At 68.8% G+C, this 112,703-nt stretch carries 105 protein-coding genes and 1 tRNA gene (2 of these 106 cut by a window edge); 70 read left to right on the top strand and 36 right to left on the bottom strand.

Annotated elements, in window-relative coordinates:
- A protein-coding gene (rpoH, locus tag ABB22_RS04545; protein ID WP_055770801.1) for an RNA polymerase sigma factor RpoH crosses the window boundary here: on the top strand, positions 1-141 show its 3' portion. 735 nt of this gene lie to the left of the window's left edge; the window shows 141 of its 876 coding nt (coding positions 736-876); the start codon falls outside the window, past its left edge; the stop codon is at positions 139-141.
- A gap of 140 nt (positions 142-281) precedes the next feature.
- Positions 282-683 carry a GFA family protein gene (locus ABB22_RS04540; protein ID WP_055770798.1) on the top strand — a complete coding sequence of 134 codons (402 nt, stop codon included), beginning with the start codon at positions 282-284 and terminating at the stop codon, positions 681-683.
- 12 nt (positions 684-695) lie between these two features.
- On the opposite strand, the gene ABB22_RS04535 is transcribed toward ABB22_RS04540, so the two are convergent.
- Positions 696-1,988, bottom strand: coding sequence for an NAD(P)/FAD-dependent oxidoreductase (locus ABB22_RS04535; RefSeq protein ID WP_055770794.1), 1,293 nt, complete (start codon positions 1,986-1,988; stop codon positions 696-698).
- 121 nt (positions 1,989-2,109) lie between these two features.
- Between ABB22_RS04535 and ABB22_RS04530 the strand changes: the two genes are divergently transcribed.
- From ABB22_RS04530 to ABB22_RS04485, 10 genes are all read left to right on the top strand, one after another.
- Positions 2,110-2,886 (top strand): NYN domain-containing protein, encoded by a 777-nt coding sequence (locus tag ABB22_RS04530; protein WP_055770792.1) that lies wholly within the window; start codon positions 2,110-2,112, stop codon positions 2,884-2,886.
- Between the two features lie 112 nt (positions 2,887-2,998).
- On the top strand, positions 2,999-3,619 hold the full coding sequence (locus ABB22_RS04525; protein ID WP_055770788.1) for a glutathione S-transferase family protein: 621 nt from the start codon (positions 2,999-3,001) through the stop codon (positions 3,617-3,619).
- A gap of 363 nt (positions 3,620-3,982) precedes the next feature.
- Positions 3,983-5,038 carry a LacI family DNA-binding transcriptional regulator gene (locus tag ABB22_RS04520; RefSeq protein WP_055770785.1) on the top strand — a complete coding sequence of 352 codons (1,056 nt, stop codon included), beginning with the start codon at positions 3,983-3,985 and terminating at the stop codon, positions 5,036-5,038.
- A gap of 132 nt (positions 5,039-5,170) precedes the next feature.
- Positions 5,171-6,169 (top strand): carbohydrate kinase family protein, encoded by a 999-nt coding sequence (locus ABB22_RS04515; RefSeq protein WP_055770782.1) that lies wholly within the window; start codon positions 5,171-5,173, stop codon positions 6,167-6,169.
- Between the two features lie 40 nt (positions 6,170-6,209).
- Positions 6,210-7,157, top strand: coding sequence for a sigma-70 family RNA polymerase sigma factor (locus ABB22_RS04510; protein WP_082443677.1), 948 nt, complete (start codon positions 6,210-6,212; stop codon positions 7,155-7,157).
- Positions 7,158-7,215: 58 nt separating this feature from the next.
- Positions 7,216-9,768 (top strand): TonB-dependent receptor plug domain-containing protein, encoded by a 2,553-nt coding sequence (locus ABB22_RS04505; protein WP_055770775.1) that lies wholly within the window; start codon positions 7,216-7,218, stop codon positions 9,766-9,768.
- Positions 9,769-9,783: 15 nt separating this feature from the next.
- Positions 9,784-11,814 (top strand): NAD(P)-binding protein, encoded by a 2,031-nt coding sequence (locus ABB22_RS04500; protein WP_055770772.1) that lies wholly within the window; start codon positions 9,784-9,786, stop codon positions 11,812-11,814.
- A gap of 161 nt (positions 11,815-11,975) precedes the next feature.
- A complete protein-coding gene (gene fucP / locus ABB22_RS04495; RefSeq protein ID WP_055770769.1) occupies positions 11,976-13,262 on the top strand; it encodes an L-fucose:H+ symporter permease in 1,287 nt (428 codons plus the stop codon).
- A gap of 69 nt (positions 13,263-13,331) precedes the next feature.
- The gene (locus ABB22_RS04490; RefSeq protein WP_055770766.1) at positions 13,332-14,168 is read left to right on the top strand and encodes an aldo/keto reductase; all 837 of its coding nucleotides are present in this window, start codon (positions 13,332-13,334) and stop codon (positions 14,166-14,168) included.
- A gap of 163 nt (positions 14,169-14,331) precedes the next feature.
- Positions 14,332-14,634, top strand: coding sequence for a putative quinol monooxygenase (locus ABB22_RS04485; protein ID WP_055770763.1), 303 nt, complete (start codon positions 14,332-14,334; stop codon positions 14,632-14,634).
- Positions 14,635-14,670: 36 nt separating this feature from the next.
- Here the strand turns inward: ABB22_RS04485 and ABB22_RS04480 are convergent, their stop codons facing one another.
- Positions 14,671-16,866: a primosomal protein N' gene (locus tag ABB22_RS04480; RefSeq protein WP_055770761.1), complete on the bottom strand. Its 2,196-nt coding sequence runs from the start codon at positions 16,864-16,866 to the stop codon at positions 14,671-14,673.
- Positions 16,867-17,350: 484 nt separating this feature from the next.
- On the opposite strand from ABB22_RS04480, the gene ABB22_RS18070 reads away from it, so the two are divergent.
- The 4 genes from ABB22_RS18070 (at position 17,351) to sppA (ending at position 22,422) form a co-directional block, all read left to right on the top strand.
- Positions 17,351-18,364: a hypothetical protein gene (locus ABB22_RS18070; protein ID WP_425477783.1), complete on the top strand. Its 1,014-nt coding sequence runs from the start codon at positions 17,351-17,353 to the stop codon at positions 18,362-18,364.
- Positions 18,351-18,917, top strand: a complete 567-nt coding sequence (locus tag ABB22_RS04470) for a DUF3106 domain-containing protein (protein WP_055770755.1) — start codon at positions 18,351-18,353, stop codon at positions 18,915-18,917. Before ABB22_RS18070 ends, ABB22_RS04470 begins: the two co-directional genes overlap by 14 nt.
- Positions 18,918-19,080: 163 nt before the next feature.
- Entirely contained in the window at positions 19,081-20,445 is a 1,365-nt protein-coding gene (locus tag ABB22_RS04465) for an MATE family efflux transporter (protein WP_055770751.1), read from the top strand.
- Between the two features lie 69 nt (positions 20,446-20,514).
- Entirely contained in the window at positions 20,515-22,422 is a 1,908-nt protein-coding gene (gene sppA / locus ABB22_RS04460; RefSeq protein WP_055770748.1) for a signal peptide peptidase SppA, read from the top strand.
- Positions 22,423-22,586: 164 nt separating this feature from the next.
- On the opposite strand, the gene ABB22_RS04455 is transcribed toward sppA, so the two are convergent.
- On the bottom strand, positions 22,587-22,808 hold the full coding sequence (locus ABB22_RS04455) for a hypothetical protein (protein WP_055770745.1): 222 nt from the start codon (positions 22,806-22,808) through the stop codon (positions 22,587-22,589).
- 675 nt (positions 22,809-23,483) lie between these two features.
- Between ABB22_RS04455 and ABB22_RS04450 the strand changes: the two genes are divergently transcribed.
- On the top strand, positions 23,484-24,257 hold the full coding sequence (locus ABB22_RS04450; protein ID WP_055770741.1) for an SDR family oxidoreductase: 774 nt from the start codon (positions 23,484-23,486) through the stop codon (positions 24,255-24,257).
- A gap of 48 nt (positions 24,258-24,305) precedes the next feature.
- Here ABB22_RS04450 and ABB22_RS04445 read toward each other — a convergent pair whose 3' ends face one another.
- The 8 genes from ABB22_RS04445 to ABB22_RS04410 form a co-directional block, all read right to left on the bottom strand.
- Positions 24,306-25,001: a hypothetical protein gene (locus ABB22_RS04445; RefSeq protein WP_055771023.1), complete on the bottom strand. Its 696-nt coding sequence runs from the start codon at positions 24,999-25,001 to the stop codon at positions 24,306-24,308.
- 275 nt (positions 25,002-25,276) lie between these two features.
- On the bottom strand, positions 25,277-25,837 hold the full coding sequence (gene tsaC / locus ABB22_RS04440; protein ID WP_055770739.1) for an L-threonylcarbamoyladenylate synthase type 1 TsaC: 561 nt from the start codon (positions 25,835-25,837) through the stop codon (positions 25,277-25,279).
- A gap of 124 nt (positions 25,838-25,961) precedes the next feature.
- Entirely contained in the window at positions 25,962-28,457 is a 2,496-nt protein-coding gene (locus ABB22_RS04435; protein ID WP_055770736.1) for a DNA topoisomerase I, read from the bottom strand.
- Positions 28,458-28,643: 186 nt separating this feature from the next.
- The gene (locus ABB22_RS04430; RefSeq protein ID WP_055770733.1) at positions 28,644-29,594 is read right to left on the bottom strand and encodes an RDD family protein; all 951 of its coding nucleotides are present in this window, start codon (positions 29,592-29,594) and stop codon (positions 28,644-28,646) included.
- A gap of 33 nt (positions 29,595-29,627) precedes the next feature.
- On the bottom strand, positions 29,628-30,338 hold the full coding sequence (locus tag ABB22_RS04425) for a pilin (protein WP_162838907.1): 711 nt from the start codon (positions 30,336-30,338) through the stop codon (positions 29,628-29,630).
- A 246-nt stretch (positions 30,339-30,584) separates the two neighbouring features.
- Entirely contained in the window at positions 30,585-31,058 is a 474-nt protein-coding gene (locus ABB22_RS04420; RefSeq protein ID WP_055770726.1) for a DUF494 family protein, read from the bottom strand.
- A gap of 44 nt (positions 31,059-31,102) precedes the next feature.
- Positions 31,103-32,254 carry a DNA-processing protein DprA gene (gene dprA / locus ABB22_RS04415; RefSeq protein ID WP_055770717.1) on the bottom strand — a complete coding sequence of 384 codons (1,152 nt, stop codon included), beginning with the start codon at positions 32,252-32,254 and terminating at the stop codon, positions 31,103-31,105.
- Between the two features lie 77 nt (positions 32,255-32,331).
- Positions 32,332-33,468, bottom strand: a complete 1,137-nt coding sequence (locus tag ABB22_RS04410; RefSeq protein WP_055770714.1) for a LysM peptidoglycan-binding domain-containing protein — start codon at positions 33,466-33,468, stop codon at positions 32,332-32,334.
- A gap of 130 nt (positions 33,469-33,598) precedes the next feature.
- Between ABB22_RS04410 and def the strand changes: the two genes are divergently transcribed.
- The 4 genes from def (at position 33,599) to ABB22_RS04390 (ending at position 38,269) form a co-directional block, all read left to right on the top strand.
- Positions 33,599-34,114 (top strand): peptide deformylase, encoded by a 516-nt coding sequence (gene def, locus ABB22_RS04405; RefSeq protein WP_055770711.1) that lies wholly within the window; start codon positions 33,599-33,601, stop codon positions 34,112-34,114.
- A gap of 92 nt (positions 34,115-34,206) precedes the next feature.
- The gene (gene fmt, locus ABB22_RS04400) at positions 34,207-35,130 is read left to right on the top strand and encodes a methionyl-tRNA formyltransferase (protein WP_055770708.1); all 924 of its coding nucleotides are present in this window, start codon (positions 34,207-34,209) and stop codon (positions 35,128-35,130) included.
- A 4-nt stretch (positions 35,131-35,134) separates the two neighbouring features.
- Entirely contained in the window at positions 35,135-36,472 is a 1,338-nt protein-coding gene (gene rsmB, locus ABB22_RS04395; RefSeq protein ID WP_055770705.1) for a 16S rRNA (cytosine(967)-C(5))-methyltransferase RsmB, read from the top strand.
- A 525-nt stretch (positions 36,473-36,997) separates the two neighbouring features.
- On the top strand, positions 36,998-38,269 hold the full coding sequence (locus tag ABB22_RS04390; RefSeq protein WP_055770702.1) for an O-antigen ligase family protein: 1,272 nt from the start codon (positions 36,998-37,000) through the stop codon (positions 38,267-38,269).
- On the opposite strand, the gene ABB22_RS04385 is transcribed toward ABB22_RS04390, so the two are convergent.
- The gene (locus ABB22_RS04385) at positions 38,260-39,072 is read right to left on the bottom strand and encodes a glycosyltransferase family 2 protein (RefSeq protein ID WP_055770699.1); all 813 of its coding nucleotides are present in this window, start codon (positions 39,070-39,072) and stop codon (positions 38,260-38,262) included. The genes ABB22_RS04390 and ABB22_RS04385 overlap by 10 nt on opposite strands.
- Position 39,073: 1 nt before the next feature.
- Between ABB22_RS04385 and ABB22_RS04380 the strand changes: the two genes are divergently transcribed.
- Entirely contained in the window at positions 39,074-40,132 is a 1,059-nt protein-coding gene (locus ABB22_RS04380; protein ID WP_200911395.1) for a CDP-glycerol glycerophosphotransferase family protein, read from the top strand.
- Between the two features lie 88 nt (positions 40,133-40,220).
- On the opposite strand, the gene ABB22_RS04375 is transcribed toward ABB22_RS04380, so the two are convergent.
- The 4 genes from ABB22_RS04375 to ABB22_RS04360 form a co-directional block, all read right to left on the bottom strand.
- Positions 40,221-41,726, bottom strand: coding sequence for a PH domain-containing protein (locus tag ABB22_RS04375; RefSeq protein WP_055770696.1), 1,506 nt, complete (start codon positions 41,724-41,726; stop codon positions 40,221-40,223).
- On the bottom strand, positions 41,723-42,232 hold the full coding sequence (locus ABB22_RS04370; protein ID WP_055770693.1) for a PH domain-containing protein: 510 nt from the start codon (positions 42,230-42,232) through the stop codon (positions 41,723-41,725). The genes ABB22_RS04375 and ABB22_RS04370 overlap by 4 nt, the downstream gene beginning before the upstream one ends.
- Before the next feature lie 55 nt (positions 42,233-42,287).
- The gene (gene ribA / locus ABB22_RS04365; protein WP_055770690.1) at positions 42,288-43,412 is read right to left on the bottom strand and encodes a GTP cyclohydrolase II RibA; all 1,125 of its coding nucleotides are present in this window, start codon (positions 43,410-43,412) and stop codon (positions 42,288-42,290) included.
- A gap of 83 nt (positions 43,413-43,495) precedes the next feature.
- A complete protein-coding gene (locus ABB22_RS04360) occupies positions 43,496-44,416 on the bottom strand; it encodes a lauroyl acyltransferase (RefSeq protein ID WP_055770687.1) in 921 nt (306 codons plus the stop codon).
- A gap of 133 nt (positions 44,417-44,549) precedes the next feature.
- On the opposite strand from ABB22_RS04360, the gene dtd reads away from it, so the two are divergent.
- From dtd to ABB22_RS04340, 4 genes are all read left to right on the top strand, one after another.
- Entirely contained in the window at positions 44,550-44,990 is a 441-nt protein-coding gene (gene dtd, locus ABB22_RS04355) for a D-aminoacyl-tRNA deacylase (protein ID WP_055770684.1), read from the top strand.
- Between the two features lie 91 nt (positions 44,991-45,081).
- Positions 45,082-46,938, top strand: a complete 1,857-nt coding sequence (rpoD, locus tag ABB22_RS04350) for an RNA polymerase sigma factor RpoD (RefSeq protein WP_055770681.1) — start codon at positions 45,082-45,084, stop codon at positions 46,936-46,938.
- Positions 46,939-47,103: 165 nt separating this feature from the next.
- Complete coding sequence (locus ABB22_RS04345) at positions 47,104-49,413, top strand: GH92 family glycosyl hydrolase (protein WP_425477782.1); 2,310 nt, start codon at positions 47,104-47,106, stop codon at positions 49,411-49,413.
- A 67-nt stretch (positions 49,414-49,480) separates the two neighbouring features.
- Positions 49,481-49,556, top strand: a tRNA-Ile gene (locus ABB22_RS04340).
- A gap of 258 nt (positions 49,557-49,814) precedes the next feature.
- Here ABB22_RS04340 and ABB22_RS18065 read toward each other — a convergent pair.
- On the bottom strand, positions 49,815-50,060 hold the full coding sequence (locus ABB22_RS18065) for a hypothetical protein (RefSeq protein ID WP_152984031.1): 246 nt from the start codon (positions 50,058-50,060) through the stop codon (positions 49,815-49,817).
- A gap of 760 nt (positions 50,061-50,820) precedes the next feature.
- Here ABB22_RS18065 and ABB22_RS04330 point away from each other — a divergent pair.
- Positions 50,821-53,502, top strand: coding sequence for a bifunctional diguanylate cyclase/phosphodiesterase (locus ABB22_RS04330; RefSeq protein WP_235504326.1), 2,682 nt, complete (start codon positions 50,821-50,823; stop codon positions 53,500-53,502).
- An 8-nt stretch (positions 53,503-53,510) separates the two neighbouring features.
- Here the strand turns inward: ABB22_RS04330 and ABB22_RS04325 are convergent, their stop codons facing one another.
- On the bottom strand, positions 53,511-54,353 hold the full coding sequence (locus ABB22_RS04325) for a class I SAM-dependent methyltransferase (RefSeq protein ID WP_055770668.1): 843 nt from the start codon (positions 54,351-54,353) through the stop codon (positions 53,511-53,513).
- Positions 54,354-54,543: 190 nt separating this feature from the next.
- Between ABB22_RS04325 and ABB22_RS04320 the strand changes: the two genes are divergently transcribed.
- Together ABB22_RS04320 and ABB22_RS04315 are read left to right on the top strand one after the other, a co-directional pair.
- The gene (locus ABB22_RS04320; RefSeq protein ID WP_152984030.1) at positions 54,544-55,476 is read left to right on the top strand and encodes a hypothetical protein; all 933 of its coding nucleotides are present in this window, start codon (positions 54,544-54,546) and stop codon (positions 55,474-55,476) included.
- A 246-nt stretch (positions 55,477-55,722) separates the two neighbouring features.
- Positions 55,723-56,796, top strand: coding sequence for a chitinase (locus ABB22_RS04315; RefSeq protein ID WP_055770662.1), 1,074 nt, complete (start codon positions 55,723-55,725; stop codon positions 56,794-56,796).
- A gap of 55 nt (positions 56,797-56,851) precedes the next feature.
- On the opposite strand, the gene ABB22_RS04310 is transcribed toward ABB22_RS04315, so the two are convergent.
- Positions 56,852-57,169, bottom strand: coding sequence for an ASCH domain-containing protein (locus ABB22_RS04310; protein ID WP_055770659.1), 318 nt, complete (start codon positions 57,167-57,169; stop codon positions 56,852-56,854).
- Positions 57,170-57,285: 116 nt separating this feature from the next.
- Here ABB22_RS04310 and ABB22_RS04305 point away from each other — a divergent pair, with 116 nt between their 5' ends.
- Entirely contained in the window at positions 57,286-58,053 is a 768-nt protein-coding gene (locus ABB22_RS04305) for a lytic transglycosylase domain-containing protein (RefSeq protein WP_055770656.1), read from the top strand.
- A gap of 17 nt (positions 58,054-58,070) precedes the next feature.
- Here ABB22_RS04305 and ABB22_RS04300 read toward each other — a convergent pair whose 3' ends face one another.
- On the bottom strand, positions 58,071-58,532 hold the full coding sequence (locus tag ABB22_RS04300) for a hypothetical protein (RefSeq protein ID WP_055770654.1): 462 nt from the start codon (positions 58,530-58,532) through the stop codon (positions 58,071-58,073).
- Between the two features lie 85 nt (positions 58,533-58,617).
- On the opposite strand from ABB22_RS04300, the gene ABB22_RS04295 reads away from it, so the two are divergent.
- Positions 58,618-60,702, top strand: a complete 2,085-nt coding sequence (locus ABB22_RS04295) for an NHL repeat-containing protein (RefSeq protein ID WP_055770652.1) — start codon at positions 58,618-58,620, stop codon at positions 60,700-60,702.
- A 21-nt stretch (positions 60,703-60,723) separates the two neighbouring features.
- Here the strand turns inward: ABB22_RS04295 and ABB22_RS04290 are convergent, their stop codons facing one another.
- Complete coding sequence (locus ABB22_RS04290; RefSeq protein WP_055770649.1) at positions 60,724-61,098, bottom strand: YciI family protein; 375 nt, start codon at positions 61,096-61,098, stop codon at positions 60,724-60,726.
- Between the two features lie 169 nt (positions 61,099-61,267).
- Between ABB22_RS04290 and ABB22_RS04285 the strand changes: the two genes are divergently transcribed.
- From ABB22_RS04285 to ABB22_RS04245, 9 genes are all read left to right on the top strand, one after another.
- Positions 61,268-61,699: a YciI family protein gene (locus tag ABB22_RS04285; RefSeq protein ID WP_055770646.1), complete on the top strand. Its 432-nt coding sequence runs from the start codon at positions 61,268-61,270 to the stop codon at positions 61,697-61,699.
- Positions 61,700-61,734: 35 nt separating this feature from the next.
- Complete coding sequence (locus tag ABB22_RS04280) at positions 61,735-62,172, top strand: VOC family protein (protein ID WP_055770643.1); 438 nt, start codon at positions 61,735-61,737, stop codon at positions 62,170-62,172.
- Positions 62,169-62,579: a VOC family protein gene (locus ABB22_RS04275; protein ID WP_055770640.1), complete on the top strand. Its 411-nt coding sequence runs from the start codon at positions 62,169-62,171 to the stop codon at positions 62,577-62,579. The genes ABB22_RS04280 and ABB22_RS04275 overlap by 4 nt, the downstream gene beginning before the upstream one ends.
- A gap of 64 nt (positions 62,580-62,643) precedes the next feature.
- Positions 62,644-63,000 (top strand): DUF1428 domain-containing protein, encoded by a 357-nt coding sequence (locus tag ABB22_RS04270; RefSeq protein ID WP_055770637.1) that lies wholly within the window; start codon positions 62,644-62,646, stop codon positions 62,998-63,000.
- Positions 63,001-63,091: 91 nt separating this feature from the next.
- Positions 63,092-64,345: an RNA polymerase sigma factor gene (locus ABB22_RS04265; RefSeq protein ID WP_055770635.1), complete on the top strand. Its 1,254-nt coding sequence runs from the start codon at positions 63,092-63,094 to the stop codon at positions 64,343-64,345.
- Positions 64,346-64,497: 152 nt separating this feature from the next.
- Positions 64,498-66,117, top strand: a complete 1,620-nt coding sequence (locus ABB22_RS04260) for a M28 family metallopeptidase (protein ID WP_425477781.1) — start codon at positions 64,498-64,500, stop codon at positions 66,115-66,117.
- A gap of 196 nt (positions 66,118-66,313) precedes the next feature.
- On the top strand, positions 66,314-67,588 hold the full coding sequence (locus tag ABB22_RS04255; protein ID WP_055770633.1) for a sensor histidine kinase: 1,275 nt from the start codon (positions 66,314-66,316) through the stop codon (positions 67,586-67,588).
- On the top strand, positions 67,578-68,351 hold the full coding sequence (locus ABB22_RS04250) for a LytR/AlgR family response regulator transcription factor (protein ID WP_055770630.1): 774 nt from the start codon (positions 67,578-67,580) through the stop codon (positions 68,349-68,351). The genes ABB22_RS04255 and ABB22_RS04250 overlap by 11 nt, the downstream gene beginning before the upstream one ends.
- Positions 68,352-68,384: 33 nt before the next feature.
- Positions 68,385-68,729 (top strand): hypothetical protein, encoded by a 345-nt coding sequence (locus ABB22_RS04245; RefSeq protein WP_055770627.1) that lies wholly within the window; start codon positions 68,385-68,387, stop codon positions 68,727-68,729.
- A gap of 36 nt (positions 68,730-68,765) precedes the next feature.
- Here ABB22_RS04245 and ABB22_RS04240 read toward each other — a convergent pair whose 3' ends face one another.
- Positions 68,766-69,368, bottom strand: coding sequence for a hypothetical protein (locus ABB22_RS04240; protein WP_055770624.1), 603 nt, complete (start codon positions 69,366-69,368; stop codon positions 68,766-68,768).
- Between the two features lie 754 nt (positions 69,369-70,122).
- Positions 70,123-72,225, bottom strand: a complete 2,103-nt coding sequence (locus ABB22_RS04235) for a M13 family metallopeptidase (protein ID WP_055770621.1) — start codon at positions 72,223-72,225, stop codon at positions 70,123-70,125.
- A 339-nt stretch (positions 72,226-72,564) separates the two neighbouring features.
- Between ABB22_RS04235 and ABB22_RS04230 the strand changes: the two genes are divergently transcribed.
- Positions 72,565-75,498, top strand: coding sequence for a bifunctional diguanylate cyclase/phosphodiesterase (locus ABB22_RS04230; protein ID WP_235504325.1), 2,934 nt, complete (start codon positions 72,565-72,567; stop codon positions 75,496-75,498).
- Here the strand turns inward: ABB22_RS04230 and ABB22_RS04225 are convergent.
- On the bottom strand, positions 75,490-76,398 hold the full coding sequence (locus tag ABB22_RS04225) for a LysR family transcriptional regulator (RefSeq protein ID WP_055770616.1): 909 nt from the start codon (positions 76,396-76,398) through the stop codon (positions 75,490-75,492). The genes ABB22_RS04230 and ABB22_RS04225 overlap by 9 nt on opposite strands.
- Positions 76,399-76,499: 101 nt before the next feature.
- On the opposite strand from ABB22_RS04225, the gene ABB22_RS04220 reads away from it, so the two are divergent.
- Both ABB22_RS04220 and ABB22_RS04215 read left to right on the top strand, forming a co-directional pair.
- Positions 76,500-77,291 carry a DODA-type extradiol aromatic ring-opening family dioxygenase gene (locus ABB22_RS04220; protein ID WP_055770613.1) on the top strand — a complete coding sequence of 264 codons (792 nt, stop codon included), beginning with the start codon at positions 76,500-76,502 and terminating at the stop codon, positions 77,289-77,291.
- A gap of 246 nt (positions 77,292-77,537) precedes the next feature.
- Entirely contained in the window at positions 77,538-79,184 is a 1,647-nt protein-coding gene (locus ABB22_RS04215) for a Na+/H+ antiporter (protein WP_055770610.1), read from the top strand.
- 43 nt (positions 79,185-79,227) lie between these two features.
- Here ABB22_RS04215 and ABB22_RS04210 read toward each other — a convergent pair whose 3' ends face one another.
- Positions 79,228-79,473 (bottom strand): DUF3297 family protein, encoded by a 246-nt coding sequence (locus tag ABB22_RS04210; protein ID WP_055770606.1) that lies wholly within the window; start codon positions 79,471-79,473, stop codon positions 79,228-79,230.
- 119 nt (positions 79,474-79,592) lie between these two features.
- Here ABB22_RS04210 and ABB22_RS04205 point away from each other — a divergent pair, with 119 nt between their 5' ends.
- A complete protein-coding gene (locus tag ABB22_RS04205; protein ID WP_055770603.1) occupies positions 79,593-80,135 on the top strand; it encodes a DUF6630 family protein in 543 nt (180 codons plus the stop codon).
- A gap of 31 nt (positions 80,136-80,166) precedes the next feature.
- Here ABB22_RS04205 and ABB22_RS04200 read toward each other — a convergent pair whose 3' ends face one another.
- The 5 genes from ABB22_RS04200 to msrB all read right to left on the bottom strand — a co-directional run bounded on the left by ABB22_RS04200 (position 80,167) and on the right by msrB (position 83,383).
- On the bottom strand, positions 80,167-80,445 hold the full coding sequence (locus tag ABB22_RS04200; RefSeq protein WP_055770601.1) for a DUF4031 domain-containing protein: 279 nt from the start codon (positions 80,443-80,445) through the stop codon (positions 80,167-80,169).
- Positions 80,446-80,459: 14 nt separating this feature from the next.
- Positions 80,460-80,948, bottom strand: a complete 489-nt coding sequence (locus tag ABB22_RS04195) for a hypothetical protein (RefSeq protein ID WP_055770600.1) — start codon at positions 80,946-80,948, stop codon at positions 80,460-80,462.
- A gap of 79 nt (positions 80,949-81,027) precedes the next feature.
- A complete protein-coding gene (gene motB, locus ABB22_RS04190; protein WP_055770597.1) occupies positions 81,028-81,984 on the bottom strand; it encodes a flagellar motor protein MotB in 957 nt (318 codons plus the stop codon).
- A gap of 3 nt (positions 81,985-81,987) precedes the next feature.
- Positions 81,988-82,842 (bottom strand): flagellar motor stator protein MotA, encoded by an 855-nt coding sequence (gene motA / locus ABB22_RS04185; RefSeq protein ID WP_055770594.1) that lies wholly within the window; start codon positions 82,840-82,842, stop codon positions 81,988-81,990.
- Positions 82,843-82,915: 73 nt separating this feature from the next.
- Complete coding sequence (gene msrB / locus ABB22_RS04180) at positions 82,916-83,383, bottom strand: peptide-methionine (R)-S-oxide reductase MsrB (RefSeq protein ID WP_055770592.1); 468 nt, start codon at positions 83,381-83,383, stop codon at positions 82,916-82,918.
- A gap of 126 nt (positions 83,384-83,509) precedes the next feature.
- Between msrB and ABB22_RS04175 the strand changes: the two genes are divergently transcribed.
- Together ABB22_RS04175 and ABB22_RS18380 are read left to right on the top strand one after the other, a co-directional pair.
- A complete protein-coding gene (locus ABB22_RS04175; protein ID WP_152984029.1) occupies positions 83,510-83,887 on the top strand; it encodes a classical arabinogalactan protein 4 in 378 nt (125 codons plus the stop codon).
- 152 nt (positions 83,888-84,039) lie between these two features.
- Positions 84,040-84,210 (top strand): hypothetical protein, encoded by a 171-nt coding sequence (locus tag ABB22_RS18380; protein ID WP_156358019.1) that lies wholly within the window; start codon positions 84,040-84,042, stop codon positions 84,208-84,210.
- 68 nt (positions 84,211-84,278) lie between these two features.
- Here ABB22_RS18380 and ABB22_RS04170 read toward each other — a convergent pair whose 3' ends face one another.
- The gene (locus ABB22_RS04170; RefSeq protein WP_055770585.1) at positions 84,279-84,758 is read right to left on the bottom strand and encodes a winged helix-turn-helix transcriptional regulator; all 480 of its coding nucleotides are present in this window, start codon (positions 84,756-84,758) and stop codon (positions 84,279-84,281) included.
- Positions 84,759-84,959: 201 nt separating this feature from the next.
- Here ABB22_RS04170 and ABB22_RS04165 point away from each other — a divergent pair, with 201 nt between their 5' ends.
- Both ABB22_RS04165 and alr read left to right on the top strand, forming a co-directional pair.
- Positions 84,960-86,228 carry a D-amino acid dehydrogenase gene (locus ABB22_RS04165; RefSeq protein WP_055770582.1) on the top strand — a complete coding sequence of 423 codons (1,269 nt, stop codon included), beginning with the start codon at positions 84,960-84,962 and terminating at the stop codon, positions 86,226-86,228.
- The gene (gene alr / locus ABB22_RS04160) at positions 86,228-87,304 is read left to right on the top strand and encodes an alanine racemase (RefSeq protein ID WP_055770579.1); all 1,077 of its coding nucleotides are present in this window, start codon (positions 86,228-86,230) and stop codon (positions 87,302-87,304) included. Before ABB22_RS04165 ends, alr begins: the two co-directional genes overlap by 1 nt.
- Before the next feature lie 67 nt (positions 87,305-87,371).
- On the opposite strand, the gene ABB22_RS04155 is transcribed toward alr, so the two are convergent.
- Positions 87,372-87,941, bottom strand: a complete 570-nt coding sequence (locus ABB22_RS04155; RefSeq protein WP_055770577.1) for a DUF3016 domain-containing protein — start codon at positions 87,939-87,941, stop codon at positions 87,372-87,374.
- Between the two features lie 185 nt (positions 87,942-88,126).
- Between ABB22_RS04155 and ABB22_RS04150 the strand changes: the two genes are divergently transcribed.
- From ABB22_RS04150 to ABB22_RS04135, 4 genes are all read left to right on the top strand, one after another.
- Entirely contained in the window at positions 88,127-90,145 is a 2,019-nt protein-coding gene (locus tag ABB22_RS04150) for a hybrid sensor histidine kinase/response regulator (protein WP_055770575.1), read from the top strand.
- A gap of 77 nt (positions 90,146-90,222) precedes the next feature.
- Entirely contained in the window at positions 90,223-91,278 is a 1,056-nt protein-coding gene (locus ABB22_RS04145) for a class I SAM-dependent methyltransferase (RefSeq protein ID WP_055770571.1), read from the top strand.
- Positions 91,275-91,982, top strand: coding sequence for a pseudouridine synthase (locus tag ABB22_RS04140; RefSeq protein ID WP_055770568.1), 708 nt, complete (start codon positions 91,275-91,277; stop codon positions 91,980-91,982). The genes ABB22_RS04145 and ABB22_RS04140 overlap by 4 nt, the downstream gene beginning before the upstream one ends.
- The gene (locus tag ABB22_RS04135; RefSeq protein WP_055770566.1) at positions 91,979-92,659 is read left to right on the top strand and encodes an HAD family hydrolase; all 681 of its coding nucleotides are present in this window, start codon (positions 91,979-91,981) and stop codon (positions 92,657-92,659) included. The genes ABB22_RS04140 and ABB22_RS04135 overlap by 4 nt, the downstream gene beginning before the upstream one ends.
- Positions 92,660-93,172: 513 nt before the next feature.
- Here ABB22_RS04135 and ABB22_RS04130 read toward each other — a convergent pair.
- The 3 genes from ABB22_RS04130 to ABB22_RS04120 are packed head-to-tail and all read right to left on the bottom strand — an operon-like array spanning position 93,173 to position 94,658.
- A complete protein-coding gene (locus ABB22_RS04130) occupies positions 93,173-93,718 on the bottom strand; it encodes a DUF1415 domain-containing protein (RefSeq protein ID WP_055770564.1) in 546 nt (181 codons plus the stop codon).
- 4 nt (positions 93,719-93,722) lie between these two features.
- Positions 93,723-94,208 carry a YajQ family cyclic di-GMP-binding protein gene (locus tag ABB22_RS04125; protein WP_055770563.1) on the bottom strand — a complete coding sequence of 162 codons (486 nt, stop codon included), beginning with the start codon at positions 94,206-94,208 and terminating at the stop codon, positions 93,723-93,725.
- A 60-nt stretch (positions 94,209-94,268) separates the two neighbouring features.
- Positions 94,269-94,658: a hypothetical protein gene (locus ABB22_RS04120; protein ID WP_152984027.1), complete on the bottom strand. Its 390-nt coding sequence runs from the start codon at positions 94,656-94,658 to the stop codon at positions 94,269-94,271.
- On the opposite strand from ABB22_RS04120, the gene ABB22_RS04115 reads away from it, so the two are divergent.
- From ABB22_RS04115 to ABB22_RS04095, 5 genes are all read left to right on the top strand, one after another.
- Positions 94,657-95,568 carry a DMT family transporter gene (locus ABB22_RS04115; protein WP_055770556.1) on the top strand — a complete coding sequence of 304 codons (912 nt, stop codon included), beginning with the start codon at positions 94,657-94,659 and terminating at the stop codon, positions 95,566-95,568. The two genes, ABB22_RS04120 and ABB22_RS04115, sit on opposite strands and share 2 nt — an antisense overlap.
- A 118-nt stretch (positions 95,569-95,686) precedes the next feature.
- Positions 95,687-96,694 (top strand): methionine ABC transporter ATP-binding protein, encoded by a 1,008-nt coding sequence (locus ABB22_RS04110; RefSeq protein WP_055770553.1) that lies wholly within the window; start codon positions 95,687-95,689, stop codon positions 96,692-96,694.
- Positions 96,691-97,380: a methionine ABC transporter permease gene (locus ABB22_RS04105; RefSeq protein ID WP_055770551.1), complete on the top strand. Its 690-nt coding sequence runs from the start codon at positions 96,691-96,693 to the stop codon at positions 97,378-97,380. The genes ABB22_RS04110 and ABB22_RS04105 overlap by 4 nt, the downstream gene beginning before the upstream one ends.
- A 106-nt stretch (positions 97,381-97,486) precedes the next feature.
- Positions 97,487-98,287 carry a MetQ/NlpA family ABC transporter substrate-binding protein gene (locus ABB22_RS04100; protein WP_055770548.1) on the top strand — a complete coding sequence of 267 codons (801 nt, stop codon included), beginning with the start codon at positions 97,487-97,489 and terminating at the stop codon, positions 98,285-98,287.
- 239 nt (positions 98,288-98,526) lie between these two features.
- Positions 98,527-99,285: a YiiX/YebB-like N1pC/P60 family cysteine hydrolase gene (locus ABB22_RS04095; RefSeq protein ID WP_055770545.1), complete on the top strand. Its 759-nt coding sequence runs from the start codon at positions 98,527-98,529 to the stop codon at positions 99,283-99,285.
- A gap of 90 nt (positions 99,286-99,375) precedes the next feature.
- Here the strand turns inward: ABB22_RS04095 and ABB22_RS04090 are convergent, their stop codons facing one another.
- Entirely contained in the window at positions 99,376-100,017 is a 642-nt protein-coding gene (locus ABB22_RS04090) for an OmpW/AlkL family protein (RefSeq protein ID WP_055770542.1), read from the bottom strand.
- Positions 100,018-100,174: 157 nt separating this feature from the next.
- Between ABB22_RS04090 and ABB22_RS04085 the strand changes: the two genes are divergently transcribed.
- From ABB22_RS04085 to atpD, 13 genes are all read left to right on the top strand, one after another.
- Positions 100,175-100,753 (top strand): DNA-deoxyinosine glycosylase, encoded by a 579-nt coding sequence (locus ABB22_RS04085; protein WP_082443675.1) that lies wholly within the window; start codon positions 100,175-100,177, stop codon positions 100,751-100,753.
- A 197-nt stretch (positions 100,754-100,950) separates the two neighbouring features.
- Positions 100,951-102,327 carry a dihydrolipoyllysine-residue acetyltransferase gene (locus ABB22_RS04080; protein ID WP_082443674.1) on the top strand — a complete coding sequence of 459 codons (1,377 nt, stop codon included), beginning with the start codon at positions 100,951-100,953 and terminating at the stop codon, positions 102,325-102,327.
- 16 nt (positions 102,328-102,343) lie between these two features.
- Positions 102,344-104,482 carry a dihydrolipoyl dehydrogenase gene (lpdA, locus tag ABB22_RS04075; RefSeq protein WP_082443673.1) on the top strand — a complete coding sequence of 713 codons (2,139 nt, stop codon included), beginning with the start codon at positions 102,344-102,346 and terminating at the stop codon, positions 104,480-104,482.
- Between the two features lie 62 nt (positions 104,483-104,544).
- On the top strand, positions 104,545-105,243 hold the full coding sequence (locus tag ABB22_RS04070; RefSeq protein WP_055770539.1) for a DUF6624 domain-containing protein: 699 nt from the start codon (positions 104,545-104,547) through the stop codon (positions 105,241-105,243).
- Positions 105,244-105,416: 173 nt separating this feature from the next.
- Positions 105,417-106,688 carry a Xaa-Pro dipeptidase gene (locus ABB22_RS04065; RefSeq protein WP_152984026.1) on the top strand — a complete coding sequence of 424 codons (1,272 nt, stop codon included), beginning with the start codon at positions 105,417-105,419 and terminating at the stop codon, positions 106,686-106,688.
- A gap of 425 nt (positions 106,689-107,113) precedes the next feature.
- Positions 107,114-107,479, top strand: a complete 366-nt coding sequence (locus tag ABB22_RS04060; protein ID WP_200911390.1) for a hypothetical protein — start codon at positions 107,114-107,116, stop codon at positions 107,477-107,479.
- Between the two features lie 26 nt (positions 107,480-107,505).
- Positions 107,506-108,303 carry a F0F1 ATP synthase subunit A gene (gene atpB, locus ABB22_RS04055; RefSeq protein ID WP_055770529.1) on the top strand — a complete coding sequence of 266 codons (798 nt, stop codon included), beginning with the start codon at positions 107,506-107,508 and terminating at the stop codon, positions 108,301-108,303.
- Positions 108,304-108,377: 74 nt separating this feature from the next.
- A complete protein-coding gene (gene atpE, locus ABB22_RS04050) occupies positions 108,378-108,680 on the top strand; it encodes a F0F1 ATP synthase subunit C (RefSeq protein WP_054660225.1) in 303 nt (100 codons plus the stop codon).
- A gap of 118 nt (positions 108,681-108,798) precedes the next feature.
- Entirely contained in the window at positions 108,799-109,269 is a 471-nt protein-coding gene (locus tag ABB22_RS04045) for a F0F1 ATP synthase subunit B (RefSeq protein ID WP_055770526.1), read from the top strand.
- A 3-nt stretch (positions 109,270-109,272) separates the two neighbouring features.
- A complete protein-coding gene (locus tag ABB22_RS04040; protein ID WP_055770523.1) occupies positions 109,273-109,800 on the top strand; it encodes a F0F1 ATP synthase subunit delta in 528 nt (175 codons plus the stop codon).
- 44 nt (positions 109,801-109,844) lie between these two features.
- The gene (atpA, locus tag ABB22_RS04035; protein WP_055770521.1) at positions 109,845-111,392 is read left to right on the top strand and encodes a F0F1 ATP synthase subunit alpha; all 1,548 of its coding nucleotides are present in this window, start codon (positions 109,845-109,847) and stop codon (positions 111,390-111,392) included.
- Between the two features lie 78 nt (positions 111,393-111,470).
- On the top strand, positions 111,471-112,334 hold the full coding sequence (gene atpG / locus ABB22_RS04030; protein ID WP_055770518.1) for a F0F1 ATP synthase subunit gamma: 864 nt from the start codon (positions 111,471-111,473) through the stop codon (positions 112,332-112,334).
- A 37-nt stretch (positions 112,335-112,371) separates the two neighbouring features.
- Positions 112,372-112,703: the start of a F0F1 ATP synthase subunit beta gene (gene atpD, locus ABB22_RS04025; protein WP_055770515.1), read on the top strand. Its footprint extends 1,075 nt past the window's final position; 332 of the gene's 1,407 nt are visible here — the first part of the coding sequence; the start codon lies at positions 112,372-112,374; its stop codon lies off the right edge, out of view.

Raw genomic sequence — 112,703 nt, 5'->3', positions numbered from 1 at the left:
ATCATCGCCCGCCGTTGGCTGGATGCCGACAGCAAGGTGACGCTGCAGGAACTGGCCGACGAGTACGGTGTGTCGGCCGAGCGCATCCGCCAGATCGAGGCCAACGCGCTGAAGAAGATGAAGGCGCTGTTCGCCGCCTGATCGTCCAGCGGTTCGACGACATAGGGAAGGAAAAGCCCGGGGAAACCCGGGCTTTTTCGTTGCGCGGCTGCGATGCGGGGATTCCGGTGTCATCGCGGCGGTGTAGATTCGCGCTCCTGCATCCACGAACGGAGACGGTGATGAAGGGACAGTGTCTTTGCGGCGCGATCGAAGTGGTCGCCAGCGAGGCCGGCGACGTCGGCCTGTGCCATTGCGCGATGTGCCGGCGCTGGTCGGGCGGGCCGATGTTTGCGGTGCATTGCGGCAGCGATGTCCGCTTCGAGGGGGCGCAGCCCGCTGCCTACCGTTCCTCCGACTGGGCGGAGCGCGGCTTCTGCCCGGCCTGCGGCACTCATCTGTTCTACCGCCTGCTGCCGACCGGCGAATACATGCTGCCGGCCGGGCTGTTCCAGCAGCAGGAATTCCAGCTCAAGAGCCAGATATTCATCGACGAGAAGCCGGCGTTCTACGAACTGGCCAACGATACCGAGAAGCTGACCGGGCAGCAGGTGTTCGAGCGCTTCGCCCCCGACGGTGCGTGACACTGCCGGCGTTCACTCCCGCGGCGGCCCGCCATCGCGTGGCTCACCATCGGCGTCGCCGAAGATGATCCGCGCGCCGCGCTGGTAGCTCCAGTACGCGACTGCCCAGTTGAGCAGCACCACCAGCCGGTTGCGGAAGCCGATCAGGAAGAACACGTGTGCGGCCAGCCAGAACCACCAGGCAAGCAGGCCGGAGAGTTTCAGGCGGCCCATGTGCACGATGGCGGCCATGCGCCCGATGGTGGCGAGATTGCCCTGGTCCCGGTAGCGGAAGGGCGGCGGTGGCGGGCGTTGCTGCAGCCTTGCGCGGACTACTCCGGCCACGTACCTGCCCATCTGTTTGGCGGCCGGCGCCACGCCCGGTACCGGGCGGCCATCGGCCTGCACCAGTGCGGCCAGGTCGCCGGCGACGAAGATCTCCGGATGGCCGGGCACGGTCAGGTCCGGCTGCACCTGCACGCGGCCGGCACGGTCCAGCGGCGTGTCCAATGTGCGCGCCAGCGGCGAGGCGGCGACGCCGGCGGCCCACACCACGGTGCGCGCGGGGATGAAGTTCTCGCCCAGGTGGAAGCCTTCGGCGTCGATGGCGGTTACCGGCGTACCGGTATGCACTTCCACGCCGAGCCGTTCCAGTTGCCGGCGCGCCTTCAGCGACAGCACTTCCGGGAAGCTGGACAGCACCCGCGGACCGGCTTCGACCAGGCGCACTTTCGCGGAGGCCGGATCGATATGGCGGAACTCGTTGCGCAGGGTGTGCCGGGCGATCTCGGCCAGGGTGCCGGCCAGTTCGACGCCGGTGGGGCCGGCGCCGACGATGGCGAAGCTGAGCCACGCCGCCTTCTTTGCCGGATCCGGCTCGGCTTCGGCCTTCTCGAACGCCAGCAGCAGCCGGCGGCGCAGGGCCAGGGCGTCGTCCAGTGTCTTCAGGCCCGGCGCATGCGGCGCCCACTGGTCGTTGCCGAAATAGGCGTGGGTGGCGCCGCTGGCCACCAGCAGCAGGTCGTAGTCCAGCGTGCCGCCGTCGCGCAGCCGCACCTGCCGGTTGTGCTTGTCGATGGCCTCCACTTCGCCGAGCCGGACCTCGACGTTGCGCTGATGGCCGAGGATGTGCCGCAGCGGCGCGGCGATGTCCGGCGCCGACAGGCCGGCGGTGGCGACCTGGTACAGCAGTGGCTGGAACAGGTGATGGTTGCGGCGGTCGATCAGGGTGATGCGCAGCTTCGTCCCGGCGAGGGCGCGGGTGGCCCAGAGGCCGGCGAAGCCACCGCCGACGATCAGCAGGCGGGGAGGGCGGTCGTGGGGCATGCGGTACTCCGGTGGGGGCCGGTGGAAGGCGTGACAACCGGCCGTCATCTTCGCACGGGGTGCGCACGGTCATGTCGATGATCGATACTGGAACCCAGCCGAGTGCCATGGAGAGAACGACATGTCCGATCCCGAGAAGCGCATCGCCCTGCTGATCGACGCCGACAACGCGCCGGCGGCGAAGATCGACGAGGTGCTGGCCGAGGTGGCGCGCTTCGGCGTAGCCAACGTGCGCCGCGCCTACGGCAACTGGAAGAGCCCGCGTTTGAAAGGCTGGGAATCGGTGCTGCACGAGTATGCGATCCGGCCGATCCAGCAGTTCGCCTATTCCAAGGGCAAGAACGCCTCGGACATGGCGATGGTGATCGACGCGATGGACCTGCTCTATGCGCGCAACCTGGATGGCTTCGCCATCGTCTCCAGCGATGCCGATTTCACCCCGCTGGTGATGCGCCTGCTGACCGACGGGGTGAAGGTCTATGGCTTCGGTGAGAAGAAGACGCCCGATCCCTTCGTCAACGCCTGTTCGAAGTTCACCTATCTGGAAGCGCTGGGCCAGTCGCACGCCAGCGCGCCCGAAGTGGGCCCGGATGCGGGGGACGAGGCGCGGCCACGCAAGAGCGGCGCCGAGCTGCGTGGCGACACGCGGCTGGTGAAGATGCTGCGCCGGGCGGTCGCGGCGTCGGAGGGCGAGGACGGCTGGTCGCACCTGGGGCCGGTCGGCAGCCAGATCGGCAACCAGGCGTCGTTCGATCCGCGCAATTACGGCTACGGAAAACTCAGCGACCTGCTCGCGGCGATCGGCCTGTTCGAGCTGAAGAAGGACGGCAAGTCGTCCTATGTGCGCGCGCTGCCGAAGAAGGCCGCGGCCAAGGCCGGGAAGCTGGGCGCCGCATGATGATGCATGCACCGCGACGGCGATGCACCGGCGCCGCGTTCCCGCGTCTGCCGGCATCCGACGGAAGCTGGCGTATCGTGCAGGCCTCGCATCGATCACGACGGGAGCGGGCATGCTGAAGATCTGGGGGCGCCACAATTCGAGCAACGTGCGCAAGGTGCTGTGGTGCGCCGAGGAAATCGGCCTGCCTTACGAGTCGATCGAGGTGGGCGGCGCGTTCGGCGGCACGCAGACGCCGGAATACCGGGAGATGAATCCCAATGGACTGGTGCCGGTGATCGAGGATCACGGCCTGCCGGTATGGGAGTCCAACGCGATCGTCCGTTACCTGTCTGCGCGCTATGCGCTGGGCACGCTGTACCCGGAAGATCCGGCGCGGCGCGCGCAGAGCGAGAAGTGGATGGACTGGACCATATCCAGCTTCGCCGTCGCCTTCCGCGACCTGTTCTGGGGCGTGGTGCGTACCGCGCCGGCCGACCGCGACGCCGCGCGCATCGACGCGTCGCTGGTGCGTTGCAGCGAACTGCTGGCGCTGGCCGATGCCGAACTGGCGCGGCAGCCGTGGCTGTCCGGCGAGGCGTTCGCGATGGGCGACATTCCGCTGGGTGCGTTCGCCTATGCCTGGTTCGAGATGCCTATCCAGCGCCCGGAGCTGCCGCATCTGGCGGGTTGGTATGCGCGCCTGCAGCAGCGTCCGGCCTACCGGAAGGGCGTGATGACGCCGCTGACCTGAGCTGCCATGGACAGCAGGGCCGGAGCCGGAGCTGTCCATACCCTTGGTTCACGGGATCGCGCATCGCCAAACCTGCCAGCGGCATCGTTGATGATGCACTGCAGAATGCATGATGCTTGGATAAGTGGTTTATTTGGATCGTTACAAATTCAATTCTTCTTTCATTTGTAACGATGCAAATCAGTAAATGGAATCGTGCCTATTACATCGCCGAGCATCGGGAGAGCTTGTAGTGATTCATTCGACCCATCACCACCGGAACATGCTGCGCTACACGCAAGGAGAGGTATCGGCCTGTTGCCACGGCGGGAGTGGGTCATGGCGTCTCGCCTATTGCCGGTTGCGCGCAGCGGAGGCTCGGGCATGAACGAAGCGCCAGATGGAAAGGATGCGTGCAAGGCCGGCAAGCGGGCAGTAACGGTGACGGACATTGCACGGGCGGTGGGGGTGTCGCGGGCGACCGTGTCGTTGGTATTGCGCGGCAGCCCGCTGGTCAACGTGGATACACGTGCAAAGGTCGAGGCCGAACTGCGCCGACAGCGTTATGTGTACAACCGAACAGCCGCCAACCTGCGCCGGCGTACCTCCTCGTCGATCGCGCTGGTCATCAATGACCTGTCCAACCCGTTCTTCGCCGAATTCGCCGCTGGCGTGGACGAGGCATTGGGAGGCAAGGGATATGTGACGCTGCTGGGCAGCACCGGTGAATCGCCCAGGCGCCAGCAGGCGGTATTGACCACGCTGATGGAGCACACGCCCACCGGTTTCATCCTGTCGCCGGCCGAAGGCAGCGACGCCGCGCAGCTGCACCAGGTGCTGGGCGCCCACGCCAACGTGCTGCTGTTCAACCGCGAACTGCCCGGTGCCGAGTGGGATTTCCTGACGTTGGATAACCAGCAGGGTGCTTATCTCGCCACCCGCCACCTGCTTGAGCGTGGCCATCGTCAGATTGCCTTCTTCGGCGGTCATGCCGCTTCCAGTTCCTGCCATCAACGCCGCACCGGCTACCAGCAGGCAATGGCCGAGGCCGGTCTGCAGGTTCAGCCGAGCTGGATGATCGAGTCGGCACCCAACCGCCTTGAGGCGGCAGCACGCACCGGTGAACTGTTTGCCGATGGCGAGCGTCCCAGTGCCGCGGTCTGCTACAACGACACCGTCGCGCTGGGGCTGATGCTGGGTCTGACCTCCCGTGGCGTCCGCCCGGGCGGCGATTTTGCCGTTACCGGCTTCGACGACATCTCCGAGGCCTCGGTGGCGGTGCCGCCGTTGACCACGTTGACCGCCGACCCGCGCGAGCGCGGGCGCCAAGCGGCCGCATTGCTGCTGCAGCGACTGGCCAATCCCGATGCGCCACCGCTGCGTACTGTCGCGGCGGTGCAACTGCGCATCCGCGAGAGCAGCGCGGCGCGTCAGGGCTGATTCTTCTTCCAATCGCATCCGAGCCGATTCCATGTCCATTCCCATCCTGTCCATGCTCCAGCCAGTCTCGTGGTGCCCGTCGCGAGTGGCAGCGCTGCTGGCCTCGAAATGGGCCGGGGAGGCTGACACCTGATGGGCAAGATTGTTTGTTTCGGCGAAATTTTGATCGATCTATTGGCGCAGCCACCGGCTTCGCCGCAGGCGCCGCGCGCTTTCCTGCAATACGCTGGCGGCGCACCGGCCAATGTCGCGGTGGCCGCAGCCAGGCTGGGCGCGCGCAGCCACTTCGCGGGCATGTTGGGCTGCGACATGTTCGGTGACTTTCTCGCCGACAGCCTGGCCGAGTCCGGCGTCAACACCGACTGCATCGTTCGCACCAGTGCGGCCAAGACCGCGTTGGCGTTCGTCGCGCTGGACGGCGCGGGCGAACGCAGTTTCAGTTTCTACCGCCCGCCTGCAGCCGATCTGCTGTTCCGGGCCGAACACTTCCAGCCTGCCTGTTTCGATGGCACTGGCTGCTTCCATGTCTGTTCCAACAGCCTGACTGAGCCGAGCATCGCCGAAACGACGTTCGCTGGCATGGATCGCGCGCGCGCCGCCGGTGCGGTGGTCAGCCTCGATCTCAATCTGCGCCCGATGCTGTGGCCGGCGCAGGTCGACCCGACGCCATGGCTGTGGCAGGCGCTGGAGCAGGCCGATCTCGTCAAGCTCTCGCGCGAGGAACTGGACTACCTTGCCAGGCCGTTCGGAAGTGATGGCCGCGCACAGGTGTTGCACCGCCTGCTGGCTGCGCGGGCGCGCTGGGTCATCGTCACTGATGGCGCCGCGCCATTGCACTGGCATACCCGCAACGCCCATGGCGAAGTGCCCGGTTTCCGGGTGTTGCCGGTCGATACCACGGCGGCCGGCGATGCCTTCGTGGGCGGCGTGCTCCATGGCCTGGCCGAACGCGGCGGGACGGGGGGCGCGTTCGATGCGTTCTGCCGGGACCATGACGCAATCGTCGCCACCTTGCGCTTCGGCGCGGCGGTTGGCGCGCTGGCCGTCACCCGGAAAGGTGCGTTTGCCGCCATGCCAACGCTGGAGGAAGTGCAACGACTTCTTCAGGAACAGCCCGGTCAAGTCAGCTAAGCAGGCATGGCCGTGCAGGGAGCCGAAGCGCGCGGCAAGAATGAAAAAGGTGTATCGGAAGTTGTGGATTCCGTTCCGCCGAGGATCGTTGTCTAGCAGTGAAAGCAGCCGTTCTGGCTGGCCGGCACCACCGGCTCCATACCTTCTCAATGAACACGAGGTGGCGACAATGGCGGTACGAGTGATCGCGCGAGCAGGCATCGGAAGCCTCCGACACGAGGGCACGGAAGCGGTCATCGAAGCGCCATTGCATGCGCGACGCACACACTGGCTGGCCGGTCATGTCCTGCCCCATGAGTCGGCGCTGCGGCGCCGGCTGCGCTCGCAGGTGCCGACGGGACTCGAGGTGGATGACGTCGTGCAGGAAGCCTATGCGCTAATCGCCGCGCAGGAGCGGGTAGAGCAAATTCTCGAGCGGCGCGCCTATCTGTTTACTGTGGCGCGCTCGGTGGTGTTCAAGCATTTCAGGCGTTCGTGTTTTATTTCAATCGATACAAATTCCGGTGTTTCGCGCGAACACCACGAGCTCACTCTTGAACGTCACGCAGGAGCAAGCCAGGAATTGCGCCGGCTCGCATGGATGATCGATGGATTGCCTCCTCGCTGCGGACAGGCATTCGTGATGTGCCGGGTCGAACAACTGCCGCAGTACGAAGTCGCTCGGCGCATGGGAATTTCCAGGAGCTCGGTGGAGAAGCATCTAGCCCGGGCGTCGTCCCTGCTGATGGAAACGATGGCCCAGGCCAACCGGCCGCCGGCATGCGCCGCGACAGCGCGCGCCGACGAATTCCCGCAATCCGTGCGGATGTTCCCTCCGGTGCCGCGAAAGTGCCCCGTCCCGCTGCGGGGAGCGAGGGCGGGCCGTTCGCCCAGGAGCGCCGCGCGCGCTTCCGCCTTCGGCAAAGGCATGGCGCCGTTCTTGGAAGAATGCGGCGATGCCATGCACGTGATGCAGCACTCCCCCTCCTTCCCTCGTCATGCCGGATAGCCGAAGCCGCATCGACCGATCTCCCGACCACCGCCTTCCCTGGCACAGGAGCAAGCCCATGAATCGCAACGCCCGTTTCGTACGCAACGCCTTGGCTGTTTCCCTGGGGTACGCCCTGGCAATGACGGTGCCGGCCGCCGTCGCACAGCAACACGATGGCGCCGGATCCGCGAACGACCCGCAGGCCAAGAAGCTGGATACCATTCTCGTTACCGGATCGCGCAACAGCACGCGCACGGTCGAGAACAGTTCCACGCCCATCGATCTGGTCAGTGCCGAGGAGTTGGCCGCGACCGGCAAGGGCGACCTGTTGCAAGCGCTGCTGACCAAGCTGCCCTCGCTGAGCCTGCAGACCTACGGCGGCGGTCTGGATTACCAGGTGCGCGGCGCCATGCTGCGCAACCTCTCGCCTGGCTACACGCTGGTGCTGGTCAATGGCAAGCGCCGCAATGTCAGCGCCTACACCAGCGACACCAGCTTCCCCGGCCACAACTATACCGATCTGTCACTGATCCCCATGGCCGCGGTAGATCACATCGAGGTGTTGCGCGATGGCGCGGCGGCGATTTATGGCTCCGATGCCATCGCCGGCGTGGTCAACATCATCCTCAAGTCCGCGGCCAGTGGAGGCGAGCTCTCGGTCGAGGGAGGCAGCAGCTTCGCCGGCAACGGCACCCGCGCCAAGTACGGCGCCAATCTGGGTCTGCCACTCGGCAGCACGGGTTTCGTCAACCTCTCGCTGAACTACACCGATCAGCATGAAGCGACACGGGTACGACCCTTCCGCGACAGCTACCGGGTGTATCCGGCGATAGGCGCCAACGGAGAGTTGACCAAGCTGTGCACCTACAACAGCCTCTGCACGGGCACCGTTGCCAATCCGGCCGAAGCGGGACATGAGGTCAGGGACTATGCCTACAGCATCCCGCAGTACACCTTGAAGTCCGCCGCGTACAACCTTGAGTACGGCCTGGGCGAAGCGCTGACGCTGTATTCGTTCGCCACATTCAGCGACCGCCGTATCAGTTCACGCCAGAACACGCGCACACCGTATACCGCTTGGAGCAGCAATCTCGGTCTATTCAAGAACGTATACCCCGATGGGTTCACCCCCGATGCGGTCGGCAAGGAGCAGGACTACACCGGCGTGCTTGGCCTGAAGGGAGCGGTGGGCACCTGGGATTGGGACCTGAGCGCCACGCGCAGCCGCGACGACTACAAGGTCTATACCCATAACTCGGCCAACTATTCACTCGACTATCCGGGCGGCGCCACCGATGTGTATTCGGGCAAGCTCGATTACACGCAGACCGTGGTGAACCTGGACCTTCGCCATGGTTTCGAGACCGAGGCGTTCGTCTCGCCCGTGGACTTCAGTGCCGGGCTGGAATACCAGAGCGAGGCGTACACTCGCGGCGCTGGTGAACGGGCCTCGTGGTACGGCCAGGGCATTACCGCCTACACCGGTTATCTGCCTGCCGATGCATCGCATGGAACGCGCCATGGCTGGGCAGGTTATGCCGGCGCCTCGGCCAATGTCACCAAGCGCTGGTACCTTGACTTTGCCGGGCGCTACGAGGACCACTCCGATTTCGGCAGCGTATCCACCGGCCGCCTGAGCACGCGCTTCGACTTCACCGACGCCGTCGCGATTCGCGCCACCGTCAGCAATGGCTTCCACGCGCCATCGCTTGCGGCGCAGAACTTTCAGCTGACTTCGGATACGGCCACGCAACGCTGGATCAATGCCCGCGCCAGTTCGCCGCTCGCCATGTCGCTGGGATCCACGCCACTCAAGCCGGAGAAATCCACCAACTACAGCGTCGGCCTTACGTTCGCGCCGGTCGACAACGTGCATCTGGCGATCGACGCCTACCAGATTGACATCCGCGACCAGCTGGGCATGTCCAACTATGTAGGCTATGACCCAACCAATCCGGCGCGGGTGGTCGACTACAGCGGCAACGTGCTCAACGCGCAGCAGGTCGCCACCATCGACGCGCTGCTTGCCGGTGCAGGCTATTCGGTCAGTCCGGACAAGGGCCTGTTCGTCAGCTACCTGCGCAGCGTGGGCGATACCCGCACCCGCGGCGTCGAATTCACCGCCGATGGCGGCATCCCCACCGATTACGGAATGTGGACGTGGAACTACGCCATCAATGCGGTCCAGACCGACATTACGCGCCGTGAACAGGTGTCGCCAATCCTGTCCAGCCTGCCCAACGTGCAACTGCTCACCGAGGCCAGCGAGTACAACCTGCGCTACCGTTCGCCGCGCTACACGCAGGTGGCCGGCATCAACTGGGCGCGCAGTGGTTGGAATCTCGGAATGAATTTCACCCATTACGGCCCGATCAAGCGCCTGGCCAACAACTACAAGTACACGATCGATCCGAAGCTGATCACCTCGTTGTCCGGCAGCTACGATTTCGGCAACGGATTCAGTGTGACTGCCGGCGTGGACAACGTCTTCGACAAGCGCACCAGCAAGCTGCCGGAGGCGGCGATGAGCGCCAGCAACAAGGCAACCTACCAGTGGATGTATGACTCACTGGATTCGATCAGCGCCCTGGGCGGTTACTACTACGCCCGCATCGACTACCGCTTCTGAGGCCGGGGAACCCGAATGACGCGCAACAGGCACGAACAACTGGGCATGCTCGACAGCATCGAGCGCCGCGATTTCATCAACGGCGTTCTCAAGACCTCGCTGGCAGTGGCCGCCTCCGGCGTCGCGCCGGACGTGCTGGCCGCCGCAGCGGGGATGCCGCTGTCCGGAACGACGGGTGTGGCAGGTGTGGCCGGACGCGGCATGCCCGCGTCCGCGCAGGGGCCATATCCGCCAGCGCTGACCGGCATGCGCGGCAGTGGCTATCCGAAGGCTTTCGAGGCCGGCCATGCACTGCGTGACGGCTCGCTGCAGATCGACCCCACGCAGGTGCACGATACTGGCGAGCAATACGACCTCATCGTAGTGGGTGGTGGCATCAGCGGCCTGGCTGCGGCCTTGTACTACGCGCGCGACAGCGGCGGCCAGGCGCATACCCTGGTATTGGACAACCACGACGACTTCGGCGGTCACGCAAAGCGCAACGAGTTCAATTTCGGCAAGCGCACCGTCATTTCCAATGCAGGCACCTTCAACATATCGCCCGGTAGCGATAACGCGCGTGAGTTCATGCGCTCAATCGGAATCGAAGACATCGCCCGGCTCAACCAGGACAACCAGGACACGTTCTTTTACCACCGCCATGGCATGGGCCAGTCGGTGTACTACGACAAGGAGACCTTCGGTCGCGATGCGTTGATGGACGATCCGGCTCCCTGGATCGAATTCGTCGCGTTGCACGATCCAAATACGCCACCCGACCAGGCGCGACGTTGGGCGGATTTCCTTGCCGGGGCGCCAATGAGCGAGCAGGCGCGCAAGGACGTATACCGGCTCCATGCCGGCCGCATCGATTACCTGCCGGGGCTGGCGCCTGTTGAACGCGTGCGCAAGCTGCGCGCGATCACCTACCGCGACTTCCTGCTGGATGTCGCCAAGGTCGACCCGATGGTCGTTACCTATCTGCGCGACCGCACCTTCGGCAGTGCGCGCGGGCTATCCGGAATGTCGGCGATGGCGGCGCGTCGGCGTGGGCTGCCCGGCTTCCTGGGTATGGAACTGGGTACGGATAATCCACTACCCGCAAGCGCCCTGGGCGTGCCGCCGGCGACCACCCACAAAGCTGTCGCCAACTACCACTTCCCCGATGGCAACGCGACCATCGCCCGCCTGATCGTGCGTCAGTTGATTCCCGCTGCGCTGCCCGGCAGGACCCTGGAGGATTCGATCCTGCAGCGCGCCGACTACTCGAGGCTGGACCTTCCCGACAACCACAACCGCATCCGCCTGGACAGCACCGTGGTGCAGGTGGCCAATACCGCCGACGGAGTGCAGGTGACCTATTTCCGGGACGGCAAGTTGCAGCGCGTCCGCGCCCGCCATTGCGTGCTGGCCTGCTGGCACCACGTCATCCCGTACATATGCCCGGAACTGCCTGAGTGGCAGAAGGAAGCATTGCGCTACCAGGTGCATGCGGCCAACCTTTGGGTCAATGTCTGGCTGAACAACTGGCAGGCCTTCAAGAAGGCAGGCACCTGCTTCATCAACGCGCCCAACGGCTATTACTCGCAGATCCTGCTCGAGTGTCCGGTAGACATCGGCGGCTACGTGCGCTCAGCCTCGCCCGATGAGCCGACCGTATTGACCATGCTGCGGGTGTTCGAGACGCCCGGTATCCCGGTCAAGGATCAGTACCGCGTCGCCCGCGCCGAGATGTACGCCACTGATTTCGAAACCTATGAGCTGAACGTGCGCGAGCAGCTCACCCGCATGCTCGGTCCGCATGGCTTCGACGCGCGCCGCGACATCGCAGGGATCACCGTTAATCGCTGGGGCCATGGTTATTCGTACATGTACTCCTCGGTGTTCGACGATTTCCTCGAACGTGGCGAGCAACCGCCGCACGAGCGGGCACGAATGCCTTACGGCAACATCGCCATTGCCAACTGCGACGCGGCCGCGCGGGATACCACGCCTGATTCCATCGACCAAGCTCATCGCGCCGTCTGCGAGCTACGCCTGAATCTGCGCAACAGCGTCAATTTCTGAAGAGGCGCCAGCTGATCCAACGGCCATCGCAGTGCAGGGTCGCGCATGAACCCGCCCGCTGCACCGCGATGGTCCTGCTTCAGCCGCCGCTGGACCCGCGACGCCCACCGGGGAACCGGAAAAAATTGCCCATGAATGGCCCTAACCGGGGAGTGCACCGCATGCAGCACAGTGAAAAAACCGCAACCGCAGCGGGAGGCATGGCGCGCGCGCTCCTGTTGCCGCTGGCGCTGATCATCGCGCTGTTCTTCTTCTGGGGCGCGGCAGCCAGCCTCAACGACATCCTGATAAAGCAGTTCAAGAAGGCTTTCGAACTGAGCGACCTGCAGGCTGGGCTTGTACAGAGCGCCTTCTACCTGGGCTATTTCATCTTCGCGCTGCCGGCGGCCATGTTCATGCGGCGCTACAGCTACAAGGCGGCGGTGGTGCTCGGGCTGCTGCTGTATGCGGCCGGCGCTTTCCTGTTCTACCCGGCGGCGCAAGTGCACACCTATGGTTTCTTCCTGCTGGCACTGTTCGTTATCGCCAGTGGACTGGCGTTCCTCGAGACATCGGCCAACTCGCTGGTGATCGCGCTTGGGCCTGCGCAGGGCGCGGCGCGCCGGCTCAATCTGGCGCAGGCGTTCAATCCACTGGGGGCGATGACCGGGGTGATGATCGGCTCGCATTTTATTTTTTCCGGGGTCGAATACAGTGCCCAGGACCTGGCGGCGATGGCGCCGGTTGCGCGCCAGACCTATTTCGCTGCCGAGTCGGCGGCTGTGCAAGTGCCCTACGTAGTGATTGGTCTGGTCGTGGTGGTGTGGGCGATGATGATCGCGATGGTGAAGTTCCCGGTTCCGCCCGAGCAGCCGGCGGCGGCCAAGGCCAGCAGCCTCTCGCACCTGGGCGGACTGCTGCGTACCCGTGGCTTCATGTTCGCGGTGGTTGCGCAGTTCTTCTATGTCGGAGCGCAGGTCGGGATCTGGAGTTACCTGATCCGCTACTTCCAGGACGTGGTGCCCAATACTCCGGAAAAGACTGCCGCCGGCTTCCTTACCTTGTCGCTGGTACTGTTCATGGCCGGGCGCTTCCTGGGTTCGCTGGCATTGCGCAGGGTAGGTGCGACGCAGTTGCTGGCTACGTTCGCGTTTCTGGACCTGGTGTTGTGTGTGGTCGCGGTGGTCCTGCCCGGCCGCATCGGTCTGTATGCCCTGGTGATCGCCAGTCTTTTCATGTCGGTAATGTTTCCAACCATCTTCGTGCTCGGGCTTGAGGGCTTGGACGAGGATCGCCGCAAGCTCGGTGCGTCGATGATGGTAATGGCCATCATCGGCGGTGGTCTGCTGACTGCACTGATGGGCTGGGTGTCCGACATGGCCGGCATCCACTGGGCCATCGCTGTGCCGGCCGCCTGCTTCCTGGTCATTCTGGCCTTCGCCTTGCGCGCGTCACGTGCCGCTGCCTGACGCGCGCTGCCGCCCGCTCTGCTTCATCGTTGCCCAGCCCTGCACAGGGCGTTCTTAAAAGGAGATTCCATGAAGATCATTCCCTCGCTTCCACTCAACGACGGCCATCGCATTCCGCAGATTGGACTGGGGGTGTGGCAGGTTCCGGCTGGGGACACTGCGCGTGTCGTTGGCACCGCGTTCGAACTGGGCTATCGCCACGTCGATGGTGCCGCCGCCTACGGCAACGAGGAGGGCATCGGTCATGCGATCCAGGCTTCGAGCGTAGCGCGCGAGGAATTGTTCATCACCACCAAGCTGCGCAATCCCGATCAGGGCTACGATTCGGCGCTAAGGGCGCTCGACGCCAGCCTCGCCAGGATGGGGCTGGATCGGGTCGATCTGTACCTGATCCATTGGCCGTGCCCGCGCCATGACCGCTTCGTCGACAGTTGGAAGGCACTGGTGCAGGCGCGCGCGGATGGCAAAGTGCGGTCGATCGGCGTATCCAACTTCCGCGCGCAGGATATCGACCGCATCATCGACGCCACCGGCGTGGTCCCGGCAGTCAATCAGATCGAACTGCACCCTCTGCTGCAGCAGGCCGGGCTGCAGCAGCAGGCACGCGCCCAAGGCATCGTTACCCAGGCGTGGAGCCCGCTCGCCCACGGCGGCGAGCTGTTGGCGCACCCCGTCCTGCAGACGATCGCCGGCAAGCATGGGCGGACGGTCGCCCAGGTGGTCCTGCGCTGGCACATGCAGTCGGGCAGGGTGGCCATCCCCAAATCGGTGACGCCGGCGCGAATGGCCGAGAACGCGACAGTGTTCGATTTCGCCCTGGATGAGGACGACATGGCGCAGATCGGACGCATCGACGCAGGCAGGCGCTTGGGCCCGGACCCTGCTGACTTCGAGGATATGAGCTGATCTGATCGTAGTGGCTACGGCCCGCGGCCGTCCTGCGGCGGGCCGTGGTGCTGGTGCCGTCGGCACGACGCGCAGCCAGCCGCTGCACGGTCCCGGCTTGCCCGTGCGGTGGTACCTGCCGCCGTATCGCCCCCGTTTCCAATGCCTGGGATGAAATCACGCGATGACCGTAACTGACCCCGTCATTCTCTATGCCACATTCACCGCTACGCAAGGCAATGCCGCGCAGGTGGCCATGCTGTTGAGCGATTACGCCTGCGAAGTCCGCAAGGAGCCCGGTAACCTGCGATTCGAGGCTTTGCACAGGGCAGAGCTTCCGGAGTCGTTTTTCGTGTTCGAAGAGTACGCCGACGAAACAGCGTTCCAGGCACACCTGAACGCCCCCTACGGCGCGCTTTTCAATGCGGCGCTGACGGCATTGATCGTCGAACCGCATTCGGTACTCACGTTGCTGCGGAGGCTATGAGCCGCGACGCCCCCTGACTGCCGCCGGCGGGTGAATTCAGTAGAGGTCCACCGGGTCCACGTCCAGCGACCAGCGCACGCGTCGCGCCTGCGGCAGTGCGTATATCTGTGGCACCAGCGCATCGAGCAGGCCGTGCAGCGCACGCCGCTGCGTGGCCGACAGCAGCAGCTGCGTGCGCTGGAAGCCGGCGCGGCGCGGCATCGGTGCGGGCATCGGGCCGTAGCGTTCGACCGGGCTGTCGGCGGGCATGGCGTGCTTCACCGCTGCCAGGAATTCATTCGCCTGTTCGACCTGCTTGGCTTCTGCACGCAGCAGCGCCAGATGCGCGAACGGCGGGAAGCCGGCGGCCTCGCGCTGCGCCAGTTCGGCATCGGCGAAGGCGTGGTAGCCGCCGTTGACCAGGGTGTGCAGCAGCGCATTGTCCGGGTGATGAGTCTGCAGCCAGACCTCGCCGGGGCGGTCGGCGCGGCCGGCGCGGCCGGCGACCTGGATCAGCTGCTGGGCCAGCTTCTCGCTGGCGCGGAAGTCGGCGGAGAACAGGCCTTCGTCGATACCGACCACCACCACCAGGGTCAGCCGCGGCAGGTCGTGGCCCTTGGCCAGGATCTGCGTGCCGACCAGGATGCCGGGCTGCTCGCCCAGCGCGGCCAGAGTCTGTTCCAGCGCGTCGCGCCGCGCGGTGGTGCCGCGGTCGATGCGCAGCACCGGGAAATCGGGAAACAGCTGCAGCAGCCGCTCTTCCAGCCGCTCCGTGCCGATGCCCTGCGGCTGCAGCGCCAGGCTGCCGCAGTCCGGGCAGGCCAGCGGCACCGGCGCGCGCGCGCCGCAGTGGTGGCATTGCAGGCGGCGCCCGGCGCCGTGCACGGTCATCGGCGTGGCGTGCAGCGGCGTGCTGCAGCGCCGGCACGGCGCGGTCCAGCCGCAGTCGTGGCACAGCAGCACCGGCGCGTAGCCGCGGCGGTTCTTGAACACCAGCACCTGGTTGCCGGCGCGCAGGTGCTGTTCGATGCCCGCCAGCACTTCCGGCGACAGGCCGTCCTGCAGCGGCCGCTTGCGCACGTCGAACACCCGCACCGCCGGCGGCCGCGCGTCGCCGGCGCGCTGCTGCAGGCGCAGGTGGGTGTAGCGGCCGGCACGCGCGTTGTGCAGCGATTCCAGCGAGGGCGTGGCGCTGCCCAGCACCACCGGTATGTCCAGCGCCTTGCCGCGCACCAGGGCGAAATCGCGGGCGTGGTAGCGGATGCCATCCTGCTGCTTGTAGCTGCCGTCGTGCTCCTCGTCGACGATCAGCAGCCCGGCCTGCGGCAGCGGCGTGAACACCGCCGAACGGGTGCCGACGATCACCCGCGCTTCGCCGCGGGAAGCGGCCGCCCATACCCGCGCGCGCTCGTTGTCGTTCAGGCCCGAATGCAGCGCGTGCACCGCGATGCCAAGGCGGGCGCGGAAGCGCGCCAGCATCTGCGGGGTCAGGCCGATCTCCGGTACCAGCACCAGCGCCTGCCGGCCCTGCGCCAGGCAATGGGCGATGGCCTGCAGGTAGACCTCGGTCTTGCCGCTGCCGGTGACGCCATCGAGCAGGAAGGGCTGGAAGCCGTCGGCCGCGGTGATCGCCTCGATCGCCACCTGCTGCTGCGGGTTCGGCTCGGGGCCGGGAAGCGGATGGGCCGCCGGGATCGCCGCCGCCATCGCCACGCGCTGCGCGAAGCCGCGCTTGAGCAGGGCGCGGCCGGCCTCGCGCCAGCCGTCCATGCGTGCGGCCAGGACCTCCTCGGCCAGAGTGCCGTCGCCCAGCAGTTCGGCCAGGCGTCGCGGGCGGGTGCCATCGCGCAGCCGTGACCGGCCCTCGTGACCGGCCACGGTCAACTCCCAGCCCCAGCCATGGGTATCGGGCAGGGGGTCGCCCCGGCGCAGTGGCGCCGGCAGCGCGGTGGCGATCACCTCGCCCAGCGGCGCATGGGTATAGCGCGCCAGCCAGCGCAGCGAGGCGTGCAGCTCCCCGCCCAGCAGCGGCGGGCCGTCCAGCCACTGGAGGGCTTCCCGCAGCGTCGCCGGGTCGTCCGCCGTGCCGATGCTCTCGACCATGCCGACCAGTTCGCGGTTGCCGAACGGAACCCTGACCCGGCGCCCGGTATCGCCGGCGCCCGGGTCCGGGCTGCCGGGCGGAGGCAGGTAATCGAAGGTCTGCGGCAACGGGACCGGCAGTGCGATGCGCAGGGTGGGGCAGGTGGGCATGGGCGGCAGTGTAGGTGCCGGTCGCCGGCCGGCACACCCCCCGGGGGCCGCCGGAACCGGTCGGGAAACCGGTCCGCCGCATGCCGCCTACTTGCGTGCGCTTGTTCGCGCCGGAAGCATAAACACCGCGTAAACGCAGGCCGGGCTTGGAGATTTGGGCTTATCCACACAACTTGTGGATAACTCTGTGCATCAGCGTTGTGCTCCACGCGCCCAGGGCGGTGGTGGAAGCCTTTCCCTCAACTTGGTCAAAAAATAGCCATACGATCAAGTCTTTTAAAATCAACAACTTGTTCGTGAAACAAAAGCGAAATATGGGTGCCCGCCGGAAATCGCGGCCGATTGCAGGCAGGCTATTGACGCTGTGCACAAGTTGCGGCATGGAGCGTCCGGGAGAGCGTCAAGACGGCGTGCAGGCCGGCTGCCGGGACTATCTGCGGGGCCCGACGCGCTGGGTATCATTCCCGGCGATGAAGGAGTCCAACTGATGGCTGCACCCGCCTCTCCAACACCGGCCGCAGCCAGTGCCCTGTCCGCTTTCCTGAAAGGCGTCGAACGACGCGCCCTGGTCGTCGCGGGCCTGCAGAGCGGCGACGAGGATGCCGCCGGCCGTGCCGTGGCGGCTGCCATGCGCGCCTTCGCCGGCCCGGCCGCGGGCATGCCGATGGCCGACTGGCCCGCCCGTTTCTGGACCCTGCTGTGCGGCAACCCGCAAATGCGGGCGCCATCCACGAACGGGTACTGGCCGCCCGCGTTGGCCCATCTTCAGGACCTGGCCCCGGCCGAGCGGCTGGCGCTGCTGCTGCGTATCGGCGGCGGGCTGGATGAAGATGCCGCCTCGGCGGTCCTCGGGGTGACGCCGGAGGCATACCGGCATGCGTTGGCTGGCGCCTGCCCGCTGGACGCGCAGGGCCATCCGGACGCGACGGCATGGCGCGGGCTGGCCGAACAGGTGCAGGCGCAGGTGCGCGATCTCCCGCCGGGCCGCGTGCAGCAGCTGGAACAGCTGCGCGGGGCGATGGCGGCCGGGGCCGCGCCGGCCCGCCAGGCGCCCGCGGCGCCACGGATCGAAGCCGATGCCCGCGTTGCCCGCCCGCCGCGCCGTACCGCAACGCGCTGGCGCTGGCGGACCTGGCTGCTGCTGTGCCTGCCCCTGGTGCTGCTTGCGGTGGTCGCGGCCTGGTGGTGGCAGGAGCACCGGCCGGCGTTGCCCGGCGCGGCCGCGCCAGCCGCCGAGGGCGCGGTTTCGGACAATGGCCCGGTGCAGGTGGAGGCCTTGCCGGCCGACGATCCTCCCGCCGCGCCTGCCAGCGGCGACAGCCGTGCCGCGGATGATGCGGCGATGCTGGCCGATCCGGAGCTGGCGCTGGCGCAGGACGCCGATTTCCACGCCTGGTATGCGGCCGGCGGCCCGGTGCCGGTGGACGAATCGCAGGCGCGCCCCGGTCGCGCCGAACCGGCCGGCACCGCCCTGGAGACGGTCGATGCGGAGGATTGAGCGCCTGTTGCCGGTATTGCTGGTGCTGCTGCCGGCCGCACCGTCGCTGGCGATGCCCGCCGCCATGCCGCCGCCGGCCGCGCACGCGGCCGGTGCCATGCCGGACCCGCGATCGCACTGGTCGGCGCTGGCGCCGGCCCAGCAGCGCGAACTGCGCGCGCGCTATGCGGCGTGGCGCGCGCTGCCCGAGTCCGAGCGCCAGCGCGTGCGCCGGGCCGCGGCCGACATGGCGGCACTGCCGGCGGCCGAGCGCGAGGCGCTGCGCGACCGTTTCCTCGGTCTGGACCGCCTGCATCGCGATGGCTGGCGGCTGGGCCCGCAGCTGGGCGCGCAGTACCCCAAGCTGCAGCCGTTGCTGGGCTATCTGCCGGAACACCAGCGCGAGCCGATGCTGGCGCTGCTGCGCCAGCTCGATGCCGCGCAGCTGGCGCAACTGGGCGTGCTGTCGCAGCGCACGCCGCCGCAGGAGCGCGACGCGCTGCGCGACCAGCTGCTGGCCGTGCCAGCCGCAGGCCGCGCCGACTGGCTGCGGCAGAAGACCGAAACCCGGTGACGCGCCGCGCATCCGCCCAGCGCCTGGTCGCGCCGGGCGGGGCGATGCCCTGCGCGGCCGGGACGCCTTTCACGCATCTTCATCCGCTGCCTTTACAATGCGCGGCTCCCGCGACCCGGCAACAGCGCGTCCCGCGCCGGCCGCAGTCCGCGTTCCTCCCCGTATGCCCACCCTCTCCGCCACGCCGCGCTTCCGCCAGGAAGTGCGCGCCACCGGGTTGCTTGCCCTGCCCCTGGTCCTGGGCCATGTCTCTACCGGCCTGATCGCTTTCGTCGACAACACCATCGCCGGCCACCACGGCACCGATACCTTCGCCGCGGTCAGCATCGGCACCGCCCTGCTGTGGCTGCCGATGCTGGTGCCGATCGGCACCCTGATCTCGCTGACCGCTTCGGTGTCGCAGTTGAATGGCGCCGGCCGCGAGCGCGACATCGGCCCGCTGTTCCGCCAGGCGCTGTGGCTGGGCGTGGGCCTGAGCGTGCTGATGTTCGCCTTCCTCAGCGTGGTGCCGGCGTTCCTGCCGGCCTTCGGCATCGCCCCGGATATCGTGCCCGGAGCCACCGGCTTCCTGCACGCGATCCGCTGGGGCGTGCCGGCGCTGACGCTGTACTTCTGCATGCGCTACCTGAGCGAAGGCATGCACTGGACGCTGCCGACCATGCTGCTCGGCTTCGGCGGGCTGCTGGTGCTGGGGCCACTGGGCTATGCGCTGTGCAACGGCAGGTTCGGTTTCCCCGAACTGGGTGCCGAAGGCCTGGGCATCGCCTCGTCGGTGACGATGTGGCTGCAGGCGCTGTGCTTCGCCGCCTACCTGTGGAAGACCCGGCGCTTCGCCCACCTGCAGCTGTTCGGGCATTTCGAACCGCCGCGCTGGCGCGCGATCTGGGACCTGCTGCGTACCGGCCTGCCGATCGGCGTCACCGTGCTGATGGAGGGCGGTCTTTTCATCATCACCGCGCTGCTGATCGGCCGCATCGGCGCGGTCGAGGCCAGTGCGCACCAGATCGCGATCAACGTCGCCCAGCTGTGCTTCATGATCCCGATGGGCGTGGCCGAGGCCACCACCGTGCGCGTCGGCCACGCCGTGGGCAGCAACGATCCGCTGGGCGTGCGCCGCGCCACCTGGGCCGGCTACGCCATCGTGCTGGTCACCCAGATGCTGTCGATCACCGTGCTGCTGCTGGGCCACGACGCGGTGGTGCGGCTGTATACCGACGACCTGGCCGTGGCGGCGCTGGCCTCCACCCTGCTGCTGTACGCGGCCACCTTCCAGTTCCCCGACGGCATCCAGGTGCTTTCGGCCGGCGCGCTGCGCGGGCTCAAGGACACCCGCGTGCCGATGTTCATCGCCATGTTCGCGTACTGGGGCGTGGGCATGCCGCTCGGCGCCGGGCTCGGCCTCGGCCTGGGCTGGGGACCGCAGGGCATGTGGGTCGGCCTGATCATGGGCCTGACCGCCGCCGCCGTGCTGATGGGCTGGCGCCTGCGGGTCAGCAGCCAGCGCCTGTTCCATCCTGCGGCACCCTGACTTGAAGCCCATGCCGGCCTTGCCGATCATGGGTATCCTGCGTTGCAACAAGCCCCTTCCGGAGCATCCATGAACCCCCCACCGCTGCCCCGCCGCAACCCCATCGCCAGCTTCTTCGTCGGGCTGTGGGACGTCATGAACTTCACCCGGCGGTTGATCCTCAACCTGCTGTTCTTCGGCCTGTTGTTCCTGCTGCTGATCGTGTTCCTGGTGGCGATGGGCAAGGGCGCCTCGTCGGCCAAGGTGCTGCAGGACCGCACCACCCTGGTCATCGCCCCGGAAGGCCGGCTGGTCGAGCAGTACAGCACCGATCCGGTCAGCCGCGCGCTGGCCAAGATGGTGGGCGACAACAACGCCGAGGAACTCCAGCTGCGCGACCTGGTCCGCGCGATCGAAGCCGCGCGCGACGACAAGAAGATCGAGCGCGTGGTGCTGGAGCTGGACAAGCTGCAGCCATCGGGTTTCGCCTCGATGCGCGAGGTAGCCGTGGCGCTGCAGGAACTGCGCGCCTCCGGCAAGCAGCTGGTCGCCTTCAGCGAAAACATGAGCCAGTCGCAGTACCTGCTGGCCGCGCAGGCCGATGAGGTCTATCTCGATCCGATGGGCAGCCTGCTGCTGGAGGGCCTGGGGCGTTATCGCCAGTACTTCCGCAGCGGCCTGCAGGACAAGCTGGGCGTGGACGTGCACCTGTTCAAGGTGGGCGAATACAAGTCCGCCGCCGAGCCCTACGTGCTCGATGCCGCCTCGCCGCAGGCCAAGGAAGCCGACCTGTTCTGGATGAACGACGTGTGGCAGCGCTACCTGGGCGACATCGCCAGTGCGCGCAAGCTCGACGCCGCGCAGCTGGCCGCCGGCATCGACACCCTGCCCGAGGGCATCGCCGCCGCCGGCGGCGACCTGGCGCGCTTCGCCCTGCAGCAGAAGCTGGTGGACGGGCTGAAAACCCGCGAGGAAGTGGAAGCGCTGCTCACCGACCGCGGCGTGGCCGACAACGATGCCGATGGCGGATTCCGCCAGATCGCGCTGGGCGACTACCTGACCCAGATCGATGCGCACCGTTCGCCGATCGACAATCGTCCGCAGGTGGCGGTGGTGGTGGCCGAAGGCGAGATCGCCGGCGGCGACCTGCCTGCCGGCCGCGTTGGCGGCGTCTCCACCTCGGCGCTGCTGCGTGCCGCGCGCGACGACGACGACGTCAAGGCCGTCGTGCTGCGCGTGGACTCACCGGGCGGTGAGGTGTTCGCCTCCGAGCAGATCCGCCGCGAGGTGGACGCGCTCAAGGCCGCCGGCAAGCCGGTGGTGGTGTCGATGGGCGACATGGCCGCCTCCGGCGGCTACTGGATCAGCATGAACGCCGACCGCATCTATGCCGACGAATCGACCATCACCGGCTCGATCGGCATCTTCGGCATGATCCCCAACTTCGCCCGCAGCCTGGACAAGATCGGCGTGCACACCGACGGCGTGGGCACCACCCGCTTCGCCGGCGCGTTCGACGTCACCCGGCCGATGGACCCGGCGGTAGGCCGCGTGATCCAGTCGGTCATCGACAAGGGTTACGCCGACTTCACCGGCAAGGTGGCGCAGGCGCGCGACCGCAACGTGGACGCCATCGACGAAGTGGCGCGCGGCCGCGTATGGAGCGGCGCGCAGGCCAAGGAGCGCGGGCTGGTGGACGAGTTCGGTGGGCTGAAGGCCGCGGTGGCCGACGCCGCCACGCGCGCCAAACTCGGCGCGCAGGACAAGTACCGCGTGCGTTACATCGAAAAAGCGGCCACGCCGTTCGCGCAGTTCATGACCGGCTTCGCCGGCAGCCGCGCCGGCGCCTGGATGCTGTCCGATTCCGGCCTGGCGCGGATGATGCTGGCGCGCACGATGCCGGAGATGGACACCCAGCTGCGCTTCGTCGAGGACGCGGTGAAGGACCGCAACGGCGCGCCGGTGAAGGCGCTGGCCTACTGCTTCTGCGGGCTGTGATGGCCGCCGCCACGTGACCTGGCAACGCCGCCCTCGGGCGGCGTTGTCATATGCGGGCGCGCCCTTCCAGGGGCAATGGGCTTTCCCGTCTGGTCTCCGCGCGCGGATCCGCCGGCCGTTGCCGCGGGAGCCGCGCAGGGCTCGTTGCACACCCGGACGCGCTGCTACGGGGCGGCGTCCGCCGCCTGCATGGCTTTCTGCTCCGCCTTGGCCGCTTCTTCGGTCGCGGCTGTGGCGGCCTTGGCGTCGGCCAGCGGTTGCGCGATGGCCTCGCGCATCGCCGCGGCCTGCGGATCGGGCCGGCGCTCGGTCTCCGGCGGCTGCGGATTGCTGCAACCGGCCAGCAGGACCAGGGTCGAGGGCAACAGGCAATGACGGATATCCATCGGCACGCTCCTGTGGAAGCTGGCGACATCCTGACACATCGCCATGAAGGGAGGCGTGCGCGCCCGACGACGTTCGGTTCCGCCGTATCGGCCGGAACGCCACGTCCAACAGCGGCAGGTGCCGGCCTCAACCGTCGCCATCGCCGAGGGTGATAACGCTGTCGCCCTGTCGCCCTGTCGCCCTGTCGCCCTGTCGCCCTGTCGCCAGGGGGCCTCGCGCTCCGGCACCAAGAATCGTCGAGCAGATCCTGCTGCCGTGATGGCGTTCCATGGCGGGCCGTCATCACAGCCAGCACCGCATCGCAGGTCGTCAGCGCCTCCGTCGGCGGCAGGTCGCGGCGTACGGGGCCGGGCGTCAGCTGCGACAACCGGTCGTCGCGCTCGTACGCGCGCGCGGCGAACCGAAGACCATCGGGATGCAGGCCGTCGCGGCTCACGCGCTCCTCATCGCTTCCCGCAGGGGGTGCGGTCCGGACGGCAAGCCCGCATCCGGCACCGCCGCCATTACCTTTCCGCCGTCATGCCGGCCCTCACGCCGGCGAACAGTGCCTGCGCCCGTGCGGCTTCGCTCCGGCACGGCGGCAGGGCCAGGGCGAACGCCGGGGTGTCCGGTCGAGACGGCCGGAGGGATCATCGGCATGGGCCGGTCGTGGGGTCGGCGGTATGCTACGGCGCATGAACACTAACCGCTGGCGGCTGGACGGACAGACCGCATTGATCACCGGCGCCAGCGCCGGCATCGGCCTGGCGATCGCGCGCGAACTGCTCGGTTTCGGCGCCGACCTGCTGATGGTGGCGCGCGACGCCGATGCGCTGGCGCAGGTGCGCGACGACCTGGCCGACGAATTCCCCGGCCGCCAGATCCATGGCCTGTCCGCCGATGTCGCCGACGACGAGGACCGCCACGCGATCCTGGACTGGGCCGAGGACCATGGCGGACTGAACCTGCTGGTCAACAACGCCGGCGGCAACATCACCCGGCCGGCCAACGACTACAGCGAAGACGAATGGCGCGGCATCTTCGAGACCAATCTGTTCTCCGCGTTCGAACTGTCGCGCCATGCCTACCCGCTGCTCACGCGCCACGCCGCGTCGGCCATCGTCAACGTCGGCAGCGTTTCCGGCATCACCCACGTGCGCAGCGGCGTGGTCTACGGCATGACCAAGGCGGCGCTGCAGCAGATGACCCGCAACCTGGCCTGCGAATGGGCCGAGGATGGCATCCGCGTGAATTCGGTTGCGCCTTGGTACATCCGCACCCGCCGCACCTCCGGACCGCTGTCGGACGCGGATTACTACGACGAAGTGATCGCGCGCACGCCGATGCGCCGCATCGGCGAGCCGGAGGAAGTCGCCGCCGCGGTCGGCTTCCTGTGCCTGCCGGCATCGAGCTACGTCACCGGTGAATGCATCGCGGTGGACGGCGGTTTCCTGCGCTACGGGTTCTGAGGCCCGGCTCCGCGGGCGGCCGCACCGGCGGCCGGACGCCTGTTGGCCTCAATGGCCGCCGCAATCCCGTTCCAGTCGCGCCTCGATGCCGCGCTGCTCGCGGGTGAGCGCCTGGCGCTCGCTCTGCAGGGCGCTGTTGTAGCGGCGCACCAGTTCCCAGCGGCGGTCGCGCAGGCGTGCGCAGACTTCCGGCTGCGGCAGCGGGTGGCAGGCATCGCGGACCCAGGTGCCGGTGGCGACCGCAGGCCCGCCCCGATGGGGCCGCGGATGGTCGTGGCCGGGTCGCCCGCTCTGGATGGCGACCGTGCCGGAACCGAGGCTGACGCTGCCTGAAACGCTGCCGCCCATGGTCACGGGCGGGTAATGGCCGTCGACCCACAGCGGCACCCAGCGCGGGTTGCCCACGCCGTCGTCGCTGGTATAGCGCCCGCCATCCGGAGCGATGCATTCGTAAAGCGGTTGCGGCGGCTGCACGGTGACGATGCGGATCTCGCGCTCGGCCGGCATGGCCGGGGCTGGCATGGAGGGCGCCGGCGCCGACCCGGGAGGCGGATCCTGCGGACGCTGCATGTCCAGCACCTGCTGGCGGTGTCCGTCGCCGCAGGGGGCGTCCTGCAGCGCGACCGCGCCGCTGCTCGCCACGCAGCGATAGATGCGCACGCTGCCGGTGGGCACCGGCTCGGCGGCCGGCACCGCGGCGGCCAGCAGGGCGAGGGACCCGGGCAGGAGCAGGCGGAGGCGCATGCCGCCATGTTGCCGCATATGGCCGATGGCGCAAGCCTCCGGGCGGTGTCGGGCCAAGGGGATATGCCGCAGGGACCACCCCGGCCGGGCGCGTGCCGGGCGGGGGCGCGCGTGCGGCGATGCGGAAGCCGGGCCGGCAACGGGCCACCCGCGGTGGCGATCGTGCCGCGGTTTGCGCCTGGACGGCGGCCGCTCCGCCGGCATCGATCAGCCGGGGCAGGCCATGCGGTGGTGGCGCGCGGCGATGCGGCCTCGCCACCGGCATTCCTGCCGGCTCAGTCGCGCAGCACCTGTCCGGTGGCGGCGATGCGGATGCGGGTGGGCTGGGCCAGGCCGCCGGTGGCGCCGGCGAGCAGGCCATCAAGTCGAGCGAGCAGGACCGGGTCGAGCTGGCCGCGGTCGCGGGCGGGGGGCTGGCCGGCAAGGTTGGCGCTGGTCGAGACCAGCGGACCGCCCCAGGCCTGGCACAGGGCGCATACCAGCGGATGCGCGCTGACCCGCACGGCGATGCCGTCATGTTCGCCGGTGATCCAGCGCGGGGCGAGCGGGCCGGCCGGGACGATCCAGGTATTGGCGCCGGGCCAGCTGTCGAGGACGGCCTGCCGGCGGCCGCCGGCCAGCGCGTCGAGCCGCACCCATCCCTCCAGCTGCGCTGTTGCCGCGGCGACCAGGATCATGCCCTTCTCGACTGGACGCTGCTTGAGCGCCAGCAGCTTCATGACGGCCGCTTCGTTGGAAGGGTCGCAGCCCAGCCCCCAGACCGCTTCGGTCGGGTAGGCGATGACGCCACCGGCGCGCAGCGCGGGAATGGCGGTCTGCAGATCGAGTTCAGGCATGGTCGGCACCGTTTGGGGCGAAGTACAAGGTACGCAGGCGCGGGTGGAACGCATAGCAGCAGGCCGCCCGGTGGGCGGCCTGCTGCGGGAGTGCCGATTATCCTCCTGCCGGTGCGGCAGGGGGTCAGAACGGCGGTGCGTCGTCGGCCTGCGTGGCCTTTTTCACCACGGTCTTCTTGGCCGCCGTCTTGCCGGCCGCCTTCTTCACCACCTTCTTGGCCGGCGCCTTCTTGGCGGCCGTCTTCTTCGGCGCAGCTTCCTTCTTCACCGCTGCCTTTTTCACCGCCGTCTTCTTGGCCGCGGCCTTCTTCGCGCCGAAGCCCTTGCGCGCCGGCTTGCCGGTTTCGGCCATCAGTTGCTGCACTTCGGCCAGGGTCAACGAGGCCGGCTCGCGGTCCTTCGGAATCTTGCCGTTGAGGGTGCCGTCGCTGATGTACGGGCCGAAGCGGCCATTGAGCACCTGGATGTCCGAGCCCTCGAACTCCTTGATGATGCGGTTGCGCGCGATCTCTTCCTTCTCCTCGATCAGGAAGACGGCGCGGGCCAGGTCGATCTTGTACGGGTCGTCTTCTTTCTTCAGCGAGGCATAGGTGCTGCCGCGCTTGGCGAACGGGCCGAAGCGGCCGATGCCCACGCTCACTTCCTCGCCGTTGGCGTCGGCGCCGAGCTTGCGCGGCATGTCGAAGAGCTTCAGCGCGTCGTTCAGCGAGATCGAATAGATGCTCTGGCCGGGCTGCAGCGAGGCGAACTTGGGCTTTTCCTCGTCTTCCACGGTGCCGATCTGCACCATCGGGCCGAAGCGGCCGATGCGCGCGCTCACTTCCTTGCCGCTCGCCGGGTCGGTGCCGAGCACGCGCGCGCTGCCGGCGTCGGTGCGGTCCAGCGACTCGCTCTTGTCGCTGACCAGCTCCTTGAACGGGCCCCAGAAACGCTCCATCAGCGGCACCCACTCCTCCTCGCCGCGCGACACCGCGTCCAGCTCGTCCTCGAGCTTGGCGGTGAAGTCGTAGTCGACGTAGCGGGTGAAGTGGCTGGACAGGAACTTGCTGACCGCGCGGCCCACGTCGGTCGGCTTGAAGCTGCGGCCTTCCATCTCGGTGTACTTGCGGAACAGCAGGGTCTGGATGATCGAGGCGTAGGTCGAGGGACGGCCGATGCCGTATTCCTCCAGCGCCTTGACCAGCGCCGCTTCGGTAAAGCGCGGCGGCGGCTGGGTGAAGTGCTGGTCGGCGGCGATGCGTTCCAGCGGCACGTTGTCGCCGGGCTTCATCGTCGGCAGCTTGCGGCCTTCGTCCTCGTCTTCCGCATTCTTGCTGTCCTTGCCTTCTTCGTAGACGGCGAGGAAGCCCGGCACCACCACGGTGGTGCCGCTGGCGCGGAACACATGCTCGCTGCCGGCGGAAAGATCGACGCTGACGGTGTTGAGCGTGGCCGGGATCATCTGGCAGGCCACCGCGCGCTTCCAGATCAGCTCGTACAGCCTGCGCTCGTCGTCGGACAGGAACGACGCCACCTGCGCCGGCGTGCGCAGCGCCGAAGTGGGGCGAACCGCTTCGTGCGCTTCCTGCGCGTTCTTGCTCTTGGTGGTGTAGGTATTGGGCTTGTCCGGCAGCGAGGCGGTGCCGTAGTCGCGGGCGATCACGTCGCGGATCTCGACCAGCGCGTCCTGCGACAGGTTCACCGAGTCGGTACGCATGTAGGAGATCAGGCCGACCGTGCCTTCCTCGCCGATCGCCACGCCTTCGTACAGCTTCTGCGCCACCTGCATGGTCTTGCGCGTGGTGAAGCCGAGCTTGCGCGAGGCCTCCTGCTGCAGGGTGGAGGTGGTGAACGGCGGCGCCGGGCGGCGCTTGCGCTCCTTGCTGGCGACGTCGGTGACGTGCAGGCGGCCCTGCGCGGCCTGCTGGATGCGCAGGCGAGCGGCTTCGGCGGTGTCGCCGTCGGTGATGGTGAACTGTTCGAACTTCTGCCCGTCCAGCTTGATCAGCTTGGCCGAGAAATGCTGGGTCGGGTGCGCGCAGTCGGCCTCGATGGACCAGTATTCGCGCGCCTTGAATGCCTCGATCTCTTCCTCGCGCTCGACGATCATGCGCAGCGCCGGGCTCTGCACGCGGCCGGCGGACAGGCCGCGCTGCACCTTGCGCCACAGCACCGGGGAAAGGTTGAAGCCGACCAGGTAATCAAGCGCCCGGCGTGCCTGCTGGGCATCGACCAGGTCGTCGGCGATGGCGCGCGGCTGGTTCATCGCCTCCTTGATCGCGCGCGGCGTGATCTCGGTGAAGACCACGCGCTGCATCGATTTGTCCTTGAGCAGTCCACGCTCCTTCAGGATTTCCGCGATGTGCCAGCTGATCGCCTCGCCCTCGCGGTCCGGGTCGGTCGCCAGATAGATGTCGTCGGCGCTCTTGGCGGCCTTGGCGATGGCCTCGACATGCTTCTCGTTCTTCTCGATCAGGTCGTAGCGCATGGCGAAGCCATGGTCCGGATCGACCGCGCCTTCCTTCGGCACCAGGTCGCGCACATGCCCATACGAGGCCAGGACGGTGAAGTCCTTGCCGAGGTATTTGTTGATCGTCTTGGCCTTGGCGGGCGATTCGACGATGAGCAGGTGCTTGGGCATGTCAGTGGATTCTTGCGGGGGAGGGCTGGGCCCGGTGGGGGCGCTAGGGTGGCGCAAACGCGCCCGTTAGTGAAGCCGCGGCGGCCGATCCGCATATGCCGACGCCCGGGCAGGACCCGGGCGTTCAGCTTTTCTTGTCCAGAGAAATCACGGAGAGGCCGCCGTTGTCAAGCGGCGGCATGTGATTCAGCTGAATTTGGAGGAGGCGATGCCGATCAGCGCCAGCATGGCGATGGTGCCGCCCACCACCAGCAGGCCGAAGATCGAAAGAATCACGATGGTCGCCGTACCCAGGCCGCGCTGCTGCCATTGCGGATGGTCGGTGAACGCCCATTTGTCCACGACCAGGGTGTCGCAGATCATGTCGTGCAGGCCCTGCTTGCGCTCGGTCATCGCCACCATGAAGGCGGTGATGAGGAAGCCGACGTAGCAGGTGACCATGCCGAAAACCATCATGGCCAGATAGCGCAGGAAGTTGCGCCAAAAGCTTGCGCGTTCGCCGTTGCCCCGCACGACCTTGATGCCGACCACCATCTTGCCCAGGCTCGCCATGCTGGTGGAAGACTGCATCCAGCCGAAATAGAGGCACGGAACGAGGAAGCTGACGAGGTATATCAGTCCCTGGAAGCCCAGCATGGCGCCCAGGCTGGCGATGTTCTCCGGGTCGGCCAAGGTGCCCAGGCCGACGCCCATCAACAGCATGATCGGGATCAACAGGATCCAGGTGATGATGCCAGTGACGAAAGAATCGACGAGGGAGGCGGCCAGGCGTCGCAGGAAACCAGCATGGACCACGTCACCGCTGGCGATCACTCGATTGGTGTCGAGGGTCACGCTCCCGGGCGCCGCATAGGGCGATTCGGCAATGGCCGCCGCCGCGCTGGCCTTCGCGACGGCGGTGCCGTCCTCGATGGCCTGGTAGTCCGCGCGCAGGTCGATGCCGCCGCCGGTGTCGGCCTGCACCAGCAGCTGCAGTTCCTCGGCCATCGCCGAGAGCGGCTGCCATTGCGGCATGCCTTCGCGCCAGACCAGGGTGGAGAGGTCCAGCTCGTTCCTGCGGAACTTGTCGCGGAGGGTGTCGGCCTCGACCGGCCCATGCCGCTCGCGCCTGGCATCGGCGTAATACCACTGACTCATCAATATTCCCCGTAAGGTTCTGTTCGCCCCGGCTCAGCCGCGGCAACTGGCTGGCAGATATTTGTCCGCCACATCGGAGCTGCAGGTCCACGTGTCGGCCTGCGTATCGTAGTCGAGCCAGAGGTGCTTGCCGTCGAGCATCTGCTTGCCGGGCATCCGGAACGTCGCCTCCAGCCCGCAGTGGCCGTTCTCGAACCGGCCCACGCGCACGCTCGCGACATCGCCGGCGGCATAGCCTTCGGGATCTTCGAAACCGTCGTCGCCATTGACCGGGCAGTGCCCGTTGGCGGCGGCGAAATGGGCGACTTCGTGGGTCAACGGCTGCAGTTGTCCCCTCGCGACCGCCATTTTCGAGCGCAGCAGGTAGTCGTTGTAGGCCGGGACCGCGATCGCGGCGAGGATGCCGACGAGCGCCAGCAGCGCGACGCCCGCCACCGCGGCGATGATGCCGATGACGGCGCAGCCGGACAGCCCGGAGCGGGGAGGCGGTGTCGGCGCGACGACATGAGCGTGCTGTACCGGTGGCGGCAACGGCGGCGCGGACGGTTCCGGTGGGATGCCGGCCGGCATGTCCAGGCCGAGTTCGGCGGCGAAGTCGCGCAGCGGCCGCCAGTCGGCGGCGCCTTCGCGCCAGACCAGGGTGTCGTCGGCGATGCGGCCGGAGCGGAACAGTTCGGCGATGTTCGCGGCGGGCAGAGGACCACGGCGTTCGCGGTTGCCTTCGGCATAGAACCACTGGCTCACGGGGGATTCCTTGCGGCTGTCCATGGAGGGGCGAACCTGGTGCGGGACCGATGCGGGGAGAGCGGGCCCACAGGCTGGATGATGGCGCGGAGCGAAGCCTCGTACTACGGCATGTCGTTCAGACGCCCGCGCCCAGCCGCTTTCCGCCCGCGCGCGGTATCGCGTTCGCCATCAGAACCGCTGACAAAGCCTTGCGGCGCGGCTTCTTCGCCAATCCCGCAGGGGGATTGGCGCTACGGCTCTTCTTCAGTGCAGCGGCTCGGGTTCGTCAAGGAACATCTGCGTTTCCATCCAGGCATAGGCCGCTTCCGCGCCCGGCTGGTTGAACAGCACCATCAGCACCACCCACTTGAGGTCGTCCAGGTCCAGTTCGTCCTGGTCCAGCGCCATCGCCCGGTCCAGCACCAGTTCGCGCTGGTCGGCGTCGAGGATGCCGTGCTGTTCGAGGAACAGCAGGAAGCCGCGGCTCTCCACGTCCAGCTTGTCCAGTTCCGGACCATGGAAGATGCGTACCGGCCCGTCCACCCGCGGCTGGCCTACGGCCGGCCGCTGCTCGGCCAGCGCATCGAGCCAGTCGAAGGCCTTGCTGATCTCGGTGGGGCTGAAACCGGCCTGGATCAGGCCGTTCTGCAGGGAGTCGCGGTCTCTTATGAGATCGGCGTCCTCGCTGAAATAGTGTTCGAACAGATACAGCAGGACGTCCAGAATGCTCTCTTTCATTGCCCTCGGCCTGCGCCATGCGGCGCTGTGGAGGTGAAGGAACCTCAGGTGCGGGTGTAGCAGCCGTATGCGGACGACACCTTTCCTTCCAGTTCCATGACCAGCAGCATGGATGACAGCCTGCTGGCCGTCAATCCAGTACACCTGATCAGCGAATCCATACCGGTGGGGTCGTAGCCCAGCGCATTCCACAAGCGCTGGTAGTCCTGGTCCGGCAGGGTGGGGGCCGGGCAAGGGGCGCCCGGCGCATCCGGAATGGGGGTCAACAACCGGTTTTGCAAGGCGCCTGCCAGTTCGCCGGCCAGATTGGCCACGCCTTCAAGAATGTCGACGGGCTGTGTCACCAATGTTGCACCGTCGCGTATCAGGCGATGGCAGCCGCGCGCCATGGGGTTGCGGATCGAGCCGGGCATCGCGAACACCTCGCGCCCGGCTTCCGCGGCCAGCCGGGCGGTGATCAGCGCGCCGGAGCGCTCGGCCGCCTCGATCACCACCGTGCCCAGGCAGAGCGCGGCCAGCAGCCGGTTGCGGGCGGGAAACTGGCCGCTGCGCGCGGGCGTGCCTGGCGGGTACTCGCTGACCACCGCACCGGCGGCGGCGATCTGTTCCTGGAGGACGGCGTGCCGGCGCGGGTAGGCCAGGTCCGGGCCGGTGCCGATCACCGCGAACGTGCTGCCGCCCCCGTCGAGCGCGGCGCGATGTGCGGCCGCATCGATGCCCGCCGCCAGGCCGCTGCCGACGCACAGGCCGCTTGCCGACAGGGCGCTGGCGAACTCGTAGGCGTTGTCGCGCCCGGCCGCGCTGGGGTTGCGGCTGCCGACGATGGCGATGGCGGGCTGCCACAGCTGCGCCGGGTCGCCGTCGACGAACACGGCGACCGGCGGATTCGGGCAACTGCGCAGCAGCGGCGGGTAGTCGGCATCGCGCCAGCCGAGCAGGTGGTGGCGCGGATGGTCCAGCCAGCGGCGGACCTGCTCCATGCGTCCGGGCGCCGCGACGGCAAGCGCCTGCATCTGCTGCGGGCCGAGGCCGGCGGCCCGCCATGCAGGGAGCCCGGCCGCCAGCGCGTCGCGGGCATTGCCGAAGTGTTCGAGCAGGTCGCGCAGTGGTCGCGCCGGGCCACCGGCCAGGACCAGCGCCAACAGGGCCTCGGCTTCATGCCCGCGCTTGGCGGCGAGGTCTGGAAGGACTGGCATGCGCGCATGCTGGTCCGGAAACCACGACGGCGCCCTCGGGCGCCGTCGTGCTGCTGCGTAGGATTGTGCCGCGCCGCTTACTGGGCGTCCGGATGCCTGAGCTCGTAACCGACGCGGGCCGGCTTGCTGCCTTCCATCACCAGCGCATAACTGACCTTGTCGAAGGTACGGAACACCATCGCATGGGCGGCATACTCGGCCGGCAGCGACACGCGGCCGGCGCCGGGCTTCAGCGCGTCGTCCGCACGCGAGCTCGTCATGCCGGTCACGCGGTCGATGACATGGCGGCTGCTGCGCCAGACCGAGAACACGGTGCCGTTGTCGATGCCGTCGCGTGCGCCGCCGGAAATGGCGATGACGTCGCGCGGCCCGCCCGAGGTCAGGGTATCGGCGACGGCCAGCACGCGCAGATGACCGTCGGCGACCGCCGCGGTGGGCGCATGCGGCACGAACTGCAGGTCGTACGGGTTGGCCTGCACCGGTACCAGGCGGTCGCCGGCGCGGACTTCGCGACCGCTGTCCTGCAGCAGCAGGGTCGAGGCTTCGCGCTCGCCGCTGCCGATGTGGCGCACCGTGCCGACCGCGACCTGGGCCAGTTCGTAGCCCAGCAGTTCGTGGCGGTCGCTGCTGGAGATGTAGCTCTTCCACAGGTCGCCGGTGAACGGCGTGGTGTTGCCGCGTTCGTCCAGGTCGTCGCTGGGCTTGGGCTGGCCGTAACGGACCGTGGGCCGCAGCACGGCATAGCGCTGGCCGGGCTGGGCGTTCTGCAGGCCGCGTACATAGGCCTGCTGCCCGGCACTGCCGCGCATGCGGTTGTCTTCCAGGCCGACGACGTAGGGCAGCTCCTTGAAGCTGTCCATGACGGTCAGGTTCTTCAGGAACGGTTCAACCTCGGCCAGCGGGATCGCATTGATCGGCGCTTCGTCGCGCCTGCCCGGCTGGATCGTCCCCTGCGGTGTCACCCGGTCCAGGTAGGCCAGGCTCAGGACGTCGCCGGGATAGATCAGGTGCGGATTCTTGACCTGCGGGTTGGCCTGCCAGATTTCCGGCCAAAGCCACGGCTTCTTCAGGAAACGGGCGGCTATATCCCAGAGCGTGTCGCCCTTTCGCACCACATAGGTGTCGGGATGGGTGGCGCCCGTCTCCACCGCCACGGCATAGGTCGTCACGGTCAGCAACGCGACGGCGGCGACCGTACGTAATTGTTTCAGCATGGCTGCGATCTGCCTGATTCCCCAACAGGTCCGCGCACTATAGTGCAGAACCCGGGGCGCCGGGCAAGCGCAGGCGCTAGAATTGGGACGTCCTGCCGAATTGTGCGGCATCTCCCATCCGGTGCACCCCATGGCCCTCCTGCCCATTCTTGAATTCCCCGACCCGCGGCTGCGCACCAAGGCGGCCCTGGTCGACGCCGCCGAAGTGACCACGCCGGCCTTCCAGCAGCTGCTCGACGACATGCTCCAGACCATGTACGACGCCCCGGGCATCGGCCTGGCCGCCAGCCAGGTGGACGTGCACAAGCGCTTCATGGTCATCGACGTGAGCGAGGAGCACGACGCGCCGCAGGTGTTCATCAACCCGCAGATCGCCAGCGCCAGCGAAAGCGGCCGCGTATACCAGGAAGGCTGCCTGTCGGTGCCCGGCATCTATGCCGACGTGACCCGTGCCGACAACATCGTCGTGCGCTTCCTGGACCGCGAGGGCCGCGAGCGTGAACTGGCCGCCGATGGCCTGCTGGCCACCTGCATCCAGCACGAGATGGACCACCTGGACGGCAAGCTGTTCATCGATTACCTCTCGCCGCTCAAGCGCGAAATGGTGCGCAAGAAGCTGGCCAAGCAGCGCAAGCACGTCGCCTGAGCCGGGCCGCCCGGCCTGGCCGGGATCGCGCACCAGCGCATCGCACGGCGCCGCCACCCGGCGCCGTCGTTCTTTCCGGGAGTTGGATTGCCATGAGAATCGTTTTTGCCGGTACGCCGGAATTCGCCGTCGCCTCGCTTGGCGCGGCCGCGCGCCACCACGAGGTGGTCGCGGTCTACACCCAGCCCGACCGCCCGGCCGGCCGCGGCCGCGGCCTGATGCCGTCGCCGGTCAAGCTCGACGCCATCGCCCGCGGCATTCCGGTGTTCCAGCCCGAGAGCCTGAAGACCCCCGAGGCCCAGCGGCAACTGCGCGACCTGCAGCCGGACCTGATGATCGTGGTCGCCTATGGGCTGATCCTGCCCAGGGCGGTGCTTGCCATTCCCACCCATGGCTGCTGGAACGTGCATGCCTCGCTGTTGCCGCGCTGGCGCGGCGCGGCGCCGATCCAGCGTGCGATCGAGGCCGGCGACAGCGAGACCGGCGTCTGCCTGATGCAGATGGAGGCAGGCCTGGATACCGGGCCGGTACTGCTGCACCAGAGCACCCCGATCAGCGACACCGATACCGGCGGTCTGCTGCACGATCGCCTGGCGGAGATGGGCGCACGGGTGCTGTCCGACGGCCTGGGGCTGCTGCGCGCGGGCCTCAAGCCGGTACCGCAGGTACAGCCGCAGGCCGGCGTCACCTATGCGCACAAGCTCGACAAGGCCGAGGCGCGGCTGGACTGGAGCCAGGACGCCGCCGCGCTGGCGCGGCGGGTGCGCGCCTTCAATCCGTGGCCGGTGGCCGAAGCCGCATTGGCGGGCGAGCGCGTGCGCATCCATGGCGCGGTGCCCATCGACGACAACCGCGGCAAGGCGCCGGGCACGGTGATCGGTGCATCCCGCGATGGCATCGACATCGCCTGCGCCCAGGGCGCGCTGCGGCTGCGCGTGGTGCAGCGCGAGGGCGGCAAGGCGATCACCGCCGCCGACTACCTCAATGCCCGCCGCGACCTGCCGGTAGAGGGCTGAGCGGATGGTGGTTTCGGCATCCGGACCGTGGAAGGGCGGCGCCGCGCAGCAGCCGGGCGTGCAGACGCGCCTGCTGGCGGCCAAGGTGTTGGCGGCAGTCATCGGCCGCGGCCGTTCGCTCAAGGCGGAACTGGCGGCGACCCTGCCGAAGCTGGACGACGGCCGCGACCGCGCCCTGCTCGAGGCGATCTGCTTCGCCGCATTGCGCCGCCGCACGGTGTACGAACAGGCGCTGCGGCAATGGCTGCAGAAGCCACTGGGGCCGCGCGATGGCGACCTGATGGGATTGCTGCTGGCCGGCTTCGCCCAGCTCGACGCGCTGGAACTGCCGGCCCATGCCGCGCTGTCGGCCACGGTCGAGGCGGTGCGCGCGCTGGGGCGCGAGCGCCAGGCCGGGCTGGTCAACGCGGTGCTGCGCCGGGCGCAGCGCGAGGGCTTTCCCGCTGCCCGCGCCGAAGACGCTTGGCCGCAGTGGCTGCGGGATCAGGTGCGCCGGGACTGGCCGGCGCAGGCGGATGCAGTGTTCGCCGCCAGCCTGCAGCCGGCGCCGCTGTGGCTGCGGGTCAACCGGCAGCGGTACTCACGCGACGCCTACCTCGAACAACTGCGCGCCGCCGGCATCGATGCCGAGATTTCGGCCCTGGCCGCCGACGCGATCCGGCTCCCGGTCGCGGTGCCGGTCGCCAGCCTGCCCGGTTTCGGCGAGGGCGCGGTGTCGGTGCAGGACCTGTCGGCGCAGCAGGTGGCCGATACGCTGGCGCCGAGTCCCGGGGCCAGGGTCCTGGACGCCTGCGCCGCTCCCGGCGGCAAGGCGGCGCACCTGCTCGAGCGTGACCCGGCGCTGCGCCTGTTGGCGCTGGACGTGGATGCGCGGCGCCTGCAGCGCATCCGCGAGACCTTCGACCGCACCGGCGTGGGCGCTTCGGCGCAGGTACGGGCGGCGGACGCGGCGGATCTGGATGCCTGGTGGGACGGCGAGCCGTTCGACGCGGTGCTGCTGGATGCGCCGTGTTCGGCCACCGGCGTCGTCCGCCGCCAGCCCGACGTGCTGCTGCACCGCCGCCCCGGCGACATCGATGCGCTGGTCGCCCTGCAGGCGCGGCTGCTCGATGCCCTGTGGCAGGTGGTGGCACCGGGCGGCGTGCTGCTGTATGCCACCTGCTCGATCCTCCGCCGCGAGAACCAGCAGCAGATCGCTGCCTTCCTCGCCCGGACGGCGGATGCGCGCGTCGACGGATTGCCCGAGGCTTTCGGCCATGGCGATGCGGGAACGCGCCAGCGCCTGCCTGGAGAGCAGGGCGGCGATGGCTTTTTCCATGCACGGCTGGTGAAGGGCCGATAGCGGGAATCCGGCCAGGTCGCGCGCGAGCCGAGTGGAGTCCCTTGCCGGGCCGGCGCATCCGCCTGGATGTCCCGGCACAAGCGTGATCCATGCGAACACGCCTGCTGGTCGGGTGAAGCCACGCTCCAGCTGCCGATGAAGAGGGCCCGCCCGGCAAGGATCGGCGGATTGGGGGGCGGCCCAGTTCCACCCGCGGGAAGGCCACGTCGCGCCGCATCCATTCGAAGCCGTTGCCGCGGCTGCGCGGCGCCGTGCTTGCTGCCGGCAAGGAGGTTGTCGAGGCGGGTGCACCGTGGCCGTCGTCGACCAGGTGGCAGCACCGATGCGGGCCGGCGCCGCCGGCTGCCGGGATACGAAGGAAAAATGGCCGAGGGAACGCGGCCGATAGGGAAATCAGATCGGCGTGGTATCGTCCGCCGGCTGCCGCGTATGGCGGACGCGTCCGCGAGCCCGGGAATCGTGTTCCTGCGTCCTGGGCCTGGCTGGTAGGGAATGATTCATGGCTTCGGCTCCAGAGTTGCAGGGATGGCACGCAATCTGACTTATACCGCGACCGCTGCTCTCGAGCGGAAGGACGCATTGGGCACGCTGGCATCGGCAGGGTTGTTCCTGCTGCCGGCGGCGATGGTCGCCACGCCATTCAATGTGCTGCCCTTTACCCTGGTGCTGCTGGTTACCAGTATCTGGGGCTTCTCCCGCCTGTGGCGCGCACGCACATGCACCGGTGTCATCGGATGCCTGCTGTTGGCCCTGACCGTGGCCGGGCTGGCCTCGGCGCTGTTGTCGTCGTGGTATTTCGCCGATGTGTTCAGGGATGAGGGTTATCGCACCCGGTTCCTGGCCATGCCCTGGGTACTGCTCTGGGTATGCGCATTCCGCCCGCGGCTGGAGGCGCTGTGGTGGGGCGTGCTGTTCGGCCTGTTCGCAACGCTGGCCATCGCCGGTTACCAGGTCGCCCATGGCTGGCCGCGGGCCCAGGCCTGGACCAATTCCATCGTGCTGGCCGACATCACCGTGGTGTTCATGGTCCTGCTGGTGTTCTGCCGGCCTCCCGAGCGCTGGGGCTGGATTGTCCTGGGCATGGCGGCCGGTGGCGGAGTGATCCTGCTCAGCGGCAGCCGCGGCGTATGGCCGGCCCTGCTTGCGTTGCTGGTCGCGATGGCCCTGTCGATACGCCGGGGCAGCGGGCGTCTCCGGCTTGCCTCGCTGGCCGGACTGGTGCTGGTCGCGGCCACGCTGGTGCTGGCGGTCCCGCAGCTGCGCGAACGTACCCGCCTGAGCGAGCTGCACAGCGATGTGCAGCGCATCGAGGCCGGTGACGTGGATTCGTCCGCTGGCGCGCGCCTGGAGCGGCTGCAGGTGGCCTGGGATACCTTCCTCGAACATCCGTGGGTGGGCATGGGCATCGGCAATTTCGACGCCGCCATGCAGCGCCTGCCGGACTGCCGCCAGGCGGAAGCGATGGAGGCGCGTTGCCATCTGGGGCATGCGCACAACGACGTCGCCGAATGGGGCGCGACCCAGGGAGTCCCGGGCCTGCTGCTGTTGCTGTGCATCTATGGCCTGCCGCTTTGGATCTTCATCCACCTGCATCGCCGCAGCGGCGAAAGTGGATTCCGTGGTCCCGCCGCGGCCGGGGTGATGGTGGTGGTCGCCTATATCCTTTGCGGCATGACCCAGTCGATGTTCGCCCACCAGATAACCGTGAGCACCTACGCCACGCTGGTCGGCATGCTGGCCGGCCTGTCGCTGGTCACGGCGGCCGGTGGTTCCCGGCCGCGTGCCGCTCAGGGTTGATCGCCGGGCGGATCGGCCACGTCCTGGCCGTTCTGCAGCAGCCACAGCATGATGGTTTTCTGCCGCACGTAGTTGGCGCGCACGTAGGCATAGACCAGGCCGTGCCAGCCGTCGCGGAAGCCGCCGCGCAGCAGCCAGCCGCGCCAGAAGCGCCAGGCCGGCGCCAGCACCAGCTTGCCCAGGGTGGCGCGTTTGCCGCGGGCGAACTCGTGCTCGGCCATCATCCGCGCATAGCGCTGGGTCTTGGCCAGCTGCTGTTCGAAGGAGCGGTAGGGGTAGTGGATCAGGTCGCCACGCAGCGTGCGCACCGCGCCGTCGACGCTGGCCGCTTCATGGATCTCGCGCTTGCCGCGCCAGCCGCCATGGCGCCGGTCGAACAGGCGCAGCACGCGGTCCGGGTAGGCGTTGCCGTGGCGCAGGAACCGGCCGAAGTACTCGGACAGGCGTGCGAAGCGATAGCCGGCGACACCGGAAAATCCGCTGTCGCGCGCCTGTTCGATGGCCTCGCGCAGTCCGGCGCTCACCCGCTCGTCGGCGTCCAGGCACAGCACCCAGTCGTGGCTGGCCTGCTCGACGCAATAGGCCTTCTGGCTGCGGAATCCGTCGAATGCGCGTTGCAGCACGCGCGCGCCGGCGGCCTCCGCGATGGCCACGGTGGCGTCGCTGGAATACGAATCCACCACCACGATCTCGTCGCAGAACGCCAGCGACGCCAGGCAGTCGCCGATGCGCGCGGCTTCGTTGAACGCGATAATGCAGGCCGTGATGCGAGGCCGTTCGGTGGGAGCGGTCGGAGAGGACATGGTGATGGCCGGATACCTGCTGTTTGCGACGGAGCGCTACGCGCTGCCTATTCTCGCGCCTCTGGTGCGGACGTTGCACGCGGACGGCCACGAAGTCGCGGCCTGGTTCCACGGCGGTGCGGCCGGGGCGACCCTGGAGGGCGTGGCGTCGATCGGGCTGGAGCAGGCGCTGGCGATGCGTCCGCGCGCGGTGCTGAGCGCGGCCAACTGGGTGCCGCCGTTCATCGCCGGGGCCAAAGTGCAGCTGTTCCATGGCTTCAACGTGCAGAAGCGCGAGGACGCCCGCGGCCATTTCCGGGTGCGTGGCCTGTTCGACCTGTACTGCACGCAGGGGCCGGCGACGACGCGGCCGTTCCAGGAGCTGGCGGCGCGCGAAGGCCATTTCGCGGTGAAGGAAACCGGCTGGCCGAAGCTCGATCCGCTGTTCCGCGACGATGGCGGGGAAAGCGCCGCCCTGCGCGCGCCGGCCGGCGGCCGGCCGGTGGTGCTGTTCGGCTCCACCTTCACCGAACGCCTGAGCGCGGCGCCGCACCTGTACGAGGGCATCGCCGCCGACATCGCCCGCGGCGAGCGCTATTGGCTGCTGACCCTGCATCCCAAGTGCGCACCGGAACTGTTCGGGCGCTATCGCGCGCTGGCTGGCGGCAATGCCTGCTTCATCGAGCCGGAGCAGGTGATGGCCGCGCAGCGCGCCGCCGACGTGCTGGTTTCGGATACGTCGTCGATCGTTTCGGAGTTCATCGTCCAGCACAAGCCGGTGGTGACCTTCCGCAACCGCGTGCCGCAGCCGCACATGCTCGATTTCTACGATCCGCAGCAGCTGCCCGACATGCTCGCGCGCGCGCTGGCGCCGGAACCGGCATTGGTGGCGGAGATCGTCCGCTATGCCGATTCCATCCATCCCTATCGTGACGGGCGTTCCTCCGGACGGGTGATCGCCGCGACCGAGGATTTCATCGCCGGCCGCCTGGGAACGCTGAAGCGCAAGCCGCTGGGCGCGACGTGGCGTGGACTGCAGATCCGTCGCGATCTCGGCTATTGGGGGCCATCGCGGCGTTGAGGGCACGGCGCCTGGTCCACAGCCGCGGGATCATCGCCATCGCCATGCGGTTGCCGGCCGGCAGCCGGCGCTACCGGCTGCAACCGTGCTACCAGCGCAGCCGGCGTCGCGCCATCTCGCGGACCAGTTGGTCCATCAGTTCGCGGGCGCGCGCTTGCTCGAGGAAACGCAGCCGCAGCGCTGGCGAACCGGCAGCGCCGGCGGTATCGAGGGTGAGCGTGGCGGTGCCGAAATGGTGGTCCAGCGGTGAGCGGTCCAGGCGCACGGCCTGCAGCTTGTCCAGTTCGGCCACGCGCCACCAGCGGCTCCACCAGCCGCCGCGTATCGCCACCCGTCGCGGATCGATGCTGTAGCCCAAGCGCGAGACCCGGCGATGCGCCTTGAACGCGGACCAGGGCAGCCACAGCAGGGGCAGCAGCCCCCATGCGCCGAATTCGCGGCAGCCCAGCAGGGTCGCCGCACTGACGACGAACAGTGCAGGCAGGCACAGCCGCCACCAGCCGCGCATCGACACCGCCTGCCATTGCGCAGGCGGCCATGGCACCCCGGGCAGGAAATGCCGCAACAGCTCGTCGCAGGCGTCGGGCGTCGCCAGTGGCGCCAGTTCCTTCAAGGCGCGTCCGTCCTGTTCCTGGCCGCCACCGGCGGCGATGTCCACGCGCAGCTGGCGGCGCCGGAACAGCCGGTGCAGCACGCCTTCGCGCAGGGTCCAGGCCTGGATGCGGCGGCGTGCGACGCTGCTGCGCAGCCGGGTGAGCAGGCCGCGCTCGACAGTGAGGCGGCGCTCGGCTTCGCTCAACCGGAAGCCGTGGTACTGCACGATCGCCAACGCGATGGACATCAGCCACATCGACAGCAGGACCAGCAGCAGAAGGGCGGCGATGGTGCCGACCAGGGGGAGGGTGTCCAGCTGCAGCTGGCTGGCATAGCCGAACACCTGCCGGCCCTGGTCGCGGACGAAATCTTCCGCGACGTCGCGCGGGAACATCTGCCAGAGCGCGCCGATGGCGGCCGCAGCCACTACCAGCGCGCGGTTGGAGATCAGCCCCAGCCGCACCAGTTCCGGCAGCGGCAATTCAAGCAAGGAGCCGGGAGCGGCCTGCGGGTCCTCCGCGGCAGCGGGTGCGCGGCCGCCGCCCTGGCGGATCAGGCGCTCCAGCTCCAGCGCCTGTTCCAGCCGCAGCACGCGCATCTGCGCTTCGGGCTTGTCGCCGGCGGCCGACTCGAGCCGCAGCTCGGCCACGCCGAACAGGCGATGCAGCAGGTTCTGGTGGACGACCACGTTGTGGATGCGTGCGAACGGGATCTCGCGGCGGGTGCGTTCGAGGATGCCGCTGCGCACGGTCAGCGCGTCCTCGCCGATCCGGTAACGGTAGGTCAGGTACTGCAGCAGCGCGGTGGCGGCCATGGCCAGGATCACCGCCAGCGTGACCAGGTGGAACGGCCATTCGCTGTCCTGGCGGCGGCTGCCGAAGAACAGCAGTGCCACCAGCGGCAGCAGGAACTGCCGCAGCTGCTGCTGCAGTTCGAACAGCCACGACCACGGGTGCAGGCGCTGCTCCAGTGGGGTTGCCGGCGTCTGCGAAGGATTCACAGCGCGTCGTCGTGGTCGAGCTGGCGGGCGAGGCGGTCGCGCAGGCGTTCGGCGTCGTCATGGGCGAGGCCGGCGATGGCGACGGTGTTCATCCGCGTACCGGCGGTGTGCACGACCAGCGTCGCCAGGTTGGCGGCGCGCTGCAGCGGTCCGCGGCGCAGGTCCAGGTGCTGCACGCGCGATACCGGCACATGGCTCTCGCTCAGCCACAGATGGCCGCGGCGTACGCCCAGGGCCTGGTCGTCCAGTCGCCAGAAGGTGCGGCGATGGCGGCGCCAACCGATCCATGCACCGCCCAGCAGGCCCACGGCGGCGGCGATCAGCGCGGTCGGCAGCCACCATGGATTGCGCAGCACCAGCGACAACGCGCCGCCTGCCAGCAGCAGGATGGACATCGACGCCAGCCCGGCGCCGATCGCGGCGAAAGGCGCGCCGCGGCGCGGCAGGGGCTGCCAGTCGCTTCCGGTGGCGGGCGGCGCGGCGGGAAGGCTGGGAGGTTCGATCATGGCGCGACCATACAGGCACGCCGGGAGTCCCGTCATCAGCGCGGCGCGCCGGCGATCACTGCGCCGACATGATCAGCGCATCGACATCCAGGTGGTGGCCGGCGCGCGCGGCCTTGGTGCGCAGGTACTGCTCGTTCTCGGCGGTGATCTCGCCGGTCACCGGGATGCTGCCCAGCACTTCGATGCCGGCATTGCGCAGGTGCTGCACCTTGGTGGGGTTGTTGGTCAGCAGCTGGATGCGCTGCACGCCCAGGCCGCGCAGCATGGCGATCGCGCTGCCGTAGCGGCGTTCGTCGGCGCCGAAACCCAGCTGCGCGTCGGCGTCGATGGTGTCCAGCCCTTCATGCTGGTAGCCGTAGGCGCGCATCTTGGCGGCGATGCCGGTGCCGCGCCCTTCCTGGTCCAGGTACAGCAGGATGCCGCCGCCCAGTTCCTTGAGCGTGCGCAGGCCGCGCCGCAGCTGGTCGCCGCAGTCGCACTTGAGCGAGCCGAACAGGTCGCCGGTCAGGCACGAGGAGTGCACGCGTACCGGCACCACGCCCTGCAGGTCGGGCGTGCCGACGATCACCGCTACCTGGTCGCGCTGCGCGACGCCGCCGCGGAACACCGCGAACTCGGTCATGCCGACATCGCGCAACGGCACCGGGGAACGCGTCACCAGCTCGTAGTCCTGGCCGGCCTGGGCGGCGCCGCAGCGCAGGTCGTCAAGCGCCAGGTGCAGGCAGTCGTCGAACGGCGTGGCGCCGGCATGCAGGGTGGCCGACACCAGCGCCGGCAACAGCAGGCCCAGGCGCGCTGCTTCGACGGCGGCCGCATCGAGGTCATCGCCTTCGCTGGGAATGCCGGCCGGCGAGGGCGTGTCGCGCAGGTAGGCCAGCGCCGGCAGGCTCTCGAAGCCCTGCCCGGCCAGCGCGATGCGGATGCCGTGGGCGGTGTCGATGCCCAGGGTCCGCGCGCGCGGCGTGGTCAGGAACAGGTAGTGGCGCTCGTCCGCGGCCCGGGCGAAGGCGGCGAAGCCCGCCGGCGAGGCGCTGTCCAGCGCCATCGTGGCCAGGCGGCGGTCGCCGTCGGTAAGCACCACCGGCCGCCCGGCGCGCAGTTCGGCCGCGGCGCGTTCGCAGCGGATCGCCGCGGTCTCGCCGAAGCTGGAGGAAGCGGGAGTGGAGGACGTGGCGTTCATCGGCAACCTAATGAGGCCGGCGGTCTCGGATTCAATCGACCGCCGGGGTGACGCAGTGTTGCAGGGGCAGTGTGCATGCGCGCTCAATGCGGGTGGCGTTCCGTGGCATAGGGGTCGCATTCGCCGCTGCCGGGCGGGCGCAGCGTGTAGCGCTTGTAGGTCCACTGGTACTGCGCGGGATCGCGCCGGGCGATGCGCTCGATGCCGGCGCTCAGCGTGCCGGCGGCGACCTGCAGGTCGGGGTCGGCGATCTGCGCCGGCGCCGGTTCCACGTGCAGGGCGAACTCGATGTCCGGGCCGGTACGCTCGCACCAGGCGTAGAGCACGGTGGCGCCGGTGCGTTCGGCCAGGCGGTTGACCAGGGTCATGGTCAGCGCCTGCACGCCGAAGAACGGAACGAACACGCCGTCGCCGTTCTTCGGCTGCTGGTCGGGCAGGATGCCGACCGCGCCGCCGTCCTTGAGCACCTTGAACAGCTGCCGCACCGCCGGGCCTTCGGCGCGCACCTGGCGCACGTTGTCGCCGCCGCGCGCCAGCTGCAGGAAAGCGTCGCCGACCGGGTTTTCCGGGGGCGCGTAGACGATGGCGATCGGCCCGCGCGAGGCCAGCCACTGGTTCAGCAGTTCCCAGTTGCCGTAATGCGGCGCGACCACGATCACGCCCTTGCCCGCGGCCAGCGCCGCGTCGTACAGCGCCTGCCCGTGGCGCTCGCGCAGATGGCGTTCCAGGTTGGTGGCCGGGTCGTGGGTCCACAGATACAGGGTCTCCAGCGCCTGGCGGGCGGTGGTGCGCAGTACGTCCTGGTGCAGGCGCGCGCGCTGTACGGCGGGAAGCTCCGGATAGGCCAGTTCAAGATTGCGGCGGGTCACCCTGCTTTCGCGGGCGTCCAGCCGTCCCCACAGCCAGGCGAGGGCATCGGCCAGGGCCCGTTGCCACGACCAGGGCAGGGCGGTGAGCAGGGTGGCGAGGCGGTGATAGAGCTTGGCGGCGCGTTCCGGTTTCATCCGTGCAAGTTTAGTACGCCGCGGCAACAGGCTTGGCGGCGCCGCGATCCGTGGGGCCGATCCCTTACCCGTGCAGGTCCGTCCGGGCGCGGCGCGGTATATGGTGCGGCCTTCCAACGTCCAAGGAGTACCCATGCTTTCCCTGATCCAGCGCGTCGCCCAGGCATCGGTCACGGTGGATGGGGAGGTGGTCGGGCAGATCGGTCCCGGGTTGCTGGCGCTGGTCGGCGTCGAGCCTGGCGACGATGAGGCGGCGCTGGCGCGGATGGCCGAGCGCCTGCTCGGGTATCGTGTTTTCGCCGACGATGCCGGCAAGATGAATCGTTCATTGAGCGATACCGGTGGCGGCCTTCTGCTGGTCAGCCAGTTCACCCTGGCCGCCGATACCCGGTCCGGCATGCGTCCCAGCTTCAGCAGCGCGGCGGCACCCGCCGAGGCTGAACGGCTATTCAACCGATTGGTGGCGATCTGCCGCGAAAAACGGGCTGGAGGGGTGGAAACCGGCCGCTTCGGGGCCCATATGGTCGTCAGCCTGGTCAACGATGGACCGGTGACCTTCCTGCTCAGACCCTGACGCGCCGTGAAACCACCGCCCGGCAAGCGTTATGCTGCGCTGGTATAATAGTAGGTTCTCTATCTTTCCCTGCCGGTGGCGCGAGCACTACATGGCCAACGAACGTCCTGCCCAGCAATCCGATATCAAACAACTGATCAGCAAGGGCCTGGAACAGGGCTACCTGACCTACGCCGAAGTCAACGACCACCTGCCCGACGACATGGTCGACCCGGAGCAGATCGAGGACATCATCGGCCTGATCACCGGCATGGGCATCGATGTCCATGAGGTGGCGCCCGATGCCGACACGCTGATCCTGAGCGATGGCAACACCGGCAACCGCGAGGTGGATGATACCGCCGCCGAGGAAGCCGCCGCCGCACTTACCGCGCTCGACACCGAAGGTGGCCGCACCACCGACCCGGTGCGCATGTACATGCGCGAGATGGGCACGGTCGAGCTGCTGACCCGCGAAGGCGAGATCGCCATCGCCAAGCGCATCGAGGAAGGCCTGAGCCAGGTGCAGGCCGCGCTGGGCACCTTCCCGCCGGCGGTCGAATCCGTGCTGGCCGATTACGAGCTGCACAAGGAAGGCAAGAAGCGCCTGGCCGAGATCATCGTCGGCTTCAACGACCTGGTCGAAGAAGCGCCGGCGCCCGCGGCTGCCGCCGACAGCGACGATTCCCGCGACGACAGCGATGCCGAGGCCGACGAGGACGAGGACGATGTCAGCGGCGACGAGGATACCGGCCCGACCGGCCCGGATCCGGTCGAAGTCGCCAACCGCATGGAACAGCTGGCCAGCGACATGGCCAAGTTCAAGAAGGCCCACGCCAAGGGCGATACCAAGACCCAGACCAGGCTGCGCGAGGAGCTGTCGGCGACCTTCGTGACGCTGAAGCTGCCGCTGCCGCTGACCGACGTGCTGGTCCGCCTGCTGCGCGACACCATGGGCCGGATCAAGGCCCAGGAGCGCCGCGTGCTGCACCTGGCCACGGTCACCGCGCGCATGCCGCGCAAGGACTTCATCCGTTCCTGGGAAGGCAACCAGACCAACCTGGAATGGGTCGAGGACGCGATCAAGCGCAAGCAGAAGTGGTCGTCGGCGCTGCGCGACGTCAAGGACCAGATCGTCGCCGAGCAGCAGGCCACGCTCGACGTGGAGAAGGATTCGCACCTGAGCCTGGACGAGCTGAAGGAAATCAGCCGCGTCATGGCCTACGGCGAAGCCAAGGCGCGCAAGGCCAAGAAGGAAATGGTCGAGGCCAACCTGCGCCTGGTGATCTCCATCGCCAAGAAGTACACCAACCGCGGCCTGCAGTTCCTGGACCTGATCCAGGAAGGCAACATCGGCCTGATGAAGGCCGTGGACAAGTTCGAATACCGCCGCGGTTACAAGTTCTCGACCTACGCCACCTGGTGGATCCGCCAGGCGATCACCCGCTCGATCGCCGACCAGGCACGCACCATCCGTATTCCGGTGCACATGATCGAGACGATCAACAAGCTCAACCGCATTTCCCGCCAGATGCTCCAGCAGTACGGCCGCGAGGCCACGCCGGAGGAGCTGGCCAAGGAAATGGACATGCCGGAAGACAAGATCCGCAAGGTGATGAAGATCGCCAAGGAGCCGATCTCGATGGAAACCCCGATCGGCGACGACGAGGATTCGCATCTGGGCGACTTCATCGAGGACACCAACGTGGAGTCCCCGATCGACAACACCACCAACATCAACCTGTCCGAAACCGTGCGCGACGTGCTGGCCGGCCTCACCCCGAGGGAAGCCAAGGTGCTGCGCATGCGCTTCGGCATCGACATGAACACCGACCACACCCTGGAAGAGGTCGGCAAGCAGTTCGACGTCACCCGCGAGCGCATCCGCCAGATCGAGGCCAAGGCGCTGCGCAAGCTGCGCCACCCAAGCCGTTCGGAACAGCTGCGCAGCTTCCTGGACATCGACTGACCGTTCCGCAGCGCCATCGCGGCATGGAGGAAAAGGCCCCGCATCGCGGGGCCTTTTCGTTTTGCGGTGTCGCGCCATCCCCTGCGGCGGTGGCGGTGGTATTTTCGACGCCTGCATTGGATCGGTCCAAGGGGGCGGGCGATGGCGGTCGGACAGGCGAAGTGGATGATGGCGCTGGTGCTGCTGGCGGGCACGGCGATGGCGGGGGAGAACGTCGGCGAACGCGCTGTAGCGGCGGTCGATCCGTTCATCGGCACCGGCGGCGAGGGCCACACCTATCCGGGTGCGACGGTGCCGCACGGCATGATCCAGCTCAGCCCCGACACGCAGATCAGGTCGCGCAAGGAAGGTTATGGCTGGGCGGCCGGCTACCGCCACGACGACAGCACCATCGTCGGCTTCTCGCACACGCACTTCTCCGGCACTGGCCATTCCGATCTCGGCGACGTCCTGCTGATGCCGATCGCCGGTGAGGTGAAGTACGAGCGCGGCGATGCCGGCAAGCCGCGCAGCGGCTATACCTCGCGCTTCGATCACCGCAGCGAGCGCGCAGAGCCGGGCTATTACGCCGTCACCCTGGACGACTACGGCGTTCGCGCCGAACTGACCGCCAGCGCACGCGTCGGCATGCACCGCTACGCCTTTCCCGCGAACCAACCGGCGCACGTGCTGGTCGATCTGCGCACCAGCATGTACGACTACCCGGGCAAGATCCTGTGGTCGCGCCTGAGGCTGCGCGCGGACGGCACCGTGACCGGCTTCCGCGAAACCCGTGGCTGGGCGCCCGGCCGCCAGCTGTATTTCGCCATGCGCTTCTCGCGGCCGGTCACCGGGCATGCCTTCCACGACACCGAGACCGACGTCGCCTACCGCGGCTTTCCGCCGCCGGCAGAAAAGGACCCGGGCGCACGTGCGCAGATCGAAGGCCGGCAGCTGGTCGGCAGCTTCGATTTCGGCGAGGGCGGGCGCGAACCCCTGCTGGTGAAGGTGGCGATCTCGCCGGTCAGCGAGGACAACGCCATCGCCAACCTCGATGCCGAAGCGCCCGGCTGGGATTTCGACGGCATGCGTGCCGCCGCTAGCGCGCAGTGGGCGCAGGCCCTGGCGGCGGTGGACGTGGACGCATCGCCGGCGCAGCGCACCGGCTTCTACACCGCGCTGTACCACAGCATGCTCGGCCCGACGCTGTTCATGGACAGCGATGGCCGCTACCGCGGCCCGGACAACGCCGTGCACCAGGCGCAGGGCTGGACCAACTATTCGACCTTCTCGCTGTGGGACACCTACCGCGCGCTGCATCCGCTGATGACCCTGCTGCAGCCGCCGCAGCGCAGCAGCGACATGGTCAATTCGCTGCTGGCCGCGCGTCGCGAAAGCCCCTACGGCATCCTGCCGGTGTGGTCGTTCCACGGCCTGGAGACGTGGTGCATGATCGGTTACCACGGCGTACCGGTGATCGCCGACGCCTACATGAAGGGTATCGGCGGCTTCGATGCGGACGAGGCGCTGCAGGCGATGGTCGCCAGCGCCGACTATGGTCCCTATGACGGCATCGCCCAGTACCGCGAACTGGGCTGGGTGCCGATCGACGAGGAAGGCGAGGCGGCGAGCAAGACGCTGGAATACGCCTACGACGACTGGAGCATCGCGCGCATGGCCAAGGCGATGGGACGCGGGGACGTCGCCGCGGAATTCGCCAGGCGCGCCGGCAACTGGAAGCACGCCTTCGATCCTGCCACCGGCTTCATGCGCGCGCGCAGGCGCGACGGCAGCTTCCGCGAACCGTTCGATCCCGCTGCCAGTGGCTACGGCAGCGACTACACCGAAGGCAATGCCTGGCAGTACTCGTGGTACGTGCCGCAGGACGTGGCCGGGCTGGCCGCCGCGCACGGCGGTGCGGACAAGCTGCTGCAACGACTCGACGAAGTGTTCGACGCCAAGGTGGATCCGGCGGTGTTCGAACACATGGAAGACATCACCGGCCTGATCGGCTGGTACGCGCATGGCAACGAGCCCAGCCACCACGTCGCCTATCTCTACGCCTACGCCGGCCAGCCATGGCGCACCCAGGCACGGCTCAAGCGGATCATGGACACCCAGTACGCCCCGCGCCCGGATGGACTGGCCGGCAACGACGACCTGGGCCAGATGTCGGCGTGGTACGTGTTCACCGCGCTGGGCTTCTATCCGGTCACGCCGGGCAGCAACGAGTACATCATCGGCCGCCCGTTCCTGCCGCGTGCCACCTTGAACCTGCCCAACGGCAAGCGCTTCACCATCGTCGCCGACGGCCTGGACGACGCCCATCCCTACATCGGCAGCGCCACCCTCGACGGCAAGCCGCTGCACCGCGCCTTCCTGCGCCACGAGGAGATCACGGCTGGCGGCGAGCTGCGCTTCACCATGCAGGCCGGGCCGAACCGCGAATGGGGCACGCACCCGGACGCCAGGCCGTACTCGCAGTCCACGCATTGAGGCGGGTGCGCGGAAGCGGGCCGGTGGCCGCGTGCGCCGGCCTCCACTACACTTGCGCACCGGCAGCGGGCCTATAGCTCAACGGTTAGAGCAGAGGACTCATAATCCTTTGGTTCCAGGTTCGAATCCTGGTGGGCCCACCACGCGGATCAAGGGTTTGCGTCGTTGCCGCCCTCTTCTTCCCCGGCCTTTTCGCCTTCCCGCCTACTCGGTGCCCACAGCGTCGCCGCTGTGTTCGTTGGCCTCCACTTCACTGCCCTGCAGGCGTGGAGGGCGGGACGGCCAGCGCCCTGGCGCGGTACGGGAGTCGCGGCGAACCACGTGCCGTCGCCCGCGCCGCTGCAATCAATGGTCTGGGAGCAGGCGTGCCTGGTGAGGCCGGCTGTCGTTCGCCACCGGTCTCAACTGACGACCAGCGCCCAGGATGCATTCGATCCGTTGAAGCGGTAGCGAAGGCCTTCATGGTCGATCTGGCGCGCGAGATTGCCCTGTTCGTCCACCAGTATGTGCAGGTCGACGAGGACGTCCCGGCGGGCGTTGACTGCCTGGTATACGAGTGTTTCCAGCGGGACTTGTTCAGTTGCCAGCAGGGTGACGGCGCGCCGTTCCAATCCCGGTCCCTGCAGGAACATGTTCACTTCTTTCAAGGCAGCTCTCCTTGACGATGGGTCCCCTGGTTGTGGTTGGCAACGCTGCTTGTCTTCCATTCGACATGGCGATGGCAGGCGGCAGCGGGCAGGCCGCCGGCACAGCGCCGCATCGCGTCCGCTTCGAAGGCGCATGCAGGCGGTCCCGGCTTCCGTGCGAAGGGCGGCGGGCATCGGCTCCGTCTCGACGCGCATCCGTCCTGCAGAGGGCTCCGGGTGCGTCCCGCCAGATTGGAGGGGTTCCTGATCGCCGAAGCCGGCGCCGGGCGCGTGGCCCGGCAGCTGGCTGTACATCGGCGCGGTTTGCAGTGCCGCCTGGCCGAGTGTCGAGGTATACACAGGCCCAGGTTAAGAGAAGGGAATGCGCCTGTAGGCCGCGACCTGCGGTACATGAAGGTGAATGCCTGCACGCCCTTCAGGGGCCGTACGTTCGCCTCAGGCGGGGCGGCGCGATGGTTGTCGTACTGGCCGGTGCGGCAGTGCGGGGCGGCCGACGGGGGCAGGCCGCAGGATCGGCGTGGTGAGTAGAATCGTGGCGTTCCATCGCGCCCCATCGACCGCTTCTGCGCCGGGTGGTGGAGTGGATGGGGAAGTCCGTTCGTAGTGCGCGTTGCCGGGGCCGCTTCCTGCCGCCGGCGTACTGGAGTTCGGGTATCTGGCAGGGGCCGTATGGACGACAGCGGGACGATGACGGTTCACGGGATTGCGGCGGCAACGGCGGGCCGATGGGCTGCCATGATCATTCCGCGGGGATATGCGCATGCATGACGCTTCCGTGGAGCGTGGCGGCGGCGATGCGCCGCGGCATATGTCCACCACGCCACTATGGGGCCTGCTGGTACTGGTGGCAGGCCTGGCGCTGACTGCCTGGCTGGCGCTCGGCGAGTGGAAGGGCGAGCGCGGCCGGGTGCAGTCCCTGCAGCGCTCGCTGGCCGATGCGGCGCCCGCGCGCCTGCGCGAACCGCTGGCTGGCGCCGCGCTGGGATTGCGGGCGATGCAGACCGTGCTGCTGGCCGGCACCCCGCAACTGGACCAGGGCACGTTCGACAGCTACCAGCGCAACCTGCGTTCGCAGGAATGGATCCATGGTTATGTGCTGATTGCCTTCGCGCAGCGGCACGGGGACGCCGGCAACGATGGCGGCGCCACCTACCGTTACCAGTACGTGGCGCCCCTGGAAGGGAACGAAGTGCTGGTGGGGTTCGACATCGCCCGGCAGCCGGAAAACATGGAAGCGCTGCGGCGCGCGCGCGATGCCGATGCGCCGGCCCTGTCCGCGCCGTTCCAGCTGCTGCAGTTCCGCGACCGGCAGGGAACGGGCGACATGGGCATCACCGTGCGCCTGCCCGCGTATACGCCGGGCGCCATGCCGGCCACCGTGGACGAACGCCGCGCGCGCGAACTGGGCGCGCTGGCGGTGAGCGTGCGCCTGGAACCGATGGTCCGCCAGGCCCTGTACGGCCGGATCCTGGACCACATGGACGTGGAGATCCGCGACCTGGGGGCCCTGCCCGCGCATGCGCGGGTGTTCGCCAGCGCGCCGTTGCCGGCCGATGCCGCGTCGCTGCAGGTGCGGCGCATGGAGTTCGGCGGGCGTACGTGGGAGCTGCGCCTGTGGCCGCGCGCGCCGATGGGAGCGTGGGGGCAGCTGCGGCTGATCGTCATCGGCGGCAGTTCGATCAGCGTGCTGCTGGCCCTGTTCCTGTGGTCGCAGGCGACCCTGCACCGCCGCGCGGTCGAACTCGCGCGGCGGATGAGCGCCCGCTTCGGCGAAAGCGAAGCGCGCTTCCAGGCCCTGAACGAGATGCTGCCGGCACTGGTGCTGGTGGCCGACGCCCGTGACGGACGCATCCGCTACGCCAACCGCGCGGCGAGGACACAACTGGGCAATGTGGCCGGCGAGCCGCTGGAGGGCCTGTTCGCCGATGCCGCGCAGGGCCGGGCGGCGGTCGCTGCTACCCTCGTGGAAGGAAACTGGAACAGCCAGGAAGCATTCGTGGTGCGCGGCGCCGATGCGGCGCTCTGGGTGAACGGCTCGCTGGCCATGCTGGACATGGACCATGTGCCCCACCTGCTCATGGTGGCCGGCGATACCAGCGCGCAGCGCGAGATGACCGAGCGCCTGCGTTACCAGGCCACGCACGACGAACTCACCGGGCTGTGCAACCGCCGCGAGTTCGAGCGCTGCCTGCGCCAGGCGCTGCTCGACCGCGGCGATGCCGGCGCCGCATCGTTCGCGCTGATGTACATCGACCTGGACCAGTTCAAGCTGATCAACGACCTGTCCGGGCATACCGCGGGCGACCAGCTGCTGGTGCAGCTGTCGCAGGCGATGCGCCGCCACATCCGCGACGGCGACCTGCTGGCGCGCCTGGGCGGCGATGAATTCGGCCTGCTGGCGTCCGGCGTGGACAAGGCGCAGGCCGACCAGCTGGCCGAGCAGGTGCGCGCCTGCATCGAGCGTTCGACGTTCTGCTGGCTCGGACGCAGCTACACGGTGAGCGCCAGCATCGGCCTGGTGCTGGTCGATCGTCCCGGATGCACCCTGAAGGACCTGCTGGCCTGGGCGGACAGCGCCTGCTACCAGGCCAAGGAAGACGGCCGCAATCGCGTATGCGTGTACCGCGACGATGCCGACGCCACCCGCCGCATGGGCGAGATGGAATGGGCCAGCCGGCTGCGCCGGGCGATGGAGCAGGACCGCCTGCTGCTGGACTACCAGGAGATCGTGCCGCTGTCGGCCGGCGCCAACCCGGTCACGCGCGTGGAGCTGCTGCTGCGCATGCGCGGCGAAGATGGCAGCGTGATCGCGCCGGGCGTATTCATGGTGGCGGCCGAGCGATATGGCCTGATGCCGGCCGTGGACCGCTGGGTGATCCGGACCGCCCTGGCCAATTTCGCCAACCTGCATCCCTGCGGCAACCGCCTGCAGAACTGCGCCATCAACCTCTCCGGCGCCAGCCTGGAGGACGAAGGGCTGGCCGATTTCATCCTCGATGCCATCGCCCGCAACGGCGTGCCGCCGCAACGCCTGTGCCTGGAAATCACCGAGACCGTGGCGGTGCGCGATCTGCTGCGCGTGGTGCGGGTGATCGAGCGGCTGCGCGCGGCCGGCTGCCGCATCGCGCTGGACGATTTCGGCGCCGGCATGGCCTCGTTCGGTTATCTGAAGAACCTGCCGGTGGACGTCATCAAGATCGACGGCAGTTTCGTGCGCGACCTCGGCCGCGACCCGATGAGCCGGACCATCGTCGATGCCGTCACCCGCATCGGCCACCAGCGCGGGGCCAAGGTCGTAGCCGAGTGGGTGGACGACCTGGGCACCCTGGATCTGCTGCGCGAGCTGGGCGTGGACAGCGCGCAGGGTTTCGCCCTGCATCGTCCGCAGCGGGTGGTGTTCCAGCGCGAGAACCTGGAGCGGCGGGAAGGGCGCGATGCGTAGCGCGCCGCTCAGGTGCGGACGGCGAACACCCCGTCCAGTTCCGGGCGCGCGCGGAAGCCTGCCTTCGTCAGGCGCGTGGCGACCTCGCGGGGAACATCGCGGCCGCTGGTAAGCTTGTTGGGCGTGCCGGTGTAGTGGAACAACTGGCCGCCCCGGCGCAGCACGCGCGCCAGATGGTCGTAGAACGCCTGCGAATACAGTTCGCCGGCGATGCCGAAGCGCGGCGGGTCATGCAGCACGGCATCGACCGAGGCATCCGCGATGTCCGCGATGGCCAATGAGACGTCGCCGTGCGCGAGCGTCAGGCGCCCACCCGCGGCGTCGGACTCCGGGTCCGGCGACCAGGGATTGAGCGTACGCAGCCACAGCACCTCCGGGCTCTTTTCGAACGAACGCACGGCCGCCACGCCGGCTTCCAGGCAGCAGGCGGCGAAATAGCCCATGCCGCCGCAGGTATCGAGCACCTGCTTGCCGCGCGGCGCGATCAAGGCGACCTTGCGGCGCGCGTCATCCATCGGCGACAGCTGCGCGCTGACCAGCATCTTGATGCCGTCGATCTCGAAGGTCGGCACGCCCCACCCGGTCGGCACCAGCTTGTACAGGCCGCTGCCGAACCGCGAGGCGGGGGCGAAATCCTCGCCGTCCCAGTAGTAGACGGTGCGGTCCTTCAGCCGTTCGGGCCAGGGGTAGTCGCTGCCACGCCACCGCCAGTGATCTGCCTCCAGCCGGACCTCGTCGCTGCCGCGCCCCAGGTCGAACGAACCGGCCCATGTCGGCCTGCCGCTGCGGCGCGCGTCGAGCATGGCCTTCAGCAGCGGGCGGGTGAGCAGGGGACCGGAGTAATGGGGCATGCGCGGAGCGGCCCTGCGGAAAGGGCCGGTGACGGAAAGGGCGGCCATCGTAACCCGCGCCCGGACCAAGCGGCGGCGGGCGCGGTAGCGGCCATGGAACTCGTTGCGCCGCGGCCGGTCTGTTGCTGTCATGGTTGCACCACGGCGGCTTCATGCGCGCCCGTGCAGAGATACCCGGCGATGGAAAGGCATGCAGGATTCACGTGGTCGCGAACCGTTGTCCCACCGCATCGGCGCCGCTCTGGCGACTGGGGCGGTCCTCTGCCTGTTCGCGCGCGTGCTCTGGCAGGTGCCCGAGGCGGAGACCGATGGCCGCGCGCAGCGGCTGCAGGTGCGCTGGCTGCCGCGCCAGCACGATGAGGCGCAGCTGCCGCCGCCGACGGCGGTGACGCGGGAAACGCCGGTCGCATCCCGCGACACCGCGCCGTCATCGCCGGAGCTCCGGCCTCCCCCGTCGACCGTCGCCACGCCTCCGTCCGCCATCGCACCGGCAGCGTCCGCGGACTGGTCGCAGCGCCTGTACGACAGCCACGGCGAGATCGCCCTGCCCCAGGACATCGCCAGCGATGGCCGCACGCGCGCAACCGGCGAGCGGGTATTCGAGCACCGCGACGAACTGGCGACGGGGGTCGGCGAACGCGCTACCGCCGGGCTGTTCTCGAAACGGGCAGCCGGAACCCGGCAGTCGCGCAAGGAGAAATGGCTCTATGGCGAGGATATCCAGCCGGCCGAAGCGCGGCGCCCACCCGATGTCGCGTTCAATCCGTCCCTGCACGAGAGCGCGTCCGACCTGGGCAGCGAGGCGACCGGCGATGCCTACAAGGCCGCGCCGATCCGCCATGAACCGCTGCCCGGCCTCGATGGCGAGGCCAGCCGCCGCCTCCGTGCCGCCATCGGCGAGCTGGAACGGCGCTATCCGCGTTGCAGCGGCGAGCTGCGCAGCCGCTGGTCCGCCACCGCGCTGCAGCACCTCGATGCGCTCGAGCGGCTGGAATACCGCTACCGCCACGGTGCCGATCCGGTCGAGGCCGAACACACGCTGCCGTCGGCGGCCGACAGCGCCTACGACCTGGCGCGGCGCGCGCTGTGGGATGCCGAGCGGCGCATGAAGACCTGCGGTTGAGCGTCGGCGCCAGCCGAAGGCCGGTCCGGGAGCTCCGCGTTGCCGGCGGGGGCGGTGCGTTGTCCTTGTCGCCGCTGCCAGTAGCGGCATGCGACAGCCCGCCGACAGCCGGCGCCGGCGCGTACGGGACAGCGCCCGGACTGGCCCGGGCCATTTCCGGACAACTTGTCCAACTTCATGTTCCGGAAGGTTTTTCTGTCCTGGAGGCTGTCTAGAATCGGGCTTCCTCCACCGCATGGGATTGCGATGAAGCCGATCGGCCTGTTGTCGTGCGCGCTTGTTCTCCTCACCACGTTCGGTTGCCAGGCCAGGCAGAACGAACCTGTCCAGTCGCAGGTGGGTATCGCACCGGGCAACAGCCACGCCCTGCCCAGGCACGCGCTGATCGGCTATCTGCACAATTTCGACAACGGCACCGGGGTGTTGCCGGTGGGCCAGGTCGATGACAGCTGGGACGTGATCGTGCTGGCCTTCGCCGACGACATGGGCGAGGGCAAGGTGGCGTTCAATCCGGATCCGGCGCTGGAGCGCACCCAGCTGATCGCCGATATCGCGGCCAAGCGCGCGCAGGGCAAGATCGTGGCGCTGTCGTTCGGCGGCGAGCTGGGCACGGTGACCTTGAACACCCGTCGCGAGGAGGACAACTTCGTCGCCACCACCGCCGAGGCCATCGACGCCTTCGGCCTGGATGGCATCGACATCGACCTGGAGAAGATCGCCGGAGTGACCCACGACGCCCCGGTGGTTGCGCACCTGGTTTCGGCGGTCAAGCGCCTGCACCGCATGTATTCCAACCTGTACGTCTCGATGGCGCCGGAGCACCCGTATGTGCAGGGCGGCTTCGTGTCGATGGAGGGCATCTGGGGCGCCTACCTGCCGCTGATCGACGGCCTGCGCGATGAGCTGGATCTGCTGCACGTGCAGCTCTACAACAACGGCGGGCTGCCGACTCCCTACCGCGCCGAGGAGTATCCCGGCGGCAGCGTGGACATGATGGTCGGCTCGGCCCGGATGCTGATCGAAGGCTTCGCGCTGGCCGGCGGCAAGGGCCGCTTCGAAGGCCTGCGCGCCGACCAGGTGGCGCTGGCGCTGCCGTCGGGGCTGCGCGCGGCCGGCAACGGCCATGCGATCCCGGCCGATATCAACCGCGCCTTCGATTGCCTGACCACCGCCACGCAGTGCGACCAGGTCGCGCCGACGCGGCCGTACCCGGATTTCCGCGGGGTGATGACCTGGTCGATCAACTCGGACGTGGTCGACGGGCGCGCCTTCTCCGAAGCGGTCGGCAAGCACCTGCGCGCAGCCAGCGCCGCGCGCTGAGCGTCCACGCAGTCTGCCGCAACGGCGCCGCGCCGATCCGCGGCGCCGATCCCGTTCAGTCCAGCACGAAGTGCACCAGCGTCACCGTCTCATCGGGCTGGAAGCCGGGGTAGATCTGCTGCAGCACGTCCAGCAGCCCATCCGGCGTCCGGCAGGCGGGATCGTGCTCGTCGCGCAGGTCGGCGGCGGTAAGGGTGCTGAACTGGCGCAACTCGGTGGCCAGCGTCACCGTGGGCTGCGGCTGGCCGGCCGCACACTGCAGGCGCGCCTGGGCCACGCCGTGCCAGCGGTTGCCACGGCGAACGCTGGTATTGCGGCCGCGATGGAACAGTGGATTGACGAAGGTCAGCAGCGGTGCGGGCGAGAGATCCATGGCGGGTTCCGGGAAAGCGTTGGTTCGGTTCAAGTGGCAGGGCGCCAGGATCCATCACCCCGGGTTCGCAGAACCGGGTCCAGCATCGCCTTCTGCGATGGAAGGCGCGCAAGACGATGCCGCGTACGGTTGCGATGGTCCTGCTGCTGTATCTGCCGTGGGCGCCGGTGCAGGCCCGCACGGTATACCGCTGTCTGCAGAAAGGCACGGTGAGCATGGCCACCGCGCCGGAGCCCGGCTCCCGCTGCGAAGCCATCGTGATCGACGACAACGCCGTGCAGACGCCCAACCTATGGGGCGACTTCGGGGTGTTCAGCGGTACCTTGTACGAGCGTGAGCAGGACGGCGCGCTGGTCTATTCCACCCGCAACCTGCCTGGTTCGCGGCCATACCTGCGCTTCACCGTCGCCACGCCGCCGGGAGAACCGGCGCACGCCGGGCTGGGCCAGGTCGGCAAGCCGCAATTGAACCGACACGCCCCCCAGTTCCGCGCTGCCGCCAGGGCCACGGGCGTGGATGACGCATGGTTGCGGGCCGTGGCCCATGCCGAAAGCGGGTTTGACGAAACGGCGGTTTCAGCCAAGGGCGCGCAGGGGGTGATGCAGCTGATGCCGGAAACCGCCAGCGAGTACGGCGTGGCCGATCCGCTGTCGGCGGCGCAGTCGATCGATGGCGGCGCCCGCTACATGAAGGCGCTGCTGCGCCGCTACAACGGCGACCGCAGCCTGGCCGCTGCCGCCTACAACGCCGGTATCGGCGTGGTCGCCCGCTATGGCGGGGTGCCGCCCTATGCGGAAACGCGCCAGTACGTGGACAAGGTGCTGACGCTGTACGAGCGCTATCGGCGGGCCATGGGCCGCGCACCGGAGCTGCCGGCGTTGTAGCGTCCCTTGCCGGGCGGTCAGCGGTGCGGCGGCTGCAGGAGGCGCAGCTGGCCTGATCCCAGGTGGTGCATCAGTTCGCGCAGCACCAGCAGCGCGGCGACGAAACCGGGATGTTCCGGTAGTCCTGCCGCCCTGGCGGGCAGGCCCGCGGCCACCTGTGCCACCTGGTTGAATGCGCGCTCGACCTGTTCGATATCGAGCAGCTGCTCCGGCTGCTCCGGCAGGCCCAGCAGTCCGGCCAGCGGTTGCAGCACGGCGTCGCTGCAGTCCAGCCGCAGATGCGGATGCGCGCGCAGCGCCGGAATCTGCGGCATCAGCGCGTCCTCGGTGCGGGCGATGGCCTGTTCCAGCGCCGCCTCCGATGGCGGGAAGCGGCGCAGGCCGTCCTCCAGCAGCGACGCCAGGGTCAGCGGCAGGCCGATGCCCGGACCGTGCGCGGGCTGCAGGCGGATCGGGTTTTCGTCCAGGTAAAGATGCATCGGGGCTCCCGCGCGCAGGGCCCGGGCGGTTCCGCCATCGGCCGTGAGCGTCTATCGTGCCCGGTCCGCAGTGGGTTGGATGTAAATGGAACGAAGGCATTGGGTGATGGCCGTGGCGGTGCTGACGGGCGGCGCATTGGCGGCCAGCTATCTGTGGGCGCCGCGTGCGCCGCAGGCGGCGGTGCCGGCCGCGACGCCGCTGGGCTGGCGCGCGCAGGTCGAACTGCTGGCCGGCGATGGTGTCGAGGGCGATGTCGTCGGCCCGGGGGCGCAGAGCCGCTTCAGCGATCCCTGGGGCGTGGCGATGGATGCCGGCGGCACGCTGTACGTGGCCGACGCAGGCGACAACAACCGCATCCTTTACCGCTGGCTGGACGGCGACTTCCATCTGCTGGCCGGCAGCGGCGAGGGCTTTGCCGATGGCCGCGGCGCCGCGGCCGCGTTCAACACGCCCTCGGGCATCGCCCTGGACCGGCACGGCAATCTTTACGTGGCCGATACCGGCAACCACGCCATCCGCAGGATCACCCCGCAGGGCGAGGTCACCACCATCGCCGGCAGCGGCCGCGCTGGTTTTGCCGACGGCAGCGGCCGGCTCGCGCAGTTCAACGGACCGATGGGCGTGGCGGTTGGCGCCGACGACCGCATCTACGTCGCCGATACCTGGAACGACCGGATCCGGGTCATCGATCCCGACGGGCAGGTGACGACGCTGGCCGGCGGCGCGCAGCCGGGCTGGGTCGATGGCGCAGGCAGCCAGGCGCGCTTCGATACTCCGACCGACCTGGCGCTGGCGGCCGATGGCACGCTGTGGGTTGCCGATCTGCAGAACAACGCCTTGCGCACCATTACGCCGTCCGGAACGGTCAGCACCCGGCTGGGCGGCGGCGACGGCGAGCGCGTGCTGTGGGGGCCGATGGCCCTGGCATTGACCCATGACGGCGTCGCCTATGTGGGCGAGCGGCTGAGCGGGCGCGTGGTGCAGGTCTCGCCACACGGCCATGTGGTCGCCGTGGCCGGTGACGACGCGCGGCGTTTCGCGCGCCCGGCCGGACTGGCGCTGGCAGCCGATGGCAGCCTGTTGCTGGCCGATGCCGATGGCCACCGCCTGCATCACCTGCAACCGCGGCAGCCGGGCGAACCGCCGCTGGCGACACCCGTGGGGCCGTCGCCGGACAATCCGCTGCCGCGCAACCAGGGCCGCTGGCCGCTGGCCCCGCAGACCGGCTGGCATGAGGTGACCGGCACGCTGGGCGAGGTCCGCGGCGATTTCCGCGGGGAGAGCCGCCACCACCTGCACAGCGGCTTCGACGTGCGCGGCGACGTCGGCCAGACCGTGCTGGCGATTGCCGGCGGCAAGGTCAGCAGTCCGGCCTCGACCTGGACGCTGGGCGGGCAGGCCGAGGGTCTGTCGCTGGACAAGCTCGACTACATCCACATCAAGGTGGGGCGCGATGCCGCCAATCGCGCGCTGGATCCGGCGCGCATGCAGCTGCTGTATGACGACGCGGGCAAGCTTGAGCGGGTGCGGGTGCGCCGCGGCACCCGCTTCCAGCCCGGTGACGCGCTGGGCAGCATCAATTCCCAGGCCCACGTGCATCTGGCAGTGGGGCCTTCCGGCTATGAGCGCAACGCGGTGCGGCTGGGCTTTGCCGGCTACGCAGACCATGTCGCGCCGAAGATCGACGACATCGCCCTGCTCGATGGCAACGGCCAACGGCTGCGCGAAACGCGCGACGGCCGCCTCGTCGTGCCGCGCGACGCCGGCGGCCTGCAGCTGGTGGTCGAGGCCTGGGACCAGGTGGACGGCAACCTGCCGCGCCGCCGCCTCGGCCTGTACGCGCTGGGCTACCAGATCCTCGATGCCGCGGGCCGGGCGCTGCCCGGTTACGAGCGGCCGCGGATGAACATCGAGTTCAACCGCATGCCCCCGCAGGCCGACGCGGTGAAGGTGGCCTACGCCGAAGACAGCGGCATCACCGTCCACGGCAGCGCGGTGACGCGGTTCCGCTACGTGCTCACCAACACGGTGCGCGATGGGCGGCTGGCGAGCGGCGCGCTGCAGGCGGAAGAACTGCCGCCCGGGGAACATGTGATCCGGATCACCGCGAAGGATTACAGCGGCAACGAGGCCGGCGAACGTCGCGAACTGCGGATCGTGGCGCGCTGAACGGGTCGGCTGGGCGCGCGATCAGGCGCCCAGCCGCATCCGCTCCATCTGCAGGTCCTCCACCTCGCGCACCTCGATGCTGCCGTAGGCCGCCCAGGGGAACTGCCGGGCGATGCGCATGGCATCGTCCACGTCGGCCGCTTCGATCAGGTTGAAGCCGGCCAGGACCTCGCGGGTCTCGGCGAAGGGGCCGTCGGTGATGCGCGGCTCGCCGTTGCGGGTGCGCAGGGTCCGGGCGGTGGCCGGGGGCTGCAGCTTCTGCGCCATCTGCAGCGTGCCCTGCGCCTGCAGGGCGTCGGCGTGGAGCAGGCAGCGGCGCATCTGCGCGTCGTATTCCTGCGGCGGCAGCGACTGCAGCAGTTCCGGGTCGATGTAGATCAGCAGCAGGAATTTCATGGCAGGCGCCGGTCGGGGTGAGCCGCCATGATCGCGCAGGGAACCGGTCGCGCGGCAATCATTAACGCGTTCATGAAAAAGACCGTCAGCCTTGTCGATACCGTCGGCGCCGGTTCGTCGTATCGGGTGTGAAGCGGATCATCCGGTCCGCAACCGTCAAGGCACGGCGATGAAAGTGATGGTGATCGTGAAGGCGACGGCCGCCAGCGAGGCCGGGGTGATGCCCACCCAGGCCGAACTGGCGGCGATGGGCGCCTACAACGAGCGGTTGGTGGAGGCCGGCATCATGCTGGCCGGCGAGGGCCTGCATCCGAGCCGGCGCGGCGCGCGGGTGCGGTTCGACGGTGCGCGGCGCAGCGTCATCGACGGACCGTTCGCCGAGACGAAGGAGCTCATCGCCGGCTTCTGGCTGTGGCAGGTGCGCTCCATGGACGAGGCGGTGGAGTGGCTCAAGCGCGCGCCCTTCAATCCCGACGGTAGTACGCCGGTGGAGGTGGAGATCCGCCCGTTCTTCGAGGCCGAGGACTTCGGCGACGCCTTCACCCCTGAATTGCGCGCGCAGGAGCAACGTCTGCGCGAGCGCATCGACAGCAACGATTGACCCCTTTCCAAAACCCCGACGACAGGAGCTGCACGATGAAACTGATTCCCTTCCTGGGCTTCAACGGCAACACCCACGAGGCGATGGCCTTCTATGCCAGGGCGCTGGGCGGCAAGGTGGTGTCGGAAATGAAATACGGCGACATGCCGCCGAGCCCGGACATGGATGCCGAAGGCTGCGGCGGCTTCATGCCGCAGCCGGAGCATGTCGCACACTGCCAGGTCGAAGCCGGCGGCGCGATCCTGATGGCGGCCGACGGCCCGTCCGCCGACGGGCAGGGCGCGACCACCATCAACGTCGACGTGGACAGCGTCGAGGAGGCCGAGCGCGTGTTCGCCGCGCTGGCCGACGGCGGCCAGGTTCAGATGCCGCTGGCCGAAACATTCTGGGCCAGACGCTGGGGCATGCTGGTAGATCGCTATGGCAAGCCATGGATGGTCAACTGCATGAAGCCGATGGACGGGGGGCAGTGAGCATGGCCACGCCGCAGATGATCTTCGTCAACCTGCCGGTGCGCGACCTGGATGCATCCAAGGCGTTCTTCGCCGCGCTCGGATACACCTTCAACCCGCAGTTCACCAACCAGGACGCGGCCTGCATGGTCGTCAGCGACAGCATCTACGTGATGCTGCTGGTGGAGCCGTTCTTCCAGACCTTCACCCGCCAGCCGCTGTGCGACGCGCGCCGGCAGACCGAGGTCATCACCTGCCTGTCGGCGACCAGCTGCGCGGCGGTGGATCAGCTGGTGGACAAGGCGCTCGCCGCCGGCGCGAGCGAGCCGATGCCGGCACGCGACTACGGCTTCATGTACCAGCGCGGCTTCCAGGACCTGGACGGCCACCTGTGGGAGATCGCCCACATGGACGGCGAACCCGGTTGATCCGCGGACGGCCGCGAACCCGCGCGGCCGCATCCGTCGCATTCCATGGGTGGAGGAGACAACGATGAGCTACGTGGATGGTTTCGTACTGCCGGTGCCGCAGGGGCGGCTGGCCGAATACCGGCGCATGGCCCGCCTGGGCGGCAAGGTGTGGAAGGAGCATGGCGCGCTGGCCTACCTGGAAGCGGTGGCCGATGACGTCAAGCCGGGCAAGCACACCTCGTTCCCGCAGGCGGTCAAGCTCAAGCCCGATGAAGTGGTGATCTTCGCCTACATCATCTATCGCTCGCGCGCGCACCGCGACCGGGTCAACGCCAAGGCCATGGCCGACCCACGCCTGGCCGGCATGGACGCCAGGAGCATGCCGTTCGACGGCAAGCGCATGTTCTGGGGCGGGTTCAAGGCCTTCGTCGATCTGTGACGGACAGGATGCCCGTCGCCACAGGCGGGGCGAGGGCATGGCGGTGCGGAAGCTTGCGCCTGCGGTGGCGCGATGCTGTGATCGCGGGCTGATGGAAACCCACGAAATCCGGCGCAGGCTCGATACGGTGTGGCGCATGGAGTCGCCACGCCTGATCGCGCGCCTGGCGCGGATGCTGGGCGACCTGGACAGCGCCGAGGAACTGGCCCAGGACGCGCTGGTCGCCGCGCTGGAACATTGGCCGCGGCATGGCGTGCCGGACAACCCCGCCGCATGGCTGACGACCACGGCCCAGCGCCGGGCGATCGACCTGCTGCGCCAGCGTCGCCTGCATGCCGGCAAGCACGCGGCGATGGCGCAGGAGCCGGACCACCAGGGGAGCGTCGTGCGCGACCACGAGCGCGAAGTGGAAGACGACATCGGCGACGACCTGCTGCGCCTGCTGTTCGTCGCCTGCCATCCGGTGCTGCCGGCCGACGCGCGCGTGGCGCTGACCCTGCGCCTGCTGTGCGGCTTGAGCACGGCCGAAATCGCGCGCGCGTTCCTGCTGCCGGAGGCCACCATCGCCCAGCGCATCGTCCGCGCCAAGCGCACCCTGGCCGAGCGCGGCGTGGCGTTCGAGGTGCCGCGACGGCAGGCGCTGCCGCCGCGGCTGCGCTCGGTGCTGGAGGTGGTCTACCTGGTCTTCAACGAAGGCTATGCGGCCAGTAATGGCGAGGACTGGATGCGCCCGGCGCTGTGCGAGGAGGCGCTGCGCCTGGGCAGGGTGCTGGCCGGGCTGATGCCCGTGTCGGCGCCGGTGCTTGGGCTGCTGGCATTGATGGAACTGCAGGCCTCGCGGATGAATGCGCGTACCGGCGCCGATGGCGGCGCGGTGCTGCTGATGGAACAGGATCGCAGCCGCTGGGACTGGCTGCAGATCGGCCGCGGCCAGCTGGCGCTGGAGAAGGCGCTGGCCCTCGGTGGCGACGACGATGCCTATGTACTGCAGGCGGCCATCGCCGAATGCCACGCGCGGGCGCGCCGCGCCGCGCAGACCGACTGGTCGCGCATCGCGCAGCTGTACGCGCGCCTGATGGCGGTGATGCCCTCGCCGGTGATCGAACTGAACCGCACCGTCGCGGTGGCGCGCGCACAGGGAGCGCAGGCCGCGTGGCCGCTGCTGGAAGCCCTGCAGGAAGACGGCCGGCTGGACGGCTACGCACCGCTGCATGCGGTGCGCGGCGACCTGCTCGAGCAGCTGGGCCGTCGCGGCGAAGCGCGCGCCGCCTTCGAGCGCGCCGCCGGCCTGAGCGGCAATGGCCGCGAGCGCGCCGCGCTGTTGGCCCGCGCGGGGAAAATGTAGCCGGAGCACGGACGGCAATGGCGACTTTGCCGATGCGGGCCGCTGCCCGTGCACTCCGGCACTGCCCGTCCAGCCGCGGCGCTGGCTACACTCCAGCGGTTGTCCGACCCTTGGAGATGGATGTGAAGCGAATTGTGATCAGCCTGCTGGCGATGTCGGTGTCCACCGCATTGATGGCCGCGCCGCCGAAATTCGATGGCGCGCGGATTTCCGCCGACGTGAAGGAACTGGCCTCCGACGCCTACGAAGGCCGTTCGCCGGCCACCGCTGGCGAGGAGAAGACCATCGCCTACCTGAGCCGCCAGTTCGCCGACGCCGGACTGCAGCCCGGCGGCGACCTGCAGGGCGGCAAGCGCCTGTGGACCCAGGCGGTACCGCTGCTCAAGGGCGACATCGTCGGCAAGCCGCAGCTGTCGCTGTCCAGCAAGGGCAAGCCGCAGGCGCTGACCCAGGGCCAGGAGATCGCGGTGCGCGCGGCCATGAACGGCGACAGCGCGGTGGCGATCAAGGACGCGCCGCTGGTGTTCGTCGGCTACGGCGTCAAGGCGCCGGAGCGTGACTGGGACGACTTCAAGGGCGTGGACCTGAAGGGCAAGATCGCGGTGATGCTGATCAACGACCCGGACTTCGAGACCGGCGTCGGCGATTTCGACGGCAAGGGCATGACCTATTACGGCCGCTGGACCTACAAGTACGAGGAAGGCGCGCGCCAGGGCGCCGCCGGCGTGCTGATCGTCCATGAGACCGCGCCGGCCTCCTACGGCTGGGCGACGGTGGCCGGTTCCAACACCAACACCATGTTCGACGTGGTCCGCGACAACCCGGCCGCGGCGCATCCGCCGCTGGAAGGCTGGATCCAGCGTGATCTGGCGGTGGACCTGTTCAAGCGTGCCGGGCTGGACTTCGAGGCGTTGAAGAAGCAGGCGCAGTCGCGCGGTTTCCGCCCGGTGGAACTGAAGGGCGAGACGTTCTCGGCCGACTACGCGGTCAAGACCGAGGTCATCACCTCGCATAATGTGATTGCACGCCTGGAGGGCAGCAGCCATCCGGACGAGACCGTGCTCTATTCCGCGCACTGGGACCACATCGGCGTCGGCGAGCCGGATGCGCGCGGCGACCGCATCTTCAACGGCGCGCTGGACAACGCCAGCGGCACCGCCTCGCTGCTGGAACTGGCCCGCGGCTTCGCCAAGGCACCGCGCCCGCAGCGTTCGGTGGTGTTCCTGGCGGTCACCGCCGAGGAGAAGGGCCTGCTGGGTTCGGAGTACTACGCCAGCCATCCGCTTTACCCGCTGGGCAAGACCGTGGCGCTGATCAACATGGACGGCATGGCGCCGTTCGGCCCGTCGCGCGATTTCGGCATCTACGGCTCGGCGCGTTTCGAGCTGCTGGACCAGCTCAAGGACGTGGCCAAGGGCTGGGACATCCGCTACACGCCGGACCCGAAGCCGGAGGCGGGCCTGTTCTTCCGCTCCGATCATTTCCCGTTCGCCAAGCGCGGGGTGCCGGCGCTGTCGTACTCGGCCGGCCAGGACTGGATCGACGGCGGCGTGGCGGCTGGCAAGAAGGCCTCGGACGACTACACCGCCAAGCGCTATCACCAGCAGGGCGACGAATGGCAGCCGGACTGGACCTTCGCCGGTGCCGCGCGCGACCTGGAAGTGGTCTACACGCTGGGCGAGCAGCTGGCCAACTCCCGCGCCTGGCCGAACTGGAGCGCCGACGAGCCGTTCCGCGCGGCGCGCGACGCCAGCGCCGACGAGCGCCGCTGAGCGCACTGCCGGCAGCTCTCCTCCCGCCGGGAGGGGCGCTGCCGCTTCGCGGACGCCGCCCGCATCGGGCGGCGTCCGCGTTTCCGGCCGGCGTTGCTGTCGTTCGTCCCCCCGATTCCCGTCTTCGTCGCATACCGCTTGTGTGCGGCCACCCAGCGCCTATGCTCGGCGCCACTGTCCAGCGGGGGAAGATTCGATGATCGCCAGCCTGTGGTTCTGCCTCCGCATCCTGATTGCCTGGGTGCTGGCGCTGGTCGCGCTGGGCATCGTATGGGCGCATGTGTTCGGCGATCCGGGCACGGTGTTCGCATTGCTGGTGATCGGCTCGCTGGTGATGGCCGCGGTCAATACCGCCAGCCACCTGCATCGGGTCAAGCTGGTGGCCGGCCGCCTGGACCACGACAGCCTGGCCAGCCGCCAGCGGCGCCAGATCGAACTGCCGCTGGATGCCGGGCAGGCGTTCGCGCTGGTGGAGTCGGTGATCACCGGGTTGCCGCGGGTCACCGACGTGGAGAGCTCGCCCGGCAGCCTGCAGCTGCGCGCCAAGCTGGGCCGCGTCGACCCCTACAACATGAGCCCGCCATCGCGCTGGAATCCGCGTTCGTGGCTGACGGTCAAGCGCAACCAGGTGTCGGCGACGGTGACGCCGGGTCAGGGCACCAGCAGCGTGACCCTGTTGTTCGAACCGGAGGCCGGCGCCTGGGTCGACCTGCTGATGGCCGACGAGGGCAGCAACCACGAGAACGCCGAAGCGGTCAGCCGCGCGCTGAGCCGGCGCGTGGCCGAGCAGCGCCGCGACGAGCGCGAATCGGCCGCGCGCACCGAGGCCGAGAAGGAACTGAGCGTGGCGCGGCTGAACCTGCTGCACGCGCAGGTCGAGCCGCATTTCCTCTACAACACGCTGGCCAACGCGCAGGTGCTGACCCGCACCGATCCCGAACGCGCCGACCGCATGCTCGGCCACCTGATCCAGTACCTGCGCAGTTCGCTGCCGGGCATCGACCAGTCGGTATCCACGCTGGGGCAGGAACTGGAGCGGGTACAGGCCTATCTTGAGATCCTGCGCATCCGCATGGGCGCCCGGCTGGCGCTGCAGATCGACGTGCCCGAATCCCTGCACGATGTCGCGCTGCCGTCGATGGCGCTGCAGACCTTGGTCGAGAACGCGATCAAGCATGGGCTGGAACCCAAGCCCGGCGGCGGCACGATCTGGTTGCTGGCGCGCGAATCCGATGGCCTGGTCAACCTCACCGTGGCCGACGACGGGCAGGGCTTCGGTGGCACCAGCAGCGGTACCGGCATCGGCCTGAAGAACCTGCGCGAGCGCCTGCGCCTGACCTGCGGGCCGGAGGCGGCCTTCGCCCTGGTCTCCAACTTCCCCAGCGGCGCCGCCGCGACGCTGACGCTGCCGCGCGCGAACACCGTGCCGCCGGTCGTTCCGCGGCTGCCGGAGCTGCCCCATGCATCTTGATGCCCTGATCGCCGAGGACGAACCGCTGCTGCGCCAGGCGTTGGCCGCGCAGCTGCAGCGGCTGTGGCCGGAGCTGCGCATCGTCGCCGAGTGCGAGGACGGCGCCGCCGCGCTGGAAACGCTGGAAACCTTGAAGCCGGACCTGGCCTTCCTCGACATCCGCATGCCCGGCGTCACCGGCATCGACGTGGCGCGGGCGCTGGAAACCCTCAGCCCGCAGACCCAGGTGGTGTTCATCACCGCCTACGACCAATACGCCATCGACGCCTTCGAGCGCGGCGCGGTCGACTACCTGCTCAAGCCGGTGGCCGACGAGCGCCTGCTGGCCACCCGCCAGCGCCTGCTCGCGCGGCTGCAGTCCGGCACGCCGGACCGGCGCCTGCTGGACCAGCTGCTGGAACAGCTGGCGCGGCGGCCGGCCGGGAAGAGCGACGCGCCGCCGCTGGCCTGGATCACCGCCAGCAACGGCCGCGAGACCCGGCTGGTGATGCTGGAGGACGTGCTGTATTTCCGCGCCGACAGCAAATACACCGCGGTGGTCACCGCCGGCGAGGAACTGCTGCTGCGCAGCTCGCTGCGCGAACTGGCGCAGGCGCTGGACCCGCAGTGCTTCCGCCAGGTGCACCGCTCCACCATCGTCAACATGAAGGCGGTGGCGGCGGTGAGCCGCGACGACAGCGGGCGCGGCGTGCTGCGGCTGAAGGACCGCAGCGAGACGCTGGTGGTCAGCCAACCGTTCATGAGCCTGTTCCGCGGCATGTGACTCCCTGCCTGCGGCCGTACAAGGAGAAGTGCCATGCAGTACCTGACTTTCCTGCTCGGCAGCCTGCTGGCGATGCTGGGCTACCGCGAACCGCCGGGGCAGACGTCGATCGTGCGCGTCAGCGGCGAGGCGGCCGTGCTCAGCCGCACCACGGTGTCCGGCGACCATGCCCGCTTCCAGTGCCTGCAGAGCGAGAGCGGCAACTGCTTCTACCGGCTGTACCGGGAACACTGCCGGGACGAGGGCGCCGGCGAGCTGTGCCAGCGCCAGGCGCTGGACGATTTCAGCGTGGTGGTCGGCAGCGTGCGCGACGTACAGGGGCTGCCGGCCGGCTTCGGCCAGCAGGTGCAGGCCCGCAAAGCGCAACGCCGCGACTGAGCGCGGCGTTGCGGGAAAAGCTCTGGAGCGGAAAGCTCAGAACGCCGGCTGCAGGCGCAGCCCATCGTCGCCGATGTGGTTGAGCTTGCCGACCAGTTCCGAGTGCTGCCGCATGCGGCCCAGTTCGCGCATGATGCGGATGTCCTCGTGGCGCAGCTCGCGCCGGGCGGCCACCGCCTGCTTGTAGTCCAGCACTTCCGGGTAGTGCCGGGCCATTTCCAGCGCATCGGCCACGGTCTCCACGCTGTCGGCGTCGGAACTGATGCGGGCGCGGCTGTTGAAGGCCTTCATCCAGCGCTCGAAGCCGGCCGTGTGGTCGAACATGTTGGCCATGAACCAGATCACGAACAGGATCGACACCCACGAGCCGAACACGATGACCACGCGGGTGAAGGTGATGTGGAAATCGTCGCGCCAAAGGTAATTGGTGATCAGCCCCAGGATCAGCAGCGAGGACGCCTGCCAGAGCACGATGGACGCCATCAGCCACTGGCACTTGGCCTTGGCCAGTATCGAAACCTCGTCGCGGATCTGCTCGTCGCTCAGGTTCTTCCAGTGCTCGACCTGCTTCTCGAACGGACTGCCGTACAGCTCATTGTCTTGCAGCAACAAACCCAAACCCTTGAACAACGCGATCATGTGGAGCTCCTTGCAGAAACTGGCTGGAACGAGCGACGGATGTGGCGTGGAACGATCTGGCGCTTCCAGTTCTAGCACTTTCATGCGGCGTGGCAATAGGGGCGATGCGAAAACCGGGCGGCCGGGCGAGGGCTGACCTTCGCCGCCGCGCTGGTTTTTTGCGCCGCGTCATCACGCAAGCCCCGGAAAGCGAAATCTAAAACGCGGCCACATGCTGCATCCGCACACGATGCAGGGATATGACCCAAAGGACACGCGAGCGGCACGCGGCCGGAGCATCGCCGGCGCATGCGCGCGCAGGCGCCCCGCCGTCCTGTAGAGCGGGGCAACGCCCCGCTGGAGCCTGCCGATCAAGCCCCCACCGGGCGCTGCCTGGCGCTACAGACATCGTGGTGAGGCGTCAGAAGGCGCTGCGGAAATCGTGCGGCCTTGTAGAGCGGGGCAACGCCCCGCTGGAGCCTTGCCGATCAAGCCTCTGCCGGGCGCTGCCCGGCGCTACAGACATCGTGGGGAGGTGTCGGACGACACCACGGATATCGTGCAGCCTTGTAGAGCGGGGCAACGCCCCGCTGGAGCCTTGCCGATCAAGCCCCCGCCGGGCGCTGCCCGGCGCTACGGACATCCTGGGGAGGTGTCGGACGGCGCCGCGGACATCGTGCGGGGGCATCGCCGGGCACTACGGAACGCGGTGCCCGGCGCTTAAAAGAAAACGGGCGCCGCAGCGCCCGTTTTCCATCCGCCGGCAGGCGGATCGTTACCAGACCTTGACCCGCTTGTCCGGGGCCAGGTAGAGCTTCTGCCCTTCCTTGACCTCGAAGGCCGGATACCACGCATCGAGGTTGCGCACGGTCAGGGTGCGGAACTGGCCAGGCGCGTGCACGTTGGTCAGCAGCGAATTGCGCAGGGCCTGCTCGCGCATCTTGCTGCGCCAGGCCTGGGCGAAGCCGAGGAAGAAGCGCTGGTCCGGGGTGAAGCCCTCCAGTTCCTGCGCCGGCTTGCCCTGCTGCGACATCAGGTAGGCATCGTGCGCGGTCGCCAGCCCGGCCACGTCGGCGATGTTCTCGCCCAGGGTCAGGCGGCCGTTGACGTGCACGCCGGGGAACGGCTCGTAGCTGCTGAACTGCGCGGCCAGCGCGTCGCCGGCGGCGTTGAACTGCTTCAGGTCCTGGGCCGTCCACCAGTTGTGCAGCTTGCCGGTCTCGTCGAACAGCGCGCCGGCGTTGTCGAAGCCGTGGCTGATCTCATGGCCGATCACCGCGCCGATGGCGCCGTAGTTGACCGCGTCGTCGGCCGCGCCATCGAAGAACGGCGCCTGCAGGATCGCGGCCGGGAACACCAGGCGGTTTTCCAGCGGCACGTTCATCGCGTTGATGGTCTGCGGCAGCATCGCCCACTCGCTGTGGTCCACCGGCTGGCCGAGCTTGGCGACGTTGCGCCGGTACTCGAACAGCGAAGCGCGCTGCGCGTTGCCCAGCGCGTCGTCGCGCTTCACTTCCAGTGCGCTGTAATCGCGCCACTTGCCCGGGTAGCCCATGTCGACCTTGAGCCCGGCGACCTTGGCCTTGGCGTGCGCCTTGGTCTCCGGCGACATCCATTCCAGCGCGTCGATGCGCTTGGCGAAGGCGGCGATGATGTTCTTCGCCATCTCGTCGGCGCGGGCCTTGGTGGTGGCGTCGAAGTGGCGCTCGACGTAGATCTTGCCAACCGCCTCGCCGATGGCGTTGTTGGTCTCGCCGACGGCGCGCTTCCAGCGCTCGCTCTGCTGCGGGGTGCCGCTCATCGCGGTGCCGTGGAAGGCGAAATGCGCGTCGGCGAAGGCCTTGGGCAGGTAGGGCGCGGCTTCGTCCAGCGCGTGGAAGGCGAGATAGTCCTTCCAGACCTCCAGCGGTTCGCTGGCGACCAGCTTGGACAGACCGGTCACGGCCTTCGGCTGCCAGACGATGAAGTCCTGCTGCGCCGACAGGCCGGCCGCATCGAGGAACGCGGCCCAGTCCATGCCCGGCGCCCGCGCAGCGAGATCGGCCTGCTTCCAGGCGTTGGCGCCCTTCTCGACGTCGTTGGTTTCTTCCTGGGTGGCGTGCGCGCGGGCGATCTTGGTCTCCAGCGCGACGATGCGCGCGGCCTTGCCCGCGGCGTCGGCGTCGCCGGACAGCTCCAGCAGCCGGGCGACATGGCCTTCATAGGCCTTGCGCAGTTCGGCCATGCGCCCGCCTTCCAGGTAGAAGTCGCGGTCCGGCATGCCCAGGCCGCCCTGCACCAGGTAGGGCACGTTGCGGTCCGGCTGCAGCAGGTCCACCGATACCCACACGCCGAACAGGTGCGGCGTGTAGAAGTTGGTGGCGTTGAGCAGGTCCACGTCGGCGCGCAGGCTGGCGCCCAGCGCACGGGCAAGCGCCTGCCGGTCGGCGATGCCGGCGATGGCCTGCAGCTGCGGCTGCACCGGCGCCGCACCGCGCGCCTCGATGCCGGCCTCGTCCATGAACGCGGCGTAGTAGTCGCCGATCTTGCGCGCCTCGCCGTCGCCGGCCTTGCCGGCTTCCTCCATGATCGCGCGGGTATCGGCCAGGGTCTTCTCGTGGATCACGTTGAAGCTGCCGAAACTGGAGCGGTCGGCCGGGATCTCGGTGCGCTGCACCCACTGGCCGTTGGCGAAGTCGAAGAAGTTGTCGCCGGCGGCCACGTTGCGGTCCATGCCGGAGACGTCGAAGCCGAAGCTGCCCAGCTGCGCCTTGGCGGCGGTTGCGGCGGGGGGCGTGGAGGTGGCGCTGTTTTCGGCGGGAACCTTGTCGCCGCCGCAGCCGCTCAGCGACAGCGCGGCACCAAGGGCGAGTGCAAGGATCGAACGTTGCAGGGCCATGGCGGCTCCGGAAATCTGGGATGGAACCGGCAGTCTAGTCCTGTGCACAGGGGCGCGCGCTCCCGATTCCGGCACTTGTTCCCGCGCCAGGGATATGCCGCGATGGAACCTGGGCTGCGCGCAAGTCTTCCCGTCGAGGGCGTTTGTACTGCATGCTGTGAAGCGGACATCGATGGCGGCTCCCGGGGAAGGCGGGAACCGCGTTGCGCATGTGCCGTCCTGCGCGAGCCCGGCAGGCGGCTGCGGCCCATGGTTTCCGATGGCACGGCGGACGACGACGAACGAGACCATGCATGCAGACCGAATGCTGACGCAGGGAAGGTGCCGATGCACCGGGACATGAGCCAACCGCTGCGCCAGGTCGCCGCTTTCGGGATCGTGATCGCGCTGCTGCTGGCTGCGACGCTGGTGATCATGCTGTGGAACGATCGCGGCAGCCGCCTGCAGGCGGCGCAGCGCCAGAGCATGGCGCTGGCGACCGGCAGCGACCGGCTGCTGCGGGCGGAACTGACCACGATGGAACGCGCGCTGCGCGGCGCCGCCCGCGACGGACGCGAGTATTACCGGCAGGTGCCGGAGCGGGCGCCGGCATTGCTGGAGGCCAGCATCCGCGGCACGCTCGAACGCAATACCGACCTGGCCGCGATCACCCTGGTCGATGACGCCGGCATGCCGGTGACCGAGGGCGCTGGCGATCCGACGCTTGCGCGATGGGCGGTGCCGGCGAACCGGGTGCTGGCCGGCGAGTTGTACGTCGGCGGAATGGAAGCGCTCCCCGGCGGCGGCCGGGTAGTGTTGACCGCGGTGCCGGTGCAGCCGGGCCAATGGCTGCTGGCGCGCGTGCGCCTGGCGGTATTCCAGCGCGTGGTCAGCGGCCTGGATACCGGCCGCAGCGGCGTGGTATCGATCAGCAGCCGCCATGGCGAACTGCTGGCGCACAGCCTGGACCCGTCGGCGGTGGAGCGGCGGCTGCCGCGACCGATGCACCGGCCGCAGGTGTCGGACCAGGTGCAGGCGCTGGGCGTGGCGGACAGCCCGATGGATGGCGTGCGCCGGGTGGTCGCGGTGAGCGCGCCGCGCGACTATCCGCTGGTGCTGTTCGCGGGCCTGTCCTATGACGAGGTCATGGCGCCGTGGCGTACCTACTTCTATGTCGCCACCGGCATCTACCTGCTGTATCTGTGCGGGTTCGTCTACCTGTACGGCAGCATGCGCCGCGGCGCGCTGCGCCAGGCGCGGCTGGCCGAGGAGCTGCGCACGGGTGCGGCGGAGCTGGCGCTGGCCCACCAGGTCGGCAAGGTGGGTACGTGGTCGATCGACAGGAAGGGCGGAACCCTGCGCTGGTCGGCGCTGACCCGGCGGATGTTCGCGCTGCCGGCGCGGCAGGCCCGCCTGGAGGATTTCTATGCGCATGTGCACGAGGAAGACCGTCCCTGGCTGCGCCAGCAGGTGCAGCAGGCGACGGAGGCCGGGCGCGCGGTGAACGCGCTGTTCCGCCTCGTGCTGCGCGACGGCTCGGTGCGCTGGCTGTCGGCGCGCGGCGAGCGCGTGTCTGGGCTGGGGCCGCATCCGCGCATGACCGGCGCGGTGACCGACATCACCGAGCGGGTGCGCAACGAAGCGCGCGTGCAGCGCGCCGAGCACCAGTTCCGTCTCGTGTTCGACCGCAATCCGGCGCCGTTCTGGATCTTCGACCTGGCCACGCTGCAGTTCCTGGAGGTGAACCAGGCCGCGATCGACCAGTACGGCTACAGCCGCGAGGAATTCCTCGCCATGACCATCCTGGACATACGCCCGGAAGATGGATGGGAGGAAATCCAGCGCACGCTGGAAGAGTCCAGGGACGGCGGTCCGCCCGTGCCGCGGGTACGCATGCACCGGCGCCGCGACGGCGGCCTGTTCGAGGTGCTGGGACATCTTGCGCGGCTGGAATTCGATGGTCGCCCGGCCTGCCTGGTACTCGCCGAGGACGTCAGCCAGCGGCTGGCCTACGAGCGTGACCTGGCCTGGCGCGCCAGCCATCATCCCGGCACCGGCCTGTTGACGATCGAAGCGCTGGCCGAACGGCTGGACGCGGGCGCGGCCGGCTACACCATCATCCACGCGCAGCTGCGCGGGCTGCAGATGGTCGCCGACACGCTGGGCCGCGAGGCCGGCGACGAGGTCCTGCAGGCGATGGTCGCCCGGCTCGCCACGCTGGGCGCGCGCTATGGCCTGCTGGCCTACCAGCCGGCGGAGGATTTCGTGCTGGCGGTCGCCAGCGGACACGATCCGCAGCGGGCGCTTGAGGCGCTGCGCGACGCGGTGTCCGAACCGGTGCGCGGCCGCGATTCGTTCCACCAGCTGGAACCGCGCATCGGCGTGGCGGACAGCCCGGGCGACGGTGCGAGCGCCGACCTGGTGCTGGGCTGCGCGGCGCAGGCGGCCCACGCCGCCCGCGAGAACGGCGTGGTGGTGCTGCGTTTCGACCACGCGCTGGCGCAGCGCCACGCCGACCGGCTGCAGCTGGCCGGGCGCATCCACCTGGCCATCGAACGCGACGAATTCGAGCTGTATTTCCAGCCGATCCGCCATGCCGCCGACGGTTCGCCGGCCGCGCTGGAAGCGCTGCTGCGCTGGCCGCAGCCCGACGGCAGCTTCATCCCGCCGTCGGACTTCATCCAGCTGTGCGAGGACACCGGCCAGATCATCGCGCTCGGCCGCTGGGTGATCCGCGCCGCCGCCCATGCCGGCCGCGTGCTGGCCGACAACGGCTGGGCCGGGCTGCCGATCGCGGTCAACGTCTCGGCGGTGCAGTTGTTCAACAGCGACCTGGTCGGCGAGTTCACCCGCGCCGCCGAGGCGCTGGGGTTGCCGCCCGGCGCGCTGCAGATGGAACTGACCGAGAGCAGCCTGATGCGCAACCCGGCGCAGGCGATGCAGGTGCTGGAGAGCCTGAGCGCCAGCGGCATCGCGGTGGCGCTGGACGACTTCGGTACCGGTTTCTCCAGCATGTCCTACCTGCAGCACCTGGCGCTGGACTCGCTGAAGATCGACCGCGCCTTCGTCGCCGACGTCGAGCGCAACCCGCGCAACGCCGCGATCTGCCGCGCGCTGCTGTCGCTGGGCCACAGCATGGGGCTGGTGGTGATCGGCGAGGGCGTGGAAACCGAAGGCCAGCTCGACTGGCTGGTCGCGCACGGCTGCGACCACGTGCAGGGCTATCTGCTGGGCCGGCCGATGCCGTTGCGCGAGCTGCTGGCGCTGCTGGCCCTGGCGCGCGACTCAGGGTGAGGACGGGGCGGTGGCGTCCGCGCCGAGTTGCCCGACCAGGTAGTCGATGAAGCTGCGCACTTTCGGCGCCAGGTGGCTGCGGCTGGCATAGACCGCATGGATGCCGACCGGCGGCAGGCGCCAGTCCGGCAGCACCGTCACCAGCCGGCCATCGGCCAGCGCCGGGCCGACGATGAAATCGGGCTGGGCGATGATGCCCATGCCGGCGATGGCGGCCTCGCGCAGCACCTCGCCGTTGTTGGCGCGCATGCGCGCCCTGACCGGCACGCTGACCTCGCCCTGCGGACCCTGTAGTTGCCAGCTGTCGCCGCCGGCCCAGTAGCTGTAGGCCAGGCAGGCGTGGTGCGCCAGATCGTCCGGCTGCGCCGGCGCGCCGTGCCGGGCCAGGTAGCCCGGCGCCGCGCACAGCACGATCGCGGCCTCGGCCAGGCGGCGGGCGATCAGCGAAGGCGCAGGCTGGCGGGTGATGCGGATCGCCAGGTCGAAGCCTTCCTCGACCATGTCCACCTGGCGGTCGGACAGCGACAGATCCAGTTCGACGTCCGGGTGGCGTTCGGCATAGCCGGGCAGCAGCGGCGCCAGCCGGGCGATGCCATAGCTGACCGGCGCGTTGATCCGCAGCCGGCCCGAGGGCTGCAGCGCCTGCGCGCCCACCGAGGCCTCCAGCGCGTCGAACTCGGCCAGCAGCTGCACGCAGCGCTGGTAGTAGGCGGCGCCGATGCTGGTCGGGCTGACCCGCCGCGTGGTGCGGTTGAGCAGGCGCGCGGACAGGCGCTTTTCCAGCGCGGCGATCTGCCGGGTGACCGCGGCGGTGGACAGGTCCAGTGCCTCGGCGGCGGCGCTGAAGCCGTTGCGCTCGACCACCGCGACGAACACCCGCATGGCATCGATGGTGTCCATTGTTTCCGATCCCGCAATAAAACGTTGAGGCCGAGGTTATTTGTTGCCCCGCGCCGCGGCAATAACCTGAGCGGCATCGATCCTTCCGCGTGGAGACTGCCATGCAATCCCTTCCGTCCCTGTATATCTCCCATGGCTCGCCGATGACCGCGCTGGAGCCGGGCCCGGTCGGGCCGCGCCTGGCCGAGCTGGCCGCGGCGCTGCCGCGGCCGCGCGCCATCGTGATGGCCTCGGCGCACTGGCTGGGCCGCGCGCCGATGGTGTCGGCGCCGGCGCGGCCTGAAACCATCCACGATTTCGGTGGCTTCCCCGACGCGCTGTACCAGTTGCAGTACCCGGCCCCGGGTGCGCCGGAGCTGGCGCAGGACGTGGCGGCGCGGCTGGCCGCGGCCGGCCTGGCGCCGGTGATCGACCCGCGGCGCGGGCTCGACCACGGCGCCTGGGTGCCGCTGCGCTTCCTCTACCCGCAGGCCGACATCCCGGTGCTGCAACTGTCGATCCAGCCGTCGCTGGGGCCGGCGCACCAGCTGGCGATGGGCCGTGCGCTGGCGCCGCTGCGCGATGAAGGCGTGCTGCTGGTCGGCTCGGGCAGCATCACCCACAACCTGCACGACTGGCGCAGCTACCCGCAGGGCGCGGAGGCGCCGTATGTGCGCCCCTTCATCCAGTGGGTGGAGCAGAAGCTGCGCGCCGACGACGTGCCGGCGCTGCTCGATTACCGCCGGCAGGCGCCGTTCGCCGCACAGGCGCATCCCACCGACGAGCACCTGCTGCCGCTGTATTTCGCGATGGGGGCGGCCGGTGCGGACCGGCTCGGCGCGCAGCGCATCGATGCCGGCATCGACATGGGCTTCCTGGCGATGGACATCTATCGTTTCGACGGCGCGGCCTGAAAGATCGCACGCCTCATGCCGGCCGCGCGCGGCGCCGGGCCGACGGACGCCGGGTAGGGCGGCAGGGAGGCGCGCGTCGGCACTGCCGGCGGGCGTGCCGTCCGCAGGCGGGCCGGCGCCATCGCCCGCGGCCTGCGCGTTCCTGTCGAAACGCGTGCTGCCGTCATCGGCGACCGTGCGGGGCTGTGGTAGTTTTTCCACGTTGGTTCAACCGTCGCCGCCAGTGTGGTGACTTCGTGGAGAGGCATGCACACGATCGAAGTCGTTCTGGCGATGCTGGTGGCGGTAGTCGCCAGCGGCTACCTGGTGAGGATCCTGCCCTTCTCCCTGCCGCTGCCGCTGGTGCAGATCGGCCTGGGCGCGTTGATATCCGGCGTGTTCAAGCGCGGCCATGCGCTGGAACCGGACATGTTCTTCCTGCTGTTCCTGCCGCCGCTGCTGTTCCTCGACGGCTGGCGCATCCCCAAGCAGGGCCTGTTCCGCGACAAGGGCGCGATCCTGGAACTGGCGTTCGGCCTGGTGGTGTTTACCGTGGTCGGCGCCGGCCTGCTGATCCATTGGCTGATCCCGGCCATGCCGCTGGCGGTGGCGTTCGCGCTGGCGGCGATCATCTCGCCCACCGACCCGGTGGCGGTAGGCGCCATCGCTTCGCGCGTACCGATTCCCAAGCGACTGATGCACATCCTGGAAGGCGAGTCGCTGCTCAACGATGCATCCGGCCTGGTCTGCTTCCGCTTCGCGGTGGCGGCGGTGATGACCGGCAGTTTCTCGCTGGCGCAGGCCTCGCTGACCTTCCTGTGGGTGGCTTTCGCCGGCCTGGCCATCGGCGTGGCGGTGACCCTGGGGGTGTCCACCTTCCAGCGCTGGCTGTGGCGCAGCTTCGGCGAGGAGCCGGGCGCGGCGCTGCTGGTCAACCTGCTGATCCCCTTCGCCGCCTACCTGCTGGCCGAAGAATTCAATGCTTCGGGCATCCTCGCCGCGGTCGCCGCCGGCATCACCATGAGCTATGTCGAGCTGACCGGCCGCATCAGCGGCAGCATGCGCGTGCAGCGCGCGGCGGTGTGGAACACCGTGCAGTTCAGCTTCAACGGCATCATGTTCGTGCTGCTGGGCGAGCAGCTGCCGGGCATCGTCCAGCGTGCGGCGGACACGATCTCGGTCACCGGCCACCGCGAATGGTGGTGGCTGGCGATCTACGTGCTGGCGATCAACGCGATGCTGGTGGTGCTGCGCCTGGCGTGGGTGTGGCTGTCGCTGCGCTGGAACCTGCTGCGCGCGCGCTGGCGCGGCGAGGAGCGTGCCAGCCAGACTTCGTGGCGGGTGGTGCTGGCGATGTCGGTGGCCGGCGTGCGCGGCGCCATCACCCTGGCCGGCGTGCTGACCCTGCCACTGATGGTGCCCGGCGGCGAGCCGTTCCCGGCGCGCGACCTGGTGATCTTCCTGGCTGCCTCGGTGATCCTGGTGTCGCTGCTCGGCGCCAGCCTGCTGCTGCCGCGGCTGCTGCGCGGGCTGGAACTGCCCAAGGACGACGACAGCCGGCGGGTGGAGGACCTGGCCCGCAAACTGTCCTCCAAGGCCGCGCTGGCGGCGGTGGAGAAGACGCGCCAGCAGCTGGTGGATGGCCAGACCACCACCAACGTGCAGCTCTACAACGATGCCGCGGCGCGGGTCAGCCTGCTGTACCAGCGCAACCTGGAGAAGGGCCAGGGGCCGGACGAGGATCCGGAGAAGGTGCGGCGCATGGAGCAGGCCTACCGCAGCCTGCGCTCTGCCGGGCTCACCGCCGAGCGCGAGGAACTGTTCCGCCTGACCCGGCACGGGCAGATCCCCGATGAGGTAGCGCGCAAGCTGATCCGCAACCTGGACCTGCTGGAAAGCCGTCAGCGGGATTGAGCCGCCGCCACGGCGATGGCGCCCACCCGGGGCGCCGCCGGCCTTATTTGTTCAGTTCGAGGAAATACGGCTCGACCGAACCGTTGATCTTCAGCGTCATCGGGTTGCCGCGGCGGTCGCGGGCCTTGCCGGCCTGGACGCGGATCCAGCCTTCGCCGACCGAGTACTCCTCCACGTCATCGCGCTCGATGCCGTTGAAGCGCACGCCGACGCCGCGTTCGAGAGCGGCCGGGTCGTGGAACGGGCTGCCGGGGTTGACCGCCAGGCGGTCGGGAGGGGTATCGCTCATGTCGAGTGTTCGTTGACGGCCACCGTGGCCGGCTTCAGGGACGCAAGGATAACCGCTGCGGCTTCCGCTGCCGCGTGCGCGGCGGCAGAATGCGCGCCATCAAGCCGCGGAGAAGCCCCATGCCCGACAACAGCGCCGATTACGAGGATTCCGACGAACTGCTGCCGACCTTCGATGAAGACGACCATCCGGCGCGGGTGTGGAACCTGCTGTGGCTGATCAATCCCGGCGACGAGGAGGCGGCGCTGCAGCAGTTCGATGCCTGGCGCGAAGCGCGTGCCGGCGCCGAGGACGAGGCTGGCGACGAGCAGTGGCTGTGGGACCTGAAAGACGCCATCGACTGGCGCGCGGGCTTCCATGTGGACTGGAAGGACGTCGACTCGTTCGTGGCCGCGCTCGATGAACTGGCCGCGCGCTGGAACCTGGGTATCGACTGGGGCGGCGACCTAGACGACGAGGACTTCGCGCAGGACATCGACGTGCCCATGCTGATGGCGACCGCGCACGACCGCCTGCGCGAACATGGCTACACGGTGTGGAACTGGAACACCGGTGGCGACGGCTACGCCGGCTGGATCGCGCTCAGCCGCGACGACGAGGCGATGCTGGCGCTGTGCTCGCTGCTGGGCGTGGAAGTGCGGCCGGGCAGCGATCCGTTCTGATCCTGCCGCAGGAGCCCGCGCGGGTAGGCTCCTACAGGGCCTGGTACTGCGATCGCGCGTTGGCGATCACCCGCCGCACCAGTTCGCGGTCGTCATGCCGCGAGATGGCGCGCGCGCCCAAGGCGATGGCGGTCTCGCGCAGCGGCGCCGGCACGTCGTAATGCGCGCCGCTGGGACGGTTCTGGAAGGCCCGCCGCGGAATCCCGAGCTGCTGCGCCATGGCGTGCAGCTCGGGCAGGGTGTCGGCCATCAGATGCGCCCAGCGCTCGCCGCGCCAGGGGTGTACCGCATCGTCGATATAGACCGTCACCGCGGCGGCGCAGGTCAGGCCTGCGGCTTGTCGCCAGCGTCGGCGTCGGCCGCCGCTTCGGTGTCGCCGGTTTCATCGGCGGCATCGCCGCCGTCGGCCACGGCCGCGGCTTCCTCGCCCTCGACGCCCTCGAATTCGGCGACCAGGCCGGCCAGGTAGTCGTCGGCGCTTTTGCCCTCGGCCGCGGCGGTGGCATCGATGAGCTGCTGCAGCTGCTCCGAATACTCCAGGGCGACCTTGCGGCCTTCCTTCTCCTGCACGTTGGCCAGGTGCTTGAGCATGGCCAGCATCGGCACCGGGTTGTCGGCGTTGCCCATGGTCTGGCCGCCGATGGACAGCAGCCACTGCCGGCCCTGCAGGCCGATGGCGGCCACGACCTGGCCTTCCTCGTTCACCAGCACGGCATGGTTCTGGACCTGCTGCTGCGCATCCAGGCGCAGGAACGGGCGGCGGGGCTGCTGCTTCTTGCGCTGGTCGCGCTTGGCTTTGGACTGCTTGGACATGAGGGTTCGACGAAGGGAAACGGCCGCCATTGTAGGCGGCCGCTCCCGTCGTTGCCGAACCCGTGCCGCGGCGCGGCCTTCAGTGGGTGCCGGCTCCGGGCGCCATGGCCGCCTCGTCGCCGGCGGCGGTGGGCGGAGCGGCGACGGGGACGGGCAGCGCGGCGATGGCCGACAGGGCGGCTGCCTCGGCCTCCTTGGTCATCACCACGATGCTGATGCGGCGGTTGATCGGGTTCTGCGGATCGGTCTTGTCGAACAGCACCGAGGAGGACAGCCCGATCACCCGCGCCACCTTGTCCTCGTCCATGCCGCCTTCCAGCAGGGCGCGGCGCGCGGCGTTGGCGCGGTCCGCGCTCAGCTCCCAGTTGCTGTAGCCCAGCTGCGTGGAATAGGCGGTGATGTCGGTATGGCCGCCGATGCTGATGCGGTTGGGCACCTGGTTGATGAAGCGCGACAGCTCGCGCAGGATTTCCCGGGTGTACGGCATCAGCTTGGCGCTGCCCATGTCGAACATCGGCCGGTTCTGCTTGTCCACGATCTGGATGCGCAGCCCTTCGGGGGTGATGTCCAGCAGCAGCTGGTCCTTGAACGGCTCCAGCGCCTGGCTCTTGTCGATGGCCTGCTCCAGCTCCTGCTTCAGCGCCTCGAGCTGCTTCTTCTCGCGTTCGCGCTCGTCCACCGGGGTGGGGATGGACTCGCGCTGGTTCTGGAAGGGGTCGTTGCTGTTGCCGCGGGAGACGTCGGTGGCGCCGCCGAGCTTGATCATCGAGGTGCTGGCGCCGCCGGGACCGGCCATGCCGGGGGCCGGGGTGCTGCTGGTGCCGCTGAGCGGGCTGGGATTGCGGAAATACTCGGAAATGGCCGCGCGATCGGGCTTGCTGGTGGTGGCCAGCAGCCACATCACCAGGAAGAAGGCCATCATCGCGGTGACGAAGTCGGCATAGGCCACCTTCCACGAGCCGCCATGGTGGCCGCCGCCCTGGATCTTCTTCACCCGGCGCACGATCACCGTGGGCTTGGCATCGGTGCTGGCCATGGCTTATTTGACCGACTTCAGGTGCTGTTCGAACTCGGTGAAGCCGGGGCGCAGCGCCGACGGCACGGTCTTGCGCGCGAACTCCAGGGCGATCTTCGGGTTGTAGCCGCGCAGGCAGGCCAGCAGGGCCGTCTTGACCGACTCGTAGATGCGCGAGTCCTGTTCGGCGCGGGCTTCCACCGCGGCCGCGATCGGGCCGATGAAGCCATAGCCGAGCAGGATGCCGAGGAAGGTGCCGACCAGCGCGCCGGCGACATGCGCGCCGACTTCCTTGATGTCGCCGCCGATCGAGCCCATGGTGATGACGATGCCCAGCACCGCGGCGACGATGCCGAAACCGGGCAGTCCGTCGGCGACCTTGGCCAGCACATGCGCCGGTTCCATCGCCTCGTGGTGGTGCTTTTCCAGCTCCAGTTCCAGCAGCGGTTCCAGCTCGTGCGGCTCGATGTTGGAGCCGATCATCAGGCGCAGGCAGTCGGTGATGAAGTCGACCAGGTGGTGGTCGGCCTGGATCTTCGGGTAGTTGGCGAAGAGGGGGCTTTCGACGGGGTTCTCGACGTGCTCCTCGAGCGACATGAAGCCTTCGCGGCGCGCCTTGTTGAGCAGTTCGTACAGCAGGCTGAGCACATCCAGGTAGTCCTGCTGCTTGTAGCGGGGCCCCTTGAACACGCCGACCACGGCCTGGAGGGTCTTTTTCACCGTCTTGGCCGGGGTGCCGACCAGGAAGGCGCCCAGCGCCGCGCCGCCGATGATCACCAGTTCGAAGGGCTGCCACAGCGCGCCGATTTTTCCGTGCGCGCCCACATAGCCGCCAAGCACGCTGAGGATGACGACAAGCAGGCCGACGATGATGAGCATGGGGCGCGGGACACGGAAGGGGATATCCCGTTGTCGGCCGCGCCGGCCGGAACTGAAGCGGAAAAATGTGAACTCAGTCGGAGGCCGTCGATTCGGCGCCTCCGCGCCGCAGCGGGTCCGGCCAGACGCTGCCGCGGCCGACGAAGGACAGCGAAACCGAGTTGAGGCAATGCCTTTCGAATGTCGGCGGTGGCCCGTCCGGGAACACGTGGCCGAGGTGGCTGCCGCAGCGGGCGCAGACGATTTCCGTGCGCACCATCCCGTGGCTGGCATCGCGGATGCGGGCCACATGCGCCGGGTCGAACGGGGCGAAGAAGCTCGGCCAGCCGGTGCCGGAGTCGAACTTGGTGCTGGAGCGGAACAGCGGCAGGCCGCAGAGCCGGCAGCAATAAGTGCCTTCGCGCTTGTTGTCCAGGAACACGCCGCAGAACGGGGCCTCGGTACCGTGGTGGAGCAGGACGCGCCGTTCGTCGTCGTCCAGGCCGGCGACCAGGGCGTCGCGCTGGGCGGCATCGGGGGGCGTCAGGTCGAAAGCGGTCATGGGGCGCCTCCGTGGGGGTGGACCGCCATGGTAGGCGCCGGCCGGCACGGCTCCAACTGGCGCGTTTACCGCGCCGGCAGCGCCGGTGGTGCATGATCGCCGTACATGGACCTGTGGGAGTGCCCGATGAAACGGATTCCTCTACTGCTGCTTGCGATGCTGGCAACCACCCCGGCCTTGGCCCAGCTCAAGCCCTTGCCACCGCCTACCGAGACCCGGCCGGTGAGCCTGCCGCCGCCCTCGAAGCCGGCCAGCGAGGCCTCCGGCCAGGCTGCCGACAACGAGCGCCTGCGCGAACGGCTGGAGCGCCCGGCGCCGGCTGGCAAGCCGGCGGCCAAGCCTGCCGCGAAGCCGCAACCGGCCGCGCAGGTGCCGGTGTACGACCACGACGGGCGGCGGCTCAACGGCATGCGCCCGGCCGGGCCTGGCCGGGTGATGGACACCCGCACCGGCCGTTACCACGACACCGTGCCCAGTGGCGACGGCGTGCGCATCGTGCGCTGAGCGCAGGCGGCTTAACCGCGGGCAACGCGGCCCGCGCAGTCACCGAGGTCACGGCCTGGATCACGCTGCCTTGGCGCGTGCTTAACCGGTCCCGGGCGCACTGTGCGCGTGCGCAGCCGATGCGCGTCCACATGCCGTACCGGAGTATCGAAATGTCCAACATGCACCACAACCAGCCGAACCAGGGACATGCCCCGCAGCGCAATGCCGGCCAGCCGGCGCAGCAGGAACCGCAGCGTCCGTCGAAGATGGCCAGCGGCAGCGAAGCCGCCGCAAAGCCGGACAAGCAGGCGCACAAGGCGCCGGAGCGGGACCGCCGCTGACAGCGTGGCGGGCATTGTCCGATGAGGAAGCGGCGGGCTTGTCCCGCCGCTTTGCCGTCAGGCGGCGATCAATCGGCGATGGGCAGGCTGAGCGTCTCCTTCACTTCCTCCATCACGATGTAGCTCTTGGACTCGCGCACATGCGGCAGGCTGAGCAGGGTGCTGCCGAGCAGCTTGCGGTAGGAGGCCATCTCGTTGATGCGCGCCTTGAGCAGGTAATCGAAGTCGCCCGAGACCAGGTGGCACTCCAGCACGTTGGGCAGCTTGAGCGCGGCGCGGCGGAATTCCTCGAAGATGTCGCCGGACTTGTAGGCCAGCGAGATCTCCACGAACACCAGCAGCCCGGCCTTCACGTACTGCGGGTCCAGCCGCGCGTAATAACCGGTGATCACGCCTTCGCGTTCGAGCCGGCGCACGCGTTCGGTGCAGGGCGTGGTGGACAGCCCCACGCGCTCGCCCAGTTCGGTGAAGGAGATGCGGCCTTCGGCCTGCAGGATGCGCAGGATCCGGCGGTCGATCTTGTCCAGTTCGCGGCTGCGGGTGGCCATGGCGCTCTGTTTTGCGTGAAGGAAACGGGAAATTACCCTGTTTTATCCTTCAATACGGGAAAAAACACTGGTATCTGCTGAATATACTGCGCGGTTCATGGTCCCTGCCCGATCCGGTGCAGGGAATTGATAGGGTTGATGCCTGTCCGCCGCTCCCGTCGCGTGGTCGCCGGGGCGTGCGCAGGGTCCCAGGAGCGAGCGATGCGGGTTCTGATACTCGGCAGTGGTGTGATCGGCACGACCAGTGCCTGGTACCTGCGACAGGCGGGGCATGAGGTGACGGTGGTGGACCGGCAGCCGGCTCCCGCGCTGGAGACCAGTTTCGCCAACGCCGGCCAGCTCTCCTTCGGCTATACCTCGCCGTGGGCCGCGCCGGGCGTGCCGCTCAAGGCGATCAAGTGGCTGTTCCAGGAGCATGCGCCGCTGGCGATCCGCCCCACCGCCGACATGGCCCAGTACCGCTGGTTGTGGCAGATGCTGCGCAACTGCACCGCCGGCCGCTACGCGGTCAACAAGGCGCGCATGGTGCGCATGTCCGACTACAGCCGCGACTGCATCAACGAACTGCGCGCGGCCACCGGCATCGACTATGAAGGCCGCCAGCTGGGTACCACCCAGCTGTTCCGCACCCAGCAGCAGCTGGACGCTGCCGCCCAGGACATCGAAGTGCTGCGCCAGTACGGCGTGCCGTACGAGGTGCTGGATCGCCAGGGCATCGTGCGCGTGGAGCCGGCGCTGGCCGGCAAGGCCGATACCCTGGTCGGCGCGTTGCGCCTGCCCGAGGACCAGACCGGTGACTGCCAGCTGTTCACCCGCAGGCTGGCCGCGCTGGCCGCCGCGGCTGGCGTCGAGTTCCGTTTCGACCAGGACGTGGCCGGGCTGGAGCGCGCCGGCGACCGCATCACCGGCGCGCGCATCGGCGGCAGGCTCGAGACCGCCGACCAGTACGTGGTCGCGCTGGGCAGCTACTCGCCGCAGCTGCTGGCGCCGCTGGGCATGCGCCTGCCGGTCTACCCGCTCAAGGGCTATTCGCTGACCCTGCCGATCACCGACGCGGCGATGGCGCCGACCTCGACCATCCTGGACGAGAGCTACAAGGTGGCGGTGACCCGCTTCGAGGACCGCATCCGCGTCGGCGGCATGGCCGAGGTGGCCGGGTTCGACCTGTCGCTGGATCCGCGCCGCCGCGCCACCCTGGAAAAGGTGGTCAACGACCTCTACCCGCAGGGCGGCGACCTGTCCCGCGCCGAGTTCTGGACCGGCCTGCGCCCGGCCACGCCGGACGGCACCCCGGTCGTCGGCGCCACGCCGTACAGCAACCTGTTCCTCAATACCGGCCACGGCACCCTCGGCTGGACCATGGCCGCCGGCTCCGGCCGCTACCTGGCCGACCTGATGGACGGGCGCAAGCCGCAGATCAGCACCGAAGGCCTGGACATCTTCCGCTACGGCGGCCAGGGAGCGGCCTGATGCGCCCGGCACAGGCCCTGATCGACCTGGAGGCGCTGCGCGGCAACTACCGGCTGGCGCGCCAGCTGGGCGGCGGCAAGGCGCTGGCGGTGATCAAGGCCGACGCCTATGGCCACGGAGCGGTCGCCTGCGCGCGCGCGCTGGAGGCCGAGGCCGACGGTTTCGGCGTGGCCTGCATCGAGGAAGCGCTGGAGCTGCGCCAGGCCGGCATCACCCGGCCGGTGCTGCTGCTGGAAGGCTTCTTCGACGCCGCCGAACTGCCGCTGATCGTCGAGCACGACCTGTGGACCGCGGTGGCTTCGCCGTGGCAGGTCGAGGCGGTGGCCGCGTTCCGCACCGATGCGGTGCTGCAGGTCTGGCTGAAGCTGGACAGCGGCATGCACCGGCTGGGCCTGTCGGTGGACGAATTCCGCGCCGCGCACGCGCGCCTGTCGGCGTTGCCGCACGTCGCGCCGATGGTGCTGATGAGCCACATGGCACGCGCCGACGAACTGGACAGCCCGCGCACGCTGGAACAGCTGGAGACCTTCAGCCGCGCCATCGACGGCCTGCCGGGCGAGACCAGCCTGTGCAACTCGCCGGCGCTGCTGGGCTGGCCGCAGGTGCGCAGCGACTGGGTGCGCCCGGGCCTGATGCTGTACGGCGCCGATCCGCTGTACCCGCAGCCGAGTCCGTACGCGGACCAGCTGCGCCCGGTGATGACCCTGCAGTCGCGGGTGATCGCGGTGCGCGAGATCGCCGCCGGCGAACCGCTGGGCTATGGCGCGCGCTTCGTCGCCCAGCGGCCCACGCGCGTGGGCGTGGTAGCGATGGGCTACGCCGACGGCTACCCGCAGTTCGCGCCCAACGGCACCCCGGTGCAGATCGACGGCGTGCCTGGCCAGCTGATCGGGCGGGTATCGATGGACATGCTCACCATCGACCTGACCGACCACCCGCAGGCGGGGCTGGGCAGCATCGTGCAGCTGTGGGGTACGTCGCCGACCATTTCCGAACTGGCGCCGCGCTGCAACACCAGCGCCTACCGGCTGCCCTGCAGCCTCAAGCGCACGCCGCGCGTCTATCTGTCCCAATAGGCGCAACGGAAAAGGGCCGCGAACGCGGCCCTTTTCCTTCCTGCAGTCGTGCGTACCGACGCCGGCGTCAGAGCCCGGCGGTGGCGGGGTCGTCGCGCAGCTCGCGGCGCAGCCAGTCGTCGAGCAGGCGCTTCTCATAGCGCAGCGGGTCGGTGTCCGACAGGCGGGTGTTGCCATACAGGTAGGCGTTGTCCACCAGCTTGCGCTCGCCCTGGTCGATCACCCGGCCCTGCGCGTCGGTCAGGGTGAACTGCAGGCTGATCCGCGGCGGGTAGATGTCGCGCATGAAGCGCACCTCGTCCATGCGCGAACCGTGCCAGGGCTCGTAATCGCCGGCGCGCTTGATATCGGTGATGGTGACGGCCATCTGCTGGCCCTCGGGCAGCTTGCTGGAGGCCTGCTTGCGCAGATATTCGGCCAAGTTCACCACCCAGTTGCCGCGTTCGGCTTCCCAGCGGTTGCGGCTCTGGCGCAGCTCGGTGAAGCCTGACGGGTCGTTCCACTGCACCTGCACCGGGCCTTCTTCGGCCAGGGCGCGCGGCGCCCGCGGGTCGGTGACGCTGGCGGGACGGGCGGCGGCGGTGCCCGCCACGAGCAGGCAGGCCAGCGCCAATGCGGCAAAAGTCGGGGTCTTCATGACGAACCTCCGGTGACGGGTGTGCAATGCAGTGTGGGGGCGATCGCCGTGCCGGGCAATCGCCGGACGCCGGGCGGTTGGAGCCGGGTTGCGGACGGTTCATCATCACATGCCGTGGATAGTTGCACGCCCAGACTTTCCTTCCGTTGCCGCGCTGCCGCAAAGACCCGCCCACCGCCTTGAGCATGCATCCGCCCGAACTGGAGCCGTTCGTCCCGCCGCCGGCGCCACCGGTAGCCGCGGGGCTGGACAGCTCCCTGCTGTACCAGGAGGTGTTCGAAGCCGTCGGCACCGGTTTCTGCGTGATCGAGGTGCTGTTCGACGAGGCCCGTGCAGTGGACTTCGTGCACTGCAGGGTCAACGCGGCATTCGGACGCATCACCGGCCTGGCCGATGTCATCGGGCGGCGCGCCACCGAAGTGCTGCCGGGGCTGGACGAATACTGGTTCCGGGTTTTCGGCCGGGTGGTCGGCGAGGGCATGCCGGTGCAGTTCGAGCGCTACCTGCCGCAGCTCGGGCGCTGGTATTCGGTCGAGGCGGTGCGGCTGGGGCCGGCGGCGGCGCGTCGCGTCGCGGTGCTGTTCTTCGATATTTCGCGGCGCAAGCAGATCGAGACCGACCTGGCCGAAAGCGAGGCGCGCTTCAGCGCTCTGGCCGACGGCCTGCCGATGCCGGTCTGGGTGCTGGACGACCTGGGCCACGTACGCTTCGTCAACAATGCCTTCGGCAGCTTCTTCGGGCTGGATGGCGACCATTGCTTCGGGCCGCGCTGGTGGGAAGGGCTGCTGCACCCGGAAGACCTGAAGGTCTTCGAGTACGCCCTGGCCGAGGCATTGTCCAACGAGCGCGACCTGCACCTGAGCGCCCGCCTGCGCCGCCACGACGGCCAGTGGCGCTGGCTGGAGATGAACGCGGCGCCGCGCTTCTCGGCCGATGGCCGCTTCATCGGCCTGGCCGGCAACAGCCCGGACATCACCGAGCGCCGCGAGATCGAGATGGCGCGCGAGGAACTGCTGGAGGCCGAGCGCGCCGCGCGCAACACGGCCGAAGGCATGGCACGGGTGAAAGACGAATTCCTCGCCACCTTGTCGCACGAACTGCGCACCCCGCTCACCACCATCCTGGGCTGGAGCGAGCTGCTGCTGCAGCGCATGGAGGCCGACCATCCGATGCGCCGCGGGGTGGAAGTGATCGCCAGCAGCGCCATGGCGCAGAAGCGGTTGATGTCGGACATGCTCGACCTGAGCAGCATGCTGCTGGGCAAGGTGCAGCTGGAGGTCGAGGTGCTGGACCTGGCCGAGCAGGTGCGCGAAGCGGTGCGCCTGCAGGAACTGGTGGCGCAGGGCAAGGCGCAGGCCCTGGTGGTCGACGTGCCGCAGGCGCCTTGCCCGGTGCTGGGCGACGCGACGCGGCTGCAGCAGGTGCTGTGGAACCTGCTGGCCAACGCCATCAAGTTCACGCCGGTCGAAGGCCGGGTCGAGGTTGTGCTGCGCCAGGAGGACGGGCATTACGTGATGGACGTGCGCGACAACGGCGACGGCATCGCGCCGGAATTCCTCGCGCACCTGTTCAGCCGCTTCAGCCAGGCCGACGGCACCACCACCCGCCGCCACGGCGGCCTCGGCCTGGGCCTGGCGATCGTGCAGCAGCTGGCCGAACTGCATGGCGGATCGGTCTCCGCGCAGAGCGCGGGTGCCGGCCAGGGCGCCACGTTCAGCGTGCGCCTGCCGGTGTACCGCGTGGAAAGCGCCGGGCGACCGCGGCGCATGGTGCAGCGGGTCGCGGCCGGCGAACAGGTGGTGACCGCCCATGCCCTGGCCGGGACGCGCATCCTTGCGGTGGAGGACCAGCCGGACGTGCTGGCCTATCTCCGGCGGGTACTGGAAGAACAGGGCGCCACGGTGGTAGCGGCGGCGTCCGCGGCCGAGGCGCTGGAACTGCTCGACCTGCGTGGCCACGCCGCCTTCGACGTACTGGTCAGCGATGTCGGCATGCCCGGCATGGATGGCTACGGACTGGTGCGGACCCTGCGCGAAACCATGGGCGTGTCCGCCGCGGAGCTGCCGGCGGTGGCGGTGACCGCGCTGGCGCGGGGCGACGACCGCCGCCGCGCGCTGGCGGCCGGCTTCCAGAAGCATGTCGCCAAGCCGTACAGCGTGGCGCAGCTGGTCGGGGCGATCCGCGAGGCCTGCAGCCGCGGCTGAACCCGGAAACGCGGCAGCGGGCCCCCGCCCGGGCGGGCCGCTAGAATGGCCGGCTACGTTCCGCTGGATATTCCGCGATGGCCGCCGCCCAAGACGCCCCGCTGCAGACCCTGTTCCTCCCGTTCGCCGCTGGCGCCCTGCCATGGCCGCAGGGGCCGGTGTTTTTCCTGCGCGCGCGCGAGGGCTGGCCGCTGCGGGAGCATGCCGCGCCGGGCCAACTGGCCTGCGTGCAGAGCTTCCGTCCGTTCGCGCAGGCACTGGAGCGCGGTGGCTGGGACGTACGCGACGAGACCGGACTGGACGCAGCGGACGCGCGTTACCCGCTGGTGCTGGTGCTGCCGCCGCGCCAGCGCGACGAGGCCCGCGCGCTGCTGGCGCGGGCGCTGGAGCGCGTGGCGCCGGGGGGCGTGCTGGTCGCCTGCCAGGCCAACAACGAGGGCGCGCGCTCGGGCGAAAGCGACCTGCAGCAACTCGCCGGTCTGGGCGGCAAGCTGACCAAGAACCACTGCCGCGTGTTCTGGACCGCGCCGCTGGATGGCGGCCACGATGAAACGCTGCGCGCGCGCTGGGCGGCGCTGGACGCGCCGCGGCCGATCATGGACGGGCGCTTCCGCAGCCGCCCCGGCGTGTTCGCCTGGGACCGCATCGACCCGGCCTCGGCGCTGCTGGTCGAGCAGCTGCCGGCCGACCTGGCCGGGCGCGGGGCCGATCTCGGCGCCGGCTGGGGCTATCTGTCGGCCGAAGTGCTGGCGCGCTGCCCGAAGGTGACGGCGCTGGACCTGTACGAAGCCGAATCGCGCGCGCTGGCGCTGGCCCGGCACAATCTGGCCGGCAGCCACGCGCAGCTGGATTTCCGCTGGCATGACGTCACCGCCGGCATCGACGGCCGCTACGACTTCATCGTTTCCAATCCGCCGTTCCACACTCCCGCCCGCGAAGACCGGCCGGACATCGGCCAGCGCTTCATCGCCGTGGCCGCGCAGGCGCTGCGCCCGGGCGGCCGGCTGTTCATGGTCGCCAACCGGCACCTGCCCTACGAGCAGATCCTCAACGACAGTTTCGGCCAGGTGCGCGTGGCGGCCGAGCGCGACGGCTTCAAGGTCATCGTCGGCACCCGCGGTGGCCGCGCATGAAGCTGGTCAAGCACATCGCCAATCTCGGCTACGGCAGCCGCAAGCAGGTGCAGTGGCTGTTCCGCGAAGGCCGCGTCACCGATGCCGACGGCGAGGTGCTGTATGCCGACGACAAGGTCGAGCACGATGCGATCCGCATCGATGGAGAGCCGCTGGACCCGCCGCCGGGCCTGAGCCTGATGCTGCACAAGCCGGCCGGTTATACCTGCTCGACCAAGGACCAGGGACGGCTGGTCTACGACCTGCTTCCGGCCCGGTTCCGCGAGCGCTCGCCGCTGCTGTCCACGGTGGGCCGGCTGGACCGCGATACCAGCGGCCTGCTGCTGATGACCGACGACGGCGCGCTGCTGCACCGGATCGTGTCGCCGAAGTCGAAACTGGACAAGGTCTACGAGGCGCGGTTGGCGCAGGACCTGCGCGGCGACGAGGCGGCGACCTTCGCCAGCGGCGCGCTGTTGCTGGAATCGGAGGACAAGCCGCTGCTGCCGGCCGAGCTCGACGTGCTCGGCCCGCGCCAGGCGCGGCTGACCCTGCATGAGGGCCGCTACCACCAGGTACGGCGCATGTTCGCCGCGGTCGGCAACCATGTCGACGCGCTGCACCGCAGCCGCATCGGCGGGCTCGCGCTGGACGATCTTGCGGAAGGGCAATGGCGGCAGTTGTCGGCCACCGACCTGCAGACGCTGTTCGGGGATGCGCAATGACCCTGCTGGTGGAGCTGGCGGCGCGGCCGCAGGCGGTGATCTTCGACATGGACGGGCTGATGCTGGACAGCGAGCGGGCCCTGCTGGGCTGCCTCGCGCAGGCCGGCGCCGCGGCCGGGCACGACCTGCCCGAGGCTTTCCTGCTGTCGCTGATCGGTTCCAGCGACGCGTTCACCCGCCAGCGCCTCGCCGCCCAGGTCGGGGCCGGCGCGGTCGATGCCCTGCTGGAGGATTCCTATGCGCGCTACGACGGCCTGGTGGCCGCCGGCGTACCGCACCGGCCGGGCATCATCGACCTGCTCGACACCCTGGTGGCCCATGGCGTGCCGCGCGCCGTGGCGACGTCCACGCGGCGCCCGCTGGCGCTGCGCAAGCTCGAAAGCGCCGGCCTGCTGCCGTATTTCGAGCACGTGGCGACCAGCAGCGATGTCGCCCATGCCAAGCCGGCGCCGGATATCTACCTGCTCGCCGCGGCGAAGCTGGGCGTCGAGCCGCGCCATTGCCTGGCGCTGGAGGATTCGCCCACCGGCGTGCGCGCGGCGCTGGCCGCGGGCATGACCGTGATCCAGGTGCCCGACCTGCTGGAGCCGGACGCGGACGTGCGCGCGCTGGGCCATGCCATCGCCGGTTCGCTGCACGATGTGCGCGGATTGCTGCAGCCGTTGCTGTCCCGGTAGAGCGGGGCAACGCCCCGCTGGGGGCATTACCGGCCACGCCCCGCCGGGTGTTACCCGGCGCTACAGAGCGGCAGCGATCCACGTTCCCGTGTAGAGCGGGGCAACGCCCCGCTGGGGGCATTACCGGCCACGCCCCGCCGGGCGCAGCCCGGCGCTATAGAGCGGCCGCGATCCACGTTCCCGTGTAGAGCGGGGCACCGCCCCGCTGGGGCATTGCCGGCCAGGCCCCGCCGGGCGTTGCCCGGCGCTACAGAGCGGCAGCGATCCACGTTTCCATGTAGAGCGGGGCAACGCCCCGCTGGGGCATTGCCGGCCAGGCCCTGCCGGGCGCTGCCCGGCGCTACAGAGCGGCCGCGATCCACGTTCCCGTGTAGAGCGGGGCACCGCCCCGCTGGGGCATTACCGGCCACGCCCCGCCGGGCGTTGCCCGGCGCTACAGAGCGGCAGCTATCCACGTTCCCATGTAGAGCGGGGCAACGCTCCGCTGGGGCTTTCCCAACAGGGAACGGAGCATCACTCCCCGGCCAGCAGCTGGTTCCAACCGTCCACGCCCAGTCTGTCCAGCGTGGCGATGTTGCGCTCGACGATCACGTCCGGGTCCGGGAACGCGGCCACCGCGCGTTCCACGCTGTCCTCGCGCAACAGGTGCAGGGTCGGCCAGGGCGCGCGGTTGGTGTAATTGCTCACGTCGTCCGGCGCAGCGCCGGCGAACTGGTAGTGCGGGTGGAAGCTGGCCACCTGCAGGATGCCCTGCAGGTCCAGAGCCTCCACCGCCGCGTCGGCGTTGTCGAGGAAGTCGTTGTAGTCCAGGAAATCGGTGAGCACCTGCGGGTGCACCACCAGCGTGGTGTCGACCTGCTCGGCCGGCGTGTCGCGCAGGAACAGCAGTTCCTCGGCCAGTTCCTCCAGCAGCGCCTCGGGCGTGGTGGCGTCGCTGAGCACGAAGCGCACCTGCTCCTTGACGTATACCGCCTTGGCGAACGGGCACAGGTTCAGCCCGATCACCGCCTTCTCCAGCCAGCGGCGGGTGTCGGCGATCGGGTCGGTGGTGGTAGGCATGGGCTCAGTCACGGAAGTTGTCGAACTGCAGCGGCTGCTCGAATTCGTTCTTCTTCAGCAGCGCGATCACTTCCTGCAGGTCGTCGCGTTTCTTGCCGTTCACGCGCAGCTTGTCGCCATTGATCTGGGTGTCGACCTTGATCTTGGATTCCTTGATCTTCGCCGCGATCTGCTTGGCCAGCTTCTGCTCGATGCCCTGCTTGACCGTGACCTGCTGGCGCGCGCCGGCCAGGTTGGTCTCGACGTCGCCGAATTCCATGCAACGGAAATCGATGCTGCGCGCGGCCAGGCGCTGCTTGAGGATGTCGGCCATCTGCTTGAGCTGGAAATCGCTGGGCGCGGCCAGCTTGATCAGCGTGTCGCCGTCCTGTTCGAAGCTGGCGGCCACGCCCTTGAAGTCGAAGCGCGTGGACAGCTCGCGGTTGGCCTGGTCGATGGCATTGGTCAGTTCGTGCTTGTCGACTTCGGACACGACGTCGAAGGAAGGCATGGCAAAGCTCCTGGCGGGAAAACAGCGGCCATTCTAGGCGATCGCTCCATGGCGCCGCCGTCAGGGCGAGCCCTTCCGCTGCGCATGCAGCAGGCTGGACGCCGCGAAGCAGGCCGGCGCGCCCCTGTTGGACACCGCGATCACGGTTTCGCCCGTGTACGGATGGCGGCGCACGTCGATGCAGATGCCGTCCGCATTGCCGCCATTACCCCGGCGCAGGTCGTGCCCGGGCACGTCCGGGCCATCGCCGGTGGTGAAGAAGTCCGTTCCCGTGAATTCGCGCTGCGGCGTGCTCGCCTCCATGAACAGCGGCAGGGGCGGCAACCGGCCATCGCGCAGGGCCTGCACGAAGCGCGGCAGGTCGCCGGCCGGCGCCACTCCGCCCCCGGCGGCGAAATCCGGCGCCGGCAGCACCGCGGGCGCCGGCACGGCCTGCGATAATCGGGCCATGTCTGCTTCCTCCCCGCCCATCCCGCGTTCTCCCGCCGCCGCCGTGGCGTGGATGCTGTCCGCCGTCGCCTTCTTCTCGCTGATGGATGCCGGCATGAAGCTGCTGTCGGCCGGTTACCCGACCCTGCAGGTGACCATGCTGCGCGGCGCCGCCTCGCTGCCGTTCGTGCTGGTGTGGGTGCTGGCCACCGCCGGGCCGCGTTCGCTGGTGCCGGTGCGCTGGGGCCTGCACCTGCTGCGCGGTGCGCTGGGCATGGTGATGATCGGCTGCTTCGTCTACGCGCTGCGCAGCCTGCCGCTGTCCACCGCCTATTCGATCTACTTCGTCGCGCCGCTGCTGGTGGCGGCGTTGTCGGTGCCACTGCTGGGCGAACGGGTCGGGCCGCGGCGCTGGGTCGCGATTGCCATTGGCCTGGTCGGCGTCCTGGTGGTGCTGCGCCCGGGCGTGGACGGTTTCATCTCGCTGCCGGGCTTGATGGTGCTGCTGGCGGCCACCGCCTATGCCATCGCCGCGGTGACGGTGAGCCTGCTGACCCGCACCGATACGCCGCAGTCGATGGTGGTGTGGTTCCTGCTGATCATGGCGGTCGGCGCCGGGCTGCTGGCCTGGCCGCAGTGGCAGCCGCTGCAGTGGAAGCACGCCGGGCTGATCGCCGGCATGGGCCTGGCCGGCGCGCTGGGGCAGATCGCGCTGACCCGGGCCTTCCAGCTGGGCCAGGCGTCGATGATCGCGCCGCTGGAGTACACCGGCCTGGTCTGGGTGATCGGCTGGGACCTGCTGCTGTGGGGCGTGCTGCCGGACCGCATGACCTGGATCGGCGCGGCGATCATCGTCGCCAGCGGCCTGTACCTGCTGCACCGCGAGCGCGTCCAGCACGCGCGCCGGGCCGGGCAGGTCGACCACCCCTGAGCGGTCCGTCGGCTCCATAGAACCAAAAGGAATAAGATTCCCTCCGCCCGTGCGGGCGCCGCGGCCGCGGCGCTGCTAGGCTTGCCGCCCCTGCCGTCCGTCCACCCGCGCCCTGGCCGTGATCGAGTTCCAGAACCTGCACAAATCCTATGCCGTGGAAGGCCGCGCGATCACCGCGCTGCATCCGCTGGACCTGACCATCGGCGCCGGCGAGGTGTTCGGCATCATCGGCCATTCCGGCGCCGGCAAGTCGACCCTGATCCGCCTGATCAACCGGCTGGAGGAGCCCAGCGGCGGCCGCGTGCTGATCGACGGCCAGGACGCCACCGCGCTGGACGCCGAGGGCCTGCGCGCGCTGCGTCGGCGCATCGGCATGATCTTCCAGCACTTCAACCTGCTGTCGGCGCGCACCGTGGCCGGCAATGTCGCCTTCCCGCTGGAACTGGCCGGCACGCCGAAGGCGCAGATCGACGCGCGGGTGGCCGAGCTGCTGCATACCGTCGGGCTGGAGGCGCATGCGGCCAAGTACCCGGCACAGCTGTCCGGCGGGCAGAAGCAGCGCGTGGGCATCGCCCGCGCGCTGGCCACCGAGCCGAAGATCCTGCTGTGCGACGAGGCCACCAGCGCGCTCGACCCGCAGACCACCGCCTCGGTGCTGGCGCTGCTGTCGAAGATCAACCGCGAACTGGGCCTGACCATCGTGCTGATCACCCATGAGATGGACGTGATCCGCCGCGTCTGCGACCGCGTGGCGGTGCTCGATGCCGGCCACCTGGTCGAGAGCGGGCCGGTGAGCGGGGTGTTCCTGCATCCGCGGCACCCGACCACGCGCCGCTTCGTGTCCGAATCCGAACACGTGGACGAGGGCGAACTGCATCGCGACTTCGCCGCCGTGGGCGGGCGCATCGTGCGCCTGACCTTCCTTGGCGAAGGCACCTACGAACCGCTGCTGGGCCGCATCGCGCGGCAGACCGGGGTGGACTACAACATCCTGTCCGGGCGCATCGACCGGATCAAGGACACGCCCTACGGGCAGCTGACCGTGGCCCTGGTGGGCGGCGACCAGAACGCCGCCCAGGCCGGCTTCGTCGACGCCGGCGTGCACGTGGAGGAGCTGCGCCGATGATCGTCGCGACCGCCGGCGGTTTCTTCCGCCACCTGGATGCCGGTAAATGGGCCGACATCGGCCAGGCCACCATCGATACGCTGCTGATGCTGGCCGGCTCGCTGCCGCTGACCATGGCGATTGGTCTTCCGCTGGGCGTGCTGCTGTTCCTGACCGGTTCGCCACAGCTGCGCCGCCGCCCGGTCCTGTATGGCGTGACCGCACTGGCGGTGAACGTGCTGCGCTCGGTGCCCTTCATCATCCTGATGATCGTGCTGATCCCGGTGACGCTGGCGCTGATGGGCACCTCGCTGGGCGTACGCGGCGCGATCCTGCCGCTGGTGGTCGGCGCGGCGCCGTTCTACGCGCGTCTGGTCGAGACCGCGCTGCGCGAGGTGGACCGCGGCGTGATCGAGGCCAGCCAGGCGATGGGCGCCACCACCGCGCAGCTGGTGTTCAAGGTGCTGCTGCCCGAAGCGCGGCCCGGCCTGATCGCCGGCGCCACGGTCACCACCATCGCCCTGATCGGCTTCACCGCCATGGGCGGCGCGATCGGTTCCGGCGGCCTTGGCGACCTGGCCTTCCGCGACGGCTACCAGCGCTCGCATACCGACGTGGCCCTGGTCACGGTGGTGCTGCTGCTGGTGCTGGTGCAGCTGCTGCAGATGCTGGGCGACCGGCTGGTGCGCCACTACACTCGCCGTTGAGCGCGCGCTCGCCGTAGGAGCGGCTTCAGCCGCGATGGGCTTTCGCATGAAAGCGTTCGCGGCTGAAGCCGCTCCTACAAGTACTCCCTCACGCACTGGAATCCCGATGAAGACTTCCCTGTTCCGTCCGCTGCTCGTTGCCGCCGCCGCGCTGGCGCTGTCGGCCTGCGGCAAGCCCGCCGCCGACGAGTCCAGGCTGGTGGTCGCCGCCACCGCCGTGCCGCACGCCGAGATTCTCGAAGTGGTCAAGCCGATCCTGGAGAAAGAGGGCGTCAAGCTGGACGTGCGCGTGTTCAATGACTACGTGCAGCCCAACGACCAGCTGGTGCAGAAGCAGGTCGATGCGAACTACTTCCAGACCGAGCCCTACCTGGACGCCTACAACCGCGACCGCAAGACCGGCCTGGTGACCGTGGTCGGCGTGCACATCGAACCGTTCGGCGCCTACTCGCGCCGGGTCAAGTCGCTGGCCGAGCTGCCCGACGGCGCCGACGTGGTCATTCCCAACGACCCGAGCAACAACAGCCGCGCGCTGATCCTGCTGGACAAGGCCGGCGTCATCAAGCTGAAGGATCCGACCAACGCCCTGTCCACCCAGCGCGACATCGTCGACAACCCGAAGCAGCTCAAGTTCCGCGAGCTGGACTCGGCGATGCTGCCGCGCGTGCTCGACCAGGTCGATCTGGCACTGATCAACACCAACTACGCGCTCGACGCCGGCCTCGACCCGACCCGGGACGCGCTGGCGATCGAGAGCAAGGATTCGCCGTACGTGAACTTCCTGGTCGCACGCCCGGACAACCGCGACGATGCCCGCGTGCAGAAGCTGGCCAGGGCGCTGACCGGGCCCGAGGTGAAGGCCTTCATCGAACAGAAGTACAAAGGCGCCGTGCTGCCCGCGTTCTGAGGAACATCTGCGCGCCGGGCGCGGTCATCGTCCTTCGGTGCGCCGGCGCAGGTGCCTCGCCGGTGACGGTCCGGGACCATGCGGTTCCGCTCCTGCGGGGGTAGGGCGGGACAGCACCCCGCTTGCGGCATTGCCGGGCAGGTCCCCGCCGGGCAATGCCCGGCACCGCCTGGCACACGGTTGTGCACCCGCATCGACGGGAGCTAGGCTTCCCTGCACGCTTTCGCGGAGAGGCATGGATGGGGTTGCTGCGTTTCGCCGGGCGCCGCATGGCGCATTTCCTGGCCCAGCCGCGGCACCGGCAGACGCGCCCGCCCACCAGCGATCCGCAACTGCTGGCGCGCACCCTGCGACGCGGCGATGTGCTGCTGGTGGAGGGCAACAGCCGCTTCTCCACCGCGATCAAGTACCTCACCCAGTCCACGTGGTCGCACGCCGCGCTGTACATCGGCGAGGAAGCGCTGGAGCCGGACGGGCCGCGGCGGCCGATGCTGATCGATGTGGACGTGGAAGCGGGCGTGCGGCGCGTGCCGCTGGACGCCTTCGCCGAGGAACACACCCGCATCTGCCGGCCGCGCGGGTTGCCTCCGCCGGTCATCGACCAGCTGGTCGGCTTCATGCGCGCCCGCATCGGCTACAGCTACGACCTGAAGAACGTGTTCGACCTGGCGCGTTACCTGATCCTGCCACCGGTACCCGGGCACATGCGCCGGCGCCTGATCGCGCTGGGCAGCGGCGAGCCGACCAAGGCGATCTGCTCGACCCTGCTGGCGCAGGCGTTCGAGTCGATCCGCTACCCGATCCTGCCCGAGATCGAGACCGTGCTCGGCCACGCCGGCGGCCGCGAGCAGCAGCGCGAGATCCTGCACATCCGCAACTACAGCCTGTACACGCCGCGCGATTTCGACGTGTCGCCGTTCTTCGAGATCGTCAAGCCGCGCCTGCAGCTGGGCTTCGACTACCGCGCGCTGCAGTGGAGCGAAGACGGCAACCCCTGACGTTACCGGTGCTTCGCCGTGGTCCCTGAACGCGGCAGGCACGGATCGCGGACGATCCGTGCCTGCCGGCAAGCCGTGTTGTCGCGTGGATCAGAAGCGGGCGCCGATGCCGAAGCCCACGGTCCACGGGTCCAGCTTCAGCTTCTCGCCGGTACCGGCGCCGGCCACGCTCAGTTCCGGGCGCGCGTGCATGTAGCGCGCGTCGGCACGGGCGAACCAGGTCGAGTTGATGTTCATGTCCACGCCGACCGTGCCGATCGCGCCCTTGGCGGTGCGCAGGCCGACGTGGTCGCCGCTGGCGTCCAGGCCGTCGATCTTCTCGTTGCTGAAGTTCGACTCGTAGTAACCGGCACCCACGAACGGGCGGAACACGTTGTCGGCGGCGCCGAAGTGGTACTGAGCGCTGAGTGCCAGCGGCTGCTGCTCGACGGTGCCGGCCTTGGCGCCGCTGCTGGTGCGCACGCGATGGTCGAACTTGTCGGCCGCGCCCCACAGTTCGACGGCGATGTTGTCGTTGAAGTAGTAGCTGGCGCTCACGGTCGGCGCCGGGCCGCCGTCGAACTTCTTGATGCCATCGGCCGGGTCGTTCTTCGGCTGCAGCAGGGTCACGCCGCCGACGACGGCGAAATGCTTGCCGGACGCGGTGTCGGTGCCGGCGTCCTGCGCGAACGCGGCGGGCGAAAGCGCCAGGGCGCCAAGGACGGCAAGACTCATGATCTGGGTGGTACGCATGGGTTACTCCTCGTAGTGCTCTCGGGATTGCGTTGTTATCGAGGCCCTCGTTCGGGGCGGCCACATCCTCGCCGCGGCAGGATGAATCGATCCGCACGCGCGGCGCGACGCAGGCGCAGGCGTTCAGGGAAAATGGGCGCGCGCCTGTAGAACCGGCATGTGCCCGGGAAAGGACATTCATGGAGTTGTGTCGCGCGTGACGAACGAAACGATGCTGCAGGGCCTGCCTGCGCAGGTGAATGAGCGATGCCGCGTGCTGGTGCTCGGCTCGATGCCGGGCATGGCCTCGCTGCAGGCCGCGCGTTACTACGCGCACCCGCGCAACCGTTTCTGGCCGCTGATGGGCGCACTGTGCGGCTTCGATCCGCAACGGGAGTACGCGGCGCGCCTGGCCTGCCTGCAGCAGGCCGGCGTCGGGTTGTGGGACGTGATCGGCCGTTGCCGGCGGCGCGGCAGCCTGGATGCGGCCATCGTCCGCGGCAGCGAGGTCGCCAACCCGTTGCCGGAACTGGTCCAGGGCCTGCCGCGGCTGCGGGCCATCGCCTGCAACGGCGCTGCGGCGGCGCAGGCGTTCGAACGCCATGTGCATCCGGCGCTGCCGCCCGGGCATGGGTTGACGCTGCTGGCGCTGCCTTCGACCAGCCCGGCCAACGCCGCCTGGTCGTTCGAGCGGCTGCTGGGCGAGTGGACACGGCTGTCGCCGTGGTTGCCGGTGGCGGAACACTCCGTCCCCTGAGCGGCTGGCCGCGGGGGACAACCCCGGACAGGCGGCAGGCCAGCGGCACCCGCGACAGGGCGGCCGCGTCCATGGCCAGCGGGGCATGGCGTGCCCTTGTCCGCGGACATACGTAGGCGAATCCAGCGGTGGCGGTTGGCGCTGCGGCGCGCTGGCGCCACAATAGAGGTTTCCCTCACTGTTGCTGGAGTTGTTTCATGGCCGAAATCAAGGAAGCAGTTGTCCCCGATATCGGTGACTACAGCGACATCCCGGTGATCGAGGTGCTGGTCGCCGTCGGCGATACGGTGAAGAAGGACCAGGGCCTGGTGACGCTGGAGTCGGACAAGGCGACGATGGAAGTGCCGTCGGCCGTGGCCGGCGTGGTCAAGGAAATCAAGGTCAAGGTCGGCGACACCCTGTCCGAGGGCAAGGTCGTGGCCCTGATCGAAGTGGCCGAGGAGGCCGCCAGGCCGGCCGCCGCTGCCGCGCCGGCCGCTCCGGCCAAGGTCGAACCGAGCGCTGAAACCGGCGCCAGGGTCGAGCCGGTGGCAGTGGCCCCGGTGCCGGACAAGCTGGCACAGCGCGAGATCCGGCAGGAGGAATCCGTTTCCGCCGGCAAGCCGGCCAGCCCGCCGGTGCAGTTCAATGCCGAAGGCGTGCTGCCGTCCAACGTGCCCTATGCCAGCCCGGCGGTGCGCGTGTTCGCCCGCGAGCTGGGCGTGGACCTGGCCCAGGTGGCCGGCACCGAGAAGGGCGGCCGCATCACCAGGTCCGACGTGCAGAAGTTCGTCAAGGGCGCGCTGAGCGGTGGTGTGCCGGCGGCGGCCGGCGGCGCCGCCGCTGCTGGCGGCGGCCTGAACCTGCTGCCGTGGCCGAAGGTGGACTTCAGCAAGTTCGGCGAGACCGAGGTGCAGCCGCTGTCGCGCATCAAGAAGATCTCCGGCGCCAACCTGGCGCGCAACTGGGCGATGATCCCGCACGTCACCCAGTTCGACCAGGCCGACATCACCGACCTGGAAGCCCTGCGCGTGGCGCTGAACAAGGAAAACGAAAAGGCCGGCATCAAGCTGACCATGCTCGCCTTCCTGATCAAGGCCAGCGCCGCGGCGCTGAAGAAGTTCCCCGAGTTCAACGCTTCGCTGGATGCCAGCGGCGAGAACCTGACCCTGAAGAAGTACTTCCACATCGGTTTCGCCGCCGACACGCCTAACGGCCTGGTCGTGCCGGTGATCCGCGACGTGGACAGGAAGGGCGTGGTGCAGATCGCGCAGGAAACCGGCGAACTGGCCAAGAAGGCGCGCGACGGCAAGCTCGGCCCGGCCGACATGAGCGGCGGCTGCTTCTCGATCAGCTCGCTGGGCGGCATCGGCGGCACCGCTTTCACGCCGATCGTCAATGCGCCGGAAGTGGCGATCCTCGGCGTCTCCAAGTCGTCGATCCAGCCGGTCTGGAACGGCAAGGAGTTCGCGCCCAAGCTGCTGTTGCCGCTGTCGCTGAGCTACGACCACCGGGTCATCGACGGTGCGCTGGCCGCGCGCTTCACCACGTACCTGTCGCGGGTGCTGGCCGACATGCGCCGCGTGCTGCTCTGACCCGAGGACTTGAAAGATGGCGAACACGATTGAAATCAAAGTCCCCGATATCGGCGATTACAGCGCGGTGCCGGTGATCGAGATCCTGGTGGCCGTGGGCGATACGGTGGCCAAGGACCAGGGTCTGGTGACGCTGGAATCGGACAAGGCGACGCTGGAAGTGCCGTCCTCGGCCGCCGGCGTGGTCAAGGAGATCAGGGTCAAGCTCGACGACAAGCTGTCCGAGGGCGACGTGGTGGTGGTGCTGGAAGCAGAAGGCGCGGCCGCCGCGGCTGCACCGGTGCCTGCCGCCACTGCCCCGGCCGCCCAGCCGGCCGCTGTGGCCGCCCCGGCGGCGGTGAGCGCGGCGCCGGCACCGGCAGCGACCGGTCCGCTCGAGGTCCGGGTGCCGGACATCGGCGACTACAGCGGCGTGCCGGTGATCGAGATCCTGGTGGCCGTGGGCGACACGGTGGCCAAGGACCAGGGCCTGGTGACGCTGGAATCGGACAAGGCGACGCTGGAAGTGCCGTCCTCGGCCGCCGGCGTGGTCAAGGAGATCAAGGTCAAGCTCGACGACAAACTGTCCGAGGGCGATGTGGTGGTGGTGCTGGAGGCGCAGGGCGCCGTGCCCGCGGCTGCCGCCGGCAGCGTGGCGCCGGGCAGCAAGCCGCCGGTGACCCCGTCGCACCGCGCGCCGGACCCGGCGGTCGCCGCCAAGGCGCTGCCGTCCAGCGGCCGCACTGCCGACATCGAGTGCCGCATCGTGGTGCTGGGCGCCGGCCCGGGCGGCTATACCGCCGCCTTCCGCGCCGCCGACCTGGGCATGGATACCGTACTGATCGAGCGCTACGCCAGCCTCGGCGGCGTCTGCCTCAACGTCGGCTGCATCCCGTCCAAGGCCCTGCTGCACGCCGCTGAAATCATCGACCACGCCGCGCATGCCGACGAACTCGGCATCGTGTACGGCGCGCCGAAGATCAGCCTGGACAAGCTGCGCGGTTACAAGGAAAAGGTCGTCGGCCAGCTGACCAAGGGCCTGGCCGGCATGGCCAAGCAGCGCAAGATCCGCACCGTGCATGGCCTGGCCAGGTTCATTTCGGCCAATGAGCTGGAAATCGTCGGCGACGACGGCAAGACCCAGCTGCTGCGCTTCGAGCAGTGCATCATCGCCGCCGGTTCGCAGGCGGTGAAGCTGCCGAACTTCCCGTGGGACGACAAGCGCGTGATGGACTCCACCGACGCGCTGGAGCTGGCCGAAGTGCCGAAGTCGCTGCTGGTCGTCGGTGGCGGCATCATCGGTCTGGAAATGGCCACCGTGTACAGCGCGCTCGGCGCCAAGGTCACCGTGGTCGAGTTCATGGACCAGCTGATGCCGGGCGCCGACAAGGACCTGGTCAAGCCGCTGGCCGACCGCCTGAAGAAGCAGGGCATCGAGGTGCACCTGAAGACCAAGGCCTCGGGCGTGAGCGCAGACAAGAAGGGCATCACCGTGACCTTCGAGGCCGCCACCGCGGGCGAAAAGCCGGCGATGGAAAGCGGCACCTTCGATCGCGTGCTGGTTGCGGTCGGCCGTTCGGCCAACGGCAAGAAGATCGATGCCGACAAGGCCGGCGTCGAAGTGACCGACCGCGGCTTCATTCCGGTCGACCGGCAGATGCGCACCAACGTGCCGCACATCTTCGCCATCGGCGACATCGTCGGTAACCCGATGCTGGCGCACAAGGCCACGCACGAGGGCAAGCTGGCCGCGGAAGTGGCCTTCGGCGAGAAGAAGGAGTGGGTGGCCCGCGTGATCCCGTCGGTGGCCTACACCAACCCGGAAATCGCCTGGGTCGGCGTCACCGAGACCGAGGCCAAGGCCAAGGGCCTGAAGGTCGGCGTGGCCAAGTTCCCATGGGCGGCCAGTGGTCGCGCCATCGGCATCGCTCGCACCGAAGGCTTCACCAAGCTGATCTTCGACGAGGAAACCCATCGCGTGATCGGTGGCGCCATCGTCGGCGTACATGCCGGCGAGCTGCTGGCCGAGATCGGCCTGGCCATCGAGATGGGCGCGGAGGCCGAGGACATCGGCCACACCATCCACGCCCACCCGACCCTGAGCGAGTCGGTGGCGATGGCCTCGGAGATCTACGACGGCACCATCACCGATTTGTACATCCCGAAGAAGAAGTAACCCGCGCGACGCCCCTTCACCGGGGCGTCGTCGTTTCCGGCGTCTTGAAGGAAGGGGGAAGAATGCTGCGCGCGATGGCGGTGCTTCCGGTGCTGCTCTGGGCCGGCAATGCGTGGGCCGAAGACGACGACCCGGTACTTGCCGCGGCGTTGGCGCAGTGCCCGGGCGCTGCCGTTTTCGTCAGGGCGGACGAACAGCGCGGGCAGGCGCTTGTGCAGCGGCTGGCCGGCATCGTGCCTGCCGCGCCGCAGCTGCGGGAACAGCTGTTGGAAATGGCGCGCATCGACCAGGAAGCGCGCGTTGGCGACTGGTCGCCGTCGATGATCGAACGGATGCTTGCGGTGGACGCAGCGAACCTGCCGCGGATCAAGCGGATCGTCGCCGATCACGGCGGCCTGCCCGGCGCGCGGGAGGTCGGCGCCGATGGCGTATCGGCGGCGTGGCTGCTGGTGCAGCATGCCGACCGCGATGTGGATTTCCAGCGCCAGGTGCTGGACGGCATCATGCCGCAGGTGGAAGGCGGCGAGGTCTCGGCACACGATTTCGCGCTGCTGACCGACAGGGTGCTGGTGAACGCCGGCAGGCCGCAGCGCTACGGCAGCCAGTTGACCGCGATCGACGGACAGTGGCAGCCGAAACCGATGGAAGCGCCGGATCAGGTCGATCAGCGTCGCGCGGCGCTGGGGCAGATGCCGCTGGCCGATTACCTCTGTGTGGCGATGTGGATGTACCCGCCACCGCCTGCCAGTGACGGCCAATAGCGGGGCACGCCCCGGCACCGTGCAAGGATCTGCGGCAACACCAACGCCCCGTCGAACGGGGCGTTCGTCGTTCCGGGCGGGACGAATTGCTGAAGGCCGGGCGATGGGTGCAAGATCGGCGCGCTTGAAACACGTCTGACATATGCCCTGGGGAGGGAGTGAGGATGAGGAAAATGCTTCGCGTGCCGGCCTGCGCGCTGGCCGTTGCTGGGCTCTGCGCGGCGGTGCCCGTACAGGCCGAAACCGTCGTGGTCAATGCCGCGCGCATGCTCGACGTGCGCAGCGGGCGTTATCTGCAACAACCGCAGATCGAGGTCGTGGATGGGCGGATAAGCCGCATCGGCCGCGCTGGCGATCCATTGCCCGCCGGCGCCACGCGGGTCGATCTGGGCGGGCGCACCCTGTTGCCCGGATTGATCGACATGCACGTGCACCTGACCGCCGATCCGACGCTGAGCGGCTACCAGGGGCTGGAGTACACCGACAATTTCTGGACCGTGGTGGGCGTGGCCAATGCGCGGCGTACCCTGCGGGCCGGCTTCACCACCGTGCGCAATGTCGGTTCGGCCAACTACGACGACGTGGCGCTGAAGCAGGCGGTCGAGCATGGCTACATCGACGGCCCGCGCATCGTGCCGGCCACCTATGCGATCGGCGCGACCGGCGGCCATTGCGACAGTACCGAGTTCCCGCCATCGGTGGCGGTGCCGGGCCCGGGCGTCGCCGACGGCCCGGAGGCGATCCGCACGGCCGTGCGCAGGCTGCGCAAGTACGGGGCGGAAGTCATCAAGTTCTGCGGTACCGGTGGCGTGCTGTCCAAGACCGATGCGGTGGGCGCGCAGCAGTACGGCCTGGATGAAATAAAGGCCCTGGTCGGCGAGGCGCACATGCTGGGCATGAAGGTGGCGGTGCATGCGCACGGCACCAGCGGCATCAACGATGCGATACGTGCCGGCGCCGACACCATCGAGCACTGCAGCCTGGCCGACGAGGAATCGTTCCGGCTGGCCCGGCAGCACGGCACCTGGTTCTCGATGGACATCTACAACGACGACTACATCCTGGCCGAAGGCGAGAAGAACGGCCTGTTCCCGGCGTCGCTGGAGAAGGAGCGGCAGATCGGCCGCAAGCAGCGCGAGACCTTCCGTGCCGCGCATGCGGCCGGAGTGAGGATGGTGTTCGGCAGCGATGGCGGCGTGTATCCGAATGGCGACAACGCCAGGCAGTTCGCCAAGATGGTGGAGTGGGGGATGAGTCCGCTGGAGGCGATCCAGGCCGCCACCGTCAATGCCGCCGAAGCGCTGGGCCGGCCGGGCGATGTCGGCGCGATCGAGGTGGGCCGTTTCGCCGATCTGGTCGCGGTCGATGGCGACCCGCTGCAGGACATCACCGTGTTGACCCGGCCGGCGGCCGTGGTCAAAGGCGGTCGCCTGCTGCGTGAATAGCGCGCCCTGCGCGTCTTTCCGGCGCGCCGCGCCCGCTTGCCATGAGGGCAGCGCAAGATGCGGTGGGCCTCGCGCCCGCAGGAGGAAGCGGTGCGCATCGGCGGTGGAAATGCGGCGGGATGGCCCGGTTCAGGGCCACCCCGCCCGTTGCGCCTTCCGCGCACATCGACGAGGTAATGGCGGCAGGCGTGGTGTGTGACCCCGCGGCGGCACCGAAGTTCCGCATGCTGCGCCGCAAAAAGGCGGTTCCCGGCCGATGCCCGGGGGCGGATGAAAAATCCTGTAAATGCCGCAACTTGCGATCCGCAGGGGGGCGGCTTGTGGCGGTTGTCTCGCAAAATGTCCCCCTGCTATAATTTGGCGGCTCGATGAGGCGCTTCCGGCGCCGCCCAGATCTCCTTGTTCCATGAAGCAGGACATTCCACGTGCTGAACTCCGTTGATGCGGGTCGGCGGCTGATGCTGCGTGCCGCGGTCTACCCGCTGGCCGCAGTGGTTGTCCTGGCTCTGGCCTTCCTGCTGGTGGGGCCGAAGTACGCCCTTGGCGCGCTGGTCTCCGGCGTGACGGTGGTGGCGGGGACGGTCCTGGCGGCATGGGTGGGGCTCGGCGGCGGCGTACAGGCCGCCGGTTCGGCGATGATCCGCATGTTCCTGGGGTTCGCGCTGAAGATCGTGTTGATTGTCGCCGTGCTGGCAATGGCGTTTGTCTGGTGGCGGCTTCCTCCCTTGGCGCTGCTGGCGGCGATTCCAGTGGCGCTGATGTTCCAGGTTCTGGCTCTGGCCAGGCGTTGATCGAATTCAAAAAAGGTTCCGGACTCATGGCGGGCGAGGCTCTAACCCCTACCACCTATATCCAGCATCACCTGCAGAACCTGACCGCCAAGGTCGGGGATGGCGGCGGATTCTGGACCATCCACGTCGATACCATCGTCACCGCGGTGCTGATGGGCCTGCTGATGGTGTTCGCCTTCTGGATGGCGACCCGCAAGGCCACCGCCGGCGTGCCTGGCAAGTGGCAGGCCTTCGTCGAGATCTGCCTGGAGTTCGTCGACCGCCAGGCCAAGGACACCTACCACGGCAAGAGCAAGCTGGTGACGCCGATCGCGATCACCATCTTCTTCTGGATCCTGTTGATGAACCTCATCAAGATGATCCCGGCCGATTTCATCGCCAAGCCGCTGGAATGGATGGGCGTCCATTACTGGAAGCCGGTGCCGACCGCCGACGTCAATGCCACCCTGGGCATGTCGATCAGCGTGTTCTTCCTGATGATCTTCTTCTCGCTCAAGTCCAAGGGCCTGGTCGGCTTCGTCAAGGAGTTCCTGACCGCTCCGTTCGGCAAGTGGATGATGCCGTTCAACCTGATCCTCAACATCGTCGAGTGGCTGAGCAAGCCGATCTCCCTGGCGATGCGACTGTTCGGCAACATGTTCGGCGGCGAGATCGTCTTCCTGCTGATCTGGGTGCTGGGCGGCGCCGGCTTGTTCGGTGCTGTTGCCGGTGGCGTGTTCGGCCTGGGCTGGATGCTGTTCCACCTGCTGGTGATTCCGCTGCAGGCCTTCATTTTCATGATGCTGTCCATCGTGTACCTGAGCCTGTCGGAAGACAGCCACTAAGCTACAAGCTTCAACCAGTTCCAACCTTCATCCGTTTCATCACCCTTAGCTACCCATAGTTCTCGGAGAAAACCATGTACTTCGCCGTCCTGACCAATCTCGCCCAAGTTCAGAGCTCCACCGCCCTTGCCGTCGGCATCATGATCGGCCTGGCCGCGCTGGGCGCCGGTCTGGGTCTGGCCATCATGGCTGGTAAGTTCCTGGAATCGGCCGCCCGCCAGCCGGAGCTGATCCCGGTCCTGCAGGTCCGCATGTTCATCACCGCCGGCCTGATCGACGCCGCGTTCATCATCTCGGTCGCCGTCGGCCTGCTGCTGGCCTTCGCCAACCCGCTGGCCGCCACCCTGCTGGCCGAAGCCGCCAAGCTGGCGGGCTGATCCCGGTTGCAGCGAGATGACCGGGCGCCTTGTGCGCCCGGCCACGGATGAAGGTCTGGTCGCGCCGCTGCTGCGGTAGCGGCGCGATCACCCCGAAACCACTGATTGAGCCAAAACAATGGATATCGGTTTTACCCTCATTGCACAGGCCCTGGCGTTCGCCGCGCTGATCTGGATCATCGCGACCCTGATCTGGCCGCCGCTGCTGAAGGCCATCGAAGAGCGCCAGCAGAAGATCGCCGAAGGCCTGGCCGCTGCCGACCGCAGCCAGAAAGATCTGGCCCAGGCGGAGGTGAAGGTCAACGAGGCGCTGAAGGAAGCCCGTGGCAAGGCCAACGAGATCATCGACCAGGCCCACGCCCGCGCCAACCAGATCGTCGAAGCCGCCAAGAACGAAGCCATCGCCGAAGCCAACCGCCAGAAAGAACTGGCCCAGGCTGAAATCGACGCCGCCGCCAACCGCGCCCGCGAGGATCTGCGCAAGCAGGTGTCCGCCCTGGCCGTGACCGGCGCCGAGAAGCTGCTCAAGCGCGAAATCGACGCCAACGCCCACAAGGCGCTGCTCGACGAGCTGGCCGCGGAGATCTGATAGATGAGCCAGGCCCTCACGCTTGCCCGCCCCTATGCCCGCGCCGCGTTCGCGATTGCGCGCGAGGACGGCAAGTTCGCGCCGTGGTCGGAAGCGCTTGCGTTTTCCGCCCGCGTTGCCGCCGATCCGCGCGTGTCGGCCCTGCTGTCCAATCCGGAGCTGGCCCGCGGCGACGCCGTCACCCTGCTGGCCCCGGAAGCGGCGGGCGAAACCTACGGCCGCTTCCTGAACCTGCTGGCCGGGTCGCGCCGCCTGCAGCAGCTGCCGGAGATCGCCGGCCTGTTCGACCAGCTGCGCGCGGAAGCCGAAAACGTGGTCAAGGCCACGGTGACCTCGGCGTCCGAGCTGTCGGCCGACGAGCTGGAAAAGATCAAGGCCGCGCTGCGCAGGCGCTTCGGCCGCGACGTCGAGGTATCGACCGCGGTGGACGCTTCGCTGATCGGCGGCGCCGTGATCGACGCCGGCGACGTGGTCATCGACGGTTCGCTCAAGGGCAAGCTGTCGCGCCTGCAGACCGCGCTCGCACACTGAATTCACTTATCGTCCGGCTTGATCGCCGGCACTAGGACTTGACGATGGCTACCACGCTCAACCCCTCCGAAATCAGCGAACTGATCAAGAACCGCATCGAGAAGGTCGCCCTGTCCGCGGAATCGCGCAACGAAGGCACCGTGACCTCGGTGTCCGACGGCATCGTGCGCATCTACGGCCTGGCCGACGTGATGCAGGGCGAAATGATCGAACTGCCGAACAACACCTATGCGCTGGCGCTGAACCTGGAGCGCGACTCCGTCGGCGCCGTGGTGCTGGGCGACTACGAGCACCTGCGCGAAGGCGACGTGGCCAAGACCACCGGCCAGATCCTGTCCGTGCCGGTCGGCCCGGAAATGCTCGGCCGCGTGGTGAACGCGCTGGGCGAGCCGATCGACGGCAAGGGCCCGCTGGGCACCTCGCTGACCGCTCCGGTCGAGCGCGTCGCCCCGGGCGTGATCTGGCGCAAGTCCGTCGACCAGCCGGTGCAGACCGGTTACAAGTCGGTCGACTCGATGATTCCGATCGGCCGCGGCCAGCGCGAGCTGATCATCGGCGACCGCCAGACCGGCAAGACCGCGATGGCCATCGACGCGGTGATCAACCAGAAGGGCACCGGCATCAAGTGCGTGTACGTGGCGATCGGCCAGAAGGCCTCGACCGTTGCCAACATCGTGCGCAAGCTGGAAGAGAACGGCGCCCTGGCCCACACCGTGGTCGTGGCCGCCACCGCCTCCGAGTCGGCCGCGATGCAGTACATCAGCGCCTACTCCGGCTGCACCATGGGCGAGTACTTCATGGATCGCGGCGAAGACGCCCTGATCGTGTACGACGACCTGTCCAAGCAGGCCGTGGCCTACCGCCAGATCTCGCTGCTGCTCAAGCGCCCGCCGGGCCGCGAAGCCTACCCGGGCGACGTGTTCTACCTGCACTCGCGCCTGCTGGAACGCGCCGCCCGAGTGTCCGAGGAGTACGTCGAGAAGTTCACCGAAGGCAAGGTCACCGGCAAGACCGGTTCGCTGACCGCGCTGCCGATCATCGAGACCCAGGCCGGCGACGTGTCCGCATTCGTCCCGACCAACGTGATCTCGATCACCGACGGCCAGATCTTCCTGGAAACCGACCTGTTCAACGCCGGCATCCGCCCGGCCGTGAACGCCGGCATCTCGGTGTCGCGCGTCGGTGGTTCGGCCCAGACCAAGATCATCAAGAAGCTGTCCGGCGGCATCCGCATCTCGCTGGCCCAGTACCGCGAGCTGGCTGCGTTCGCGCAGTTCGCCTCGGACCTGGACGAAGCCACCCGCAAGCAGCTGGAGCGCGGCCAGCGCGTCACCGAGCTGATGAAGCAGAAGCAGTACGCGCCGATGTCCATCGCCGACCAGGCGCTGTCGATCTACGCCGTCAACGAGGGTTACCTGGACGACGTGCCGGTCAGCAAGCTGCTGGCGTTCGAAGAGGGCCTGCACGCCCACTTCGCCAACACCGCCGGCGAGCTGACCGCCAAGGTCAACGCCACCGGTGCCTGGAACGACGAGATCGAAGCCGCCTTCAAGAAGGGCATCTCCGAGTTCAAGACCACCGGCAGCTGGTAAGCCGCATGTAGAGCGGGGCGCTCGCCCCGCTTCACTGTGACAAAGCGGGGGTCGGCCCCCGCGCTACGGGAATTAGAGATGGCAAGCGGACGCGAAATCAAAACCAAGATCAAGAGCGTGCAGAACACCCGCAAGGTGACGCGCGCGCTCGAGATGGTCTCGGCCTCCAAGATCCGCAAGGCGCAGGATCGGATGAAGACCTCGCGTCCGTACGCGCAGGCGATGAAGCAGGTGATCGGCCACCTGGCCCAGGCCAGCACCGATTTCCAGCATCCGTTCCTGGTCGAGCGCGAGAACGTCAAGCGCGTGGGCTACATCGTGATCTCTTCCGATCGCGGCCTGGCCGGCGGCCTGAACAACAACCTGTTCCGCAAGGCCGTGGCTGAAATGCGCGGCTGGCAGGACAAGGGCGCCGAGATCGACATGGTGACCGTGGGCCAGAAGGCCAGCGTGTTCTTCCGCCGCGTCAACGTGAACATGGTCGGCAGCGTCACCCACATCGGCGACCAGCCGAAGCTGGAAACGCTGATCGGCGTGATCAAGGTCATGCTCGACGCCTTCACCGAAGGCAAGGTCGACCGCGTGTACCTGGTCTACAACCGCTTCATCAACACGATGACGCAGAAGGCATCCTTCGACCAGCTGCTGCCGTTGCCGGCCAGCGAGACGCAGGTCGCCTCGCACGACTGGGACTACCTGTACGAACCCGATGCCGCGACCGTGCTCGAGCACGTGATCACGCGCTACATCGAGTCGCTGGTCTACCAGGCCGTGCTGGAGAACGTTGCTTCCGAGCATGCGGCACGCATGGTGGCGATGAAGGCGGCAAGCGACAACGCGAACAAGCTGATCGGAACCCTGCAGCTGGTCTACAACAAGGCCCGCCAGGCAGCGATCACCCAGGAAATCTCCGAAATCGTCGGCGGCGCGGCAGCAGTCTGACGCGCACAGTCAAAGCACACATTTAGAGGATGCAGCAATGAGTCAGGGCAAGATCGTTCAGATCATCGGCGCGGTCGTCGACGTCGAATTCCCGCGCAGCGACGTGCCGAAGGTGTACGACGCGCTGAAGGTCGAGAACACCGAAATCACGCTGGAAGTGCAGCAGCAGCTGGGCGACGGCATCGTCCGCGCCATCGCGCTGGGCTCCACCGACGGCCTGAAGCGTGGCCTGGTCGCCAACAACACCGGCCGCGCCATCTCGGTGCCGGTCGGCGCCGGCACCCTGGGCCGCATCATGGACGTGCTGGGCCGCCCGATCGACGAAGCCGGCCCGGTCGCCGCTTCGGACTCGTGGGAAATCCACCGCGC

This window comes from Stenotrophomonas nitritireducens (genome assembly GCF_001431425.1).
Lineage (GTDB): Bacteria > Pseudomonadota > Gammaproteobacteria > Xanthomonadales > Xanthomonadaceae > Stenotrophomonas > Stenotrophomonas nitritireducens.
Note: the sequence above shows the minus strand (reverse complement) of the source record. Positions and strands in the feature narration are given on the sequence as shown.

Bases quoted from the DNA above. Each gene is read 5' to 3' on its own strand.
- ABB22_RS04540 (WP_055770798.1), top strand. From the start codon at position 282: ATGAAGGGACAGTGTCTTTGCGGCGCGATCGAAGTGGTCGCCAGCGAG.
- ABB22_RS04370 (WP_055770693.1), bottom strand. From the start codon at position 42,232: ATGATCGAACCTCCCAGCCTTCCCGCCGCGCCGCCCGCCACCGGAAGC.
- ABB22_RS04525 (WP_055770788.1), top strand. From the start codon at position 2,999: ATGCTGAAGATCTGGGGGCGCCACAATTCGAGCAACGTGCGCAAGGTG.
- ABB22_RS04360 (WP_055770687.1), bottom strand. From the start codon at position 44,416: ATGAAACCGGAACGCGCCGCCAAGCTCTATCACCGCCTCGCCACCCTG.
- ABB22_RS04435 (WP_055770736.1), bottom strand. From the start codon at position 28,457: ATGCCCAAGCACCTGCTCATCGTCGAATCGCCCGCCAAGGCCAAGACG.
- ABB22_RS04420 (WP_055770726.1), bottom strand. From the start codon at position 31,058: ATGAAAGAGAGCATTCTGGACGTCCTGCTGTATCTGTTCGAACACTAT.
- lpdA (WP_082443673.1), top strand. From the start codon at position 102,344: ATGGCGAACACGATTGAAATCAAAGTCCCCGATATCGGCGATTACAGC.
- dprA (WP_055770717.1), bottom strand. From the start codon at position 32,254: ATGCCAGTCCTTCCAGACCTCGCCGCCAAGCGCGGGCATGAAGCCGAG.
- ABB22_RS04490 (WP_055770766.1), top strand. From the start codon at position 13,332: ATGAAGATCATTCCCTCGCTTCCACTCAACGACGGCCATCGCATTCCG.
- motA (WP_055770594.1), bottom strand. From the start codon at position 82,842: ATGCTCATCATCGTCGGCCTGCTTGTCGTCATCCTCAGCGTGCTTGGC.
- ABB22_RS04170 (WP_055770585.1), bottom strand. From the start codon at position 84,758: ATGGCCACCCGCAGCCGCGAACTGGACAAGATCGACCGCCGGATCCTG.
- ABB22_RS04280 (WP_055770643.1), top strand. From the start codon at position 61,735: ATGAAACTGATTCCCTTCCTGGGCTTCAACGGCAACACCCACGAGGCG.
- ABB22_RS04285 (WP_055770646.1), top strand. From the start codon at position 61,268: ATGAAAGTGATGGTGATCGTGAAGGCGACGGCCGCCAGCGAGGCCGGG.
- ABB22_RS04115 (WP_055770556.1), top strand. From the start codon at position 94,657: ATGTCTGCTTCCTCCCCGCCCATCCCGCGTTCTCCCGCCGCCGCCGTG.
- ABB22_RS04165 (WP_055770582.1), top strand. From the start codon at position 84,960: ATGCGGGTTCTGATACTCGGCAGTGGTGTGATCGGCACGACCAGTGCC.
- ABB22_RS04095 (WP_055770545.1), top strand. From the start codon at position 98,527: ATGGGGTTGCTGCGTTTCGCCGGGCGCCGCATGGCGCATTTCCTGGCC.
- ABB22_RS04085 (WP_082443675.1), top strand. From the start codon at position 100,175: ATGTGCCCGGGAAAGGACATTCATGGAGTTGTGTCGCGCGTGACGAAC.
- ABB22_RS04510 (WP_082443677.1), top strand. From the start codon at position 6,210: ATGAAAAAGGTGTATCGGAAGTTGTGGATTCCGTTCCGCCGAGGATCG.
- ABB22_RS04455 (WP_055770745.1), bottom strand. From the start codon at position 22,808: ATGGATATCCGTCATTGCCTGTTGCCCTCGACCCTGGTCCTGCTGGCC.
- ABB22_RS04450 (WP_055770741.1), top strand. From the start codon at position 23,484: ATGAACACTAACCGCTGGCGGCTGGACGGACAGACCGCATTGATCACC.
- ABB22_RS04090 (WP_055770542.1), bottom strand. From the start codon at position 100,017: ATGCGTACCACCCAGATCATGAGTCTTGCCGTCCTTGGCGCCCTGGCG.
- ABB22_RS04345 (WP_425477782.1), top strand. From the start codon at position 47,104: ATGATGGCGCTGGTGCTGCTGGCGGGCACGGCGATGGCGGGGGAGAAC.
- ABB22_RS04515 (WP_055770782.1), top strand. From the start codon at position 5,171: ATGGGCAAGATTGTTTGTTTCGGCGAAATTTTGATCGATCTATTGGCG.
- ABB22_RS04300 (WP_055770654.1), bottom strand. From the start codon at position 58,532: ATGCATCTTTACCTGGACGAAAACCCGATCCGCCTGCAGCCCGCGCAC.
- atpG (WP_055770518.1), top strand. From the start codon at position 111,471: ATGGCAAGCGGACGCGAAATCAAAACCAAGATCAAGAGCGTGCAGAAC.
- ABB22_RS04530 (WP_055770792.1), top strand. From the start codon at position 2,110: ATGTCCGATCCCGAGAAGCGCATCGCCCTGCTGATCGACGCCGACAAC.
- ABB22_RS04140 (WP_055770568.1), top strand. From the start codon at position 91,275: ATGAAGCTGGTCAAGCACATCGCCAATCTCGGCTACGGCAGCCGCAAG.
- ABB22_RS04315 (WP_055770662.1), top strand. From the start codon at position 55,723: ATGAAGCCGATCGGCCTGTTGTCGTGCGCGCTTGTTCTCCTCACCACG.
- ABB22_RS04465 (WP_055770751.1), top strand. From the start codon at position 19,081: ATGCCCACCCTCTCCGCCACGCCGCGCTTCCGCCAGGAAGTGCGCGCC.
- ABB22_RS04225 (WP_055770616.1), bottom strand. From the start codon at position 76,398: ATGGACACCATCGATGCCATGCGGGTGTTCGTCGCGGTGGTCGAGCGC.
- ABB22_RS04535 (WP_055770794.1), bottom strand. From the start codon at position 1,988: ATGCCCCACGACCGCCCTCCCCGCCTGCTGATCGTCGGCGGTGGCTTC.
- ABB22_RS04500 (WP_055770772.1), top strand. From the start codon at position 9,784: ATGACGCGCAACAGGCACGAACAACTGGGCATGCTCGACAGCATCGAG.
- ABB22_RS18380 (WP_156358019.1), top strand. From the start codon at position 84,040: ATGTCCAACATGCACCACAACCAGCCGAACCAGGGACATGCCCCGCAG.
- ABB22_RS04215 (WP_055770610.1), top strand. From the start codon at position 77,538: ATGCACACGATCGAAGTCGTTCTGGCGATGCTGGTGGCGGTAGTCGCC.
- ABB22_RS04045 (WP_055770526.1), top strand. From the start codon at position 108,799: ATGGATATCGGTTTTACCCTCATTGCACAGGCCCTGGCGTTCGCCGCG.
- ribA (WP_055770690.1), bottom strand. From the start codon at position 43,412: ATGAACGCCACGTCCTCCACTCCCGCTTCCTCCAGCTTCGGCGAGACC.
- ABB22_RS04260 (WP_425477781.1), top strand. From the start codon at position 64,498: ATGTCGGTGTCCACCGCATTGATGGCCGCGCCGCCGAAATTCGATGGC.
- fmt (WP_055770708.1), top strand. From the start codon at position 34,207: ATGAGAATCGTTTTTGCCGGTACGCCGGAATTCGCCGTCGCCTCGCTT.
- ABB22_RS04520 (WP_055770785.1), top strand. From the start codon at position 3,983: ATGAACGAAGCGCCAGATGGAAAGGATGCGTGCAAGGCCGGCAAGCGG.
- ABB22_RS04150 (WP_055770575.1), top strand. From the start codon at position 88,127: ATGCATCCGCCCGAACTGGAGCCGTTCGTCCCGCCGCCGGCGCCACCG.
- rsmB (WP_055770705.1), top strand. From the start codon at position 35,135: ATGGTGGTTTCGGCATCCGGACCGTGGAAGGGCGGCGCCGCGCAGCAG.
- ABB22_RS04290 (WP_055770649.1), bottom strand. From the start codon at position 61,098: ATGAAATTCCTGCTGCTGATCTACATCGACCCGGAACTGCTGCAGTCG.
- ABB22_RS04080 (WP_082443674.1), top strand. From the start codon at position 100,951: ATGGCCGAAATCAAGGAAGCAGTTGTCCCCGATATCGGTGACTACAGC.
- ABB22_RS04325 (WP_055770668.1), bottom strand. From the start codon at position 54,353: ATGCCCCATTACTCCGGTCCCCTGCTCACCCGCCCGCTGCTGAAGGCC.
- ABB22_RS04065 (WP_152984026.1), top strand. From the start codon at position 105,417: ATGCTTCGCGTGCCGGCCTGCGCGCTGGCCGTTGCTGGGCTCTGCGCG.
- ABB22_RS04070 (WP_055770539.1), top strand. From the start codon at position 104,545: ATGCTGCGCGCGATGGCGGTGCTTCCGGTGCTGCTCTGGGCCGGCAAT.
- tsaC (WP_055770739.1), bottom strand. From the start codon at position 25,837: ATGCCTGAACTCGATCTGCAGACCGCCATTCCCGCGCTGCGCGCCGGT.
- ABB22_RS04270 (WP_055770637.1), top strand. From the start codon at position 62,644: ATGAGCTACGTGGATGGTTTCGTACTGCCGGTGCCGCAGGGGCGGCTG.
- ABB22_RS04230 (WP_235504325.1), top strand. From the start codon at position 72,565: ATGAGCCAACCGCTGCGCCAGGTCGCCGCTTTCGGGATCGTGATCGCG.
- ABB22_RS04205 (WP_055770603.1), top strand. From the start codon at position 79,593: ATGCCCGACAACAGCGCCGATTACGAGGATTCCGACGAACTGCTGCCG.
- ABB22_RS04240 (WP_055770624.1), bottom strand. From the start codon at position 69,368: ATGATCGCGTTGTTCAAGGGTTTGGGTTTGTTGCTGCAAGACAATGAG.
- ABB22_RS04220 (WP_055770613.1), top strand. From the start codon at position 76,500: ATGCAATCCCTTCCGTCCCTGTATATCTCCCATGGCTCGCCGATGACC.
- ABB22_RS04305 (WP_055770656.1), top strand. From the start codon at position 57,286: ATGCCGCGTACGGTTGCGATGGTCCTGCTGCTGTATCTGCCGTGGGCG.
- dtd (WP_055770684.1), top strand. From the start codon at position 44,550: ATGCTTTCCCTGATCCAGCGCGTCGCCCAGGCATCGGTCACGGTGGAT.
- ABB22_RS04145 (WP_055770571.1), top strand. From the start codon at position 90,223: ATGGCCGCCGCCCAAGACGCCCCGCTGCAGACCCTGTTCCTCCCGTTC.
- ABB22_RS04310 (WP_055770659.1), bottom strand. From the start codon at position 57,169: ATGGATCTCTCGCCCGCACCGCTGCTGACCTTCGTCAATCCACTGTTC.
- ABB22_RS04390 (WP_055770702.1), top strand. From the start codon at position 36,998: ATGGCACGCAATCTGACTTATACCGCGACCGCTGCTCTCGAGCGGAAG.
- ABB22_RS04105 (WP_055770551.1), top strand. From the start codon at position 96,691: ATGATCGTCGCGACCGCCGGCGGTTTCTTCCGCCACCTGGATGCCGGT.
- alr (WP_055770579.1), top strand. From the start codon at position 86,228: ATGCGCCCGGCACAGGCCCTGATCGACCTGGAGGCGCTGCGCGGCAAC.
- ABB22_RS04175 (WP_152984029.1), top strand. From the start codon at position 83,510: ATGAAACGGATTCCTCTACTGCTGCTTGCGATGCTGGCAACCACCCCG.
- ABB22_RS04245 (WP_055770627.1), top strand. From the start codon at position 68,385: ATGCAGTACCTGACTTTCCTGCTCGGCAGCCTGCTGGCGATGCTGGGC.
- ABB22_RS04320 (WP_152984030.1), top strand. From the start codon at position 54,544: ATGCAGGATTCACGTGGTCGCGAACCGTTGTCCCACCGCATCGGCGCC.
- ABB22_RS04195 (WP_055770600.1), bottom strand. From the start codon at position 80,948: ATGTCCAAGCAGTCCAAAGCCAAGCGCGACCAGCGCAAGAAGCAGCAG.
- ABB22_RS04235 (WP_055770621.1), bottom strand. From the start codon at position 72,225: ATGGCCCTGCAACGTTCGATCCTTGCACTCGCCCTTGGTGCCGCGCTG.
- atpE (WP_054660225.1), top strand. From the start codon at position 108,378: ATGTACTTCGCCGTCCTGACCAATCTCGCCCAAGTTCAGAGCTCCACC.
- def (WP_055770711.1), top strand. From the start codon at position 33,599: ATGGCCCTCCTGCCCATTCTTGAATTCCCCGACCCGCGGCTGCGCACC.
- ABB22_RS04155 (WP_055770577.1), bottom strand. From the start codon at position 87,941: ATGAAGACCCCGACTTTTGCCGCATTGGCGCTGGCCTGCCTGCTCGTG.
- ABB22_RS04120 (WP_152984027.1), bottom strand. From the start codon at position 94,658: ATGGCCCGATTATCGCAGGCCGTGCCGGCGCCCGCGGTGCTGCCGGCG.
- ABB22_RS04485 (WP_055770763.1), top strand. From the start codon at position 14,332: ATGACCGTAACTGACCCCGTCATTCTCTATGCCACATTCACCGCTACG.
- ABB22_RS04295 (WP_055770652.1), top strand. From the start codon at position 58,618: ATGGAACGAAGGCATTGGGTGATGGCCGTGGCGGTGCTGACGGGCGGC.
- ABB22_RS04125 (WP_055770563.1), bottom strand. From the start codon at position 94,208: ATGCCTTCCTTCGACGTCGTGTCCGAAGTCGACAAGCACGAACTGACC.
- ABB22_RS04410 (WP_055770714.1), bottom strand. From the start codon at position 33,468: ATGCTGAAACAATTACGTACGGTCGCCGCCGTCGCGTTGCTGACCGTG.
- ABB22_RS04480 (WP_055770761.1), bottom strand. From the start codon at position 16,866: ATGCCCACCTGCCCCACCCTGCGCATCGCACTGCCGGTCCCGTTGCCG.
- ABB22_RS04470 (WP_055770755.1), top strand. From the start codon at position 18,351: ATGCGGAGGATTGAGCGCCTGTTGCCGGTATTGCTGGTGCTGCTGCCG.
- sppA (WP_055770748.1), top strand. From the start codon at position 20,515: ATGAACCCCCCACCGCTGCCCCGCCGCAACCCCATCGCCAGCTTCTTC.
- ABB22_RS04040 (WP_055770523.1), top strand. From the start codon at position 109,273: ATGAGCCAGGCCCTCACGCTTGCCCGCCCCTATGCCCGCGCCGCGTTC.
- ABB22_RS04385 (WP_055770699.1), bottom strand. From the start codon at position 39,072: ATGTCCTCTCCGACCGCTCCCACCGAACGGCCTCGCATCACGGCCTGC.
- ABB22_RS04265 (WP_055770635.1), top strand. From the start codon at position 63,092: ATGGAAACCCACGAAATCCGGCGCAGGCTCGATACGGTGTGGCGCATG.
- ABB22_RS04210 (WP_055770606.1), bottom strand. From the start codon at position 79,473: ATGAGCGATACCCCTCCCGACCGCCTGGCGGTCAACCCCGGCAGCCCG.
- ABB22_RS04255 (WP_055770633.1), top strand. From the start codon at position 66,314: ATGATCGCCAGCCTGTGGTTCTGCCTCCGCATCCTGATTGCCTGGGTG.
- ABB22_RS04100 (WP_055770548.1), top strand. From the start codon at position 97,487: ATGAAGACTTCCCTGTTCCGTCCGCTGCTCGTTGCCGCCGCCGCGCTG.
- atpB (WP_055770529.1), top strand. From the start codon at position 107,506: ATGGCGGGCGAGGCTCTAACCCCTACCACCTATATCCAGCATCACCTG.
- ABB22_RS04430 (WP_055770733.1), bottom strand. From the start codon at position 29,594: ATGAGTCAGTGGTATTACGCCGATGCCAGGCGCGAGCGGCATGGGCCG.
- ABB22_RS04330 (WP_235504326.1), top strand. From the start codon at position 50,821: ATGCATGACGCTTCCGTGGAGCGTGGCGGCGGCGATGCGCCGCGGCAT.
- fucP (WP_055770769.1), top strand. From the start codon at position 11,976: ATGCAGCACAGTGAAAAAACCGCAACCGCAGCGGGAGGCATGGCGCGC.
- ABB22_RS04135 (WP_055770566.1), top strand. From the start codon at position 91,979: ATGACCCTGCTGGTGGAGCTGGCGGCGCGGCCGCAGGCGGTGATCTTC.
- ABB22_RS04250 (WP_055770630.1), top strand. From the start codon at position 67,578: ATGCATCTTGATGCCCTGATCGCCGAGGACGAACCGCTGCTGCGCCAG.
- motB (WP_055770597.1), bottom strand. From the start codon at position 81,984: ATGGCCAGCACCGATGCCAAGCCCACGGTGATCGTGCGCCGGGTGAAG.
- atpA (WP_055770521.1), top strand. From the start codon at position 109,845: ATGGCTACCACGCTCAACCCCTCCGAAATCAGCGAACTGATCAAGAAC.
- ABB22_RS04445 (WP_055771023.1), bottom strand. From the start codon at position 25,001: ATGCGCCTCCGCCTGCTCCTGCCCGGGTCCCTCGCCCTGCTGGCCGCC.
- msrB (WP_055770592.1), bottom strand. From the start codon at position 83,383: ATGACCGCTTTCGACCTGACGCCCCCCGATGCCGCCCAGCGCGACGCC.
- rpoD (WP_055770681.1), top strand. From the start codon at position 45,082: ATGGCCAACGAACGTCCTGCCCAGCAATCCGATATCAAACAACTGATC.
- ABB22_RS04505 (WP_055770775.1), top strand. From the start codon at position 7,216: ATGAATCGCAACGCCCGTTTCGTACGCAACGCCTTGGCTGTTTCCCTG.
- ABB22_RS04130 (WP_055770564.1), bottom strand. From the start codon at position 93,718: ATGCCTACCACCACCGACCCGATCGCCGACACCCGCCGCTGGCTGGAG.